The sequence below is a fragment of the Massilia sp. DD77 genome (genome assembly GCF_036961685.1).
Taxonomy (GTDB): domain Bacteria; phylum Pseudomonadota; class Gammaproteobacteria; order Burkholderiales; family Burkholderiaceae_D; genus Telluria.
In genome coordinates, this window is record NZ_JBAMDH010000006.1 from 53,146 (window position 1) to 163,496 (window position 110,351).

Here is a 110,351-nt window from a genome sequence, read left to right on the forward strand (position 1 = left end):
TTTCGCGAGATAGCTGGCGACATTGTGGGCACAAGCGACTTTGAGATTCGCGATTCGAAAGCAAGCGAATGGATGGGCAAGGTTTGCGCATTGGAAGCCAAAGAACCGCCGGCCCTCTCCGCATTAGTGGTTATGTGCCAGAATGAGCTCGCTGTTGCGCGACACGCCCAAGTCTACCCACAGTCACTCTTCGTGCGGTGCATGGCTCACTTCTTCGATATGCCAAGGGTGGTGTAAGCCGCTCGAGATCACCCAACCTCGCAAATTCAGGCCTTCTTGGCTCCAAGTGGCGAGCTCCGCGCGCCCAGACGCTTTGCTGGTCTCAGTGCGAAGCCTGGGAATTTCGTTGTTGTCAGATGCTCTGCACGGTCTACTGTTGTCTGAGACGACGCCCTCCAAGGCGTAGTCGCAAACGAACGCAGTACCTTTCCTTTGATACCTTGCAGTCCTCGGCGCGCCTTGTTTGCAGTCGCCTGGTGAGCCTGCGCAATGCGCCCAACAAGCTCCTCACGCAACTCAGTCGTGATCTCCAGGTCGGCGTACACTGCTGGCCAGCCAGCGCGCAGTGGGAATGGTATCCCAAAGGCCTCTGCCTCAATTCGCGTGAGTGCCTTCGATCCTCTCCCCTTCAGATAGCCCGTCAGGGTCAACTTTTCCGCCATTTTCGGCCTTTTTTTGTTACGCACCTTGTAAAGGTACTAGTTACGCTTGTTCTTGGCTGTTCTGAGACCGTAGGTTCTAAGGTTTACGATTTTAAAAATACCCCAGCGAAATCTCGGTTCCGGATGCCACCCTCCCAAAGGCCAGTCGAAAAGACTCGCTTTCGTGGAGAGTGACGCACCCCTTGCTTCATCTTCGGACGCGCACTTGTAGGCAGACTTTCCAGGCTCTCACCTGTCCCCCGGCGCGCTCTACCACTACCACCCACGCGTTGCCCTTCCGGCTTCCTTGGCACTTGGGCCTGGACGTCGGCGGTTTCCCCTCCCTGCTCCAGGCTTGCTGTCGGCGACAACCTGCCGATGAGTGAACTCTACAGGATTTTTTTACCTCGGGGTATATTTTTCGCTTGCGTTGTATTTTACCTCAGGGTAAAGTAGCCACATCAACGCAGCGAACACAGCCCAGGCTGATCCGCTGCCCTGCATTGCAGGCCGGGGAATGCGCCACCGGGTTCGAGAGCGCGAACACAACTAAAGGCAAAAACTATGAGCAACGAACAAGCTGCAGCGCAACTGTCCGAATACGACTTCATCGTGGTGATCGACGCATCGGGCTCGATGAGCACCGAAGACATGCCGGGCGGCCGCTCGCGCTGGGCGTATATGCAGGAAACCGCTGCATCCTTCGCTCGCGACCTGGGTAAGCTGGACAGCGATGGCATCGACGTCGTGACCTTCGGCGGCTCGAACGTCGTCACCTATGAAGGCGTGACTGCGGACAAGGTGAACGAAATCTTCGCTGCTCGTTCGCCGCGCGGCGGCACCCCGCTGACCGAAGCGCTGCAGGCTGCCTTCAAGCTGGCCGGCAAATCGGACAAGAAGGACTTCATCCTGGTGTTCACCGACGGCGTGCCAGACGACAAGGCATCGGCCGCTCAAGCGATCGTCACCCAGTCGCAACTGCAGGAGACCGACGACGCTCTTACCATCCTGTTCGTTCAGGTCGGCCGCGACGCCTCGGCGACTGCGTACCTGCGCGAACTGGACGACGCCTTGGTCGGCGCCAAGTTCGACATCGTCGACGCCAAGACCATGGACGAGGCAGAGCAGTTCCCGACCACCACCGATCTGATCGTCGCAGCGATCAACGACTAACGGCCATGCCGGGGCCGCAAGGCCCTGGCTACGGAGATCAAATGCTCGATCTGATACTCGCCAGCTTCTTCGGCGCGGTCTTCGCCGGCGGCTTCTGGTGCGGGAAAACGTACGGGACATACAGGACGATGGTCCGCTCCGTCCGAAACCGCGTTACGAACTGGATCCGCTCGGCCTGAAGGCACCAAACACAAATCACCCTATGCCCCGCACGACGGGGCTTCAGCACTGAGAAACCACCAGCAGGAAACAGGATGAGCTTCACCGACCTCAGTGATCACCGCTTCATGGTGAGCCCCGATGGACACCAAAGCGACTGGTTCGAGCCGGCCGAGATTGTCCGCTGCTGCCCTGGGTGGACGGATTGCACCGAGTTGAACGACGCCGAGCTTGGCGCGTTCATTGTCCGCCGCATGTTGGCTGCAGCGCAGGGCAGCGCGGCACCGCTCCTTCTGGCTGCCTAAGGAAATGACGATGAAAAAGCAATGGGAAGGCCAGTACCTCGAGGATGCGATCGCGGACGAGATCGCACTGGCAGCGATCCACCCGAAGGTTCGGCGCCGTGCGGTGAAGCCAACGAGCCCAATGTTCACGACTGACGTGTATCCGAAAGCTGCGGCGCTCGGTGGTCACTGGGGCTCCGCTCATTCGCCGCGGACCACTATTGCGATGGCCCTGCCCCACTGGCGCCGGAAATGGGCCGCGGCAGGTCCGCTGATTGGGGAATTCGGCCTGAGCGTGCGCCAGGACGACGAAGAGGGAACGGTCTCGGTCGGCAACGGCAGCCGCCGGCGAGACGTCATTGAGGCCTATGCGGACCATCCAGATAAGGATGCGGCAATCTGCGCCGCCATCGTGCGGGCAGCAATCCGGGTCATCACTGAAGCCCGCGAACAAAACTGATTTCGCAACGAACGACGCCCCACGCGACTAGGGCACAGCGCACCGGAGATAACGATGGCATACCGAATCACGATCAAGGACGAAAACGACCGCCCCCAGACCTACATCGCCATTGGCGACCGCGATGCGCTCATGGACGCGGCATACGACGACGGCGCCCTCTCTGTTTCGATCATCAAGGAGCCAGCTTGACTGCTCTGAAATCGATCGGCAAAGGAATGTTCGCTGCGGGCGCCGCGTTCGGCTTCGTCCTTGCAGCAGCTTCCCTCCGTCTCACCCTCCCGGGCTACGCCGTTCTGCTGTGCGTGATCGGCGGCGCCCTCTACCTGACTGCAACCTTGATTGAAAGGATGAAGAAATGAGCGAACACGAACTGAACGCAATCCGGGTCAAGGTCGGCGTGGTGCTGTCCTGGGTAATCGCCGCGGTGACCATCATCATCACCGGGTGGCCAGGATGATCCGCCGTTGCGCCCAGGCGTTCGTGTTCGTCCTCGCGTTCCTGATCCTCGTAGCTGAGGTGCAACGCAGCGAAGACCTCGCCACCCTCGAATGGCTGCAGCGATGAAGCAACCCCAAACCAAAACAACAGGAACCCAAGAGATGTTCTTCAAGAACCTGCAGGTGTATCGCCTCCCCGCCCCATGGGCAATGACCGCCGAGAGCCTGGCCAGCTCCCTAGCTTCCCATGCCTTTGCGCCGGCGTCGAGCAACGAATTGCTCCGCCAGGGCTGGGCGGCCCCTCGCGGCGACGGCACGCCGCTCGTGCACGCCGTGAACGGTCAGTTCCTGATGCAACTCGCCACCGAAAAGAAGGTGCTGCCCGCAAAAGTGATCAACCAGGTGGCAAAGGCTAAGGCAGCCGAGCTGGAAGAACAGCAAGGCTTCCCGCCGGGTAAGAAGGCGATGAAGGAGCTGAAGGAACGGGTGGCCGACGAGCTGCTGCCGCGCGCCTTCCCGATCCGCAGCGACACCCGCGTCTGGATCGACCCGGTCAACGGCTGGTTGGTGGTGGACGCAGCCAGCCCGGCCAAGGCCGACGACGTCGTCAAGCTGCTGCTCAAGGCGGTCGACCGCATGCCGCTTGAATCGCTGCGCGTGCAGCGCTCACCGGTGGCCGTGATGACCGGCTGGCTGGAAGCGGACGAAGCGCCCTACGGCTTCACGATCGACCAGGACGCCGAACTGCGCGCTACGGGCGAAAGCCGCGCCGCGGTGCGCTACGTCCGCCACACGCTAGAGCCGGGCGACGTCGGCGCACACATTGCCGCCGGCAAGCAGTGCACCCGCCTGGCCATGACCTGGAACGACCGTATCAGCTTAGTGCTGACCGAATCTCTGGCGATCAAGGGCGTTAAGCCGCTGGACGTGATCAAGGAAGGCAACAACGTCGCCCACAACGATGTCGAGCGATTCGACAACGACTTCGTGCTGATGGCTGGCGAGCTGGCCAAGCTTTTGGCCGACCTGGTCGAGGCGCTGGGCGGGGAGGCGCGAGGATGAAGAAGCGCCGGATCCGCCGCACGTCGGCCGGCGCCGACTACGCCGCGATGACACCCGAGGATCGCGAGGCCATCCGCACCTATCGGGCCAACCGCGGTTCCAGCCGCTACTACAGCGACCTGAAAGCGATCGACACGGCCCCGCAACCTACGAAGCCCGAGAAACCCGACGACAGCAAGACGTAACCCCAGGAGAAAACCATGACTGAACCGCAGCGCCGTATCGACGACCAGCATCCCGCCCAGCCCCTGGAATGGAGCGACGCCGGCACGCCGCTGCCGGAATCAAGCATCGTGTATCTGGCCTGCGCCCGCGGTGCCACGGGCGACCTCTGGATGGAAGTCAAGACTCAGGAAACGCTTGAGGCGCTCCGGGGGAGTCCGGCACACGAACTGCGGACGGTGTTCACCGTCCCGGTCGACGAACTGGCCCGGGCGCCCATCGCCGCGGTTGTGGCGGCCAGAACCGAGCTCGATCGACTCGCTAGACAGGCAGCCCCAGAACTAGCCGACCTGACCCGATACAGCCTCATCGGTTCGTTGATGAACCCGACTCCGCACGGCGCTTACGTGCGCTTTGATGACGCCCGGGCCCTCCTCGCTAAAGCCGCGGCCGGCGAAGCTCCGCCCGATGGAGAACCTGAGTGAGCAAGCTTGAGCAAGCCGATCTCGATCTTGTCGAAGAGGCGCTGTGTACTGGCTGGGACGTTGCAAACACGCTGCGAGGCCAGTTCCGTACCGCCGGCGGCTACCGCGAGATCGGGGAAGCAGTAGCACGAATTCAAGAGGGGATTAAAGCGTATCGACGAATTGCTGGCCTCCCCCATACAGAGAAAATCAGGAGAGACAGATGAGCCAGGACCAAAATAGCAAAGCCAGCGCGAGCGGCAAACTTACCTTGACAGGCCGGGTCGTCGAAGTCGGCAATCTCGATGGCGGTAATGTGCCGGGATTCGTCATCGACCGAGGCGGCCTGAGCTATGCGACCGTCACCGGCCTGACCGAGGCGGAGGCACGTGCCGTCGCCTGGAACTACGACAAGCCCATCACCATCAAGATCGGCCAGCCTGTAGCAGCAGCGCCAGGAACGCAAGCGGCGACCGACGATATTCGCATCGCGCGTCATGCACTGTTCAACCTCAAGGAATTCCGCGCGGGCCGCACTACGTTCCCCGGTGAAGCACTCGCCATCATGGAAGGCTGTTTAGATCGCCTCGCCGCCCTTCAGCAACGGCCAGCACCCGCGCAAGCCACGGAAATTGCCACGATTACGCTCGACGGCCGCCAATTGCGCCACGCACTCGACATCATCAACCCTGACGGGCTGGCCGACATGGATCAGCTCGACGACTGGCTGACTTTCGGCGTGGTGCAGCACCGCGACGACGACGGCATGGTCGAATCCGGCATGTGCTGCTGGAACGACGACACCGACGGCGTGATCCCGCTAGACGACGAGTACGCGCCAGCCCTCGCCCAGCAGGCCGAAGCCGCCCCGGTGGCGAGGCCCGACAACTTCGGGGAGGAAGTCACGCGGTTGGTCAATCGAATCCGCGAACCGCTGTCCATGGCGATGCGCGACAGCCTTGTCGAAGAACTGATCGAATTGATCGACCCGACAACCGAAGGCACCAAGCTGGCCGCCCCGATGGCGAGCGCAGAGCCGGGACGGCTGACCGACGAGCGCCTTAGCGAATTGTTCGAGCGCGAGATAGGCCTCCCCATGGGTAGCTGCGACATTCTTCCAGTTAGAGCGTTCGCGCGCGCAATCGAGGCGGAAGTCCTCGCCAGTTCAAAGCCGGTAGACGAGGCCGCAGGCGCAGCACAACATCAATGACGTTTCCACCTTGCTGGACGAACTGTAAGCCCCGCCGCTAAACAGAAAGGAAAATAATGAATCCCAAGACCGACTTCCCCCATCTTGACCAGACAAACCCGGTGGCGATCGATGGTTTTCGCTATGGCCTGGAGATGGCGGCAAAGGCGCTCACTGAGCGCTCGGCGGGCCACTACCGCAATGGCCAGTACGCATTTCAGGACGAGTGCATACGGTGTGCATGGATGATGTACGACATGAGGCCCACCGCCCCTGCCCCTGATTCTACTGGCAAGCAAGGCCAAGAGCCGAGCGGATTCCCCGAGCGCGACCAGTCGAAACGCGCTGAAGACCAAGGCATCTTCCGCAAGTTCGAGGTGCGCCGCACCGATGGCAGCAGCGAGCCTGGAGGCAAACACGAGAACTGCCGTTACTTCGTGCTCGACCTGAACCACGATCACCACGCACGGGCCGCTATGCGCGCCTACGCGACTTCGTGCCGCTCGACGCACCCTGTGCTATGCGATGAAATCGAGGCCGAGTTCGGCAGCGTATTCCGTGAGGCGGCTGAGACTGAGCATCAGGCAGAAGAGGCCAAATGCCTGCACATGTGGCTGGATGACAAAGGTGTCCCACGTAAAGACGCTGATGGGCCAGAGTTCTCGCTGGTTGGTCGCGTTGCTTGGCTCACGTACCCGACCGGCGCTCAGGCCCAAGTGCTCTTTCACGGCGAATGGAAGCCGGCAACCGAAGAGGCATTCTATTGCGCCAGCGAGAAGAACCGCCGCGTAGTGGACCGTGCCGCCCCGGTGGCGAGCGCCGAGCCGCTGGGCATCTGCTGCTATGGCGGACCGCCGAAGCCGAAGTCCTCCTGTGCATCGTGTGCGGCATGGCAACCCAGAGCAGCCGCCCCTGTCGCTCAGGCCGCCCCGGCACCGACCGCCGGGATTCCGCGTCGCGCATGGTCGAAGGATGCGGAAATGATGGATTCGTGGTCGAAGATCGGGCAGGCAGAAGCCGCTGCACCAGCCGCAGAGCCGACCGACGAGCAGATTATAGCCGCGCTGCATTCGTGCGGTATCGACACGCACCCCAGCAAGCACGGTTTTGACGCGGTCCAGGTCAGCGCGACCAGCGTTCCCAGCCTGCGCGCCGTGCTCCAAAAGCTCCGCGCCGCTCCAGCTGTCTCCCTTCCAGGGCATACAGATGAGCTGCCGCCGCTGCCGTGGGGTGACGACTTCGAGGCATGGCTTGAGCCGCGCCGCCAAAAGGACGTAGCACAAGCATTCCATGACTACGCCCGCGAGTACGGCAAGGCATGCGCTAGTGCAGCAAGCGCCCAGCCTGTAACGGATGAGCGCGCAGCCTTTGAGGCGTGGGCTGTAAGTAACGATGGCGGCTGGTTGCCTCGTGCACTGGAGCGCAATCCGGCAGGTAGCCCCGACGATTACCGCGACGACAATGTGCAGGCCGAGTGGCGCGCATGGCAAGCCCGCGCCGCTCTGGCTGCTGCTCCCCTAAATGCCCAGCAAGGAGGCGAAGCATGAGTGAGCGATACATTCCGGTAACGCCAGCCGGTACGCCCTGCGACTGGCTGGCCGCTAATTCCGAACAGAAAGCGTGGGCGAACCTTATGGAAGACGCGAAGCACATGCCTTATAAAACCATCGAGCAATTTAAAAAACGCGGCTTCACTGTCGAGAAATGGATCAAGACCAATGGCTGATACAACCCTGAATGACGCCCAAGAGCGCGAGCTGCTGCCCTGCCCGTTTTGCGGCGGCAAAGCCGAGTACGAAGAGGATTGGGATGCGAACTACAGCAACCGGATCGCCTGCACCGCCTGTCCTGCTACCGTGCAAGTTGTGAGAGGCGACTTCTCGCGCTGGAACCGCCGCGCCCCTAGTGCTACACCAAGGGGCGAAGATGCGCGCCCGACCGATCTTTCACGCGAGATTCGTTCGCATCTTTCCAATGCCGGGACGACCACCGCCGGGAAGTTGATTCTGCTGCTGGACCGCGCCGCCGACGAAATCGAGAGCTACTACGGCGGCATGCTCAACTGGAAGCGCACCGCCGAGGCCAAGGACGCGGAATTCTTGGCGGGCCGCGCTGCTGGAACCAGCGCAGGAGAGGCGGCAGAGGCGCGTGATCCTGATGGGTGGGTGGGCTCCGCTATTGTCGGCGGCGAGCTGACATCGGTAGCCTTTCGCGATGAGCAGACCGCGCGCGCCATGTGCGTTGAAGGTGAGCCGTTCCCGTTTTGGACCGGAGGAAAGCATGCGTAAACAGGAAGTTTTCGGCCCATTCAAGTGCCGATTCTGTCCGGCCACCTTGCGCAACAAGCAAGCGCCCGAGGCGCGGAACTGGGAGTGGATCACTGGATACCTCCCTGCGACAGAGCACTGCTGCCCGAAATGCTTGCAATCCAACAGGGCAATGTGGCTCGAAATCGTGAAGCGCGCGGGCATCGACGCCGCTCGTGCTGCCCATCATGACGGGGATGAGGGAGAGAGTGCATGAGCTGCGAATACTGCACCGATCCTGACGGCGCACCATGCGTCCCCTACTACGGCGTAGGGCCGCACCGCCACGCGGGCGACAAGATAATCGGCAGTACCGTCCTGCTGCCCGAGGCCGAATGGCCGACGAACTACCGCGAAGACCCTGATGAGCCCGGCTGCGGCGTCTGGTGGTGCGGCCATTGCGGCGAAGGCAAGCCCGATGACATGGAAGCCGGCGCCTCCCATAAGGGCGGTGCTGAAGGAAAAAAGGAAGGAGATTGAGATGTCTGATATGTTTCTGTCCGCGGACGAGATCCATAACATGACCGAGCGGGTGCAGCGTCGCGCCCAGGTCAAAATGCTTCGCTCGATGGGGATCGAGTTTCGCGAGCGGGCGGACGGCAGCTTGGCGGTCCTCCGCCGGCACGTCGAGAAGGTCTTTGGGGCACCGCTCGAGTCAGCGAAGAAGACCAAGGACTATCAACCAAACTGGGATGGCTTGAATGCCTAGGAAACGTAGGAAGGAGAATGTAGGCCTGCCTGCTCGCTGGGTATCAGAGCACGGCGCCTATTATTATCAGGTGCCGCGAGGCCTTGAGGATCGCTGGGATGGTAAGCGGAAGTTCCGTCTCGGCGCCAGCTTGCCAGAGGCATACTCCGAGTGGGCCCGCCGCCTGGAGCAAGTCGATGGCGCCAAGACTATCGGCGCCCTGCTCGATCGCTACGCCCTGGAGGTTATCCCGACTAAGAGCACTCGGACCCAAGTGGAGAACAACCGCGCCGTCCGAAGCTTGAAGGCTGTATTCGGAGAGGCGCCACTAACTTGGATCCGCCCGCAGCACGTCTATCAATACGCTGACAAGCGCCGTGCAGCACCTGTTGCAGCGAACCGTGCCATTGACGTCCTATCGCACGCGTTCACGAAGGCGGTCGAATGGGGCTACATCGACCGCCACCCGTTCAAGGGCGAAGTGCGCCTGGCCGGTGAGAAGCCGCGTGATCGCTACGTCGAGGACTGGGAGATTGTTGAGTGCCTCTCGCTCGACAGTAAGCGCACGAAGGGCAGCGTGGCGATGATTCAGGCGTATATCCGCCTCAAGCTACTGACCGGACTCCGACGCGGTGATGCGCTCCGGCTTACTTGCGCGGACCTGCGGGAAGATGGGATTCACGTCACCCCGCGCAAAACCGAAGGATCGAGCGGCCGGCGCCTGATCATCGAATGGACCCCTGAACTACGAGAGGCAGTCGCCACAGCCAAGGCCATCCGGCCGGTCGACATCTCACCCTGGTTGTTTTGCACGCGCAAGGGAGAAGGCTATTTCGATGAGGAGAAAGGCACGGCCAGCGGATGGGACTCGATGTGGCAGCGGTTTATGGCACGTGTCTTAGACGAAACCAAAGTCAAGGAGCGATTCACTGAGCACGACTTGCGCGCCAAATGCGCGAGCGATGCCGAGACCCTAGAACATGCCCGCGCCCTACTCGCCCATGCCGATAGCCAGATCACGCAAAGGGTCTATCGACGCCTCCCTGAGCGAGTCCAACCGGGCAAAATCCGCGTTTGAATAACGCAAGCGTGTTTGAATAACGCAGTGCCTACTTTTTGATCAGTCTCCACGGCGCATAAGGCCATGAAAACACTCAAGGATTTGGCCCGCCCTGAGGGAATCGAACCCCCGACCCACAGCTTAGAAGGCTGTTGCTCTATCCAACTGAGCTAAGGGCGGAATGAAGAGAGGCGCTACTATAGCGCGCCGGGCGGGGGCTTGCAACATGGCAAACTGCGCTGCAGACTGCACGGCGCGCAAGCGAGGGGCGTACAAAAAACAGGCCGTCCTGGACGGCCTGCCTTGTTTGTTGGGTGGTCGGAGTACAAGGATTCGAACCTTGGACCCCCTGCTCCCAAAGCAGGTGCGCTACCGGGCTGCGCTACACTCCGACATGACTTCATCATACTCCCGATGAAGACGAAGCGCCAACCCGGATACGATTGAAGCCGCTGGAGCCAATCACGGGCCTCGATCGTACTTTACGCTAATCAAGCCGCCAGCTTGTCCGCGATGCGGCGCGCCATGCTTTCGGCAAGGTCGGCTTCCTTGGCTTCCACCATCACGCGCACCAGGGGCTCGGTGCCCGAGGCGCGGATCAGCACGCGGCCACTGTCGCCCAGCTCGCGTTCGACCGCTTCCTTCTCCGCCACCAGGGCCGCGTCCTTGGTCCAGTCGAAGCCGGCCGGAACTTTCTTGTTGATCAGGGTCTGCGGATACAGCTTGAGCTCGGCGCAGCATTCGGCCAGGCTCTTGTTCTCACGCTTGAGCGCGGACAGCACCTGCAGGGCCGAGACGATGCCGTCGCCGGTGGTGTGCTTGTCCAGGGCCAGCAGGTGGCCCGAACCTTCGCCGCCCAGCAGCCAGCCGCGCTCCTTCATGACTTCGAGCACGTAGCGGTCGCCAACCTTGGCACGGGCGAAACCGATGCCCATTTGCTTGAAGGCCACTTCGAGCGCCATGTTGGTCATCAGGGTGCCGACGGCGCCGGCCACCGGGCCGGTCGCCATGCGGTCGCGCACCATCACGTAGAGCAATTCGTCGCCGTTATAGATGCGGCCCTGGGCGTCGACCATGATCAGGCGGTCGGCGTCGCCGTCCAGCGCGATGCCGAGGTCGGCCTTGTTGGCCACGACCGCGTCGGACAGCGCCTTGGGCGCGGTGGCGCCGACGCCGGCGTTGATGTTGAAGCCGTCCGGCTGGGCGCCGATCGAGACCACTTCGGCGCCGAGTTCGTGGAACACGTGCGGGGCGATGTTGTAGGCGGCGCCGTGGGCGCTGTCGACCACGATCTTCAGGCCGCGCAGGTCCAGTTCGTTCGGGAAGGTGCCCTTGCAGAATTCGATATAGCGGCCCTGGGCGTCGCGCAGGCGGGTCGCGCGGCCCAGCTTGTCCGACGGGACGCAGCCCATCGGCTGGTCGATCGCTTCCTCGATCTCGAGCTCGACCGTGTCGGGCAGCTTGGTGCCATGCTCGGAGAAGAATTTGATGCCGTTGTCCTGGAACGGGTTGTGCGAGGCCGAGATCACGACGCCGGCCTGCAGGCGCAGCGCGCGGGTCAGGTAGGCGATCGCCGGGGTCGGCATGGGGCCGGCCAGCATGACGTCGACACCGGCGGCCGAGAAGCCCGCTTCCAGCGCGGCTTCCAGCATGTAGCCGGAAATGCGGGTGTCCTTGCCGATCAGGACCACGGGGCGGCCGCTGGTCGACTTGGCCCCTTTCGCCAGCACCTTGCCGGCGGCGTAGCCGAGGCGCATGACGAAGTCGGGGGTGATCGGCGCGACTCCCACGAGTCCGCGCACACCGTCGGTACCAAAATATTTGCGTGCCATTCTTCTTCTCTTCTTTTCTTTTCCGTGATTAATCGATGGTCGCCGCATGCCAGACCTTCAGGGCATCGACGGTGTCTGCTACATCATGCACACGCACAATTCTAGCGCCATGCGCTACCGCAGCCAATGCCGCGCCGATGCTGCCGGCAACGCGCTGCTCGACCGGGCGGCCGGTGACGGCGCCGACCATGGACTTGCGCGACATGCCGGCCAGCACCGGCAGCTCCAGCTCGTCGCGGATGCGGCCCAGCTGGCGCAACAGCGCGTAGTTGTGCTCGACCGTCTTGCCGAAACCGAAGCCCGGATCGACACACAGGCGATCGCGCGCGATGCCGGCCGCCGTCATCGCGTTCACCCGCTCGCGGAGGAAGGCGATCACCTCGCCAACCACGTCCGCGTACTGGGGCGCCTGCTGCATGGTCTGGGGCGTGGCCTGCATGTGCATGATGCACAGGCCGCAGTCGCCGTCCTGCACAGCTTCCAGGGCGCCCGGGGCGCGAAAGCCGTTGATGTCGTTGATCATGTCGGCGCCCGCGACCAGGGCTTCGCGCATGACTTCCGGCTTGCAGGTGTCGACCGAGAGGGCCACGTCCAGGGTCTTGAGGGCGTACAGGGCGGGCATCACGCGCCGCAGTTCCTCGCCAAGGGGCACGCTGGGCGAGCCGGGACGGGTCGACTCGCCGCCGATGTCGATCATGGTCGCACCGTCGCGTATCATCTCCTCGGCGTGCGACATGGCGAATTCCAACCCTTGGTAGCGGCCGCCGTCGGAGAAGGAATCGGGAGTGACGTTCAGGATTCCCATCACGACGGGAAAGCGCGCGTCCGGGCCGTCGAGCGGGAAGCTGAAGCGGCCGCAGTGCAGGTTCTTGGACATACAGGAGTGGGAAGCGTTAACGAGCAAAAGGCATCCGGGAGGATGCCTTTTGGGAAGAACGATCAGCGCATCAGGCCGGGGCGGTGGCGTTCGGGGCCACGCCGCCCGGACCGCTGTCGCCAGGCGGGTTGCGCTTGGTCAGGATGCTGGTCTTCGACTGGCGCGGCTCGCGGCCGGCCATGATGTCGTTGATCTGCTCGGCGTCGATGGTTTCCCAGTCGAGCAGCGCCTTGGTCATCATTTCGACCTTGTCGCGGTTTTCCTCGAGCAGGCGGCGCGCCAGGGCGTATTGCGTGTCGAGGATGGCGCGGATCTCGGCGTCCACCTTCTGCTGGGTCGCCTCGGAAATGGTCTTGGTGCTGCCGCCGAAGAAGCCGTCGTTCTCGCTGTCTTCGTAGACCATCACGCCCATGCTCTCGGACATGCCGAAGCGGGTCACCATCGAGCGGGCCAGCTTGGTGGCGCGGGCGAAGTCGTTCGAGGCGCCGGTCGACATCTGGCCGACGAAGATCTCTTCGGCGATGCGGCCGCCGAACAGGATCGAGATTTCTTCGAGCATCTTGTCCTTGTAGCCGGACAGGTTGTCGTGCTCAGGCAGCTGCCAGGTCAGGCCCAGGGCATAGCCGCGCGGCATGATGGTGACCTTGTGGACCGGATCGGCCTTCGGCAGCAGCTTGGCGACCACCGCGTGGCCCGACTCGTGGTAGGCGGTGTTGCGGCGCTCTTCCTCGCGCATGACCATGGACTTGCGTTCCGGGCCCATGAAGATCTTGTCCTTGGCGTCCTCGAAGTCGATCATCTCAACCAGGCGCTTGCTGCGGCGCGCGGCGAACAGCGCGGCCTCGTTGACCAGGTTGGCCAGGTCGGCGCCCGAGAAGCCCGGGGTGCCGCGCGCCAGGATGTCGGCCTTGACGTCGGTGCCGATCGGGACCTTGCGCATGTGCACGTTGAGGATCTGTTCGCGGCCGCGGATGTCCGGCAGGCCCACCATCACCTGGCGGTCGAAACGGCCCGGGCGCAGCAGCGCTTTATCGAGCACGTCGGCGCGGTTGGTGGCGGCGATGACGATCACGCCCGAAGAGGCTTCGAATCCGTCCATCTCGACCAGCAGCTGGTTCAGGGTCTGTTCGCGCTCGTCGTTGCCGCCGCCCATGCCGGCGCCGCGGTGACGGCCGACCGCGTCGATCTCGTCGATGAAGATGATGCAGGGGGAATGCTTCTTGGCGTTCTCGAACATGTCGCGCACACGCGACGCGCCCACGCCGACGAACATCTCGACGAAGTCGGAACCCGAGATCGAGAAGAACGGCACCTTGGCTTCGCCCGCGATGGCGCGCGCCAGCAGGGTCTTACCGGTACCCGGAGGACCGACCATCAGGACGCCGCGCGGGATGCGGCCGCCCAGTTTCTGGAACTTGGTCGGGTCTTTCAGGAAGTCGACGATCTCGCCCACTTCTTCCTTCGCCTCGTCGCAGCCGGCGACGTCGGAGAAGGTCACGGTGTTGTTGGTTTCATCGAGCATGCGCGCCTTCGACTTGCCGAAGGAGAAAGCGCCGCCCTTGCCGCCGCCCTGCATCTGGCGCATGAAGAAGACCCAGACGCCGATCAGGAGCAGCATCGGGAACCAGGAAATGAAGACCTGCTGCAGGAAGGACGGTTCTTCCGGCGGCTTGACGTCGAAGCGCACGCCGTTTTCGCGCAGGTCGCCGATCAGGCCGCGGTCCAGGATGGTCGCGGTGGCGCGCACCTTGGAATCGTCGGTGCGGGTCGCCGTGATGTTCGAACCCTCGATCACGACGTCCTTGATGCGGCGCGCCTTCACATCGTCGAGCAGCTCGGAATAAGCGATGGTCTTGCTGCCGCCAGCCACGCTATGGGTGTCGAACTGCTTGAACAGCATGAACAGCAGCAGTGCGACCACCACCCAGATGGCGGATTTGGAAAACATATTATTCACGAAGACTCCTCCGATGCGATGCGCATCTCTACCGATTACAGTACGGCGATTTTAACCGCAATAAGCCGACGCCGCCACGCTACGCCCGCAATAGTGCTGAAATGCCATATATTCAAGGACGACATGCATATGCAAGCGTTTGCGCACTCCGCGCCTCACGCGGCTGATGTGTGGCTTGCACGCGAAAAATCAAGGGGCGTCGCCCTCGTCGTCGCCCATTTTTAGTCCGGCCGGGTTCTTCAAACCGCGTCCGAGCAGGAAAATCTCGGAAGATTTATCGCGGCTGGCCTTCGGTTTGACCTGTTTGACGGTGCGGAATTCATCCCTGAATTTTTCCAGGATCTGGGTAAAGCCCATATCCTTGAAGCACTTTACTAGTAATGCACCGCCCGGCTTCAGGTGCATTTGAGAAAACTCAATCGCCAAGTCGATCAGGTGTTCCATGCGCGCCGCATCGGCATGCGGAATACCGGACAGGTTCGGCGCCATATCCGACAGGACGACGTCGACCTTGCGTCCGGCCAGCACCTCGTCGAGCTGGTCGAGGATGGCTTCCTCGCGGAAGTCGCCCTGGATGAAATGCACGTCGGACACCGGCTCCATCGGCAGGATGTCGAGGCCGATCATGGTGCCGTGGATGCCGCCGCCCTCCTTGCCCGCCAGCTTGCGCCGGGTGTACTGGGCCCAGCTCCCTGGAGTACAGCCGAGGTCGACGATGACCTGGCCGGACTTGATCAGCTTTTCGCTTTCGTCGATTTCCTTGAGCTTGTAGGCGGCACGGGCGCGGTAGCCCTCTTTCTGTGCCAATTTGACATACGGATCGTTAATGTGGTCGTGCAACCAGTTTTTGTTTAATTTGTTCTTGGCCATTCGCGTAGAATACTGCTTTTAAAGGTACTTCCAAAAAATATTATGCTTAAACTCACTCCGGCCGAGCGCAGCGCACTGCGCGCGGAAGCCCATGGACTCAATCCCGTCGTCATGATCGGTGGAGAGGGCCTGACCGAATCCGTCATGAAGGAAATCGCCGCCAGTCTCGACGCGCATGGCCTGATCAAGGTGCGCGTGTTCGGCGACGACCGCGAAGCCCGCATCGCCATGTACGAACAGATCTGCGAAGAATTGGGCGCGTCGCCGGTCCAGCACATCGGCAAGCTGCTGGTGCTCTACCGTCCGAAAAAGGAAGCGGTCAAGGAACGCAGCGGCAAGTCCGGCCCGGGCATGCGCGAAGTCACCATCGTCAAGGCCAGCGCCAGCGGCACCAAGAAGCCGAGCGTCACCAAGGTCATGCTCAAAGGGAATGAACGTGTGACGGCGGGCGGCAACATCAAACGCGCCAAGCCGCGCCAGGCCAGCACCAAGAAGAATTCGCTGAACAAGTGAGGCGGGCCGCGCAAGGCAAAACCGGGGTAACCCGGTTTTTTTTCGCCTGGACGAGTCGTAGCAGCCCTCGAGACGGCCTCTAGCCGCAAAACCGTCACCCCGGCGAAGGCGGGGGCCCAAGTTCGTCGAGAACACGTGTCGCTGCCTGTCACCATAGACGGTGCAAGCCGAACAACTCACTATTCAAGAAAATTAGGTTCCCGCCTTCGCGGGAATGACGAATTGGGCTGCCGAGTGCCGATGCTTCAGCGGCTCTTCAAGATCAGCCAGGCCCCCAGCAGGCTCTCCACGAGATAAAACAGCTGCGACACCCCATGCATCACCGCGAACTGCGTCCAGTACGCCGACGTCCTCACCCCGCCCGGCCCCGCCAGCTCGCGCAGATGCGCCATGGCCGGCTGCAGGCCGACGTAGATGACGAGCGTACAGGCCAGCATCGCCAGCACCAGCCCGCCCAGGAAGCGCCGCTTCGCAGGCAGCAGATCCGGCGAGAAGCGCAGCAGCACCAGCAGCAGCACGGCGCAGGCGATCGACAGCCAGGCCTGGCGCGTGAGGATCAGCGACACCACGTCCCCTGCCAGATTGCCCGGCAGGACCGCGAAAGCCGCCGGCGCCGCGACATAGCCGAGCGCCCACAGGCTGCCCGCCCACAAGGCGGCCAGCAGCAGGCGCGCGCCGGCCACGCGGCCGCGGGCGGGACTGGCGGCGGGAGTGGAGGCGCTGCCGGCCATCAGACGTAGCGGACTTCCAGGATCTCGTATTCGCGCGGACCCGACGGCGCCTGCACCTCGACCACGTCGCCGGCGTATTTACCGATCAGGGCGCGCGCGATCGGCGAGGTCACCGACACCTTGTTGAGCTTGAGATCGGCTTCGTCCATGCCGACGATCTGGTAGCTGACCTTCTGGCCGCTTTCCAGGTCTTCCAGGTCGACGGTGGAGGCGAACACCACGCGGCCTTCCGCGTCCAGGGTGGCCGGGTCGATGATCTGGGCGGTGCTGAGCTTGCCTTCGAGTTCGGCGATGCGGCCTTCGACGAAGGCCTGGCGCTCCTTGGCGGCATCGTATTCGGCGTTTTCGGACAGGTCGCCATGCGAACGCGCCTCGGCGATCGCGTCGATCACGATGCGGCGCTCCTTGGTCTTGAGCTGGTGCAGCTCTTCCTTGAGGAGTTCGGCGCCGTATTTGGTCAATGGAGTGTTCATGGATCTCTGTTTCGTTCGTTAGCAGGGACGTACCCAACAAGTGAAAACCACAGAGGCACACGGCGCACTGCCGCGCGAGCTCTGTGGTTTTCTAACTGCTAAGCGGGTACTACTTGGCGCTTAGTTTAAGGTTTTATGCAGGCCTTGTAAATCGTACACGCGCAGTTCGTCGAGGTGCGCCATGCCCTCGATCGCCGCTTCCGCGCCGGCGATGGTGGTATAGGTCACCACGCGCGACTGCAGGGCCGAAGTACGGATGGTGCGCGAATCGGTGATCGCCGAACGCTTTTCCTCGACCGTGTTCACGACCATGACGATTTCGCGGTTCTTGATCATGTCGACCACGTGCGGACGGCCCTCGAGCACCTTGTTCACCGGACGCACCGGGATGCCGGCGGCCGAGATCACGGCCGCGGTGCCCTTGGTGGCCACCAGCGAGAAGCCGAGCTTGACCAGTTCGCGCGCCACGCCCACCGCGCGCGGCTTGTCCGAGGCCTTCACCGACAGGAACACCACGCCGCTCTTCGGCAGGATGATGCCGGCCGCCAGCTGCGACTTCACGAAGGCTTCGCCGAAGCTTTTCCCCACCCCCATCACTTCGCCGGTCGACTTCATCTCCGGTCCCAGGATGGTGTCCACGCCAGGGAATTTCACGAAGGGGAACACGACTTCCTTGACGCTGTAGAACGGCGGCACGACTTCCTGGGTGATGCCTTGCTGGGCCAGGGTCTGGCCCACCATGCAGCGCGCCGCGATTTTCGCCAGCTGCAGGCCGGTGGCCTTGGAAACGAAAGGCACGGTGCGCGAGGCGCGCGGGTTCACTTCCAGCACATAGACGGTATCGACCGTCTTGCCGTCGACTTCCGATTGCTGGATCGCGAACTGCACGTTCATCAGGCCGACCACGTTCAGGGCCTTGGCCATCAGCGAGGTCTGGTGCTTCAGCTCGGCGATGGTCTCCTGCGACAGCGAGTAAGGCGGCAGCGAGCAGGCCGAGTCGCCCGAGTGCACGCCGGCCTGTTCGATGTGCTCCATCACGCCGCCGATGAAGGTGGCTTCGCCGTCCGAGATGCAGTCGACGTCGACTTCGATGGCGTCGTTCAGGAAGCGGTCCAGCAGCACCGGCGAGTCGTTCGAGACCTTGACCGCTTCGCGCATGTAGCGCTCCAGGTCGCGCTGCTCGTGGACGATTTCCATTGCGCGGCCGCCCAGCACGTAGGACGGGCGCACCACCAGCGGGTAGCCGATTTCCTGGGCCAGGGCCAGGGCCTCGGCCTCGGTGCGCGCGGTACGGTTCGGCGGCTGGCGCAGGCCGAGTTTTTGCAGCAGCTGCTGGAAGCGCTCGCGGTCTTCGGCGGCGTCGATCATGTCCGGCGAGGTGCCGACGATCGGCACGCCGTTGGCTTCCAGGTCGAGCGCCAGCTTCAGCGGGGTCTGGCCGCCGTACTGGACGATGACGCCCACCGGCTTTTCCAGTTCCACGATTTCGAGCACGTCCTCCAGGGTCAGCGACTCGAAGTAGAGGCGGTCCGAGGTGTCGTAGTCGGTCGAGACGGTTTCGGGGTTGCAGTTGACCATGATGGTCTCGTAGCCGTCTTCGCGCATGGCGAGGGCCGCGTGCACGCAGCAGTAGTCGAACTCGATGCCCTGGCCGATACGGTTAGGACCGCCGCCCAGCACCATGATCTTCTTCTTGTCGGTCGGGTTGGACTCGCACTCCTCGTCGTAGGTCGAGTACATGTAGGCGGTGTTGGTCGCGAACTCGGCGGCGCAGGTGTCGACGCGCTTGTACACCGGGCGGATGCCCAGGGCATGGCGGCGCGCACGCACGGCTTCCGGCGTGGTCTTCAGCAGGAAGGCCATGCGGCGGTCGGAGAAGCCTTTTTGCTTGAGCTTGTAGAGCAGCGGCTTGTCCAGGGCTTCCAGGGTCTGGGTCTCGAGCCACAGCTCGATGTCCACGATCTCCTTGATCTGCACCAGGAACCACATGTCGATCTTGGTCAGGTTGTGCACTTCTTCCAGGGTGAAGCCCTGGGCGAAGGCGTCGCCCACGTACCAGATGCGGTCCGGACCCGGCTCGCCCAGCTCTTCCTCGATCTTTTCGCGGTCGCGGGTTTTTTCGTTCAGGCCGTCCACGCCCACTTCCAGGCCGCGCAGAGCCTTCTGGAAGGATTCCTGGAAGGTGCGGCCCATCGCCATCACCTCGCCCACCGATTTCATCTGGGTGGTCAGGTGCTTGTCGGCGGTCGGGAACTTCTCGAAGGTGAAGCGCGGGATCTTGGTGACCACGTAGTCGATCGACGGCTCGAACGAGGCCGGGGTCGCGCCGCCGGTGATCTCGTTGCGCAGCTCATCCAGCGTGAAACCTACTGCGAGCTTGGCCGCAACTTTTGCAATGGGGAAGCCGGTGGCCTTCGATGCCAGCGCCGAGGAACGCGATACGCGCGGGTTCATCTCGATGACGATCATGCGGCCGTCCTTCGGGTTGATCGCGAACTGCACGTTCGAGCCGCCGGTGTCGACGCCGATCTCGCGCAGGACGTTGATCGACGCGTTGCGCATGATCTGGTATTCCTTGTCCGTCAGGGTCTGCGCCGGCGCGACGGTGATCGAGTCGCCGGTGTGCACGCCCATCGGGTCCAGGTTCTCGATCGAGCAGATGATGATGCAGTTGTCCTTCTTGTCGCGGACCACTTCCATCTCGTACTCTTTCCAGCCGAGCAAGGATTCCTCGATCAGGAGCTCGTTGGTCGGCGAGGCTTCCAGGCCGCGCTTGCAGATCGCTTCGAATTCTTCTTCGTTATAGGCGATGCCGCCGCCGCTGCCGCCCATGGTGAAGGACGGACGGATGATGGTCGGGAAACCCAGCTCGCGCTGCACCGCCCAGGATTCTTCCATCGAGTGGGCCACGCCCGAGCGCGCCGAACCGAGGCCGATCTTGGTCATCGCGTCCTTGAACTTGGCGCGGTCCTCGGCCTTGTCGATGGCTTCCGGCGTGGCGCCGATCAGCTCCACCTTGTACTTGTCCAGCACGCCGTTGCGGTGCAGGTCGAGCGCGCAGTTCAGCGCGGTCTGGCCGCCCATGGTCGGCAGGATCGCGTCGGGACGTTCCTTGTCGATGATGCGCTCGACGACCTTCCAGGTGATCGGCTCGATGTAGGTGACGTCGGCCGTTTCCGGGTCGGTCATGATGGTCGCCGGGTTCGAGTTGACCAGGATGACCTTGTAGCCTTCTTCGCGCAGAGCCTTGCAGGCCTGGGCGCCCGAATAGTCGAATTCGACCGCCTGGCCGATGACGATCGGACCCGCGCCGATGATCAGGATGCTTTTGATATCACTACGTTTTGGCATTTAGTTCTTCTCCGCGGCTTGCATCAGATTGATGAAGCGGTCAAACAGGTAGGCGACGTCGGTCGGGCCGGGCGAGGCTTCCGGGTGGCCCTGGAAGCAGAAGGCAGGTTTGTCGGTGCGCTCGAAGCCCTGCAGCGAACCGTCGAACAGCGAGACGTGGGTCACGCGGCAGTTGGCCGGGAGGGTGTCCGGGTCGACGGCGAAGCCGTGGTTCTGCGAGGTGATCAGGACCTTCTTGGAATCGAGGTCCTGCACCGGGTGGTTCGCGCCGTGGTGGCCGAACTTCATCTTCATCGTCTTGGCGCCCGAGGCCAGGGCCATGATCTGGTGGCCGAGGCAGATGCCGAAGGTCGGGATGCCCTTCTCGATCAGCTCGCGCGAGGCCTTGATCGCGTAGTCGCAGGGTTCCGGGTCGCCCGGGCCGTTGGCCAGGAACACGCCGTCCGGATTCAGGGCCAGCGCGTCGGCGGCGGTGGCCTGGGCCGGCAGCACGGTGACCTTGCAGCCGCGCTCCGCCAGCATGCGCAGGATGTTGCGCTTGACGCCGTAGTCAAAAGCGACCACATGGTACTTGGGATTGGTTTGCTTGCCGAAGCCTTCGCCCAGCTTCCACTCGGTCTCGGTGAATTCATACGGCTCGGTCACCGACACGATCTTGGCCAGGTCCATGCCCGCCAGGCCCGGGAAGGAGCGCGCCAGCTCCAGCGCCTGGGCCGGCGACGGCTCGGCGCCGGCGCTGCCGGTCAGGATGGCGCCGCCCTGTGCGCCCTTTTCGCGCAGGATGCGAGTGAGCTTGCGGGTATCGATGCCGGCGATGGCCACCACGTTTTCCTGCTTCAGGTAGTCCGACAGCGATTGGGTGGAGCGGAAATTCGATGCCAGCAGCGGCAGGTCGCGGATGATCAGGCCTGCGGCGTGGACTTTGGACGCTTCGACGTCGGCGGGATTCACGCCGTAGTTGCCGATGTGCGGGTACGTCAGGGTGACGATCTGACGCGAATAGCTGGGGTCGGTGAGGATTTCCTGGTAGCCGGTGATCGCGGTGTTAAACACCACTTCGCCGGTCGTATGGCCGGCAGCGCCAATGGAAATTCCTTTGAAGATTGTTCCGTCTGCGAGAGCCAGGACGGCTGGGACGGCTGGGCCAGAAAAAAATGGCGGCAAGGGTAACTCCCAATAAAGTTACCGTAGCTGCGCCACGTCAGACCGACATCCAATAGTCCTGGGCAGCTGTGTTTTGCCAGGGCATGGAGGCCAAGTTGAATGAGGGATGGTGGGTAGGCGCTACGGCTGATGTGTGAATGGTTAAACTTCCAAATTATAGCGCGGATTGGCTTATTCGGCAATGCAGCAATTTTATAAAACTGCGGCAAAAATCGACGCCAGGGAGGCCGAAAGGCCCGGCAAACCGCGCTTTTACTTCCCATATGCAATAAAACGCTCTGCAATAAAAAAGGCGCCCGCAGGCGCCTTCGACGACAGCGTGGCGGCTCAGGCGCCGAGGGCCGCGATGCCGGCCTTGGCGATCTGGGCATCCTCGTTCGACTTCACGCCCGACACCCCGACCGCGCCGATCACATGGCCGTCGACGATGACGGGCACCCCGCCTTCCAGCATGCCCTCGATGGTCGGGGCGCTGAGGAAGGACATGCGGCCATTGTTGATCACGTCTTCATAGATCTTCGATTCGCGGCGGCCCAGCGCGGCCGTATTGGCCTTGGCCGGCGCGATGTGGGCGGACACCGGCGGCGCGCCGTCCAGGCGCTGCAGCCACAGCAGGTGGCCGCCGTCGTCGGCGATGGCGATGCTCACCGCCCAGTTGTTGCGGAGGGCTTCGGCTTCCGCCGCCGCCGCGATGGTCCTGGCGTCGGCCAGGGTCAGGTAGGGTTTCGTCTGCATGGTGGTCCTCGTTAAGGTTGCTGCTTGGCCTTGAGCTTGGCCTTGATCTGCGCCATGACGCTGGCGGCGGCCTGCTCGCCGGCCAGGATGGCCAGGTTGCGGCTGTTGAAGTCGGCCGAGCCCATGTTGCCGAGGTCCGGGGTGATCACGACGTCGGCTTCCTTGAGTTCATAGTAATTCAGGCGCTGGCCCATGATGCTGAAGGTCTGCATCAGGACGTCGAGCGAGCTGGCGGTGGCCGCGCCTTCGGTCTGGCTCGAGATGTTGACAGCGATGATGAAGTCCGCGCCCATCTCGCGCACGAAGCGCACCGGCACCGGGGCCACCAGGCCGCCGTCGACATAGGTCTTGCCGCCGATGCTGACCGGCTGGAACAGGCTCGGCACGGCGCTCGAGGCGCGCACCGCCATACCGGTATTGCCGCGGCTGAACAGGATAGGCTGGCCGGTCTTGAGGTCGGTCGCCACGGCGCCGAAGCGCAGCTTGAGCTTCTCCATCGGCACGTTGCCGATCGCCTTGTTCACGTAGTTCTGCAGCGCCTCGCCCTTCAGCACGCCCGACGAGCGGTTAAAGAAAGGCAACGCCCAGTCCGAGATCGTGGCCTCGTCCATCCGCATGGCCGTCCTTTGCAGCGCGAAGCCGCTCAGGCCGGACGCGTAGAGCGAGCCCACCACCGAGCCGGCGGAGGTGCCGACCACGATTTCCGGAACGATGCCCTGGGCCTCGAGCGCCTTGATGACGCCGATGTGGGCGAAACCGCGCGCGGCGCCGCCGCCGAGGGCCAGGCCGATGCGGACTTTCTTGGGCGGCAGCGGTGCCGCCTGGACCACCGGTGCGACCGGCGCGGCCGGCGGCGTGGTCGGAGTACTGCCGCAGGCGGCCAGCAAGAGCGCGCCGCAGGCGATGAGGGAAGTACGACGAGAGAACATAGACAATGCCGAAAAGAATCAGGCCAGATTGTACCCCGACCAGTCCGCCAACTGCACACCCGCCCTCCTTCTCCCATCCATGCGCCATCCATGAGGGTCAGAGTCGAATTGTTGGGCAATTCCCACATATTTCCCACAATTCGACTCTGACCCCATTTACCAAGAGGATCTAACCCCACAAACAAATGAGGGTCAGAGTCAAATTGTTGGGCAATTTCTCACTATTTCCCATTCATTCGACTCTGACCCTATTTGATTTTGACGGTCCGCCGGCCGGCCGAGACTGCGGCTGGATCCATAGAGTCTATCCGGGCGGCGTACCGAGCCGCCGTCGGCCCAGGAGTACAGGCCACCGGCGATTTTTAATTGGGGTCAGAGTCGAATTGTTGGGCAATTCCCCAAAGTTGCCCGTCATTCGACTCTGACCCCAATCGACATGGCTTAGCCGGGAAGCGTGGTATTGGGGAGCGAGGCGGTGAAGGTGCTGCCCTTGCCCGGCTCGGAGCTGATCGTCAGGCGGCCGCCGTGGCGCAGCAGGACGTGCTTGACGATGGCCAGGCCCAGCCCGGTGCCCTGGGTTTCGCGCGAGCGGCTCTTGTCGACGCGGTAGAAGCGTTCGGTCAGGCGCGGAATGTGGGAGGGTTCGATGCCGATGCCGCAGTCGGTCACCTGGAAGCGCAGGTCGTTCTCGCCGCGGGTCCAGCGCAGGCGGATGGTGCCGCCGTTGGGCGAGTAGCGGACCGCGTTCGAGGCCAGGTTGGCGAAGGCGCTGCGCAGCTCTTCCATGCTGCCCATGACGTCGGGGCCGTCGACCCGCACCTCGACCTGATGCCGGCCGTTCGACAGGGCCCGGGCTTCTTCCGCCACCGATTCGACCATCTCCTTGATGTCGACCCGCTCGCGGCGCAGCGGGAAGTCGTCGGATTCCAGGCGCGACAGGGTCAGCATGTCCTGGATCAGGCGCTGCATGCGCTGGGCCTGCTCGGTCATGAGCTTCAGGTGCGCGGTGCGCGTGGCCACGTCGATGCCGGGGTCGGACATGGCGATCTCGAGGAATCCGACGATCACCGTCAGCGGCGTGCGCAGCTCGTGCGAGGCGTTGGCGATGAAGTCGCGCCGCATCGCTTCGACGCGCTCGGTGTCGGTGGCGTCGTGGGTCACCAGGATCTGGCGCCGGTTCTCGAAGGGAATGATGCGGCATTCGAGCTTGCGGCCGCGGAAGGACAAGGTCAGCGGCTGCTCGTAGCGGCCCAGGATGATGTAGTCGATGAAGTCCGGGTGGCGCACCAGGTTGGTCACGCGCAGGCCCTTGTCGCGCTCCATGGTCAGGCCCAGGTGGCGCTCGGCGGCGGTGTTGCACCATTCGAGGAACAGGACGTCGTCCATGATCGCCACGCCTTCCGGCAGCAGCTGCATGGCCTGGCGGAAGCGCGCCAGCCATTCGGAGAGTTCGGCCTGGTTGCGCTCGTCCTCGCGCCGCAGCCTATACAGGCGCGCGAAGACATCGGTCCAGGCGCCCCACCCGTCCGGCAGGCGCGAGCTGTGGGGTTCGTTCAGCCATTCGCCCAGTTCGTACAGGTAGGAGAGCTGGACGAAGAAGGCGGCGACCACGCCGGCCAGGGCCAGGGCCAGGGCGACGACAGGGCCGAACCACCACCAGGCCAGGCCGGCGGCGGCGAAGACGAGGCCGAGGCGCAGCAGCGCCGGGACCCAGAACAGGAGTTTGGGGTTCATCGCGGTCTTTTAAGAAAACGCTATTGTGGGCGATGTTGAGCCTTCGTGGTGCGAGGAGGCGAAGCGGTGGGTCGGCAACCTCGGATTCCGGCCTTCGCCGGAATGACGGAGCATGGGCTGGCAACTCATGGGCTGGCAACTAACGGTAACCCCTCGTTCCGGTGAAGGCCGGAACAATGCCACTGGCATTGTTCCGGCCAAGTTCTGCATGCATCCCAAGCACCCTACATTCACCCGATTACTTCTCCGACAGCATATACCCCACGCTGCGCACCGTCCGGATCAGCCCATCGGCCGCCTTGAGCGCCTTGCGCAGCCTCAGCACGTGCACGTCGACCGTCCGCTCCTCGATCACCGCATGGTCGCCCCACACCTTGTCGAGCAGCTGGGCGCGCGAGAAGACGCGTTCGCGGTGCGCCATCAGGAACTTGAGCAGCTTGTACTCGGCATTGCCGATGTCGATCTGCTGTCCCTCCACCACCACCGTGCAGCTGTTCGGATCGAGGATGACGGCGCCGGCGCGCAGCGGGGCTTCGGCCAGGTGCGGACTCTTGCGGCGCAGCAGCGCGCGGGAGCGGGCCAGCAGCTCGCGCGGCGAGAACGGCTTGGTGACGTAGTCGTCGGCGCCGTTGTTCAGGCCCGCGATCTTGTCCTCTTCCATGCTCTTCGCGGTCAGCATGATCACCGGGATGTCCTGGAAGTCGCGGTCGGCGCGCAGGCGCGCCAGCAGGCGCAGGCCGCTCTGGTCGGGCAGCATCCAGTCCAGCAGCACCAGGTCCGGCTTGCCGCGGCTGATGCTCTCCCAGGCGCCTTGCGCGGTGTCGGCGCTGCGGATGTCCCAGCCCGCCTCGCGCAGCGAATAGCTCACCAGCTCGACGATCGCCGGTTCGTCTTCCACCACCAGCACATTGGTATTGTCCGCCATATTCAAGCGCCCGGCTGTTCGAGCGCCGGGTTGGCCACACCTGGTTTGCTGTGACGGATGTCGCGGCCCTCGACCACGTAGATCACGTATTCCGCGATGTTCTTGGCATGGTCGCCGATGCGCTCGATGGCCTTGGCCACCCACAGCGTATCGAGCGCGTTCGAGATCGTGCGCGGGTCTTCCATCATGAAGGTCACCAGGCTGCGCATGATGGTGCGGAATTCATGGTCCACCACTTCGTCGGCCGCGATCAGCTGCAAGGCCTGCTTGCCGTCCAGGCGCGCGAAGGCGTCCAGGGCGTCGTGCAGCAGCTCGCAGGTGGCCTTGGAGATGGTGCGGATCATGTCGTAGTGGTTGAAAGACCCCGCGCCGCGCTCGTGCAGGCTGCGGGCGATGCGCGCGATCTTGGTGGCTTCGTCGCCGATGCGTTCCAGGTCGGTGATCACCTTGATGGTCGCCATCACGGTGCGCAGGTCGTTCGCGGTCGGCTGGCGGCGCACGATCAGGTGGCTGCACGCGTCGTCGAGCGAGACTTCGAGCTGGTTGACCGACTGGTCTTCCGCGATCACGCGCTCGGCGCGCACGCTGTCGCCCACGCGGAAGCACTCGAGCGCTTCGTCGAACTGGGATTCCACCATGCCGCCCATCAGCAGGACCTTGGAACGAATCGCTTCCAGCTCCTGGTCATACTGCTTGGATGAATGCTCGCCTGTCATTACACACTCCGTATCTTTTTGTCAGAATCAGCCAGATCAACCGAATCGGCCGGTGATGTAGTCCTGCGTTTCCTTGCGCCCCGGATTCATGAAGATCTGGTCGGTCTCGCCGAATTCGACCAGCTCGCCCAGGTACATGTAGGCAGTGTAATCGGAACAGCGCGCCGCCTGCTGCATGTTGTGGGTCACGATGGTGATCGTGTAGTCCTGTTTCAGCTCGCTGATCAGTTCCTCGATCTTGGCGGTCGAGATCGGGTCCAGCGCGGACGTCGGCTCGTCGAGCAGCAGCACGTCCGGCTTGACCGCCACACCGCGCGCGATGCACAGGCGCTGCTGCTGGCCGCCCGACAGCGACAGGCCGCTCTTGTTCAGCTTGTCCTTGGCTTCTTCCCACAGCGCCGCCTTCTTGAGCGCCCATTCCACGCGCTCGTCCATCTCGCCCTTGGAGAGGTTCTCGTACAGGCGCACGCCGAAGGCGATGTTGTCGTAGATCGACATCGGGAACGGGGTTGGTTTCTGGAACACCATGCCGACCTTCGCGCGCAGCATGTTGACGTCGACACCCGGCTCCAGGATGTTGCGGCCGCGGTAGAGAATCGATCCTTCCGCGCGCTGGCCCGGGTACAGGTCGTACATGCGGTTCAGGGTGCGCAGCAGGGTCGACTTGCCGCAGCCCGAAGGACCAATGAAGGCCGTCACCTGCTTGTCGTGGACATCCAGGCTGACGTTCTTGAGGCTCTGCGTCTTTCCGTAGAAGAAATTCAGGCCGGAGATCTCGATCGTCTTCGCTTTGGCGGCGGCGTTCAAGGCCGAAGTAGGCATAGGTTGGGTCATCACAGTAGTCAGGATAGATTAACGCGGGGTCTTCTGGCTGAACAGGGTCCGCGACAGGATGTTCAGCAGCAGCACGGTGAAGGTCACCAGCAGCGCGCCGCCCCAGGCCAGCGAGCGCCAGTCGTCGTAGGGGCTCATCGCGAACTGGAAGATCACCACCGGCAGGTTGGCCATCGGGGCGTTCATGTCGTTGCTGTAGAACTGGTTGTTCAGGGCGGTGAACAGCAGCGGCGCGGTCTCGCCCGAGATGCGGGCCAGGGCCAGCAGCACGCCGGTCACGACGCCGGCCTTCACGGCGCGCAGGCGCACGGTCATGGCCACCTTCCAGTGCGGCGCGCCCAGGGCGTAGGCGGCTTCGAGCAGCGAGTTCGGCACCAGGCGCAGCATGTTGTCGGTAGTGCGCACCACCACCGGCACCGCGATCAGCGACAGCGCGATGGTCCCGGCGTAGCCCGAGAAGTGCTGCACGTTGGCGACGTAGATCGCATACACGAACAGGCCGATCACGATCGAGGGCGCCGACAGCATGATGTCGGTGACGAAGCGGGTCACGCTGGCGAACTTGTTGTTGTCGCCGTATTCGGCCAGGTAGATGCCGGCCAGGATGCCGATCGGGGTCGAGACCAGGGTCGACAGGCCGACCATCATCACGCTGCCCATGATGGCGTTGCGCAGGCCGCCGCCTTCGCTGCCCGGCGCCGGGGTGTCGGCCGTGAACAGGGTGCTGGACAAGGCGCCGAAGCCGTTGATCAGCAAGGTGGCCAGGATCCAGAACAGGAAGCCGAGGCCGATCGCCATGGCGATCACGGAGAGGACGATACCGGCGCGGTGCGCCAGCAGGCGCCTGCGGTAGACGGGGTTCTTGGCGATGGTGTTCATTATTTGGTGCCCTCTTTGCGCGACATACCAGCCAGCATCAGCTTGGCGGCCGACAGGACGATGAAGGTGATCGCGAACAGGATCAGGGCCAGCGCGAACAGCGAAGACGAGTGCATGGTGGTCGCGGCCTCGGCGAATTCGTTGGCCAGGGTCGAGGAAATCGAGTTACCGGCCGAGAACAGCGACCAGGACAGGTCGTGCGCATTGCCGATCACGAAGGTGACGGCCATGGTCTCGCCCAGCGCGCGGCCCAGGCCCAGCATCACGCCGCCGACCACGCCGTTGCGGGTATAGGGCAGCACGACCTTGCGCACCACTTCCCACTTGGTGCAGCCCAGGCCGTAGGCCGATTCCTTGAGCACGGTCGGGACGATCTCGAACACGTCGCGCATCACCGACGAGATGAAGGGGATGATCATCACGGCCAGGATCAGGGCCGCGGTGAGGATGCCGATACCCATGGTCGGGCCCTGGAACAGCTGGCCGATCACCGGGACCTGGCCGATGGTTTCCTTCAGCAGCGGCTGGACGTGGTCGGCGAACAGGGGCGCGAACACGAACAGGCCCCACATGCCGTAGATGATCGAGGGGACGCCCGCCAGCAGCTCGACCGCAGTGCCCATCGGTCGGCGCAGCCACACCGGGCAGATCTCGGTCAGGAACAGGGCGATGCCGAAGCTGATCGGGAAGGCGATGGCCAGGGCGATCAGCGAGGTCGCCAGGGTGCCCCAGATGGCGATCAGGGCGCCGAACTGGTCGCCCACCGGATCCCACTCGACGCGGGTGACGAAGCCGGCGCCGAATTCCCTGAAGGCCGGGGCCGCGCCGATCGCCAGCGAGACGATGATCCCGACCAGCACCAGCAGCACCGAGGCCGCGAACAGCAGCGTGATTTTATGGAAGAGGAAGTCCTGCATGCGCTGCTTGCGCATGGTGGCGCGCAGGGCGGCTGCCTGGCGCGCGTCGGCTTCGGCGGCGGCCCCGCCGGGCAGTTCGTTGAGGGCGACGCTTGGATGTACGCTCATGGTTTTTTTGTCAATCTTGCTGGCGCACGCAAGGGCCGGCATGGTTGCCGGCCCTTGCGCTATGCGGTGGGTGGATGCTTACCAGAGCGCCTTGCCGGCGGCGTCCTTCAGGTTGGCGCGCCATGCATCCTGCACCAGCTTGGCGACGGCGTCGGGCATCGGCACGTAGTCCAGCTCGGCGGCGGCGGCATCGCCCTTCTTGTAGGCCCAGTCGAAGAACTTCAGCACTTCCTTGCCTTTCACACCGTCCGCCTGCGACTTGTGCACCAGGATGTAGGAGGCGCCGGTCACCGGCCAGCTGGCCTTGCCGGCCTGGTCGGTCAGCACCACCGCGAAGCCCGGGGCCTTGGCCCAGTCGGCGCTGGCGGCGGCCGCGGCGAAGGCCGCGTCGTCCGGCTGCAGGAAGACGCCGTCCTTGTTCTGCAGCTGGGTGTGCGACATGCGGTTCTTCTTGGCATAGGCCCATTCGACGTAGCCGATGCCGCCCTTGATGCGCTGCACGTTGGCGGCCACGCCCTCGTTGCCCTTACCGCCCACGCCCACCGCCCACTTGACGGTGGTGCCGGCGCCGACCTTGCTCTTCCATTCAGGATTGGTCTTGCTCAGGTAATCGGTCCACAGGAAGGAGGTGCCCGAGCTGTCGGCGCGGTGCACGACGGTGATGTCGTCGGCGGGCAGCTTGACGCCCGGGTTGAGGGCCGCGATCTGGGGCGCGTTCCATTTGGTGATCTTGCCCAGGAAGATGTCGGCGACGACCGCGCCGGTCAGCTTCAGCTGGCCCGGGGCGATGCCCGGCAGGTTCACGACCGGCACCACGCCGCCCATGATGGCCGGGAACTGGAACAGGCCGGCGGCGTTCAGCTCGTTGGCCGGCAGCGGCATGTCCGAGGCGCCGAAGTCGACGGTCCTGGCCTTGATCTGCTTGATGCCGGCGCCCGAGCCGACCGATTGGTAGTTGAGGCTGTTACCGGAAGCGGCCTTGTACATCGTGGCCCATTTGGCGTAGATCGGATAGGGGAAGGTTGCGCCGGCGCCGGTAATGTTGGCGGCGTGGGCGCTGGTGGCCAGCGCGGCGGCGGCAAGGGCGACGGAAACGAACAGATGCTTCATGCGCATGACAGATCCTCTTGAAGTAAGCCTCGGGAGACCCCGGTGACGATGCTGCGCAGTCTACCGGCCGAATATGACAACTTCATGACATCTTTCCTCAATGTGACACGAGCATGACAGGCCCGCAAGGGGTGTTTTTCACTCTGGCGAGGAAGTTTTACAGCGGAAAGTTGGAGCGGAAATATGACATGCACCAGCGCTATAAACCTTGCAAATCCCTCAGCGCCTGCTAATCTGAAATCGGGTATTCCTATGGATCTACAAGGAGGGGATGCTGAAAGGCGTTTGGCTGTTATGTTTAATGTACTGGTGTTTGGTATTTTGTCGGGACTGGTCGGGATCGTCGCCTTCCAGGCGATCGAAGCAATCCGCAGCGGGTCCGACGGCTTGTATGACCACTATCATCAATAAGGCATAGTGGATAGGCCCGCTCAGCGGGCTGGTGATGAAACGGCGAGGCCATCGGGCGCTCGCCGTTCGTCATTTGGAAGGGGGAAACGTGTTCAGCGCATGAAGCGCGCCAGCGCCGTCATCGCCGCCAACTCCAGGTTCAGGAACTGGAAGCCGACCTTGAATTCATTGTTGCTGATAATGCAATACATCACCTTGGCGCGGGCGCTGACGGTGGCGAATTTGCCGTCCACCAGGATCTCGAAGCTGACCTGCCCGGTTTGCCCGACCAGCAGCGGATTCGGCACACCGACGCTGACGCCATTGGCGCCCACGTCCGCGGTACGGCCGAGAACGGGCGCGTCGCCTTCCATGGCGACCACGGCCTTGGTCTTCAGGATCTTGCGGGCGGATGTCCTTTTATCTCCAAGCATGTCGAATCATTCAAGCTGAGCCAGGCGGCATTATAAGAAAGGAATCGGACCGAGGCGTGTACGCTCAGTCCAGTTCGCGCAATTTGGTGAAGGCTTCGTCGATGCGCTCGACCGCCACGATGGTCATGCCCTCCACCTTCTGCTTGGGCGCATTCGCCTTCGGGATCACGGCCACCGAAAAGCCCAGCTTGGCCGCCTCGCGCAGGCGCTCCTGGCCGCGCGGGGCCGGACGGATTTCGCCGGCCAGGCCGACTTCGCCGAACACCACCAGGCCGCGCGGCAGCGGCTTGTTGCGCATCGAGGAGTTAATCGCCAGTAGCACGGCCAGGTCGGCCGCAGGTTCGGTGATCTTGACCCCGCCGACGGCGTTGATGAACACGTCCTGGTCGAAGGCGGCGATGCCGGCGTGGCGGTGCAGCACCGCCAGCAGCATGGCCAGGCGATTTTGTTCCAACCCAACAGACAGGCGGCGCGCATTCGGGAGGTGGCTGGCGTCGACCAGGGCCTGGATTTCGACCAGCAGCGGGCGCGTGCCCTCCTGGGTCACCATCACGCAGGAACCCGGCACCTGGCTGTCGTGCTGGGACAGGAACAGCGCCGACGGATTCGACACGCCCTTCAGGCCCTTCTCGGTCATCGCGAACACGCCCAGCTCGTTGACGGCGCCAAAGCGGTTCTTGATCGCCCGCACCAGCCGGAAGCTGGACTGGGTGTCGCCCTCGAAATACAGCACGGTGTCGACGATGTGTTCGAGCACGCGCGGGCCGGCCAGCGCGCCCTCTTTCGTCACGTGGCCGACCAGGATGATGGTGATGCCGGTCTGCTTGGCCACGCGCGTGAGCTGGGCCGCGCATTCGCGCACCTGGGCCACCGAGCCCGGCGCGGAGGTCAAGGCGTCCGAGTACAAGGTCTGGATCGAGTCGATCACGGCGACTTCGGGCTTGAGGTCGGCCAGGGTGCCGAGGATCTTCTCGAGCTGGATCTCGGCCTGCAGCTTCAGGTCCTTCGCCTCGACCGCCAGGCGGCGCGCGCGCAGCGCGATCTGGGCGCCGGACTCTTCGCCGCTCACATACAAGGTGTTGCGGGTCGCGGCCAGGTTGGCCAGCGCCTGCAGCAGCAGGGTCGACTTGCCGATGCCCGGGTCGCCGCCGATCAGCACCACGCCGCCGGCCACCAGGCCGCCGCCCAGCACGCGGTCGAATTCCTCGATGCCGGTGCCGAAGCGCGGCACGTCGATCGCGTCGATGTCCGCCAGGGACAGCACGGGCGCGGTCTGGGCCAGGCTTTTATGCTGGGTCTGCGACATGCGGTTCAGGCCGGGGCCTTCGACCACGGTCTCGACCATCGTGTTCCAGGCCTTGCAATCGGCGCACTGGCCGGTCCAGCGGCTGGAGATCGCGCCGCACTCGCTGCAGGTGTAGTTCGTTTTTGCCTTAGCCATCGCTTCCCATTCTTCCTTCGGTGACGCGCACGCGCCGCGCCAGGGCGCACATCAGCTCATAGCCGATGGTGCCGGCCGCCTGCGCCACCTCGTCGATCGGCAATCCGTCGCCCCACAGGGTCACCTTGCTGCCCACGCGCGCATTCGCGATGGGGGTCAGGTCGACCGTCATCATGTCCATCGAGACCCGTCCCACCAGCGTGGTGCGCACGCCGTCGACGATCACCGGGGTGCCGTGCGGGGCGTGGCGCGGATAGCCGTCGGCATAGCCGCAGGCCACCACGCCGATCGTCATCGACCGCTCCGCCTCGAAGCGGCTGCCGTAGCCCACCGTGTCGCCCGGCTGGAGCTGCTGGATGCCGATGATCTCCGAGCGCAGGGTCATGGTCGGACGCAGGCCGTAGTCGTGGGCGCTGCGCCCGCCCGGCGTGCCGCCATAGAGCATGACGCCGGGGCGGACCCAGTCGCTCACCAGCTCCGCCGCCAGCTGCTGCTGGTGCAGCACCCCGCCCGAATTCGACAGGCTGCGCTCGCCCGGCAAGCCGTCCGCCCCCAGGCGGAAGCGGCGGATCTGCTCGCCGATCGCCAGGCGCGGATGCTCCAGCTCGTCGGCGTTGGCGAAATGGGTCATGTGGGTGATGTGGCGGATGCCGGGAATGGCGCGCAGGCGCTTGTAGGCGGCCGCGTAGTCCTCCGGGCGGAAGCCCAGGCGGTTCATCCCGGTGTTCATCTTCAGGTGCACGTCGATCGGGCGATAGAGCTGGGTGTATTCCAGCATCTTGATCTGCTCGATGCAGTGCACCGCGCTATTGATATTGTGTTCGGCCAGCAGCGGCACGTCGGTGGCGTCGAATATCCCCTCCAGCAGCAGGATCGGCTTGATCCAGCCGCTCTCGCGCAGGCGCACCGCGTTGTCCGTCTCGACCAGGGCCAGGCCGTCGGCCTGGGCGAAGCCGCGCATGCCGCGCTCCAGGCCGTGGCCATAGGCGTTCGCCTTGACCACCGCCCAGACTTTGGACAGCGGTGCGCAGCTGCGCGCGCGGCCCAGGTTGTACTGCATGGAGTCGAGGTGGATGGTCGCGCAAAGCGGGCGTGGCATGGTGAAAATGGTGTCTTCGCGAAAGGGTCTATTTTACCTTAGGCTGGGCTGGGGCGGGCGCGGCTGACCTTTTGTTTCTTTGGCGCGCAGACCTTTCATGGTATAAAGCAACTCGGACAAGTTATTGAAATTTTCGAATGAACCGTGGTTTTTATACCATCATGGCGGCGCAGTTCTTCTCGTCGCTGGCAGACAATGCACTTCTCTTCGTTGCAATCAGTCTGCTGACGTCGATGAACGCCCCGGCTTCGCTGACCCCGCTGCTGAAGCTGTCATTCGTCCTGTTCTACGTGCTGCTGGCCGCCTTCGTGGGCGCCTTCGCCGATTCGCTGCCCAAGGGGCGCGTGATGTTCATCGCGAACATCGTCAAGGTGTTCGGCTGCGGCCTGATGTTCCTGTCCGTGCATCCCCTGCTCGCCTATGCCGTGGTCGGCTTCGGCGCGGCCGTCTATTCGCCGGCCAAGTACGGCATCCTGACCGAGCTGCTGCCGCCCGAGAAGCTCGTCCCGGCGAATGGCTGGATCGAGGGCCTGACCGTGATGTCCATCATCCTCGGCACGGTGCTGGGCGGCACCCTGGTGAGCGAACGCGGGGGCGCCTTCCTGCTGGGCGTGGACCTGCTGCCGGGCGTGGATACCGGTATCGACACCGGCGCCGAGGCGGCCATGGCGGTGGTGGTCGGCATCTATATACTGGCCGCCCTGTTCAACCTGCGCATCCCGGACACCGGCGCCCGCTACGAGCACCAGGAACGCAATCCAGCCAAGCTGATCGTCGACTTCGCCAACTGCTCGGCCACCCTGTGGCGTGACAAGCTGGGCCAGATTTCGCTGGCGGTGACCACCCTGTTCTGGGGCGCCGGCGCGACCCTGCAGTTCATCGTACTGAAGTGGGCGGAGCGCTCGCTGCACATGCCCCTGGACAAGGCGACCAACCTGATCGGCGTGGTCGCCATTGGCGTGGCCCTGGGCGCGGTGATGGCGGCGCGCATGATCCCGCTGCGCAAATCGCTGACCGTGATCCCCCTCGGGATCATCATGGGCCTGGTCGTCACCAGCATGATCTTCGTGAAGTCGGTCACCCTCGCCTATCCGCTGCTGGCCCTGATCGGCTTCCTGTCGGGCTTCTTCGTGGTGCCGATGAACGCGCTGCTGCAGCACCGCGGCCATGTCCTGATGAGCGCCGGACATTCGATCGCGGTCCAGAACTTCAACGAGAACCTGTCGATCCTGACCATGCTCGCCGCCTACGCGATCATGATCACCCTGAACCTGGACCTGGACGTCATCATCGTGCTGTTCGGCCTGTCGGTGGCCGGCATCATGTACCTGATCCAGCGCCGCCATGCGCTCAACCAGCGCGAGCACGATTCGCTCGGGCTGATTGGCGAGGGCAAGCACTAAGCCGGGCGCCTACTCCACCAGGCGGCGCAGGCAGGCCGCCACGCGGGAACCCGGATAGTCCTTCCGGTCCGGGTAAGTGTGGCGGTGATAACAGCTCCAGTAGCTCGTGATGCGGCGCTCCAGCGTCGCCATGTAGCCCGGGTTTTCCCTCACGAAGGCGGCCAGCGGCCCGGCATCCCGCGACGCGATGCCGCGCGCGATGTCGTCGACGATTTCCACCACATACTCGCCTGCCAGTTGCAGGATATAGGGCGTGAGCCAGGGTGCGTCACCGGCCAGCACCACGGCCAGGCATTCCTGGCGCAGGTAGCCGTCGTGATGGCGGCTACCCAGGCAAGCCACGATGAACTTGTCGATGCCACGCGACTCGGCCAGCTCCTTGCGCAGAAGCTCTGGAGAATAATAGACCCGCCACAGAATATGCAGGGTTTCGCCTTCCACGCCGACGCTGAACACATGGCGCGGCGGGCAAATTTCCCCCTGCGCGAGCGTGGCGGCGATTCCGCGGGCCGTCAGGCGCAAGCGGGTCGGAAAGGCCTGGGCCTCATCGCATCGAGGCTCGCAGGTGACAGTAACCATTCTCGCCCTTCTCAGAGATTATTAGTCGCGTCGTATCGCGCGTCGAAGCATGCGCCCGCACCGCTCCGCGTTAATCGACGGCTGCGAGACCTCCAAGCTGGCCCCGGGGCCGATTCGGGGTCCTATCCGACCGTTTTAACCATCCGCACCTCGCTGGCGCGCTCGCGCCAGTCGTTCGGCACGATGAAGCCGCGCTCCACTTCCTCGATGAAGCCGGCCCGCTGGCGCACCACCGCCACCAGCACCGGCTTGCCGGATTCCTCAAACTGGTAGGACAGCTCCTGGAACAGCTGGCCGCGGCTCAGCATCCACACGGCCGACGCCGCACGGAAAGGCGCCAGCCACTGCAGGCGCGGCAGGATCAGGAACGCGTCGCCTTCGATGTCGTCGAGTTCCTCGAGCGCGCACCAGAAGCCGCGGCAGTGGCCGGCCGTGATGCCTTGCATGAGCGGCCAGCTGCCGCGCGGGTAGAACAGCCAGCCCTTGACCAGGGCCCGCGCCTGCGCCACCGGGCGCGGCAGCACTTCCCGGGCGGCCGGGTGTTCGCCCAGGGTCAGCTGGCGCTCGAAGACCTTGCGCATCTTCTTGCCCAGGCTGTCGGCGAGGTTGGGGCCGACCAGGGCGTCGAAGCGGGCCATGCCCGGGGCTACCGCCGCGCCGGCGTCCAGCAAATAGAACTTGGTGGCGAACTCGATGTGTTCGAGCGCATTCGGGCCGGCGTCCAGCAGGAAGTCGAATTCGCCGACGGTGTCGTTACGGGCCGCGCGCACCTGCAGGCCGTGCGCCACCAGGCGTCCGTGCTGGGCGAAAAAGAAGGCCATCAGCTTTTCGGCGTACAGGCCGAGGCGGGTGGTGACCCTGGGGCCGAGGGCGGCGTCGAGTTCGGACGGGTCGTGGTCGATGCGCGCCAGCCAGGCCGCGACCTCCTGTGTCACCGGGCCGAGGGTGGCGACATGGCCGGCCCAGGCGGGATCGTGGATGTCGAGCAGGTCGGGGGCGTCGAGCAGCCAGGCCAGCGCCCGGACCCGGGCGCGCCGCAGATGGCCCCAGCGGCGATGGAAGGATTCCTGGTAGCTCTCAGCGGCCGGCCGCATCGAGCGCCCTTGCCCGGCACAGGTCGGCCCATGCGAGCGCCTTGTCCTGTCCGCGCCGCAGCAGCTCGCCCGGATGCAGGGTGGCCACCAGCGGAACCTCGCCCAGCCGGTGCACGGCGCCGCGCGCGCCGGCCAGCGGTTCGCTCAGCGGACGGCCCAGCAGGCCGTTGGCCGCGACCTGGCCCAGGGTCAGCACGGTGGCGGCGCCGCTCAAGGCCAGCTCGCGCTCCAGGTAGGGGCGGCAGGCTTCGACCTCGTCCGCGGTAGGGGCGCGGTCGCCGCCCTTCGGGCTCACCGGGCGGCATTTCACCAGCGGCGTCACATAGGCATCGCGCTCGCGCGACAGGCCGACGGCGTGCAGCATGTTCTCCAGCAGCTTGCCGGCCTCGCCGCTGACCGGCTGGCCGGCCTGCTCGTCCTGGGCACCGGGGGTGCCGGCAACCACCATCCAGCGCGCCTGGCGCGGGCCGGAGCCGAACATCGGCTTGCGGCCTTCGCTGCAGGCGCCGCAGCGGCGGCAGTTGGCCACCGCCAGGCGCAGCGCGGCCCAGTCCATGCGGGAGATATCGGTGACCGCTTCTTCCGGCACGGCGGCATCGTCCCAGGCGGCGTCGGGGGCTTCCCCGGCCTGCGCGGGCGTGCGCGCCGCCGGGGCCGGGGCGGGTGCGGGTGCGGGTGCGGGTGCGGGTGCGGGCGCGATAGGCGCGGGTGCGGGAGCCTCGGCAAGCGCCGTGGGCGCTTCGGCCGCAACCACCGCCACCAAGGCCTCTTCGGCCTCGGCGACACCGGTAGCTTCGGGCGCGCCGCGCAGCTCCCACAGCGGGCCGATGCCCATCTCGGCCAGGAACAGGGCGTCGCGTTCGCCGATCTTCTTCATAGCTCGAGCCTCATCACGATCGCATCCTCGCGGTTTCCCGGGCCGGCCGGATAATATCCCTTGCGGCGGCCGATCTCGGTATAGCCGTAACGGCGGTAGACCTTGAGCGCGCGCTCGTTGGACGGCCGCACTTCCAGCAGCACCGAGGCCATGCCCTGCTGTTTCGCGCGCACGGTGATCCGGTCCAGCAGGTGACGGCCCAGGCCCTGGCCCTGGCGGCCGGCGGCCACCGCGACATCGAGCAGGTGGGCTTCGTCGACCGCATACATCAGCAGATAGTAGCCCGCCAGCGCGCCGCGGGCATCGCGCACGGTCCAGGCGTCGTAGCCGCTGTTCAGCGAGTCGGTGAAATTGCCGCGGCTCCAGGGATAGGGAAACACGCTCTCCTCGAGCGCCCACACCTCGTCCACGTCGGCCGGCGCCATGGGCGCATACTTCAGCTGGCCGAATTCGGGCATGCCGGTCATTGGCCGGTCCCCGCCGCCTTGGCGGCCGCGCCCGCATTGATGGCCTGGCGCTCGGCGCTGGTATAGGCCACCTTGTTGCGCAGGTAGATGGGCTGGGCCTGGGCTGCGGGCACGCCCAGCCCGTTCGCCAGCGCGCCCACGGCGAGCAGCGCCAGTTCGTGGGCATGCGGGACGACGTCGGCCAGCGCGCCGGCCGCGAAGGGCTGGCCGGCAAAAGCCCCGGGATAGGCCGAGAAGCCGTTGCCGCAGGCTTGCAAGCCCTCCGCGGCCAGCGGCGCCACCGCCTCCGGCGCGGCCAGCGCGGGCGCGGCGAGCTCGCGCCAGGCGCCGTTGTCGAAACGGTACTGCGCCCAGTACACCTCGCCCATGCGCGCGTCCAGCACGGCCAGCACCTCGTGTGCGCCGGTGCGGGCGCGGCAGGCTTCGGCCATCGCTTCCAGGGTCACCATCGGCAGCACCGGCAGGCCGGCGCCATACGCCAGGCCCTGGGCCACGCCGCAGGCGGTGCGTACGCCGGTAAACGAGCCGGGGCCGGCGCCGAAGGCGACCGCATCGACCTGGGCCAGGGCGACGCCCGCCTCGGCCAGCAGTTCCTGGACCATCGGCAGGACCGATTGCGAATGGGTGCGCACGCCCGAGGAGGCGCGCACGAACACCTTGTCGCCGGCCAGCAGGGCGCAGGAGGCGAGTTCGGACGAGGTTTCGATAGCGAGAATATTGGGCATGCAGTATTTTAACCGCTCGGCAGCGCGGCAACCATGGCCGGGAGCGGCGTGGAGACGGTGCGCAACAGAGCGCGACTAGAGGTAGAATGCGGCTCATGCATAGCCTGACCCTCGATCCTACCACCCGCGACACGGTCGCCGCCGCTCTCGACGGCGACGCCTGGACCGTCGCCTGCCTGTGCGCCGCCTGGTGCGGCACCTGTTCGTCCTACCGCGCCACCTTCGAGGGGCTGGCCGCGCGCCACCCCGACAAGCACTTCGTCTGGATCGACATCGAAGACCAGGCCGACCTGATCGGCGACCTCGACGTCGACAACTTCCCCACCCTGCTGCTGCAGCGCGGCGACACGGTGGCCTTCTTCGGCACCATGCTGCCGGACGGCGCCGTGGCGGACCGGCTGGTACAGGCGCAGGCCGCGCTCAGCGACGAGGAACTCGCCCGCCTGGCGCAGTCGAGCGAGGAGCGGCGCGGGTGGCAGCGGGATTGCAACTTGCGCACCTTGCTGACGACCGATTGACGCAGGGTCGGCGGCTTCGCCGCCAACCCTACGATAAACGCAACGGCAAGCTGCGCAGCCGCTGCCCCGTCAGCTTGAACACGGCCGCCGCCACGGCCGGCGCCAGCGGCGGCACGGCCGGCTCGCCCACGCCTTCCGGATGGGCCGCGCTCGGCATGATGATGGTCTCGACATGGGGCGTGCGGTCCATGCGCAAAACCGGATAGTCGCCGAAGTTCGACTGCTGTACCCGCCCTTCGGCCAGGGTGATCTCGCCGCCCAGCGCCGCCGACAGGGCGAACACCACCGCCGACTCCACCTGCTGGGCCACGATGTTGGGGTTGACCACGATCCCGCAATCGATCGCGCACACCACCCGGTGCACGCGGATGTCCTTGCCCTCGACCGACACCTCGGCCACCTGGGCCACCGTGGTCCCGAAGGACCGGTGCAGGGCCACGCCGTGCGCGCGGCCCGGCGCCGGCTCGCCCGCCGCCTTCACCGCCGCGTCCAGCACGGCGACGGCGCCCGGATGCGCGCCGAGCAGCTTGCGGCGCAGCGCCACCCCGTCCTGCTTGCCCGCATGCGCCAGCTCGTCCAGGAAGCCCTCCTTGAAGAAGGCGTTGTGCGAATGGCCGACCGAGCGCCAGTAGCCGATCGGCACCGGGCTGTCCACGGTGACGTGCTCCACGCGCTGGTTGGGAATCGCATACTGGTGGTCGAATTCGCCCTCGGCCGTGGTCTTGTCCGGGCCCACGGCCGGCAGGCCGAGGTTGCGCGGGAAGTACTGGTGGCCGATCGCGGCGCTGGCCGACTTGTTGTCCCAAGATAGGATGTTGCCCTCGGCGTCGAGGTGGGCGCGGAAGCGCGCCAGGGCCGCCGGGCGATACACGTCATGGGTGGTATCGTCCTCGCGCGTCCAGATCAGCTGCACCGGCTTGCCCCGGACCTCGGGGGCCGCGGCCACCGCCACCGCCTGCGCCACCATGTCCGCCTCCAGGCGCCGTCCGAAGCCGCCGCCCAGCAGCATGACCTCGATCTCGACCTGTTCGCGCGCCACGCCCGCCACCCGCGCCGCCACGTCGACGGCGATGCTCGGCACCTGGGTCGAGGCCCACAGCCTGACCTTGCCGTCCGCCACCTGGGCGGTGCAGTTGACCGGCTCCATCGTCGCATGCGCCAGGTAAGGCGCGCGGTATTCGGCGCTGACGCTCAGGGCCGCATCCTTGATCTCGGCCGCGCCGGTCTCGTGGTACACATAGCCGCTCTCGCCATCGAGGGCGCGCGCGAAGCCTTCGAACACGTCCTCGCTCGACAGCCGCGCATGCTCGCCGTCGATCCAGCTCACCGGCAGCGCTTGCGCGGCCTGGCGCGCCTGCCACCAGCTCGCCGCCACCACCGCCACGCCGGCGCCGGCGCCGCTGTGTTCGGCGAGTGCGGACGAGAAATCGGCGACCGCGATCACGCCAGGCATCCCCTTCACCTTGGCGGCGTCGACGGCGCCCGGCTTGCCGCCGACGACCGGCGACATCCTCACCGCCGCGTACACCATGCCCGGCGGGCGGGCATCGATGCCGAAGCGCGCGCTGCCGTCGGCCTTGATGCGACTGTCCACGCGCGGCACCGGCTGGCCGATCAGGCGGAAGGCGCCCGGCTCCTTCAGGCGCACCTCGCCAGGTGCGACGTCGAAGGCGGCGGCGCGCGCGGCCAGCGCCCCGTAGCCGGCGCGGCGGCCGTCGCGGTGGATCACGAAGCCATCCTCGGTGCGGCAATCGGCCGGCGTCGCGCCCCAGGTCTCGGCGGCGGCCCGCAGCAGCATGGCGCGCGCCACCGCGCCCGCCTCGCGCATCGGGGTCCAGGCATCGCGCACGCTGCTCGAACCGCCGGTGAACATGATGCCCAGCTCGCGCCCCACCTTCGCCAGCAGCCAGTTGGCGCCCTGGCGCACGCTGCCCTCGTCGTCGGGGTGGAAAGGCAGGTTCTCGCGCATGACGGCGACGTTGGCGAAGATCTTGTCGATCGGGGCCTTGACGATGCGCACGGCGGCCAGCGGCACGTCGAGCTCCTCGGCCAGCAGCATCGGCAGCGCGGTGTGCACGCCCTGCCCCATCTCGCTGCGCGGCACCACCACCGAGACCGTGCCGTCGGGGGCGATCGCGATCCAGCCATTCAGGGCGACCGCGCCGCCCTCTACCTGCAGCGGGTCGGCCGTGTGCAGGCGCTGGCGCGGGGGCTGCATGCCCCAGCCGACCAGCATCGCACCGCCGGCCAGCAGGCCGCCGATCAGGAAGCGCCGGCGGCCCCGGCGCGCAGGCAGTGCAGGGTCAGTTTGCGGCGCCGGAGACGGCACCAGCTTCAAGTTCCTCATCGCGATCGTGTCCCCATCGTGCCAGCACCTCGCTCGCGGGTACCGGCTTGCTGTACAGGTAGCCCTGCGCCCGGTTGCAGCCATGGCGCAGGAGGAAGGCGGCCTGCTCCTCGCGCTCGACGCCTTCGGCGATCACGGACAGGTTCAGGCTCTTGCCGAGCTGAATGATAGCAATGGCGATGGCTTCATCGTTGCTGTCCGTCGAAATATCCTTGATGAATGAACGGTCGATCTTGAGGGTCTGCACCGGCATCTGCTTCAGGTAGGCCAGCGAGGAGTAGCCGGTGCCGAAGTCGTCGATCGCCAGTCCTACCCCGACCGCATGCAGGTCGTTGATGAACTGGAGGGCGTCGCCGGTGTTCATGATGACCGACTCGGTCACTTCCAGCTGCAGGCGGGCGGCTTCCAGCCCGGTCTCGGCCAGGACCCCGGCCACGGTCGCGGCCATGCCGCCGCGCTCGAACTGGCGCACCGACAGGTTGACCGCCATCTTCGGCACCCGCAGGCCCTGGCCGTCCCACACGGTCATCTGGCGGCAGGCCTCGGCCAGCACCCACTGGCCCAGCTGGCCGATGAAGCCGGTGTCCTCGGCCAGCGGAATGAAGCGGTCCGGCGTCACCAGGCCCAGCTCGGGGCTCTGCCAGCGCACCAGGGCCTCGACGCCGATCAGGCGGCTGCTGTCGATCTCGACCTGCGGCTGGTAGGTCAGGAAGATCTCGTTCTTTTCCACCGCACGGCGCAGCAGGGCTTCCAGGCGCAGGCGCTCGACGCCCTCGCCGCTCATCGAGGCGGCATAGAAGGCGTAGCCGTTGCGCCCGCGCGCCTTGGCCTGGTACATGGCGACGTCGGCGTTACGGATCAGCATGTTCAGGTCGGCGGCGTCCTGCGGGAACAGGCTGATGCCGACGCTGCCGGTCACGAACAGTTCGTAGCCCGAGACCGTGAACGAGCGCTCGAACATGTGCATCAGCTTTTCCGCCACCCGCGCCGCGCCGGCCGCGCCGCCCACGTCCTCGAGCAGCACCAGGAATTCGTCGCCGCCCAGGCGCGCCAGGGTGTCGCCTTCGCGCAGGCAGCCGGCCAGCTGGCTCGCCACCTGCTTGAGCAGCTCGTCGCCGACGTGGTGGCCGAGCGTATCGTTGACGTTCTTGAAGCGGTCCAGGTCGATGAACAGCAGCGCCAGCTGCTCGCCGTCGCGGCTGGCGCGCGCCATTGCGTGCTGCAGGCGGTCGTGCACCAGCAGGCGGTTGGGCAGCGCGGTCAGCGGATCGTGGTGGGCCAGGTGGTCGAGCTTCTCCTGCGACTCCTTGACCTTGGTGATGTCGCTGAACACGCACACGTAATGGGTGACCGCATCGCCGTCGTCGCGCACCGCCGACACCGTCAGCCATTCGAGGTAGACCTCGCCGTTCTTGCGGGTGTCCCACAGCTCGCCGCGCCAGAAGCCGGTTTCGGCCAGGTCGCGCCACAGGGCCTGGTAGAACTGTTCGTCCTTGCCGCTGTCGCCCGGTTTGCGGGTCAGGCTCGAATGCCGCCCCAGCGCCTCGGATTCGGTATAGCCGGTGATCTGGGTGAAGGCCGGGTTGGTGGCCACGATCTTGCCGTGCACGTCGAGCACCATGACGCCGTCGGCGATGTGCTCGAGCACGGTGGCGGCCAGGCGCAGCTTTTCCTCCGCCTGCTTGCGTTCGGTGATGTCGGCGAACACCCAGATGCTGCCTTCGTTCGGACGCGCAGGGTCGAGCGCGCAGCCGCTCACCAGGCACCAGAACAGGCTGCCGTCGCGGCGCCGCAGCTGGCGCTCCTCGCCGCCGTCGCCGCCCTCGCGCAGGCGCGCGTGGTGCTCGGTCCAGGCGCGTTCGTACTCCAGCTGGCTGGGGAACAGGAATTCGGTCGAGCCGCCCACCAGCTCGCCCTCGCCGTAGCCGAACAGCGCCTCGCAGCGGCGGTTGGCCGAGACGATCGTCCGCTGGCGCACGAACAGCACGCCGAACATGACGTTGTCCAGGATCGCGCCCTGCTCGGTGAGCAAGGCCTCGATGCGCATTTCGTTGTGCTTGCGCTCGCTGATATCGGAAATGATGCCGTCGACGCGGAAGGAGTCGCTGCCCGCCAGGCCGAGCGGCTGGCCGCTCTCCAGCACCCAGCGCTCGATGCCGCCGGCGTCGATGATGCGGTACTCGATCTCGTAGGCGCGGCCGGCCCGCACCGCGTCCATGGCCAGCTGGCGGTGCATGCGCCGGTCCTCGGGATGGATGATGTCTTCCCATTGGTCGGTGGTGGAGCGCATGAGGCGCTCCGCGGGATAGCCCGAGATCTCCTCGATGGCGTCGCTGACGAAGTCGATCGGGCCGCCCGGGCTGACCCGGAACACGGCGCCCGGCACCTGCGTGACGATGGTGCGGAACTGCTCCTCGCGCCGGCCGATGTCGGCGAACAGGTCGCGGATCGCCATGCGCATGCGCTCCATCTGGTCGCCCAGGCGTCCCAGCTCGTCGCCGGCCGACAGGCCCAGCGGAGTCTCGAAATCGCCGCGCGCGAGGCGGTCGGAAAAACGGGTCAGCGCGCGCAGGGGCGAAGACAGGCGGCGCTTGAGCAGCAGCGCGATCAACAGCAGCGAAACGCCCACCTGCAGCGCCAGCACCAGCGCATAGTTGCGCTGCTTGGCGCGCAGCGCCTGCTGGCTGAGGTGGTCGTCCATCTCGATGGCGACGCGGCCGATCTGCTGGCCGCGCACCACGATGCCGTGTTCGGCGCGGTACAGACGCCCGAGCGGACCGCCCTGGGCGCGCACGTCGACGAAATCGGCGTCGGACAGGCCGCGCACCTCGACCCGTACCACGGACGGATCGCGCATGAAGGAGTCGGCCAGCGAGCGCGCCGCCTCGACGTTCATGTCCCACAGCGATTCCTGCATGCCCAGCGCCAGGATCTCGGCCTTGCGCTGCACGCCTTCATTCAGCGCGGCGATGGTTTCCTCGCGCTCCTGCACCCCCACCAGCAGGTAGCTGCCGACTACGGCGGGCACGGCCAGGCTGGCGAACACCACCAGCAGCAGCGCGCCATACAGGGTGCGCCCGTACAGCCGGATCAGGCGGGACGGCAAGGCGCGAAAATCGATGCGGAGTCTGGGCATGACACGTCGGGGGCGCCACTGGACGCGGCGGCTGGGCTCTTGCAAAAGGTGGATTGTCAGATTATGCACACAACCTTGCCATGCGTCACTAACTATGCGGCGCGCATGCGGATACACAACAACACATCGACACATTGGCGCGCCGCGCGGGTCGACGCGCGTGCCTGCGGCGGCGGGAAGGAATTGCTATGATTGAATTCTTTTAAGGAGAAACGCATGAGCATGACGATGTATACGGCCACCGTGCCGGTGTTCCGCCAGATGCTTGGCGCACTGGCCGCGGTGCTGGAAAAAGCCGAGAACCATGCGCTCGAGAACCGGATCGAACCTGCCGCCCTGCTCCAGGCGCGGCTGTTCCCGGACATGTTCCCGCTGGTGCGGCAGGTGCAGATCGCGGCCGACTTCGCCAAAGGCACGCCCGCGCGCCTGGCCGGCGCCGAGGTGCCGCGCTACGAGGACGACGAAACGAGCTTTTCGGAACTGCAGCAGCGCATCACCAAGACCCTGGGCTTCATCGACAGCCTGCAGGCGGCGGATATCGACGCCGGCGCCGGCCGCGCGATCACCCACGGCACGGGCGAACGGGCGCGCCACTTCCCGGCCGGCGAAGCCTATGTCACCCGCTTCGCGCTGCCGAATTTCTATTTTCACATCACGACGGCCTACGCCATCCTGCGCCACAACGGTGTGCCGATCGGGAAAAAAGACTTTATCGGCCAGTACGACTGATCAAGCTATAAGCCAGAGCGTCTAACCTAGCCTCCAGGGCAAGGGATGCGGCCCTCCGACGCGGAGTCGAAGACAGTAGGACTGTACGGCGAGACGACGCAACGCAGCCATGGAGGCTTGGTTAGGCGCTCAGGTGTTCCGGCGCGGGTAGCCTTCGGACAGGATGCGCACCCACACGCGCTCCTTGTCCTCGGCGCTCATCGAAACCCAGTGCGCCACCTCGGCCACCGTGCGCCCGCAGCCGCGGCAGACTTCGTCGAAGGTGGTCGAGCAGACCGCCACGCAAGGCGTGTCGGGACGCTGCGGGGGCGCCTCCCCCGCCCCCTCAGCGCGCGGGGCCGACATCGAGCTTGTCCCAGCCGTCATGGCCGAGCGCTTCCATGGTGTCGATATTCTTCTCGAAGATCTCGGCGGCGTCCGGGAAGGCGTCCACGGCGCGTGCGATGCTGTCCTCGCGCAGCAGGTGCAGGATCGGGTAAGGCGCGCGGTTGGTGTAGTTCGCGATATCGTTCACGTCGGTGTCCGCGAACTGGTACTGGGGGTGGAAACTCGCCACCTGGAGCTCGCCCTCGAGCTGCATGTCCTCGACAGCGGCGTCGGCCACGTCCAGGAACTCGTTGTAGTCCTCGAAATCGTCGAGCACGAAGGGATGGATCAGCAGGGTCGTATCGACCTGCTCCGCATCGGTGTCCGACAGGTGCTGCAGTTCGTCCATCAGGGTCTCGAGCAGCGCTTCCGGCGTGGTGGCGTTCGAGACGACGTAGCGCACCTGCTCCTTGACGTAGACCGATTTGGCGAAGGGGCAGAGGTTGAGGCCGATGACGGCCCGCTCCAGCCAGCGGCGGGTCGCGGCGATGACCGCATCGTCGTCCACGTTCAGGTTGGCAGTGCTCATGATGAAACTTTCGATAAATAGCGTACGGCGGAGACCGGATTGTACGCACTCTTTGCGCCGCCTCATAGATTGACAGGCTGACAAGGCTAAGGTGCACACAGGACGCAGGCCGCGCCGCCGATGGCTTCCGGGGGGGGCTGCCGCCCCCTCCCGGCATGTTATCCGGCACATTGCACGCTCGCTATTTCCGCATAAAAAGTGTGATACGCACGGCATCTTCCGTTTTCATGATGCCAACTTTCAAAAATTACTCCAGACAAGTTTTTTTGTAACGGTGGCCGATTATTTCTTGACTGACTCAGCGCTTCATTCGTACACTGCCCCCTTGACCCACGTCGTTCGTTCCTGAACGCAACACTGGACTCGCTATGCACGACAAGACTCGCACCACCTTAGCCTTGGCCGCGCTGGCCCTCTCGGCCGCAGCGCCCCTCTGCCACGCGATGGATACGCCGTCCGCCTCCGCCACCCAGGCGGCGGCCGCCGCAAACGCCCGTCCAGTCCTGCCGCTCGCGCTTGCGCCGGGCAAGGCCGACAGCATCAAGGCCGACGAATACCGTGAGACCGATCTCTGGGCGCGCATCCGCAGCGGCTACGCGATTCCCGATGTCGACAACAAGCTGGTGGGCCGCCACGCCCAGTGGTACAGCGCCCGCCCGGACTATCTGGCGCGCATCTCGGGCCGCGCCTCGCTCTACCTCTACCACGTGGTGCAGGAGCTGGAAAAGCGCGGCATGCCGACCGAACTGGCCCTGCTGCCGGTGATCGAATCCGCCTTCAATCCGCAAGCCCTGTCGACCGCCAACGCGGCCGGCATCTGGCAGTTCGTGCCGGGCACCGGCAAGGACTACGACCTCAAGCAGAACATGTTCAAGGACGAGCGCCGCGGCGTGCTGGCCTCGACCGATGCGGCCCTGAGCTACCTGCAGCGCCTGTACACCATGTTCGGCGACTGGCACCTGGCCCTGGCAGCGTATAACTGGGGCGAAGGCAATGTTCAGCGCGCCATCAAGAAGAACCAGGCGCTGGGCAAGCCCACCGACTTCGACAGCCTGGCCGAGCTGATGCCGGCCGAGACCCGCAACTACGTGCCCAAGCTGCAGGCGGTCAAGAACATCGTCGCCAGCCCGAACCAGTTCGGCGTGACCCTGCCGGCGATCGACAACCAGCCCTACTTCACCGCGGTCGACAAGACCAGCGACATCGACCTGGCGGTCGCCGCCCAGCTGGCCGAGATGTCGCTCGACGAATTCAAGGCCCTGAACCCGCAGTTCAAGAAGCCCGTCATCACCGGCGGCGAGAAGACCAAGATCCTGCTGCCGAAGGAAAACGCGGAGAAATTCCACGTCAACCTGGCGCAATTCGGCAAGGCGCTGTCGTCCTGGACCACCCACAAGATCACGGGCGCCAGGGAAAGCATCGCCTCGCTGGCCTCGAAGTTCGGCACCACGCCGGAAGTCATCCGCCAGGCCAACAACATCCCGGACCGTACCCGCCTCAAGGCCGGCTCGACCATCCTGGTGCCGAAGACCTCGGCCATGGCCCACACCGACATCGCCGAGAGCATCATCGACAATGCCGTGGTGGCCTTCGAGGCCGAGCGCAGCGCCAAGCGCGGCAAGGTGGGCGCCCAGCGATTCAAGGCCAAGGCCGGCGTGTCGGGCACCAAGAAGCGCGTGTCGCGCGCCACCACCTCCACCCGCAAGCGCCGCTGAGCCAGGCGCCCTCGGCTCACCGGGGCGACCGTTTTAAATTTACGCAAGGCAATGTTCGCACACCGCGAAAGCAGTGTGCGTGCATGCTTTGCGAAACTACTGTATAGTACTGTTTGTGCGCTGCAAAAAATCCGCGACCATTGTCCGGCGAGCCAGCCCACGGCAGGAATTCCTCAGTATTCATTCCTGAGTATCACCTTTAGCAGCTACGCAAACCCAGGCGGCTCTTTCGAGCGCCTCCCATAAAGCCCTCCCGCCCTGCGTGTCGTTGTCGGACACCGTCCCGGCGCAAAGCTTTTGTGCCGAAATTTCTTTCAATCTGAGTCATTTCGTTTGTCGGTTCGCGTTGCTATTTTGCGTTCGCTAGTTCGTCGATCGGTCGTCCGCGAACGCCATGATTTAATCCGAAAGAGTTGAAAATACAATGAGTTTTGAAGCACTAGGCTTACACGCGTCCCTCGTCAAGGCAGTTGCCGCAGCCGGCTACACCGCACCGACCCCGGTGCAGGAGCAGGCCATCCCTGCCGGTATCGCCGGCCGCGACATGCTGGTCTCCTCGCAGACCGGTTCGGGCAAGACCGCCGCTTTCATGCTGCCGGCCCTGCACCAGCTGGCCGGCCTGGAGGCCGCACCGGCGGCCCGCACCCCTGCGCAAGAAGCGCAGTCGGCCCGTTCGCGCGGCGAGCGCGTCCGTTTTAAACCGGCCCAGCCGAAAATGCTGGTCCTGACCCCGACCCGCGAGCTGGCCCTGCAGGTCACCACCGCGACCGAACAGTACACCGCCGACATGCGCCGCATCCGCGCCGTGTCGATCCTGGGCGGCATGCCGTATCCGAAGCAGATGCAGCTGCTGGCCAAGAACCCGGAAATCCTGGTCGCGACCCCGGGCCGCCTGATCGACCACATGGAGTCGGGCAAGATCGACTTCTCGCAGCTCCAGATCCTGGTGCTGGACGAAGCCGACCGCATGCTGGACATGGGCTTCATCGAAGACATCGAGAAGATCGTCGCCGCGACCCCGGACAGCCGCCAGACCATGCTGTTCTCGGCCACCCTGGACGGCGTGGTCGGCAACATGGCGCGCCGCATCACCAAGGATCCGCTGGTGATCCAGATCGCCAGCGCCACCAAGCGCCACGAGAACATCGTGCAGAAGGTGCACTTCGTCGACGACCTGTCGCACAAGAACCGCCTGCTCGACCGTCTGCTGCGTGACGAGAGCATGGACCAGGCAGTGGTCTTCACCGCGACCAAGCGCGACGCCGACATGATCGCCGACCGCCTGAACATCGCCGGTTTCGCGGCCGCCGCCCTGCACGGCGACATGCACCAGGGCGCGCGCAACCGCACCCTGGACAGCATGCGCCGCGGTAGCGTCAAGGTGCTGGTGGCAACCGACGTCGCCGCGCGCGGCATCGACGTGCCGACCATCACCCACGTGGTGAACTACGACCTGCCGAAGTTCCCCGAGGACTACGTGCACCGTATCGGCCGTACCGGCCGCGCCGGCCGCAACGGCATCGCGATCTCGCTGGTGAACCATGCCGAAGGCATGAACGTGCGCCGCATCGAGCGCTTCACCAAGCAGTCGATCCCGGTCGACGTGGTGGAAGGCTTCGAGCCGAAGCGCACCGCACCGGCATCCCGTCCAGGCTGGAAGCCGGGCGACGGCCGCAACAAGCCGGCCCAGCGCAGCTTCGGCAAGCCGTCGGGTCCGCGCCAGGGTGGCTACGAGCGTCCGCAGTACGGCGCTCCGCGCGAAGGCCAGGGCGAGCGCCCGCAGTACGACGGCGGCCGCTACGCCGACCGTGGTCCGCGTGAAGGCCAGGGCGATCGTCCGCAATACGCCGATCGCGCCCCGCGCGAAGGCGCGCCGCGCTACGGCGACCAGCGCCGCCCAAGCGGCCCGGCCGCTCCGGTTCCGCGCGAGGGCAACCGCTTCGGCGGCCAGCGCGACGGCCAGCGCCGCGAAGGCGGTTACAAGGGTGCACACCCGCGCTCGATGGACGGCGCGCGTCGTTCGTTTGGTGAGTAAGCTCGAATAGCAAACGCTATGTGAAGACGGCTGCCTGAGGGCAGCCGTTTTTTTATGCCTCGACGGATGGAAGATACTTCAGCGGAACAATGCCAGGGGCATTGTTCCGGCCAAGTTTCCCAGCACGCCATCAGCGTATAATCCCCTTCCCACCCAAGGAAGCGTCGCGCATTGGCCAAGCACATCCTCATCGTCAGCCCCGCCCTGGCCCGGGCCAACAACGGCAACTGGCAAACCGCCAGCCGCTGGGCGCGCTTCCTGCGCACGGCCTACGATGTCGCGGTGACGGATGCCTGGCGAGCGGCGGACCGCGCCCCCGACCTCCTGATCGCCCTGCACGCCCGCCGCTCCGCCGCTTCGCTCGCCGCCTTTGCCGACACCCATCCGGACAAGCCGTCCCTGCTGGTCCTGACCGGCACCGACCTCTACCGCGACATCCACGATTCCAGCGAAGCGCAAACCTCGCTCCAGCGCGCCGCGGCCCTGGTGGTCCTGCAGGAAGACGGCATCGTCCAGCTCCCGCCCGCATTGCGTCCCAAGGCCCGCGTGATCCACCAGTCGGCCCCCGCCCTGCGTCCGTATCAAGCGCCCGCGCGGCGGCGCCACCACGACGTGTGCATGATCGGCCACCTGCGCGACGAGAAGGACCCGCTGACTTTCATCCGCGCCGCGAACGAGATCACCCACCCGGCCGTGCGCCTGCTGCATATAGGCGGCGCCCTCGACCCGGCCTTCGAAGCCGCCGCGCGCGCCGCCATGGCGGTCGGCCCGCGCTACCGCTGGCTCGGCGCCCTGCCCCATGCACAGGCGCGCCAGCGCCTCAAGCGCTGCCACGCGATGGCGATCACCTCGAAGATGGAAGGCGGCGCCAACGTCATTATCGAGGCGCTGACCTGCGGCGTGCCGGTGCTTGCCTCGGATATCGGCGGCAACCGCGGCATGCTGGGCCCGGATTACGCCGGCTACTTCCCCCTGGGCGACGCGGGCGCGCTGGCCCGCCTGGTCGAGCGCAGTATCGCGGACCAGGATTTCCTCGCCCTGCTGCGCCGCCAGTGCGCCGCCCGCGCCCCCCTGTTCGCCCCGGCCGCCGAACAAGCGGCGCTGCGCGACTTGGTGGATAATCTGCTGTTCGCACAACCGCATCGACTGGAACCGACATGAGCACCACGCCCGACCAAGCCATCAAACTCACCTCCTTCTCCCACGGCGGCGGCTGCGGCTGCAAGATCGCCCCCGGCGTGCTGGCCGAGATCCTGCAGAAGTCCAGCGGGTTCCCGGTGCCGAAGGAGCTGATGGTCGGCATCGAGACCGCCGACGACGCCGCGGTCTACAAGCTCAACGACGAGCAGGCCCTGATCGCCACCACCGACTTCTTCATGCCCATCGTCGACGATCCCTTCGACTTCGGCCGCATCGCCGCCACCAATGCGATCTCGGACGTGTACGCGATGGGCGGCACCCCGATCATGGCCCTGGCCCTGGTCGGCATGCCGGTCAACAAGCTGCCGCTCGAGACCATCGGCCAGATCATCCGCGGCGGCGAGTCGATCTGCTCGGAAGCCGGCATTCCGATCGCCGGCGGCCACACCATCGATTCCGTGGAACCGATTTACGGCCTGGTGGTGCTGGGCCTGGTGCATCCGTCCAAGGTCAAGCGCAATGCCGACGCCCGCGCGGGCGACGTGCTGGTGCTGGGCAAGCCGCTGGGCGTGGGCGTGCTGTCGGCCGCGCTCAAGAAGGACAAGCTGGACGCGGACGGCTACGCCGCCATGATCGCCAACACCACCAAGCTGAACAAACCGGGCCGCCTGCTGGCGGACATGCCGGGCGTGCACGCGCTGACCGACGTCACCGGCTTCGGCCTGCTGGGTCACCTTCTGGAACTGGCGCGCGGCGCCAGACTGGCGGCCAGCCTCGAGATGGCCCAGGTGCCGCTGCTCCCCGGCGTGCTGCAACTGGCCCATGATGGCTTCTTCACCGGCGCCTCCGGGCGCAACTGGGATGCCTATGGCAAGGACGTTGACCTCGGCGCGGCCATCACCCCGGCCCAGCAAGCCCTGCTGACCGACCCGCAAACCTCGGGCGGCCTGCTGGTGTCCTGCGATCCGACCGCCGTCGACGAGGTGCTGGCGCTGTTCCAGCGCGAGGGCTTCGGCGAAGCGGCTGTCATCGGCCGCATGGAGACCGGCGAGGCGCGCGTGCGCGTGGCCTGATCAGGAGGCCGCGAGCGCCTCGAAGCGCTCGGCCAGCATCCGCGCCTGTTCCTGCGGGCGGAAATCCGCATAGCGCGCGGCAAAGGCGCGGGCGGCATCGCGGTAGCGCGGCTGCCCGAGCAGCGCGCGCACCATCGCGTCCCAGTCGCGCGGGCTGGACGTCTCGGCCACGTTGATGCCCGCGTCCAGCTGGCGCACCCGGCGCGCCAGCATGTAGCTCTCGGCCGAATGCGGCATCAGGAGCAGGGGCACGCCCGCCAGCAGGGCGCGCGTCACGCTGCCCTCCCCCGACTGCCCGACGAACAGCGCGCAGTGCGCGAACACCTCCTCCAGCGCGGCCGGCGCGCGCGCATAGCGCAGCGCCCCGTCCGCCAGCGGCGGCGCCTTGCCGGCCGCCACCGCGGGCGAATAGCACAGCACCCGGCAGCCCTGGCGCAGCAGCGCGGCCAGGCAGGCGCCCTGTTCCTCGCCGCCCAGCGGCCAGTACACGAACACGCGCGGCCCGGCTCCCTCAGGCCAGTCGGGCGCGATGCCGCCGCCGGCGGGCAGGTTCGGTCCCAGCCAGGGACCGGGACCGCCGCGCCCGTAATGGTCCAGTTCCGGCCAGGTGCACAGCAACGGATGCCCGCCCAGCAGCAGATCCGCCCCATGCGCCAGCGGCGCGGCGCCATGCGCACCCAGGACGGCGTTGCACGAGGCCAGCAGGCGCGCTTCGCCCGCGGCCAGGCGGGCCGGCGGCAGCGCGCCATGCAGGTTCAGCGGCGGCAGGGCTGCACTCGCGGGCGGCATGCTGAAGCCGGGGCCGACCGAGGCGTTCCGTAAGTCCAGGCTGCGCGCAGCCAGCAGCGCCGTGGGCGCGTAGTCCGCGATCACGAGATCCGGACGATCCCCCATGAACAACGCGCGCCAGCCATCCACCAGGCCGGCGAGCGCATCGCTGTCGAGATAGCCGCAGCCCAGCAGGATCTCGGCCAGGCTGGCCGCCTCTGGCGGCAATCCTTGCGTGCGGTGCAGCCAGACCGGGGCCTGGTACACCCTCACATCGAGGCCGGCCAGCAGCTTGCGCGGCAGGACCAGGTCGCGCAGCACCAGGCTGACCCGGTGGCCGCGCGCGAGGAGGGGCTGGGCGAGCGAACGGATGCGGCCGGCGTGACCGAGCCCGCCGCCCAGCTCCCAGCAAAAAGTGAAATGCGCCATGCCCGGCAGTGTAGCCTACCGCTTCCTTACGCGGCCAGCAGGAAGAGCCCGGGGTCGTGCTCCGGCCCGCGCTGCGGATTGCTGGCGTCAGGGTCGATCTCCAGCGCCGCCCCGTCCAGGCTGAGACGCGTGCCCAGCGACTGGATCAGGTCGTGGCGCATGGCCTGGGCATAGTCCCGGCTGCCGCAAAAGCCGCCCGACTGCGACCGCCAGCTGAGCGAGGCCAGGCCGCGGTCGAGCATCGCGCCGCAGCACAGGCCCGAGCCGTAGACGCCAAGGCGGTAGCCGGCCGCGCCGTTCAGGGCGGCGCGCACGCCGCTGAAGTAGGCGCTGACCGGAGCGTCGATGCCGGCGCGGGTGGCGTCGTAGTCGACCGCGAAGTAGATCGCGCTGCCGGTGGGCTGCCCGGCCGCGCGCGCCTGGGCCAGCGCGGCGGCGCCGTCCAGCACGCCCTGCTGGCGCGAGAAATACCCGGCGTGGGTGCCTGCGCTTTCCCGCACCGCCCCGATGCGCAGCCCGGCCCCGCACAGGCTGCGCGCCTCGCCCGGCGTCAGGTTCCTGGCCGGGTTGTGGCTGTCATAGCGGATCACGAAATCGTACCCCTGCCGGCGCAGCGCGCCGGCCTGGCGGCGCATGTCGAGCGCCGTGTCGAAACCCTTGAGTGGTGCGATGGTCGCCATGCCGTTCTCCCGCTCAGGCGTGGGGCGCCGGGATCGGCGTCGCGTTGTTGTTGTTGCTGTTGCTGTTGCTGTTGCCGCTGGCGATGATCGGTTTCATCGTCATGTTCTTGCTGAACATGTCGAGGATCATCTTGATGCCTTCCGGGATCGGCTGCTGCTCGGCCTTGACCTCGACCGAGAAGCAGCCCCAGCCCGCCTTGGCGTCGAAGGAAGCCTGCTCCTGGGTGTGCGAGGAGGTCTCGGCATCGGTCTCGTGGGTATAGTTCGACTTGACCTCCATGTCGAAGCTGACCTCGACCGAGGTCACGGCCAGCGACGGAACAGGCACCAACTGGGCGAGCTCTTCCATGTGCTGCCCGGCCACGCTGCGGTGCGCATCGACGACGGCGCGCTTGATCCCGGCCGGCAGGCCGCCAAGTCGGATCGACATGATGGGCCTTTCGTCAGTGCCGGCCGCGCGGCTGGCTGGACAGGTCGGAGAGGGAATCGATACGCAGGTGGCCGAGTCGGAAAGGATGGGCCTGGTCGTCGAAAGGCGCCCTGGGCTCGCGGCCGTGCACCCAGTCCGGCGCCGGCGCCGGGTTTCTCACCCGGACCGGCTTGCGCAGCGAGACCAGGATCGCCGTCACCGCCAGCAGCACCAGCAGCACGGCGCCCAGGGCGAGTGCGACCGGCAAGGGAAAGTCGACAGCGGCGGCTTGGCTCATGACATCTCCTGGTCAGGTTGCGCGCAGGTTTTCCGCATGCACGCTTGGTGTGGCGCAAGACCCTACTGTGCCATTGCCCCACCTAGATGAAATTGATCAGCCGCAGTACTCAAGAGCCGGGCGGCGCGGGCGGCGCCGGCGGTATCGGCGGTGTTGCGCTGCCGGCATGGCCGACCCGCTCGTATTCGGCGATGGTCTGGGCGCCAAGCAGCAGGAGGGTCGCCGCGATCTCGAGGCTGAACATGACCACGATGGCGGTGGTCATCGAGCCGTAGACCAGGTTGACCTGCGACAGGGTCGAGAAGTACCAGACCAGCACGTGGCGCGCGACCTCCCACAGCAGCGCCGCCGTGATGCCGCCGATCAGGGCATGCCAGACCGAGAGCCGGCCGACCGGCATCACCAGGTAGATCGAACTCAGCACCAGCACCTCGCCCACCAGTCCCAGCAGGTAGAGCAGCGCACCCGACACCCCGCCCAGCGACCATTCGACGCCGAACAGCCAGACGCTTTCGGTGCCCATCACCTGCAGGGTGCCGGCGACCAGGGTCACGATCATGATGCCGAAGCCCAGGGCCACGATGTAGCAATACGGCAGCACCGCCGACACCAGGAAGTGGCGCCGGCGTTCGGCAAAGCGGTGCACGAAGATCACGCTCATGGCGTTTTCCAGCACCGTGAAGGCGAGCGAGCTGAAGAACAGCATGGTGGCCGCCAGCACCCAGGTGATGATGGGCCGGTTGTCGAGGAAGTTCGCGACCTCGGCCACGATCGAGCGCGACTGGCCCGGCACCAGCAGCTCCAGGTAGCGGCGCAGGGTGTCGAGCAGCTCGGCCTGGTTCAGGAAGTGGGACAGCACCACTACCACCAGCATCAGGAAGGGCACGATGGACAGCAGGGCGTAGTAGGCGACCGCCCCGGCCAGCAGCAGGCCCTGGTTGGCGCGGAAGCCCTTGAGCACCTGCAGGACGAAGGCGAGCGGGTGTGTGAGGATGTAGACGTTGGCGCGGTGGTCGAGCAGGCGCGTGCGCCAGTCACGCGCGCGGATCATCGGGCCAGCCTGATCCCGGTGAACTGCCAGCGCGCTCCAGCCGGGAAGAAGTTGCGGTAGCTCGGGCGCGCGTGGCCGTCCGGCGTGGCGCAGGACGAGCCGCGCAGCACGTACTGGTTGACCATGAACTTGCCGTTGTACTCGCCGATGGCGCCCGCCGCCGGGGCATAGCCCGGATACGGCGCGTAACTGCTGCTGGTCCACTGCCAGCAGGCCCCGAACATTTGCTGCAGGCCTTCGCCGTCGGCGCCTTCGGGATGCAGGCCGCCGCCCGACAGCGCCGCCTGGCGCGCGGCGAATTCCCACTCGGCTTCGGTGGGGAGGCGCGACCCCGCCGTTCGCTTTCCATGCCAACGCGCGTAGGCGTCGGCCTCGTACAGCGACACGTGGGTGACCGGCCGCGCCAGGTCGAGCGGCTGCACGCCGTGCAGTGTGAACTCGCGCCAGACTCCGCCCTCCTCCAGCCAGTACAGCGGCTGGAGGATCTCGCCTGCGCAGACGCGGTCCCAACCTTCCGCCAGCCACAGCGACGGGTCGCGGTAGCCGCCGGCCTCGATGAATTCGAGGAATTCACCGTTGGTGACCAGGCGCGAGGCCAGCGCGAACGGCGCCACGTATTCGCGGTGGCGCGGCAGTTCGTTATCGAAGCAGAAACCCCGGCCGTTATAGCCGATCTCGGCCAGGCCGCCGTCGAACTCGATGAATTCCAGCACCGGCGCGCCCGCCGCCGGGTCCAGCGCGTCGGGCGTATAGGCCGGGTACAGGGGATTCTGGGCCAGCAGGTGCTTGAGGTCGGTGAGCATCAGTTCCTGGTGCTGCTGCTCGTGCTGCAGGCCGAGCACCAGCAGGCTGGCGAGCGCCTGGCCGGGCTGCCCGCCCAGCAGCGCCTCCATGCGCCGGTCGACGTCGGCGCGGTAGGCGCGCACCTCGTCGAGCGAGGGCCGGGTCAACAGGCCGCGGCGCGGGCGCGGATGCTTGTCGCCGATTCCGTTGTAGTAGGAATTGAACAGCACCCGGAAGGCCGGGTGGTGCGGCTGGAATCCGGGCTCGTTCGGTTCCAGCAGGAAGGTCTCGAAGAACCAGGTGGTGTGCGCCAGGTGCCACTTGACGGGGCTGGCGTCCGGCATCGACTGGGCGCAGCAGTCCTCGCTGGAGAGCGGCTCGGCGATGCGCAGCGAACGCTGGCGCACCGCGGCATAGGTTTGCGCCAGTTCACCCATCGGCATGCTCCCTGTGCGCAGCGCATCCATGCTAGATCGCCTGGGCGTGGATGACCGCGAACCAGCGCTGGGGATCGGTCCAGACGTGGGTCGCCTCGAAGCCGGAACGCTCCAGCAGCGCGATGGCGTCGGCCTGCTGGTACTTGTAGCTGTTCTCGGTATGGATGCAGTCGCCCGCGGCGAAGCTGCGCTGGCCGCCGCGCCAGTGCACTTCCTGGTCGCTGCGCGCCTCCAGGTGCATCTCGACGCGGCCCAGCTCGGGCTGGTAGAAACCGTGGTGGCGCCACTGGCGGATGTCGAAGTCGGCGTCCACCAGCGCGTTCACGTGGCGCAGGATGTTCAGGTTGAAGGCGGCGGTGACGCCGAGAGCGTCGTCGTAGGCCTCGTCCAGCACGGCCTTGTCCTTGGCCAGGTCGATGCCGATCAGCACGCCGCCATCCTGCCCGCACTGGGCGCGCAGGCGGCGCAGGAAAGCATGCGCTTCGTCGGGCGTGAAATTGCCGATCGAGGAGCCGGGATAGAAGAACAGGCGGCGCTCGGCGCGGACCAGCGGCGGCAGCTCGAAGCGGCTGGAAAAGTCCATGCCCAGGCCTTCGACCGCGATGTGCGGGAAGCGCTGGCGCAGGTGGGCCAGGGCGTCGCACAGGAACTCGGCCGAGATGTCGATCGCCACGTACTGGGCCGGCTGCAGCAGCGGGAACAGCGAGGCCGCCTTGGCGCAGTTGCCGGCGCCCAGGTCGATCAGGGTGGCGTTGCTGCCGGCCACGCGCGCGATCTCGGCGCCGTAGTGCTCGAAGATGGCGGCTTCGGTGCGGGTCGGATAATACTCGGGCAGCTCGCAGATGGCCTCGAACAGCTTGGAGCCCAGCGCGTCGTAGAGGAATTTGGGCGAGATCCAGGCCTCGGGCGCCAGCAAGCCGGCGTGCAGTTCGTCGGCCACGTGCGCATTGACTACCTGCGCCGCGGCACGTGTGGACAGATCGTCGCTCGTGCAGGATGTCAGCATAAGGTTTATCATTCGAGCCGCCACGCCGCACCATGCGATATGGCCTGGAAGTTCCTGTTGCAGTTTTTGCTATCATAGCCGAATCCGCGATCGCGCCGCACCCGCCAGCCGCAAGCGTGCAGCCTACGGTCCATCCATTTCCCCGACTCAAAAGAAGAACCATCATGACCTCGTCCCTCCGTCGCAGTTTCCTGAAGAACCTGTTCCTCACCTCGGCCGGCAGCCTGCTGGTCGCCGGCGCCGCCCTGGCCCAGAGCAGCACCGGCGTGCTGCGCGTCTCGGCCATTCCGGACGAGGCGCCCACCGAACTGCAGCGCAAGTTCAAGCCCCTGGGCGACTACCTGGCCAAGGCCACCGGCCTCAAGGTCGAGTTCACCCCGGTGACCGACTATGCCGCCTCGGTCGAGGGCTTGATCCAGCGCAAGATCGACATGGTCTGGTTCGGCGGCTTCACCTTCGTGCAGGCCAATGCGCGCAGCAAGGGCCAGGTCACGCCGCTGGTACAGCGCGCCGAGGATGAAAAGTTCCGCTCCGTCTTCATCACCACCCAGCCCGGCATCAACAAGCTGGAAGACCTGCGCGGCAAGACCCTGAGCTTCGGCTCGGAATCCTCGACCTCGGGCCACCTGATGCCGCGCTCCTTCCTGCTGGGCGCGAAGGTCAATCCGGACACCGACCTCAAGCGCGTGGCCTTCTCGGGCGCGCATGACGCCACCGTGGCGGCGGTCGCCGGCGGCAAGGTCGACGCCGGTGCGCTCAACATGTCGGTGTGGGAGAAGCTGGTCGAGGCCAAGAAGGTCGATCCGAAGGTCGTGCGCGTGTTCTACACCACCCCGGGCTACTACGACTACAACTGGACCGTGCGCAGCGACATGGATCCGGCGCTGAAGAAGAAGATCACGGATGCCTTCCTGGCCCTGGACGTCTCGACCCCGCAAGGCCGCGAAATCCTGGAATTGCAGCGCGCCACGAAATTTATTCCGACCAAGACCGCGAACTACGGCGCGATCGAAGCCGCGGCGCGCAACGCCGGCCTGCTGAAGTAATCACGAGCAGGTTGACGGAACGATGACCAGCTTCCGGCTCCAGGGAGTCACGGTGCGCCACCTGGCGGGCAGCAAGGCGCCCGCCCTGCACGCGCTCGACCTGGAAGTGCGGCGCGGCGAGCAGCTGGCCCTGATCGGTCCTTCCGGTGCCGGCAAGACCACCCTGCTGTCGACCCTGGCCTGCGCCCACCGCCCTGCCGAAGGCAAGCTGGAAGTGCTGGGCCAGGATCCGTGGCACCTGGACCAGGGCGCGCGCCACCGCCTGCGCGCCCACCTGTTCCTGGCGCCGCAGACGCCGCCCCTGCCGCCGCGCCAGCGCGTGGTGACGGCGGTGCTGGCCGCGCGCCTGCCGCACTGGAGCCTAGCGCGCGCGCTGCTCTCGCTGGTGCGCCCGAGCGACCCGGATGCCGCCCATGCCGCGCTGTCGCGCTTCGGCCTGGGGGACAAGCTGTATGCGCGCGTCGACCGCCTGTCCGGCGGCGAGCGCCAGCGCTGCGGCCTGGCGCGCCTGCTGCTGTCTTCCGCCGAAGCCTTCCTGGTCGACGAGCCGATCGCGGCCCTCGACCCGCTGCTGGCGCGCCACACCCTCGCCACCCTGCGCGAGGAAGCCGCGGCGCGCGGCGCCACCCTGGTGTGCAGCCTGCACCAGGTGGAGCTGGCGCGCGAGCAGTTCCCGCGCCTGGTGGGACTGCGCGACGGCCGCATCGTCTTCGATGCCCCCGCCGCCGAGGTCAGCGACGCCATGATCGCCGGGCTGTACGCCAACGAGACGGTACAGCCGGCGAGCCGGACGCCGCACGAATCAGCCGAGCGGCTGGCGGTCGGCGCCTGCTATTGATGGCCACGCATTATCCCGATCCGGCCTGGCGCACCCGCGTGGCCGCCACCGTCGTCTTCCTTGCCCTGCTGTGGCCGATGCTCGCGGCGAGCGAATTCACACCCTGGATCCTGTTCGACGCGCAAAGCCTGCGCGCCGCGGCCGGCTTCCTGGGTGACTTCCTGCACCCTTCGCTCGATCCTGAATTCCTGCGCATGGTGCTGCGCGAGACCTGGCTGACGGTGGCCATCGCCACCGCCGGCCTGAGCCTGGCCCTGGCGGCCGCCGTGCCTGCGACCATCCTGATCACGGAACGGCTGTCGCTGTCGCGCCTGGGCACGGGGCGCATGCGCCTCCAGAGTGCGGCCCTGCGCCAGGCCTTGCGCTGGCTGCTGGTGGTGCTGCGCAGCGTGCCCGAACTGGTGTGGGCGCTGCTGTTCGTGCGCATCGTCGGCCTCGGCCCGACCGCCGGGGTGCTGGCCATCGCCATCTCCTACTGCGGCATGCTGGCCAAGGTCTACGCCGAGATCCTCGAATCCTCGGATGCCCACGCCACCGACATCCTGCTCGCCAACGGCAGCGGGCGCCTGCCGGCGCTGCTCTACGGCGCGCTGCCCGAGTCGAGCGCGGAACTGGTGTCCTACACCGTCTACCGCTGGGAGTGCGCGATCCGCGGTTCCGCCGTGATGGGCTTCGTCGGCGCCGGCGGCCTGGGCCAGCGCCTGGACGAATCGACCAAGATGATGGCGGGCGGCGAAGTCGCGACCATGCTGCTGGTGTTCGTGCTGCTGGTGGCCGGCGCCGACCTGGTCTCGAAACTGCTGCGCCGGAGGCTGGGATGAGCCGGCCGCCGTCGCCTCCTCCTGCCTCCTTCGGCACCCTCCTGCTGCTCGCCTCCCTGGCGGCGCTGGTGGTGGCCAGCTTCGCCTCGCTGCCGCTTCAGTGGAGCGCCTTCTTCGCGGTCGAAGCCATCGATTCGGCGCGCGAATTCCTGCACGGTTTCGCGCCGCCCGAACTGGCCCCGGCCTTCCTGCGCAAGTGCCTGGACGCGCTGCTCGAGACCCTGGCCATGTCGGCGGTCGGCACCCTGCTGGCGGCCATCGCGGGCCTGGCGCTGGCCCTGCCCGCCGCCGGCCGCCTCGGCCCGGTCGTGCGTGCGCCGATGCGCATCCTGCTCAATGTGCTGCGCTCGGTGCCGGAGCTGGTCTGGGCCGCGGTGCTCCTGATCGCGGCCGGTCTGGGACCGCTGGCCGGCACCCTGGCCCTGGCCCTGCATACCAGCGGCGTGCTGGGCCGCCTGTTCGCCGATGCGCTGGAAAATGCGGCGCCGCTGCCGGAGGCGAGCCTGCGCACCAACGGCGCCCCTGCCCTGAGCGCCTTCTTCTACGCCACCTTGCCGCAGGCGCTGCCGCAGATGCTGTCGTACACGCTGTACCGCTGGGAGAACAACATCCGCGCGGCGGCGGTGCTGGGCGTGGTCGGGGCCGGCGGCCTGGGCCAGATGCTCAAGTACCACCTGTCGCTGTTCCAGATGCAGAGCGCGGCCACGGTGGTGGTTGCGATGCTGCTGCTGGTGGCCCTGGTCGACGCCGCCAGCTACCTGCTGCGGCGCGCCCTGACACGCTGAATCCTCGATCATTCATGCTCGAACTCGACGCGCTCACCAAATCCTACGCCGGCCGCACCGTGCTGGCCGGCCTCTCGCATGTGTTCGAACCGGGCCGCTTCGTGGCCATCATGGGCGAATCGGGCGTGGGCAAGTCGACCCTGCTGAACCTGATCGCCGGCCTGGACGCGCCCGACGCCGGCCGCGTGATCGTCGACGGCGTGCCGATGTCGGCGCTGGACGACGATGCCGCCACCCGCCTGCGCCGCACGCGCATGGGCTTCATCTTCCAGGCCTTCCACGTGCTGCCGCACCTGACCCTGCGCCAGAACGTGGCGTTGCCGCTGCTGCTCAACCACGCGGACAGTGCGCGCGCTGACGCCATGCTCGACGCGGTCGGGCTGGGCGGGCGCGGGGACGACTTCCCGCGCCAGCTCTCGGGCGGCGAGATGCAGCGGGTGGCCATCGCGCGCGCCCTGGTGCATCGCCCCGCCCTGCTGCTGGCGGACGAACCCACCGGCAACCTCGATCCCGAGACGGCGGACGGTATCCTCAAGCTGCTGCGCAGCGAAACCCGGGCCCACGGGGCCGGCGCCGTGATGGTCACCCACTCCCATGCCGCGGCCGCCATGGCAGACGAAGTCCTGCTCCTGACTCGTTCCGGATTGAAATTAGCGTAAGTTCCGCGAAGAAAGGCCCCGGTTCGCGCGATTTTCGTTAAATATCGTGCATTGCGTAAGACGCAATCGTAGTAGTATCACAACGACCCGCCGCGCAAAAGCCATCACAACAGGCTGGGCACCGTTCCAGAACAGCGATCTGTCTTGAATCCATGTGCCAATTTGTGGAGAACCGCCATGAGCGTACGACAGAAAAAACAGGAAATGCTCGAAGCGATGCACCGGGCCCGCGCGCTGGAACCGTCGAGCTTCGTCCCCAATCCGCTGCTCGATACCCTGATCGAACGCATGCAGCTCAAGAATGACGCGGAACTGTGCCGCGTGCTGGAGGTGCAGCCGCCGATCATCAGCAAGATCCGCCACCGCAAGCTCAACGTGGGGGCGACGATCCTGCTGCGCATGCATGAGAAGTCGAATATTCCGATCCGCGAACTGAAGGAATTGACGAGCGCGTCGCAGATTCATTAGCTGGGCTGCCTGAACTGGCTGGGTGCACATCTTGGGCACCGGCCTCCGCCGGTGCGACGGTCTTACTGATAGCGGAAAAAAAATCGGCCGGAGTGACTCACATCGGGGAACCTAGCCCTGGGCCGGCGGCCGCCCGGTCTTGAGCTGGGGCAGCGCGCCCAGCACGGTCTTGAGGGTGGCCAGGTCGAGCTCGCCGAGCAGGGCCACGCCGATGCGCAGCAGCTCGCTCTTCTTGACGTCGATGCCGGCGCGCAGGCAGGCCTGCTTGACCTCGGCCAGCACCGCGTACTCCTGCTCGGGCATGGTAAAGCTGTCGCGCACGAGCACCGGGCGCGCCTCGGGCAGCGGATCGCGCGGCGCCGCGGCCGCCTTGGGTGCGGGCTTGCTTGCAGCCTTCCTGGCGGGCTTCCTGGCCGGCGGCGCGGCGACGGCCTTGGCGGCTGCCTTGACTGCGCCCTTGATCCCGGTCTTGCCTGCCGCGGCCTTGGCCGGGGCCGCGGGCTTGACCGCCTTGACGGTCCTGACTGCCTTCGCCGTCTTCGCCGCCGGGCTGGCGGGCGTCTTTCTCGGCATGTGCTGCTCCATCGTTCAAAAGGGCAAACAATATAAACGATTTGCCCGAAGAACGGTAGCGAGCGGGTTCAAACGGACGCGGCTTCCTCGTCCTCGGCATCGCGATAGGCCTGGGCGATGCGCGCGAACTCGTCCTCCACCGCGAAGAAGGCGTCCAGCACGTCCGGGTCGAAATGGGTGCCGCGCCCCTGGCGCATGACCTCCAGCGCCTGCGCGTGCGAGAAGGCCGGCTTGTACACCCGGCGCGAGATCAGCGCGTCGTAGACGTCGGCCACCGCCATCAGGCGCGCGGACACCGGAATGTCTTCGCCGCGCAGGTTTTCCGGGTAACCGGTGCCGTCCCACTTTTCCTGGTGCGAGTGGGCGATCTCGCGTGCGAACATCAGGAAGCTGTTGCTGCCGCCAATGTGCTCCTCGACCAGCATGATGGTGTCGCGCCCGTAGGCCGCGTGCAGCTTCATGATCTCGAATTCCTCGGCGTCGAGCTTGCCGGGCTTGAGCAGGATACGGTCGGGGATGGCCACCTTGCCGATGTCGTGCAGCGGCGCCGACTGGTACAGCAGCGCGATGTTCTCGTCGGTGAGCTTGTCGGCGAAGCGCGGGTGCCCACGCAGCTGCAGCGCCAGCAGGCGCACGTAGTTCTGCACGCGGCGGATGTGCTGGCTGCCGGCCTCGCTCTCGCGGGTTTCCGCCATCCAGGCCATGGCCATGATGATCGCCTCCTGCATCATCATCAGCTGGGCGGTGCGCTGCTGGACCATGCGTTCAAGCACCTGGTTCTGGTCTTCCAGCAAACGGCGCGCGCTGCGCAGGGTCAGGTGGGTGGCCACGCGCGCGAACAGGATCGGCGGGCTGATCGGCTTGCCGAGGTAGTCCACCGCACCGACCGACAGGCCCATGGCCTCGTCCTCGACCTGGTTCTTGGCGGTCAGGAAGATCACCGGGATGTCGGCCGTGGCCGGGTTGGCCTTGAGCTGGCGGCAGGTCTCGTAGCCGTCCATCCCGGGCATCATCACGTCCAGCAGGATCAGGTCGACATCCGGCGAGCCGCCTGCGATCTGCAGTGCGGTGCTGCCGTTGGTGGCGACCTTGGTGTGGTACTTGTCCTTCAGCAGGCGCGACAGCAGCATGATGTTGTCGGGCGTGTCGTCCACGATCAGGATGGTCGGCTTGTCCGCTGGCTTGTCTTTCGTGACGACGGTCATATGTGTTCCGCGATGTCTGGGTGGCTGTCGCCGGCCTGCCGCAGCAGGGTCCGGGCTTCCTCGAATTCGTAGCGCGACAGGTGGGTCTCGAGGCGCGCCAGCGCGGCGGCCGGCAGCACCTCGGCGAGCGCGCAGCGCACGCTGTCGAAATAATCGGTGGCGTCGCCCGAGAACTCGGCCAGCAGGCCATCGAGTTCGGCCATGGCGGCGGCCGCGTCCTGGCCCGCCGCGCAAGGAGCGGCGGCGGGCGCCGGCGCCCCGGTGCTGGCGAAATGACGGTCGAGTGCGGCCATCAGGCTGGCCAGCGCCCCATCGAGGGCCGCCGCGGCGCGCGCCAGCGCCGGCGCATCGCGCACGCCGCGGTTCGCCTGTTCCTCGACTTCCTGGGCCAGGGCCTGGACTTCGCGCGCGCCGATGTTGCCGCACACGCCGCGCAGGCTGTGGGCGCGGCTGGCCGCGTCAAGCAGGCGCCCCGCCGCCAGGTCGGCGCGGATGCAGCTGCCGGCGTCGCGCTGCGACCCGCGCAGGCGGTCCAGCAGCTCCAGGTAGAGCTTGGCGTTGCCGCCCACGTTGCGCAGGCCGAAACCGGTATCGATGCCGGTCAGGTTCGGCAGGTCCGGGGCCGCGGCGGACGAAGGCGAGGCCGTGGCGCGCGCCGGCATGCCCTTGCCCAGCCAGCGCGCCAGGGTGGCGTACAGTTTTTCCGGATCGACCGGCTTGGTGATGTAGTCCTGCATGCCTTCGCGCAGGCAGCGCTCGCGGATCTCGGCCAGCGCGTGCGCCGTCATGGCGATCACCGGCAGCTCGTTGAAGCGCGCGTCCTGGCGCAGCTCCACCGTGGCCGCGTGGCCGTCGAGCTGGGGCATCTCCAGGTCCATCAGCACCAGGCGGTAGGCGCCGGGGCCGCCTGCGAACAGCTTGTCCAATGCCTGGCGGCCGGTGGAGGCCACGTCGACGTCGATGCCCTGCGATTCGAGCAGCTCGCGCGCGATCTGCTGGTTGACCAGGTTGTCCTCGACCAGCAGCACGCGCATCCCCTGCCCGCCGGTGCGCATCACACCCGCGCCGCCACCGCCGAAGGCCGGCCGCGAGAACAGGCTGGACAGCGCCTCGGCCAGGGCCGACTGCACGAAGGGCTTGAACAGGATGCCGTTGACGCCGGCGCGCTCGGCCTCGGCCTGCACGCCGTCGCGCCCGAAGGCGGTGACCAGGATGCTCAGCGGCTGGTGGCGCAGTGCGCCGTTGGCCTTGATACGGCGCACCAGCTCGATGCCGTCCATGCCCTTCATGCCGCAGTCGGTCAGCAGCAGGCGGTAAGGCATGCCGGCGGCATCGGCGGCGGCGATCGCGCCTTCCGCGCCGCGCCCGTCGGAGCAGCACTCCACCCGCAGCGGCAGCGCCGCCAGCGATTCGCGCAGCACCGCGCGCGCCAGCGCGCTGTCGTCCACCACCAGCACGCGCGCCCCGGCCAGTTCCGGCGGCACCTGCAGCACGTCTTCCGCTTCGCCCGAGAGCGCGAAGTCGAGGTCGAAATGGAAGGTCGAGCCGGCGCCGGGCGCACTCTCGACCGCGATGCAGCCGCCCATCAGGCCCACCAGCTGCTGCGAGATCGACAGCCCCAGGCCGGTGCCGCCGTACTCGCGGGTGGTGGAGCCGTTGGCCTGGCTGAAGGCGCGGAACAGCTTGGCCTGCTGCTCTTCGCCGATGCCGATGCCGGTGTCGCGCACCGCGAAGCGCAGGCGCACCTTGTTCTGGGCGTTGTTGGAACCCACCGGGCGCAGCGGGATGCAGGACAGCTGCAGCTCGCCGCTGGGCGTGAACTTGACCGCGTTGTTGACCAGGTTGATCAGGACCTGGCCCAGGCGCAGCGGGTCGCCCACCAGCTGGCGCGGCACCGCCTGCGGCACGTGGAACAGGTATTCGAGCTGCTTGTCGGCGGCGCGCTGGCTGGTGACGCTGGCCACGTTGGACAGCACATCGTCGAGGCAGAACGGCACCTGCTCGACGTCCAGCTTGCCGGCCTCGATCTTGGAGAAGTCGAGGATGTCGTTGATGATCCCCAGCAGCGACAGCGCGGCGCGGTGGATCTTGCCCACATAGTCCTGCTGCTTGGGATTGAGGTCGGTGCGCAGCGCCAGGTAGGCCATGCCGATGATCGCGCTCATCGGGGTGCGGATCTCATGGCTCATGTTGGCCAGGAACTCCGACTTGGCCACGTTGGCCGCCTCGGCGCGCAGGTTGGACTGGGTCAGTTCCTCGGTGCGGGCCGCGATCTTCTGCTCCAGGTCTTCGTTCAGTTCGCGCAGCTGCTGCTCGATGCGGCTTTTTTCGCGCAGCAGGCCGTTGGTCACCTGCTCGGCCTGGCGCAGGCGGTTCAGGGTGTCGCGAAAACTCCGCACCGCCGAGGACAGGCGTCCCACCTGGTCGCGCCGGCCGATGCCGGACAGGCGGATGTCGGTCTCGCCGCGCGCCAGCTTCTCGAGCGACTCCTGGATGTCGGCGAAGGGCTGGGACATGCGCCGTCCCACCACGAACACGCAGCCGACGATGGCCAGGGTCAGCAGGATGTTGGCGGCGGCGGTATGGACGATCTGGCCGCGCAGGTCGTCGTCGATCTGCTGGCGCGAGAAGGCCAGCTCGATCGCACCCACCGGGTAGGCGCGGCTGCCGTCGTTGTAGGTGATGCGGCGGCGCACCCGCACGGCGGCCTCGCCATGGTCGCGGTTGGCCAGGGCCGCCAGCAGGGTGCCGTCCGGCGCCAGCACGCGCAGGGTCTGCACCTCGGGCGTGGCGCCGAGGGCGTCGACCACCGAGGATACGGCGGCGCTGTTGATGTCGAACAGCGGACGGGCCAGCGCGTGCGACAGCACCGTTGCCTGGCGCTCGATGCGCTCCTGCAGCTTGACGTCGGCCTCGACCCGCAGGGTGTGCAGGGTGTAGGTGGTATAGACCCCGGTCGACAAGGCGACCGCCAGCACGATCCCGGCGCCGAGCCGGAACACGATGTTCTGGCGCCAGTTCTCGAGCAGCCGGCGCGGGACCAGGCGCAGGCCGCGCCTGCGGCGGCTAATACGCGCCTCCGGACGCAGCGCCGAGCAGGGATTGTTCGCGCTTGCGGTAGGCGGGGCTGGTGCGCACCTGCTCGACCGCGTCCCACAGGCGCGCGGCCAGCTGCGGCTGGTTCGTCACGAAGGCGTGCGAGAGCACCAGGTAGTAGGGTTTTTCGATCAGCGGCACCGGCAGCACCTCGAGGCGCGCAGCCAGCGGCCCGCGCATCAGGCGCTTGGCGTCGCCGCCGCCGAGGGCGGCCCCGGCCAGGCGGCCCGCGATCAGCTTCTGCGCCAGCTCGTCCGAGCGCTGGCTGCCCTCGTCCACCGGCACGTGCTGGGCGCGCAGGAAGTCGCCCACCGAATAGCCCAGCTGCACGCCGATCTTGCCGTCCAGGTGGGTGAAGCGCTTGCCATCCCATTCCAGGCGGCTGCCGCGGCGCCGCACCAGCACGTAGCGGTCGACGTGCATGCGCTTGGCCGGATTGGCGTTCGCGCCGCCCGGGTAGGCCCCGAGGTCCATGCGTTCGCGGTTGAAGCTGACGGCGAAGGCGCCGCCGACCTGGTTCGACTTGAGCTGCTCCAGGCAGCGCTTCCAGGGCATGCTCTGGAAGTCGAAAGTGACGCCGGTGCGCTTGGCCACTTCGGCCAGCAGCTCGAAGTTCAGCCCGCCGCCGTCCAGGGTGCGCCAGGGCGGCACTTCCTGGCGTTCGAAACACAGGGTTACGCTGGGGGCGGGCGCGGCCTGGCCATGCGCCTGCATGCAGCAGGCGGCGAGGACGGGAAGGACGAGCAGCTGGAGGCGCATGCCGGGAAAAGTGGTTGAACGGACAAGTATTGAAGTATGCCATTAGACATTGCCGAACAACAGCAAAATGAACCGGCAGTCACCTGGATGCGACAGACTGGCGTGCCGCGCCCCTCCTGTCCCCTCTCTCCGGCACTGCGCGACCCTGTATGATGGGAGCATCCACCGGCTTTCCTTGCCGGAAGCTGTCAACGAAATCGGAGTATGTATGGTAATTGTGACCCACGGTGGCAAGTTCCACGCGGACGACGCCTGGGCCGTCGCGGTATTGCTGATCCTGTTCCCGGATGCGGAACTGGTGCGCACGCGCGATCCCGCCACGATCGCGGCGGGCGACTTCGCGGTCGACGTCGGCGGCATCTGGGATCCGGCCACGGGCCGCTTCGACCATCACCAGAAGGGCTTCGAGGGCGCGCGCCAGAACGGCGTGCCCTACGCCAGCGCCGGCCTGGTGTGGCGCGACTACGGCGCGCGCTGCGTCGCCGCCCTGGCCCAGGTCCACGCCGGCCGCACCCTGGACGAGGACACGGCGCGCCAGATCGCCTACGCCATCGACGCCGACATCGTGCAGTATCTCGATCTATCGGACGTGGGCGCGTCCAAGAACGCCCCCGGCGGCTACGGGCTGTCGGCCGTGATCTCCGGCTACAACCCGAGCTGGATGGACGAGCAGCGCCTGGGCTACGGCGCGGAGGCCGAAGCCTACCGCACCGGCCAGTTCCGGCGCGCCATGGCGGTCCTCACCGACATCATGGTCAACGCGGTCAAGTACCGGGTCGGCGCCCTGCTGGCGGTGGAGCAGGTGCGCGGCGCCGAGATGCTGGAAGGCGGGCGGGTGGCCTTCCTCAAGAACGGCGCCCTGCCCTGGTCGGCCGTGGTGCGCAAGGAGATGCCGAAGGTGCTGTTCGTCATCAGCTACAACGTGGGCGAACAGCGGCATATGATCCATACGGTGTCGGTGAGTCCGGACAGCTTCGATGCGCGCGCCGATCTGCCGGAGGCCTGGGCCGGATTGCGCGACGCCGATCTGGCGGCGGTGACCGGGGTGCCGGATGCCGGGTTCTGCCACAACGGGCGCTTCATCGCGTCCGCCAAGTCGTACGAGGGGATCCGGACGATGGCGCGCCTGGCGCTGGAGGAAGTGGACCGGCTGGCGGCGCAGCCGACGGTGGCCCAGTCGGTGGCGCCTTGATGCGCTGGAACGAAGCCTGGCGACGCCCGCCAGCATGCGCCAATCATGCAGCCGCATCGACGGCTGCTGTCGTCCAAGGCAGCCTATCGCGTTAGGTCCGCCCTCGGCGGCGCGGGCCCGTTCGGCGTGCTCAAGCCATCCAGGCGTCTGCTACACTGATTCGCTTATCAACCAGCATAGTTCTCCGATTGATCCCGACGCCTGCCTCTGAGTGCCTCCCGCCCGTGCTTGCCGGCCCTATCCTGCGCCGCCTCGAGCCGGGCCGCCTGGTGCTCTGGCTGGTCGGCAGCGCGCCGCTCGACCTGCGCCTGGAGCTGGCGCCCGTGGCAGGCGCACCCCGGCGCTTGCCGCTGGACGCGGGCTCCTGCCGTGTGATCCGCATCGGCCGCCACGCCTGCCTGCACCTGATCGATGTCGCGCTGCCCGAGCCGCTGCCGCAAGACACGATCATCGAGTACGACCTGCTCGTCAAGCAGGACGATGGCCAGGAGACCGGCATCGCGCACTGGGCGCCCCACCTGCTGCATGCCGGCGCGACGCGGCCGAACCTGGTGCTGCGCAGCCGCAGCGACAATATCCTGTTCGGCTCGTGCCGCAAGCCGCACCATCCCGCGCGTGACGGCCTGGCGCGCGCCGATGCCTTGTTGGCCGATCACATCGACCGGGCCGAGGAGCGGCCCGCCATGCTCATGATGTGCGGCGACCAGGTCTATGCCGACGACGTGGCGGGCCCCACGCTGGCGGCCATCCATGCGCTGATCCGGCGCCTGGGCCTGTATGGAGAATGCCTGGACGGCGCGGTGGTCGCCGACAGCGAGGCGCTGTACCGCCACCCGGCCGGCTATTACCGGCGCGTGGAGCTGCTGCCCGCGGCAAGGTCCAACGATGCGCTGCGCGACCGCTTCTTCGGCGGCAGTGAAAAGCCGATCTTCACCACAGCCAACGCGCACAACCACCTGGTTACCCTGGCGGAGGTGATGGCCATGTACCTGCTGGTCTGGTCGCCGGTGCCATGGCGGCTGGTGGCGGATGCGCCCCCGCCGGCGTTGGCCCCGCGCTATGCGGACCGCTGGCGGCGCGAGTCGGATGCGCTGGCGGGCTTCTGCCGCGATTTGCCGCGAGCCGCGCGGCTGCTGGCGCACGTGCAGACCCTGATGATCTTCGACGACCATGACATCACCGACGACTGGAACCTGTCGGCCAAATGGGACACCACCGTCTACGAGCATCCGTTCGCGCGCCGCATCGTGGGCAATGCGCTGATCGCCTATATGCTCTGCCAGGGCTGGGGCAACCGCCCCGAGGTGTTCGAGACGGCGCTGGACGAGATGGCGGCGCTGGCCGCCACGGCCGCCGCCGACGATCAGCTGGACACGCAGTTGCAGGACGCGCTGATCAGGCGCCTGCGGTCGTTCCGCCGCTGGGACTTCGTCTTACGGGCCAAGCCCACGATCATCGTGCTGGACACCCGCACCCGGCGCTGGCGCAACCGGCGCCGGCCCGGTCATCCTTCGGGCCTGATGGACTGGGAATCCCTGACCGAGCTGCAGCACGAGCTGCTGGACGAAACCGCCGCCGTCATCGTCTCGCCGACGCCCATGTTCGGGGTCAAGCTGATCGAGGTGGTGCAAAGGATCGCCACCTTCGCCGGCCTGGCCTTGACGGTCGACGCCGAGAACTGGATGGCGCATCGCGGTACGGCCAGCAGCATGCTCAGTATCTTCCGCCATTCGCGCGCGCCGGCGAATTACGTGGTGCTGTCGGGCGATGTGCACTACTCGTTCGCCTACGATGTCGAAGTGCGCGAGTCGGACCGCACGCCGCATATCTGGCAGATCACCAGCAGCGGCATCAAGAACGAATTCCCGCGCCGCCTGCTCGACTGGCTCGATCGCCTGAATCGCTGGCTGTACTCTCCGCGCTCGCCGCTGAACTGGTTCACCCAGCGCCGCGACCTGGCCCTCACGCCCTACCTGCCCGACCGGCGCCAGCATGGCGAACGCGTCTGGAATGGGGCCGGCATCGGCCAGGTGTGGCTCGACGCACAGGGGCGGCCGGTACGCATCATGCAGCACAACGCCGATGGCCAGCCGTCGACCCGCTTCCTGGCGCCCGAGCAGGAAACCTCTCTCGCGGCGGCCGAGCAGCCCATGGGCAAGCACTGAGGGCGCCTACCGCAATATGACGCGCGCCACGACCGGATGGTGATCGGACGGATAGCGCCGCTCGAACGAGTCGCTTAGTACCGCATACTTGAGCACCTCGACATGCCGGTCGACGAAGATGTAGTCGATCCGGTCGCTCATTGCCGCATCGAGGCGGAAGCCATTGAAGGTGCCAGGCGGCCCATACGGCGGCGCCTTGCTGACCCGGGCGGCGTCGCGCATCGCCGTCGCCATCGCCTGCATCTGCACCGTTTCCGGCGTCGAGTTGAAGTCGCCCACGCAGATGGTTGGCTCGCCGCGAGTGATCTCGGCGATCTTGCGCAGCACCAGCTCGGCCGATGCCCGCCGGGCCTGTTCGCCTTCATGATCGAAGTGCACCGAAAACACGAACAGCGCGCGCCCGGTGCTTCGGTCGCGCAGGCGCGCCCAGGAGGCAAGGCGGTGGCAGCACCTGGCATCCCAGCCGAACGAGGGACGGTCGGGCGTTTCGCTGAGCCAGAAGTCGCCCTTGTCCAGCAGCGCGAAGCGGCGCTTGCGGAAGAAAATCGCCGAATGCTCGCCGGCCTGCTTGCCGTCGTCCCGGCCGACGCCGACATGATCGAATTCTTCCATCCGGGCCAGGTCGGCGATCTGGCCGGCCAGGCCTTCCTGCGTGCCGATGATGTCGAACTCGTGATAGCGGATCAGCGCCTTGACCATTTCCTTGCGGGCCGGCCAGGCATTGGGGCCGTCGCCAGGATTGTCATAGCGCAGGTTGTAGGTGGCGACGTTGATCGGCGCGGGTGTGCTGGACGCCGCCGATGCGGTAGATGTCCATGCCAGGCAAAACAGCACAGCGTGCGCGAACCGGCGCAAGAAGGATGGAAAAATGGATGTCATGTCGAGAGTCCGAAGCTCAGGAACGAAGTTAACCATATCCCCTGCGCTTGTAACGCACCCATGGCGAAAAAGCGGCGCAGTTTAGGTTCGCGCGGCTAAAACAGCCCGCCTATCCCGCCATCAAGCAAGCGCGGCCGCCCGCGCGTGCAAGTCCCACAGCGCACCGACGCGCAGGCCCGCATGCACGGGAGCCACCTCGTCGATCCCGAATTCGTCCATCAGCGCGATGAGCAGCGCCAGCCCGCCCGGCAGGTGCGGCGCGCGCGCCGCCGGTTCCCAGGCCAGGCGCACCCGCGCCAGGTGGCCGGCCTCCACCACCATCCGACGCAGGCGCGCCAGGCAGTCGCGGTCCAGCCGAGCTTCCCCGCCGGCCCCGGCGATTTCGGCCAGGGCGCGCACCGTGCCGCAGGCGCCGTAGGCGCGCCGCCCCGGTTGGCGCGCCAGGCCAGCCTGCGCGAAGCGGCTGCGCCCCGAACGTACCGCCGCCTCGAATCCCGCCTCGTCGATGCGGCCGTCGCTGAAGAAGCTCAGGCTCTGGCGCACCGCACCCACCGCGAAGGATTCGACGCGCTCGATGCGCTCGCCGCGCCCCAGCACCAGCTCGGTCGAAGCGCTGCCGATATCGATCACCAGGCGCGGCTCCTGGCCCGCCTCGCCGAGGGTGCTGGCCACGCCCAGGTAGACCAGGCGCCCGCCTTCGCCACCGTCGATCAGCTCTATCCTGCGGCCCAGCGCCCCCTCGGCGGCCGGCAGGAATACGCCCGCATTGCGCGCCATCCGCAGGGCCGAGGTCGCCACCACCCGCACCGCTTCCGGCCGCCAGGCGTCGAGGGCGCGCCGGAACTCGCCCAGGCAGCCCAGCGCGCGCCGCATCGCGGCCGCGCACAGGTTGCCGTCCTCATCCAGGGTCGCGGCCAGGCGCACCGGCTCGGACATCGTGGCCGCGAGCTGGACCGTGCCGTCCTCGACCCGCCCGACATGCAGGCGGAAACTGTCCGAGCCCAGCTCGACGGCAGCATACAAAGGGGATTCAGGAGTGGAAAGTGTCATGGTCGTTCCTGCGGCGAGATGGCAGCAGGATACGGCCCGGATATGACACGCCTATGACTTTTGGCGGAGCCTAGACATCGAACTTCAGACTTCGGCCACCGCCGCCACGGCTTGCGACACGCGGTTGCGCCCACCCTGCTTGGCCGCCACCAGGGCTTCGTCGGCGCGCTGGAACAGGGTCACGGTGCTGTCTTCCGGACGGATGATGGTGACGCCGAAGCTGGCGGTCATCTTGATCAGCGCCCGTTCGCTCTTGACCGGGGTGGTTTCGATGGCGGCGCGGATACGCTCGGCCACCAGGGTGGCTTCGTCCAGGTTCGTCCGCGGCAGCAGGATCGCGAACTCGACACCCACCAGGCGGCCCAGCATGTCGCTGTCGCGCAGCTGGCGCTTGCACAGTTCCACCACGTGGCGCAGCACGGCGTCGCCAGCCGGGTGGCCGTAGCCGTCGTTGACCCGCTTGAACTGGTCGAGGTCGAGCACCACCAGGGCGGTCGGCAGGCCGGGACGGCGGGCCAGGGCCATCCAGGGACCCAGCGCGCTGAAGAAGCCGCGCCGGTTCGGCACGTCGGTGAGCGGGTCCACCACTTCCAGGCGCGCCAGTTCGCGCTGCGAGCGCTCGCGCGCCAGCAGCAGCATGCCGAAGCAGTTGGCCAGCATCATGAGATAAAGCGCGCCGCTGGAAAGCTGGCCCAGCATCTCGTTGGTCAGCCAGCCCCAGCCCCCTTCGAGCAGCAGCACGAACAGGCCGCGCGCGGCCACCACCAGGGCCAGTACCGCCGTCACCAGCGCCAGGAAGCGCTGCAGCAGGCTGTTCTCCTTCCAGCGGCTGGCCAGGGCCGCCGCGCCCGACAGGTAAAAGGCGCCCAGCAGCAGCGAGGCGGCCACGCCGCGCAGGCCTTCCTCGTCGATCAGGTAGCAAATGAAGAAGGCCAGGATCGCCAGCCCGCCCAGCACCAGGGTGGGACGGCGCCAGCCGTCGCGCCCCGCGGCTTGCCAGGAGGCCCCGGACTCGATCGCCACGCCGGCCAGCAGCAGCGCGTAGCCGCCCGGGATCGCGATCGCCGGCGGCACCACGCTGGTGGCGCCCAGGGCCAGCAGCAGCCAGGCGCCGCCCTGGATCTGCTTGGACAGGCTCCAGGCGGACAAGGCCTGGGAACGCACCGGGCCATGGTCGAAGAAGGTCAGCAGCGCGACCAGGGCCAGGTTGCCCAGGGCCAGGACCAGTACCATGGTGGAGGCGTCCAGCGGCATCATGTCAGTACTCGTGTTCGACGTGGGTGGTGCCGTCGCCGATCTTGCTGGCCCAGGCGCGGGAGAAGTAGCCCTGCTCGTCGCCGCTGGGGGCGTCGTGCCAGAACACGATCAGGGTGCCCTTGTGGTCGTGGAGCTGGGTCAGCTTTTCGACGAAGCGGGCGTTGCCGGCGGCGTCCGCCAGGGCCATCGCATACCCGTACACGCGCTGCAGCCGCTCGATCCGGTCCGGCTCGGTGTGGCTGTTGGTGGCGGTGATCGTAGGATGGTCCAGGAACATAGGGGCTTTTCGAGTGGCGCGTGGCGGCCAGCTTATCAGAAAGCGATGCCCTGCAACAAGCCGGGCCGGGAGCCTGTCCATTCACGTATATACTCGGGCCATGTCCGCTTCCGCCGACCGCCCCGGGCAGGATCCGCCCTCCCCGCCCCTGGTGCGCACCGAGGGCGACCGCCGCACCCTGGAGTTCACGCCCGGCGACATCCAGAGCGAGATGCGGCTCTCGCGCCCCGACGACCTGGTGCTGGCCTATGCGCGCGCCATGATGTGCTTCGCCCTGTTCGCGCCCGATCCGCGCCACATCGTGATGGTCGGCCTGGGCGGCGGCTCGCTGGCCAAGTTCTGCTACCGCCGTTTCCCGCGCGCCCGCATCACGGTGCTCGAACTGCGCGCCGACGTGATCGCCCTGCGCGCGCAGTTCCACGTGCCGCCGGACGATGCGCGCCTGCGCGTGCTGCACTGCGACGCCAGCGCCTGGCTTGCGGCCAATCCCGGCCTGGCTGACGTGCTGCTGGTGGACGGCTTCGACGCCGCCGGCCTGCCGCCCGCGCTGTCGAGCGCGCGCTTCTATGCCGACTGCCGGCGCTGCCTGAGGCCGGACGGCGTACTGGTTGCCAATATCTTCACTTACGATCCTGACTATGTCGCTGCGCTGCAACGGCTGCGCACCGCCTTCGGCGGCCGGCTGGCCTGGTTCCGCGGCATCGCCGGCAACAACCGGATCCTGTTCGCGGTGCGCCCGCGGCCCCGCCACGCCACCCCGGGACCGGCCGAACGCCTGCTTGGCAGGCTGGCGCGCCCGGGCGGGTTCGGCTGGTCCTGGACCAACCGCCTGCTGGCGCGCGCGGTGCTTGCATGGTTGTCATGGCGCCCTGTCTGAGGGCGGCCACATCGTGTCTGGACGAATTGACCAGCAAGGCACAATTCGTTTGCGAAACCACCCGCTTTTATGACAAACTGGCGCGCACTAATGCCTATTGGCAAGCACTATTCCGTTCCTGATCAACTGACAAGCCTGGACCCTCTGGACCATCACATGCCGCGTCGCCGCCTGCCCCTGTCGCTTACCCTTGCGGCGGCCCTCACGCTCGGGGGCGGCCTGGCCGCATCCGGCGCCCTGTTCATGGGCGTCAGCCATCTCGAATACGACAACATGGCGCTCGCCTTCGCCCAGCGCGCCGACGAGCGCGTGGCCGCGGTGCGCCAGGGCATGGACCAGGCGGTGGAAGTCCTGACCGTCACCAACCAGCTATTCGCGCGCGGCGAGCCGGTCACGCGCCAGCAGTTCGCCGACTTCACCTCGGCCCTGCTGGAACGCCACCGCTTCATCCAGGCCTTCAACTACCACCGCGTGGTGCAGGGCGAGGACCGCGCCGCGGTCGAGGCCGAGCTGCAGGCCGTCCGTCCGGGCACCATCTTCACCGAACTGCGGTCCGAAGGCCAGGTGCCGGCGCCGGTGCGCGGACGCTACCACATCGTCGATTTCCTGGAGCCGATGGCCGGCAACGAGCCGGCCTTCGGCCTGAACGTATCGCAGAACCCGGAAATCATGGGCGCGCTCGACATGGCGCGCGGTTCCGGCCGCGCCGCCTCCACCGGCCTGTTCGCGCTGGCCCAGGACGCCACGCCCCATCCCAGCTTCGAGCTGGTGCTGCCGGTGCTGGACAAGGACGGCGTGATGACCGGGGACACCGCCGTGATCATCCGCGGCAACGAGCTGGTGCGCGCCTCGCTGGCCGGCGCCGGCCTGCTCGACTCGGACGACATTTTCGTGTCGGTCTATGCCGGCGAACACGCGGACGCGCACAAGCGCCTGCTGTCGACCGGTCCCACCGCCGCCGCGCCGTCCGGCGCGCTTGAAGCGTGGTTCGGTCCTCCCCATCCGGATGTGCGCAGCACGACCCTGCAGATCGCCGGACGTCCGTGGCGCATCGACGTCGCCTCCGCGCCGCGTCCCTACCTGCCCGACCACATGGCGTCCACCGCCCTGCTGGTGGGCGGCGTCCTGATCACGCTGCTCAGCACCGCGTTCGTGCAGGCCTCGGGCCGGCGCGCGCGCAAGGTGCAGCAGCTGGTGCGCCAGCGCACCGCCGACCTGCGCCGCACCAACCGCCGCCTGGTCGAGGACATGATCGCGCGCGAACGCGCCGAGAAGGCGCTGCAGCAGAGCGAGCAGCGCTTCCGCCAGCTGGTGTCGATGTCTTCGGACTGGTACTGGGAACAGGACGCCGAACTGCGCTTCACCATGGTCACCGGCGCCTTCACCGAAAAAACGGGCGTGCCGGTCGACGGCCTGCTGGGCAAGACGCGCTGGGAATTCCAGCCGAATTTGCTCGAGACCGAGAGCGGACGCGCCCACATCGCCCAGATCAAGGCCAACGAGCCCTTCGCCAACCTCGAATACAAGACCGTCGACGACCAGGGCGACACACGCTGGTTCTGCGTCAACGGCCAGCCGGTCTTCGACGAGACCGGCACCCTGATGGGCTACCGCGGCACCGGCAGCGACATCACCGAACGCAAGCTCACCGAGCAGCGCGTGCACCACGTGGCCCAGCACGACGTGCTGACCGGCCTGCCGAACCGTTCGCTGCTGCAGGACCGCCTGGGCCAGGCGATCGCCTACGCCAACCGCAGCGGGCGCCCGATGTGGGTGATGCTGATCGACCTGGACCGCTTCAAGTTCGTCAACGACTCGATGGGCCACAAGGCCGGCGACGTGCTCCTGATGACGGTGGCCGCGCGCCTGACCGGCTCGCTGCGCGATACCGACACCGTGGCGCGCCTGTCCGGCGACGAATTCGTGGTGATCCTGTCGGAGCACGCGGAAGAACCGCTGCACCCCGAGATCGTGCAGCGCGTGATGGATTCGGTGGCCCAGCCGGTCATGCTCGGCACCAAGGAGTTCTTCGTCACCTGCTCGATCGGCGTGGCGGTTTACCCGAGCGAAGGCACGCCGGCGGACAGCCTGATCGAGCATGCCGACATCGCGATGTACAGCGCCAAGAAGATGGGGCGCAACAATTTCCAGTTCTACACCCCGGCCATGAACGAGGAGTCGCTCGAACGGGTGCGGATCGAAAGCGCGCTGCGCAATGCGCTGGAGCGCAACGAATTCGTCCTGCATTACCAGCCCCAGGTCGACCTCAAGACCGGCCAGATCGTCGGCATGGAAGCCCTGATCCGCTGGAACCACCCGGAGCTGGGCATGGTCCCGCCGGTGCGCTTCATCGGCATCGCCGAGGAGACCGGCCTGATCGTGCAGATCGGCGCCTGGGTACTGCGCGCCGCCTGCGCCCAGAACAAGGCCTGGCAGGATGCGGGCCTGGGCAAGCTGCGGGTGGCGGTCAACCTGTCGGCGCGCCAGTTCGGCGCCGCCGACCTGATCGCCAGCCTGGAATCGGTGCTGAACGACACCGGCCTGGATCCGGACTGCCTCGAGATCGAGCTGACCGAAAGCCTGTTCATGAGCGACGTGACGCCGGCGGTGGAACTGCTGCACCGCATGAAGTCGCTGGGCGTGAACCTGTCGATCGACGACTTCGGCACCGGCTATTCGAGCCTGTCCTACCTGTCGCGCTTCCCGATCGACGTGCTCAAGATCGACCGCTCCTTCGTGGCCGACATCACCCACGACGCCAACGACGCCGCGATCGTCACCTCGATCATCGCGCTGGCGCACAACCTGAAGCTGGCCGTGATCGCCGAAGGCGTTGAGACGGCCGAGCAGCTCGACTACCTGCGCAGCCACGGCTGCGACGAGATGCAGGGCTACTTCTTCAGCAAGCCGCTGCCGGCCGGGGACTTCGAGCAGATGCTGCGCCAGCGGCGCTGCCTCGCGCTGCCGGCGCCGGAGGATGAGGTCGCGGCGGCCTGAGGGTCGCGCGGGGTTGGCGGGTCTGCCGCCGGCGTATAGACACTTTCAGATGCTCCGGTAGGGTTGACGGCTCCGCCCACAACCCTACGGTTGCGGTCCCCGATAACTCCGACCAAGCCTCAGAAAATTCCTAGAGCAAAAATAATTAACTTGGGATAACTTTTTATGGCCAATACGACATCATTGGCGATACAATACCCGTGTCTCTTTTGCAATCCCGAGTCCGGAGAATATGATGATGAACGAAACGCGTGAGTTGCCCGCCGCGGCCGAAGCCGCACAGCGCAGGCAGCGCACCGACATCCGCACGCGCGACCTGATCAATCAGGCGATCGCGTCGGTGCCCACGCTGGGCCTGCAGCGCGCCGCCGAGTTCCTGGCGACGATGAACGTACCGGCCGAAGTGGCCGTCCGCGTGCTGGTCTACCCGCACCGCCGCCGCGCGAACTAAAGAGCCCTTAACAGAACCTTCACGGCTGCGTTGCGTCGTCTCGCCGTACAGTTCCGTCTTCGACTCCGCGCCTTGCCCCGGACGCTCTGTTAGGCGCTCTAGCGGCGGCATGCGATGACCCGGCGACGTGCGCGCCGGGCCTCCTGCCTTTAGCGTTTCTTTTCCTGCTGGGCGATGTCGGCCAGCGACTCCTGTCCCCGCTCGGTCAGTGCATAGCCGCCGCCTTCTTGTACGGCGACGTGCGATTTCAGCTGCAGGAACTGCAGCACCTCGTGGTCGACCTCCGCTCCGGGATTCTCCGCCAACGCGCGCAGCGCCACCACGCAGCGGCGCAGGAACAGGACTTCCTGTCCCTTCTTCGTCAGCGCAATGCGGCCGTCGCGGCTGTATTCGATCATCTTCAGGCCCGAGAGACGCTTGGCATTGCGTCCCACGCAGGCCGTCGACGTGTCCTTCTTGGTGCCGCGGCGCACCAGTTCGAGCGCATCGTATTCGTCCGTCGTCAGCTTTTCGTTCTTCATTACCGCTTTCATTTAACCAGGGCGCGACATGGTAACCCCGGCAACGGCCGGCGGCAACCTTCATCTCGCTCCCGGTGGCGACAGCGGCGGCGCACTAGCGCAGCGAACGCAGGGCCATCCATCCCAATCCGACGCTGGCGGCCAGGCCCAGCGCCATCGCGAGCTGCATGCGGCGCGTTTCGATGGCCCCGCGGCCCAGGTAGATCTTGTTGTACAAAGTGGAACCCATCATCTCCTCCTGCGGTGGCGTGTTATGGCTCTGATTATAGAAAACCCGTCATGACGGCCATGTGACAGCGAACACACCGAGGGCCGGGACGGCAGAAAAGCAACACCGTCAGCGGCGCCTAGCGCGCGCCGGACCACATGGGGGCCTGCTAGGATCATACGACATTGACAACTTTACCGGAGCACAGCATGAACGATCCGACCAAGGCGGACCCGCCCAACAGACGGAGCGGGATCTTCGACGAAGCCGACATCGGCAGCGGCGAAAAATCCCCTGGCCAGCATGAGACCGAGGAAATGATCCGCGAGATACCACCGCTGCCGCCCTCGAACCGGCAAGCGGACGAAGGCAGCCGGCAGCAAGACGAAGCCGGCAAGGACCAGACTGGGAAGGGAAACGATGCGGGCAAGGGCAGCCCGCAGGGGGAGCCCGGCAACCGCCAGGCTTCCGGCACCTGAGAGGTGATTCAGCTTGCCCGGATCGGCGGTTCGGGCAGGCGCGGCTCCTCGACCGGAGCGTTGACCGGATCGGGCACGTCGTCCGGCACCGGCGGCTGGGGTGGCGGCTGCTTCGGATCGGTGGGCGTGTCGGGTTCCGGTGTGATGTGCGCCTCGATGGCGGTGAAATCGCGCAGAGGGTCCTGCGCCGTGAGCATGTTCATGGTGGGCCTCTCTTGAAAGTCGTGCGCCGCCGATGCGGCGCGGCGCACGATGCATGGAAGGCGGGAATCCGCCTTGCAGGTACGGCGACGGGCGGGCGCCCGTCGCGAGGGAGCGTGGCGCTTCCCTGCCAGCCTAGTGGTTCTGCTTCTGCTTGGCGCCGCCGCCGGCACCCTTGTCGGTGCTGGCACGTTCGCGCGACATGTGGTCGTGGCTGCTCTTGTCGGTCACGCCGGCGCGTTCCTTGTCCTCCTGCTCCTTGGACTTGTTCGCCGACTGCTCGTTCTGCTGTCCGGTGGATTTCGAATTGCTCATCGCCTGCCTCCTGATCAAAAACGTGGATGTCGTGCGCAGCCTAGCATGGATGCGCTCAGCGGGGCGCTCAACGGGCCGCTCAATCGTGCGCCCGCCCGGCGGCTCGGCTATAGTGGCGTTCCGACCATCCGCCCCGCTTCCGCGCGCCTCATGACCCGCCTTATGCCCCTGTTTCGCCTGCTCCCGCTTTCCCTGCTGGCGGCCAGCCTGCACGCCCAGGCCGCCCCGATGAAACTGGCCGACTACCTGGCGCTGAACGGCCCCGCGCCCAGCGCACGCGTTGTCTACGGACCGGCGCCCTCGCAGTACGCCGAGCTGTTCCTGCCGCCGGAGGGCGCGGGCAAGGCGCCCTGGCCGGTCGCGGTGCTGGTGCACGGCGGGTGCTGGACCAGCAAATTCGGCGGCATCACCCAGCTGCGCAACATGGCGGGCGCACTGGCGGCGCGCGGCATCGCGGTCTGGAACGTGGAATACCGGCGGGTCGACGAGCCGGGCGGCGGCTATCCCGGCATGTACCAGGACATGCATGCCGCCCTCGACGCCTTGCGCGCGCAGGCGAACACGCGGCCGCTGGACCTCGAACGCATCGTCGCGGTCGGCCACTCGGCCGGCGGCCAGCTGGTGCAATGGATCGCCGGACGGGCGCGCATCCCGCAGGACAGTCCGCTGTACCGCGCCAACCCGCTCCCGGTGCCGAACATCGTGAGCCTGGGCGGCCTGGCCGACCTGCGCCGCGAAGCCGCCCTGATCCACTCCAGCTGCGGCCGCGATACCGCGCAGCTGGCCGGCCAGGCCGGTCCGGGCCGGCCGGACGTGTTCGCCGACACCAACGCGGCCGAGCTGCTGCCGAACGGCAGCCGCACCTGGCTGGTCACAGGCGCGCTGGACACCATCTCGCCGCCGCGCGTGGCGCAGGAATACGCGGCGCGCGCCCGGGCCGCCGGAGACCACGCCGAGGCCGTGATCCTGCCCGAGGCCAGCCACTACGACGAAGTGGCCGCCACCTCGCCCGCCTGGCCGCAGGTGCTGCGCGTGATCGAGAACGCGCTCGGCCTCACTCCTTGAGCGCAGGCGCGGCCCTGCGCGCCAGCGGCGCCTCGAGCACCAGGTCGCCGCGCGCCGCCGCCACGCAGGGCAAAATATAGCCCTCGCGCTTTTCATCGGCCGACAGACCCGGCCATTCGATCAGGTGGACCGCCTGCCCGCTGCGCAGGCGGCAGATGCAGGTGCGGCAAGTCCCGTTACGGCAGGAACTGGGCAGCTCAAGGCCGGCCGCCTCGGCGGCGCGCAGCAGGGTCGTCGTCTCGTCCGCAGGGAAAGTTTCTCCGCCTGGCTGCAGGCTGACGGTGTGGATGGTGGAGGACATGGGCGCCGATTGTAGCGCCCTGCCCGCCAGCATGCTGAGTTCGTTGTCGCACAGACTCGGACCGGGCGCCCCTCTACGCTGGAATCTCCAGAAAGCAAGAGGCAGGAATCCATCATGAAAAACAAGCACACCGCTCCCCTGATCATCGCCGCCCTGCTGGGCGCCCTTCCCGTTACGGCGTCGGCTGCCCGCGACGGCGCACAGGCGCCGGACGCGCAAGCCGCGGCGCCGGCGCAGCCTGCCACGCCGGCTCCGGCCACGCCGTCCACGCCCAACGCGCCGGCCCAGGCCACCCTGGCCGCGCCGGCCCTGGAGGGCACGGCCCTGGCGCCGCAGCCCCAGGCCAAGGCCCCGGCCAACGCCAAGCAAGCCCAGTTCGAGCGCCTGCTGCGCGCCCAGGTATTGCTCGACCGTGCCCATTTCTCGCCGGGCGAGATCGACGGCGCCTACGGTTCCAACATGCGCCAGGCCTTGAACAGCTTCCAGGCGGCGCGCAAGCTGCCGGTCACCGGCAAGCTCGACGAAGCGACCTGGAACGCGCTCAATGCCGACAACAGCCCCACCCTGCTCACCTACACCCTGGTCGAGGCCGACGTGGCCGGCCCCTTCCGCCCGGTGCCGGAAGACATGATGGCCAAGGCCTCGCTGCCTGCCCTCGGCTACGCCAGCGCCGTGGAAGGCCTGGGCGAGAAATTCCACGCCAGCCCGAAACTGATCGAGCGCCTCAATCCGGGCAAGAGCCTGGCCAGCGTGGGCGAGCAGATCCTGGTGCCCAACATCGTCGGCAAAACCGCGCTACCAAAGGCCGCCAAGGTGGTCGTCAAGGACGGGCCCAAGGTACTGCAGCTGTTCGACGCGGGCGGCCAGCTGCTGGCCCAATACCCGGCTTCGACCGGCAGCGAGCACGACCCGCTGCCGGTCGGCACCTGGAAGATCGAAGGCGTGCACCCCAATCCGGTGTACAACTACAACCCGAAGCTGTTCTGGGACGCCGAACCGGGCGACAAGAAGGCCAAGATCGCGGCCGGACCGAACAACCCGGTCGGTGTGGCCTGGATCGACTTGTCCAAGCCCCACTACGGCATCCACGGCACACCGGTCCCGGCCCACGTGGGCAAGACCGAATCGCACGGCTGCATCCGCCTGACCAACTGGAGCGCCGCCGAAGTGGCGAACCTGGTGGCGGCGGGCACCGAAGTGGTATTGCAGGACTGACCCAACGGAGGACGTGATGAAATGGCTGATGACCTTCCTGGCCGGCGCGCTGGTCGGCGCCGGGGTGCTGTTCGTGTTCCTGAACGAAGTGCCTGACGAGCCGGCGCCCGTGGCGGCGGCCGCCCCGCCGCCGCCCGCCCCGGCGCAGGCACCGACACCTGCGCAGGCACCGGCGCAGGCGCCCGGGACAGCGCCGGTCCCGGCCCCCGATAGCCAGGGAGGCTCGGTCGTCCAGACGGACCTGGCCGAGACCGAGCTGCCGATGCGTCCCTCGTCCGGCGCCCTCTCGGCCGCCAATGCCACGCCGGGCGCGCCCTCCGCCATCCCGGCCAAGCTGCTGGTGCCGGTCCAGGGCGTGAAGGCGGCCGACCTGACCGACACCTTCGACCAGCCGCGCGGCAACCAGCGCCATCATGAGGCGCTGGACATCATGGCCGCCAAGGGCACGCCTGTGGTGGCGGCCGGCGACGGCAAGGTCGTCAAGCTATTCACCAGCAAGCCCGGCGGCCTCACCGTCTACCAGTTCGATCCCAACGAACAATACGCCTATTACTACGCCCACCTCGACCGCTATGCGGACGGCCTGAAGGAAGGCATGGTGCTCAAGCGCGGCGACGTGCTGGGCTATGTCGGCGTGACCGGGAACTCGGACCCGAACGCGCCCCACCTGCACTTCGCCGTGGTCGAACTCACGCCCGAGAAGCAGTGGTGGAAAGGAACGCCGCTCAATCCGTTTCCACTGTTGAAGGACTGAGCGCCGTCTCCGAAGCGGCGTCTTCCGGCTCGCCCGCGGTCTCGTCCGCAACCTCGTCCACATCGGCGCCGACATTGATCGCCGCGTAGGCGCGCTGCACGGCCACGGCCTCGCGGCTGCCCCTGCCGTACAGCTCCTCGGCCGACAGGAGCATCTTGGCGCGCGCATCCGCGTAGTTGGTGCTGGACGTGAACTTGGTGGTATTGGCGTGGAACCAGATGCGGAAGGCTTTGTCGGTACCGATGCCGCTCATCGCCGCCGGCTGCTTCACCAGGTACTTGCTGTAGGCGTCGCTGCCTTTATCGGCCTCCGAGCCGCGCGCCAGGAAGTAGAACATGCGGTTGTTCGGGCCGCTGCTGTAGTGGACGTCCAGGCGCCGCAGGCTCGGGCTCCAGGCATCAATGCTGCTGCCATCCCTGCTCGGCTTGATCATGAACCGCAGCGGCGTGCCGTTGCGGCTGATCTCCTTGCCCAGCATCCAGTCGTTGCCTTCGTCGGGAATGACATCGCCCTTGCCTCCGGCGCGCGCATAGGCCTCCACCACCTCGCCCGAGATGTCCGAGCTCGATTCGTTCAGGCCGCCCGATTCGCCGGTATAGACCAGGTTCGAGGTCGCGGCCGTCACGCCATGCCCCATCTCGTGGCCAATCACGTCGATCGAGCCCAGGCTGGTGAAATAGGTGCCGTCGCCGATGAACATGCAGCGGCAGGTGTCGCTGTAGTAGGCGTTGTCGTAGCCGCGGTTGACGTGGGCCGCGATGTAGGTGGCGGTGTCGTGACCGTCCAGCGAGCGCCAGCCCAGCACGTTCTTCAGCGCGTCGTAGGTGTTCATCAGGCCCCACATGGCGTTCACGGCCGCCGTCTGGCCGTTCGGGCCTGTGGTGCTGCCGCCCTCCACGAACTGCTTGCCGTCGCCCCAGGTATTGGTGTCGTTGGTATAGACCTTGCCGGCGCTGCCGCCGTTGTTGGCGTTGGTGATCGCCATCGCGCCGAAGGTCCCGCCCTTGCCGCGCTCCGGGTCGAGCATGCGGTAGGTGCCCTCCGTGAACGTCGTGCTGAGCGGGACTTCGCCGTTGTACTGGCTCTTGCCCACGCCGGTCGCCGTCTGCAGCATGCTCCACTGGTCGATCGGCTGGCCGTCGCGGGCGCTGACCACGGTGTCGTGGTACAGCGGCTGGTCGCCTAGGCGCATGCGGGTGCGCACCAGCCAGGCCAGCTCGTAGCGGTCCACGGTTTCCCGCAGGTCGAGGGCGTTCAGTTCCTCTTCCGCCTTGCCCTGGGCCTCGGGCACGCGCTCGTCGCGCATCACCGGATAGATCAGCAGTTCCGCGCGTGGCGCCACGATGTGGCTGGCGCCGGGCACCAGGTGGGCCAGGGCCGCCGCGATCGCGGCCTTGGCGGCGATGCGCGGCCGGGTGTCGAAGGCGATTGTCCTGGCCCCCGGGCGGTTGGCGGCGCCGCGCCCCAGGTGCAGGCGGCGCGGCGATGCGGTCTCGGTCACCACGCGCTGCTTCTGGTCCAGCACCACCACCGAATCGGAACCGAAGATGCGCAGGCCCTTGTAGGTGTGCGCGGCGCGCACCACCTGGGTGCCCCCGGCGCCGGGATGCTGGCCGAGTACCCGGTAGGAATGGTCCTGGTCCAGCCCCTGGGCGTTGCGCCCGGCGCTCAACTGCCCCAGGACCGAGGCGCGCCCCTTCACGCCCAGGTTCTGGGGCGGGCTCATCATCGGCGCGGCAAGCGCGCCATGGGCGAGCAGGACCGCGGACGCCAGCAAGGCTGCCAGGCGGCGCGGGGTCGACATCGTTTGCGTGGGGGTGTACGGCATCATCTCGTCTCCATCCGGTCAGTCCGGGCCTCGGGCGGCGCGGGTCATCGGCCAGTGTGGACGAGCTTATTGTGGAGAATTTGCTTGGACGCAAAAGAAATGCCGGCGTGGTTCGCGCGCCGGCAAAGGATGTGAAGGCCGGGCGGCCTTCCCGCGGCTTTCGCTACGGACGCTTGTGCCGTGTCAGCGGCAGCAGCTGCGCCTCAGCGGTAGCGGCTGCGCCTCAGCGGTAGCGGCTGCGGCGGTTGAGCAGGTACCAGGCGGTGCCCACGACGGCGGCGCCGATGGCCGCCTTCTTCACCAGCCCGGCCGGGTTGTGCTTCCACTCGGCCCCCAGGCCCATCTCGGCGAACACGTTCGGGACGTGGCCATGGGCCAGGTCCTCGGCAATGCCTTCGACCACGTTGACCCGGTCCGCCAGCAACAGGAGCAGCCAGTGGCGCAGGTCGTTCTCGGTGGACTTGAAGGCGGCGCGCCGGATCATGCCCGACAGCCCGGACGGCGGCTGGACCGTGCCGAACAGCGGGGTGATGCCGGGGCGCTCGGGCGAAACCAGCACCTCGACCCGCTCAGGCTGCTGCTCCGGCACGCCTTCCTCGGCGTCGGTATAGCGCGGCGGGGTGCGTTCCATCGGCACGCCGGGGCGGTTCTTGCGGTCGAGGTCGGCGCCCCAGCCCTGGATGTGCGACAGCTCCTCGGGCGAAGGGCGGCGCGGCACGATGTGGCCCTGCTGCGGATGCGCATGCACATGGCCGTGTTCGTGTTCATGGTGCGTGTGCCCGTCATGGGCGTGCTGGTGCTCGATCAATTCGTTACGTGATTCCATATTCCCTCCTCAATGCAGTGCGCTGGCCGATACCGCGCGCACCTGGTCGGCGTTGGGCGGGATCAGGACGGTCTTGATGCAGTTGTCGAGCTTGCTCGAGAAGATGTGGTAGGCCTCGGCGACCTCCTCCAGCGGCACCCGGTGGGTGATGATTTCCTTCGGGTTCAGGCGGCCCGCGCGGATGTGCTCGATCAGGCGCGGCAGGTGGCGCTTGACGCTGGCCTGGTTCATGCGCAGGGTCAGGCCTTTATTCAGGGCGTTGCCGATCGGGACCGCATTGAAGGTCGGGCCGTAGACGCCGACGATCGAGACGTTGCCGCCCTTGCGCACCGAGTTGATGCACCAGTGCAGTACGGTGGCCGCCCCGGCCTGCATCTTCATCAGGCGCCCGGTCAGGGTCTGGGCGATGCTGCCGGCCGCGTCGCCGCCGACCGCGTCGATGCAGACGTCGGCGCCCATCCAGTCGGTCATCTTCTTGATGTGCAGGGCCATGTCGTCGACTTCGCGGAAGTTCACCACTTCGCATTGGGCGTAGCGCTGCACGAATTCGAGGCGGTATTCGACCTCGTCGACCACGATCACGCGCCCCGCGCCCATCAGCCAGGCCGATTTGGCGGCGAAGATGCCGACCGGCCCGGCGCCGAACACGACCACGGTGTCGCCCTGCTGGATGTCGCCCATCTCGGCCGCCTGGTAGCCGGTCGGCACGGCGTCGGTGAGCAGCACGGCGTCGTCGTCCTCGATGTCGTGCGGGATCACCAGGGGCCCGACGTCGGCCATCGGCACCCGCACCAGTTCGGCCTGGCCGCCGTCGTAGCCGCCCGCCGTGTGCGAATAGCCGTAGATGGCGCCCACCGCGGTGGACTGTGCATTCGTGTTGTGGCAATTGCCGTAGAGCTCGTGCTGGCAGAAGAAGCAGGAACCGCAGAACAGGTTGAAGGGCACCAGGACCTTGTCGCCTACCTTCAGGTTCTGCACGCCGGAGCCGACCTCCTGCACCACGCCGATGAATTCATGGCCGAAGGTATGGCCGACCCGGGTGTCGGGCACCATGCCGTGGTACAGGTGCAAGTCCGAACCGCAGATGCAGGTGCGGGTGACCCGCACGATGGCGTCGCCCGGGTGCTCGATGACCGGTTCGGGCTTGTGGTCGGCGCGGACGCGGTAGGGCCCGCGGTAGTTCATTGCCAGCATAAGTCCTCCTCCTCAGTGGTTTGACAAAGTCCGCCCCGAAGGGCGGACTAATGTGATGACACGTTATGTCAAAATACCAAGCAAGGCGATACGCGCACGGAAACGAACTGCCGATTTCTCCGATTTTTTCCATTTTTGTGTGCGAATGCGTTCACATGCGGAAATATCGGCACATTTATTTACAGTTCGCGCGCATCGAAGGTATTGCAGGACTCGACCTGGCCGCTGTCCAGGCCGCGGCGGAACCAGCGCACGCGCTGGGCCGAGCTGCCGTGGGTGAAGGAGTCGGGCACCACGACGCCGCGCGACTGCTTCTGCAGCGCGTCGTCGCCGATCGCCGAGGCGGCGGCCAGCGCCGCTTCGACGTCGCCCTGCTCCAGGATCTGTTCGCGCTGGTTGGTGCGGTTGGCCCAGACCCCGGCGAAGCAGTCGGCCTGCAGTTCCAGGCGCACCGACAGCGCATTGCCCTCGCTCTCGGACAGCCGCTGCTGGGCGGAATGCACCTTGTCGGACAGGCCGAGCAGGTTCTGCACGTGGTGGCCGACCTCGTGCGCGATCACATACGCTTGCGGAAACTCGCCGGACACCTTGAAGCGCTGCTGCATCAGGCGGAAGAAGCTGAGGTCGATATACACCTTCTGGTCCGGTGGGCAATAGAAGGGGCCGGCGGCGCTCTGGCCGGTGCCGCAGGCGGTGGGAGTGGCGCCTTCGAACAGCACCAGGCGCGGCGGGGTGTACTGGGCGCCCTGCTCGCGGAACAGCGCCGCCCATACGTCTTCGGTGTAGGCCAGGGTGGTGCGGACGAACTGGGTTTCGCGGTCGTTGGCGGGGACGGTCTGGGTTTGCTGCTGGACCGGCGCCGGGCTGCCGCCGCCCAGCAGGGCCAGGATGGTGCCGGGGTCGACCCCGAAGATGGCGCCGCCGATCAGGGCGATCACCAGGGTGCCGATGCCGACGGTCTTGCCGCCGAAACCGCCGAAACCGCCTCCACCGCCGCCGCGGCGGTCCTCCACGTTGTCGCTCTGCCGGTCGCCTTCCCACTTCATCTCGTTCTCCTCGCCTGCGGCCTAGCCTCCGTGCCGCTTCAGGTTGCTCGTATCGGGGCGCTCGCGCGCATCCTTGGTGCGGAGGTCGTCCGCCGGCGCCAGCCCCGCGCGCGCCTCGTCGTGCAGGTGGCGTTCGTGGCGCTCGCGCTCGACCTCGCGGGCGATGCGGCCGCGCGGATTGCTGTCCCGTTCCTTGGTTGCCATTGCTTTCTCCTGCTGATGTGAACGGCTGTGCGCCCCAGTATGGGCACCGGCCGGTACACGGACTGTTCGAACATGCACATAGTGACGCAAAATTCACCCGGGGCCGTGCACGCTTGCGTTGGGCAGCGCACGGTAGCCCGGCGGCGGGCGGGCGAGACTCTCCAGCATGAACCCATCCCAAGCCACCGCCCTGCTCACCCTGGGCCATAGTCTGCGCCAGGCAGGCTACCGTTTCATGACCGTGACGCCCTCCACCCACCGGCGCATCAACGGCCGCCCGGGAAACGAACGCGCGCTCGACCTGCGCGGCATCTTCGGCTGGAGCCGTCCCTTCGAGCCCGGCCTGCTGCCGCCGCGCATGCTGGCGCTGATGCGCGAGGCCGGGATCGTGAAGGAGGAAGGCAGCCTACTGCGCTCGACCCTGCGCCTGTCGACCCTGGGCAGCCTCTTGCTCTACCACTCCGCCTACCCGACCAGCGAGGACGATGCGGTCTTCTTCGGGCCCGACACCTACCGCTTCGTGGGCACCATGGAGCGCGCCTTCGGCTGGCTGGGCGCGGGGCCGGCACGGGCGGTGGAGATCGGCTGCGGGGGCGGCCCGGCGGCGATCACGATCGCGCAGCGCTACCCGCATGCCGAGGTGACCGGGACCGACATCAACGTCAAGGCGCTGGACCTGGCCACCGTCAACGCCCGCCTGGCGGGGCTGGACAACTTCCAGGCCTGCCACAGCGACCTGTATGCGGGGTTGCAGGGGGACTTCGACCTGATCGTCTCGAACCCGCCCTACATCCTGGACGAGGACGAGCGGCCCTACCGCCATGGCGGCGGCGAGCGCGGCGCGGAAATCTCGCGGCGGATCGTGGAGGAAGGCCTGGACCGGCTGCGGCCGGGCGGCAGCCTGATGCTATATACGGGGGTGGCGATCAGCGGGCCGGACGACCATTTCCTGGAGAGCGTGCGGCCGCTGCTCGAAAAGGAGTGCGGCGCCTGGAGCTACGAGGAGCTCGACCCGGACATCTTCGGCGGGCAGCTGGGAGAACCGGGGTACGAGGAGGTGGAGCGGATCGCGGCGGTGTGGCTGCACGCGGTCAAGCGCTAGGGTTGGCGGCTTCGCCGCCGACGCGGCGACGAGCAGCCAACATCCATTCCTAGGTGGACGGGTCCCCCGTCCACGCGGCGATAGCTGGCGGCCAGATCGTCGAGCCCGATCCCGAAGCCGCCTGTGAGGATCAGAAGTCCTGCGTCCAGCTCACCGCCAGCGTCCGCCCGCGGCCCGCATAGGTACCCGCCGCATCCAGCGCCGCCGCCGACTGCGAGTAGTAGCCGACGTACTGCTTGTCGAACAGGTTCTCGATGCTCACGCCCACCCTGCCGTAGCGGGTCTGGAAGGTGGTCGCGGCGTCGACCAGGGTATAGCCCTGGAAGTGCTCTTCCAGGTTGCTGGTGCCCACGCGGCGGCCGATGTTGATGTCGCGGTCGCGCAGGTGGGTGGCCTGCAGGCGCAGCTGGGCCTTCGGCAGGAAGCTCCAGTTACCGCCCAGCACCGCCTTGTTCGGTCCCTGCGAGCGCGCGCCCAGGTCGAGATCGAGCGGGGCGCCCTGGGTGGCGGCGGTCTTGCCGTCGGTGGTGGCATAGGTGCCGAACAGCGACAGCCCTTTTACAGGCTTCCACTCCGCATTGGCTTCCCAGCCCTTGACCGTGGTCGGCACGCGCTCGACCAGGCCGACGCCGGCCGAGGTAATGCGGATGACGCTGCCCAGCTTCGAACGCGAATCGTAGCGCGAGATGCCGAACTGGCCTTTCGCGCCGCGCCAGTTGATGCCGACTTCCTTGTTGCGGGTGACGATAGGCTGCAGGCTGATCAGGTTGGCGACCGACTGGTTCGGCACGCTCACGCCGCGCAGCACCAGGCCCGCGTCCGGCAGGCCGAAGCCTTCCGACACCGCGGCGAAGGCCGACCACTGCGGCATGAAGCGCCACACCGCGCCCAGGTTCTTGACCGACTTCGAGAACTCGGCCGCACCGCCCTGCACCACCCGGCTGCCATAGGCGGCCAGGGTGGTGTAGGTGTCGACGTCGAGCTTGGCGTCCTCGTGGCGCACGCCGCCGCGTACGGTCACGTCGCCGATCTCGTATTCGAGCTGGGCGAAGGGCGCCAGCGAGCGGAACTTCAGTTCCGGCACCCACACGCGCTGGGTGCCCGCCAGGCGCTGCTGGGTATGGTCCTTCAGCCAGTCCAGCCCCGCGGTCAGTTCCAGACCCTCGACCAGGGTGTCCGGACGCACATAGGTGATGCGCGAGCCGATCTTGTCGGCCACCACTTCGGACTGGTCGTAGAGGGTGCCGCGCGGCGCGATGCTCACGTCCTGGAAGGTCGCGGTGTTGGTGGCGCCGTACAGCGATTCGAAGTCGTGCTTGAACACCTGCGCGGTCAGGGAGCCGCCGGCCAGTTCCGCATGGCGGTAGTCGAGGCTGGCGCTGCGCACGCGGTTGCGCGGGCTCATGCCTTCCGGCGCGCCCGGGATCGAGCTGGTCGGGATGCCTTCCGCCACCACGCCCGGATCGTTGCGGTAGTCCCCGTCGCCGCTCATGTCGAAGCGGTTGAGCGAAAGCTGCAGGCGCTGGGCGCCGAAGCGCTTGCCGATCTTGAGGAACACATCGTTGCCGTGGGAATCCAGGGTGTCGCCCTGCACGTTGTCGATGCCCAGGCGGCGGCCCTGGCCGTCGTAGCCCATGCCGCGCCGTTGCACACTGGCGTAGCCCAGCAGGTCGAAGGCTTCCGATTTGTGGTTCACCGTCAAGCCGGTCTTCCAGTCCAGGTTATCCGAGCGGAACTGGGTGGCGAAGCGGGTGTTGACACTATAGGTGGTGCCCTCCTTGCGCGGGGTCTTGGTGATGTAGTTGATGATGCCGCCGGTGGCGCCCATGCCCTGCATGGCCGAGGCGCCGTTGATGACTTCGATGCGCTCGATGATGGCGCTGTCGGCAAAATAGCCTTCGCGCATGCCGGCGCGCAGCGGGTTCGATTGCGGGATACCGTCGAACAGGATCAGCGGCTGGCGGCCGCGCAGCGATTCGCCGGTCGAGGTCATCTTCTGGCGGCTTGGCGCATAGCCCGGCACATAGGTCGACAGCGCCTGCGAGGGATCGTCGGCGATCAGGTACTGGGTCGCCAGCTCCTGCTGGGTGATCACGGCCACGGCGCCCGGGATCTTGTCCACGGCCTTGGCGGTGCGGGTGGCAGTGACCACGACCGAAGCCATGTCTTCTTCCTGGGCCTGCAGAAGCTCCTGGGACTGCTGGACCTGCTGGGCCAGCGCGACGGGCATCGCCATCAGGGCGCACGCGGTGGCAACCGCAAGAGAAACCGGCTTCATCGAACTCATTCTGTCTTCCTGCTTTTCTTAAAAGAAATACGAGGCCAAATGATAATGATTCTCATGTGTTTATGCAAGGTAGGAATCATTCTCATTTGCGTTTATCATGGCGGGTATGAAAAATCTCATCCGTACCGTCCACCTGTGGGCCGGCCTGATTTTTGGCGCCATCCTCGTCCTGCAGGGGCTGACCGGCTCCCTCCTCAGCTGGCGGCACGAGCTCGACGCCTGGCTCAATCCGGGACTGCTGCAGGTGGCGCCGCCGGCCGGCAAGCAGGCCGGGCAGCCGGCCTACAGCGAGCCGAGCCTGGCGGCGGCGGTCGTCGATCGCCTGGTCGACGACCCGGCCTACGGACGTCCGGACACCTTGTTCCTGCCGGAGGTGCACGGCGACGTATTCGTGGCGTGGTACCGCACGGCCAAGCCGGCCTCGAGCTGGGAGCAGGCCGTCGTGCGGCAGGTGATGGTCGACCCGGCCAGCCTGAAGGTGCTGGGCGAGCGCAACTGGGGCGAGGCCGGCTTGTCGCGCCCGCTCCTGATGCCGACCCTGTTCCACCTGCACCGCTACCTGATGTCGGGCGACGCGGGCAAGCTGGTGATCGCGGTGCAGGGCGTGGCCTTGTTCCTGCTGACCCTGACGGGCATCGTGGTGTGGTGGCCCAAGCTCACCCTGTCCGCGTTCTGGAACGCGATCACCGTGCGCCACGGCGGCAACTGGCCCAAGTTCAGCTTCCAGCTGCACCGCGCGGCGGGCTTTTATACGGCGCCGGTGCTGCTGGTGCTGGCCGTAACCGGGGTCTACTTCAACATGCCGGACTGGGTGACGCCGGCGATCCGGGCGGTGGCGCCGCTCACCCCGAATGCGAAAGTGGCGAACGCCAGCGACGCGTCGGCGCCGCGCATCGGCATCGCCGCGGCGATGACGGCGGCGCAAACGCGCTTTCCCGAGGGGCGCATCTCGCGCGTGAGCATTCCGGCCAAGGCGGAGCAGCCCTTCGAAGTGCGGGTGCGCCAGCCCGGCGAGCTGCGCCAGGGTTCCGGCGCCACCCGCGTCAGCGTCGACGCGGGCAACGGCGCGCTGCTGCGCGTGCTGGACCCGCTCGCCGCGCGCGGCGGCGACTGGGTGGTCAGCACCATGTTCCCCCTGCATACCGGAGAGATCTTCGGCCTGGCCGGGCGCATCCTGATCAGCGTCGTCGGCCTGACGCCGCTGGCCTTTTTCATTACCGGACTGGTCATCTGGCTCAAGTTCCGCCGCAAGCCGGCCAAGCGCAAGGCGCCTGCACCGGCGCCTGCACCGGCCAGGGTCGCGGCCGGCGTCGACTAAGCGCGCCGCATTCCCGCCACAGCCAGCGCAGCGACTCCCCCGACATCGCGCCGCCGTGCCTGAGCGAGTGGCCGCCCTCATCGACCACCAGCCGGTGTTCGATGCCGCGGTAGGCCAGGGCCGCGGCCAGCTCGCGGTTGGCCAGCAGCCAGTTGCCGAACAGGATGTCGAGGTCGTGCACGTCACCCGGCGCGAGGCTGCCGAAACGAGTGAAGCCCAGCCGCCCGTGGCGGCCGGCGAAGGATTACCGCTTCAGCGATTCTCCATCGACCAGTGCCATCGGCAGGGCCCGCGACCAGCGGTTGGACGACAGCGAAAAACTCAGCGAACGCACCTGGTGATACCAGCCGGCCGGCACGTACAGCATGTCGCCCGGCTGCACCACCAGCTCGACCAGCGCCGCCTGGCGCGCCAGCGGAAAACGGTCGAAATCCGGCGCTTCCGGGTCGAACGGAGATCCGAACAGCAGCGCATTGGCTTCGCGCGGGTACAGGAATTCGTCGTGGTGGGGCGGCGCCAGGAAGATCCGCTTCGATCCCCAGACCTGGGCGAACAGGTTGTCGTCGTAGTCGGCGTGCAGGGGCGTCACCGTTCCCGCCGGTCCCATCCAGAAGCGCGGCGGTCCTGGCCTGGTGAAATACGCGGGCCAGTGGCAGAAGCGGTTCAGTTCGCGCAGCTCCAGGTTGCCCAGGTAGGGAGGCAAGCCTTCCGTGCCCTGCGCCGCCAGGTCCAGGTAGGCCAGCATCGACATGTCCCGCATCGCGCGGTCGGGTGCGAAGGCCGTATTGACGTAGTCGCCGACACGGGCGCGCACCGGCAGCGCGGCGAAGCGCTCGCGCAGGGTCTCGGGCGTCATGGCGCACAAGGGCCAGCGGCCGGCGACGCCGTCGACCAGGAAAGGCAGGCCGCGCGCGGCCTGCTCCCGGAAAACGGCCGCCGTCGGCGCCTTCAGGCGCGCCAGTGCGCTCACCGCCGGCAGCTCTCCAGCCGTATCCTTGATCGCCTGGCGCATCGCCTCGATCGAGCTGACGCCGCGCACCTGGGCATCGCGCTGCGCGCGGGCCAGCCTGGCGGCCTCGGAGGCCGCCGGCAGCGGCGGCAGCCTGGTCTTGTCGGGCACACCCGCCATCTTGTCGTCCTGGTCTGAAAATCAACGTGGGGCGACAGGATAGCGCATGCGCCGCGAACTTGCTATTCCCTCAGGCTGGCGCCAGCTGGCGCGCGCGGGTGCTGCCGCCGACGCCGACCGCGGTGGCGATCGCCAGCGCCTGGAACAAGGCCACGCCCGCGAACACCCAGCCCGGGCGGCCGGCGTCCATCACCAGGCCGAACAGCAGCGGGCCGATCGCCAGGCCGCTGTCCAGGCCCGAATACACCACGCCGTAGACGCGGCCGGTGGCGCCCTTGGGGGCGGCGGCGCGGATCATCAGGTCGCGCGAGGGACCGGCCACGCCCGAGCACAGGCCGATCAGGCCCATCAGCGGCAGCGCCATCCAGGACGGTCCGGCGCCGGCCGCCAGCACCAGGGCCAGCGCGGCCGCGGCGGCAAAGGCCAGGGCCACGGTGCGGTCATGATGCTTGACGCCCGCGCCCAGGAAGCCGCCGGCCAGCATGCCCACCGCCGAGGCCAGCATGTAGGCGGTGTAGGAACTGGTGGCCAGCTCGCGCGAAATACCGTACAAGCTCTCGAGGCTGATCGAGGCGAAGCTCTGGATGCCGCCCAGCGCCACCGCCGTCAGCAGGAAAAAGCCGAAGCACATCCACACCGAACGCAGTTTCAGGAAGTCCAGCGTGCCGTCCTGGCCCGCCTCCGCCCTGCCCCTTGGCGCGATCGGGTCGGGACGCAGCGCATGGCGGTTCAGCACCAGGGCAGCCAGCACGCTGGCCGGCAGCGCCGCGGCCCACAGCAGCGCCGCGCGCCAGCCCTGGGTGGCGGCGATCGAGGTCAGGAAAATGGGCGCGGCGGCCCAGCCGATATTGCCGCTGATGCCATGCACCGAAAAGCCGTGGGCCAGGCGGGCGCGCGAGACGCGCTGGTTCAGCAGGGTGTAGTCGGCCGGGTGGAACACGGCGTTGCCCATGCCCGCCATCAGGGCGCCCAGCACCAGGCCGGCATAGCTGGCGGCGCTCGACAGCACCAGCGCCGACAGGCCCAGCATCGCGATGCCCGAGAACAGCACGGCGCGCGCACCCACGCGGTCGACCACGAAGCCGGCCATCGCCTGCCCCACGCCGGACACCACGAAGAACACCGACATCAGCAGGCCCAGTTCGGTGTAGCTGAGCTGGAAGGCCGGCTTGAGCCAGGGGATGAGCGCGGCCAGGATCAGGTGGTAGAAGTGCGAAGTGCCGTGGGCCAGGCCCACCAGGCCGATCACGCGTGCATCCTGGCGCAGGGTATTGTCGTCCGAGTTCATACAGAGCCTTTATCGAAAAGACCAGTGTATGCAAAAGCGGAGCGTCCGATTTAAGATAACGTGCCAAGATTTGTCGAGAAACCGCCATGCACAGCTACCCGCCCACCCCCGGCCCGGGGCCGACACCGGAATGCCCGGTCGGCCTGTCGGCGCGCGACCTGCCGGCCGACGCCAACGTCGGCGCCCACAGCCACGACTGGGGCCAGCTGACCTATGCCGCCAACGGCATGATGCGGGTGAGTGCGGAAGGCAGCAGCTGGATCGTGCCGCCCCAGCGTGCGATCTGGATCGCGCCCCAGGTCGAGCACGAGGTGACGATGCTGGAGGCGGCGCGCCTGAGCCCCTTGCGCGTGCACGCCTCGCGCGACCCCTTCCCCGGAGAATCCTGCCGCGTGGTGGAGGTGAGCAGCCTGCTGCGCGAGCTGATCGCGGCCCTGATCGCGGGCGCGGACGTCCAGCCGCCGCCGGCCCGCCGCACCGCCCTGCTGGGGGAGCTGATCCTGGACGAGCTGGCGCGCGCCCCCTCGCGCCCGATCCGCGTGCCCCTGCCGCGCGACAAGCGCCTGAAGGCCCTGTGCGCGGCGCTGATCGCCGCGCCCGACGACACCCAGACCCTGGCCCAATGGGCCCAGGCCAGCGGCGCCTCCGAGCGCACCCTGGCGCGCCTGTTCGACAAGGAGCTGGGCATGAGCTTCGGCCAGTGGCGCCAGCAGGTGCGCCTGGCCCATGGCGCCTCGCTGATCGCGCGCGGCGTACCCCTGTGGCAGGTGGCCGAGCAGCTCGGCTATGCGAGCCAGTCGGCCTTCACGGCCATGTTCCGCAAGAGCTTCGGCAGCACGCCTTCCGCCTTCTTCGCGGACGAGCAGCGCCGCAACTAAGCCGGGCGCATCTTCCTCTAGAATGCCGTTTGCCCCAATTAAAGGAGACACGATGAACGCAAGAACGCGCGCAGCAGTCATGAGCGGCCTGATGATGCTGGCCTGGACGGCGCACGCCGCCCCGCAGGCCGCTACTCAGACCGCTACCCAGGCAAAGCCCGAGGATACCGAGGTGTGGAAGCCCGAGCCCAGGCGCGTAACGCCAGCCTTGCCCACGCGCGCACCCTCGGACGCCATCGTGCTCTTCGACGGCAAGGGCCTGGGCGAGTGGGTATCGGCCGCCGCGCCGGACAAGCCGGCCGCCTGGACGGTGGCGGATGGCGCCTTCAGCGTGCGCGCCGGCAGCGGCGACATCGAGACCCGGCGCGCCTTCCTCGACTACCAGCTGCACCTGGAATGGCGTGCGCCGTCCACCCTGAGAGGCCGCGGCCAGGAGCGTGGCAACAGCGGCGTGTTCCTGGCCTCGACGGGCATGGGCACGGGCTACGAGATCCAGGTGCTGGACTGCGCCGAACACACCAGCACCTATGCCAACGGCCAGGCCGCCAGCCTGTACAAGCAGCACATCCCGCTGGTGAACGCCTGCGCCGCGCCCGGCGAATGGCAGGCCTACGACATCATCTGGACCGCGCCGCGCTTCAAGGCCGACGGCTCGCTGCAGTCGCCCGCCTACGTCACGGCCCTGCACAACGGCGTGCTGGTGCAGCACCATGTGGCCTTGCGCGGCGAGACCATGTACATCGGCCTACCTTCCTACCGCAAACATGGCCCGGCCCCGATCAGGCTGCAGGACCACGGCGACCCGGTAAGCTTCCGGAATATCTGGGTCAGGCCTTTGAACTGAGGCCTGTTGCGCGGCGCCTGGCGCCGCCCGGCCGCCGCTCGCGTTCCAGCTCGTCGTGGATGACCTGCTGCCCGTGTTCGACGATGAACTCGTGGAAGGCGGCGGCCACCGTCGGAATCGCGTGGCCGGCCTTGTGCATCACGTGCCAGTCGGCCGACACCGGCGTGCCGGCCACGTCGAGCGGCATCAGTAGGCGGCTGCGCACCTCCAGCGTGCAGGCGTGCACCGACAGGAAGCCCACGCCCAGCCCGGCCGCCGTCATCTGCTTGATCGCCTCGTTGCTCGATAGCTCGGACCCGATCGACAGCGGCGCGCCCGCGTCCTGGTACAGCTTTTCCACCGCCGCGCGCGTGCCCGAACCGCGCTCGCGCACCAGCAGGTTGTGCTCGGCCAGCTCGGGCAGCGCGATCGCGCGCGCCTTCAGCAAGGGGTGGCCAGGGGCCGCATAGAAGGCCATCGGGTGGCGCGCGAAGCGGCTGGCGCTGGTGGGGAACTCGCGCGGCGGCGTGCCCATGATGGCCAGGTCGATCTCGTCGCGGCTCAGCATCCCGATCACTTCCGGACGCGAGCCCACCTGCAGCCGGATGCGCACGTGCGGGCGGCCGGTGGTGAAGCGCACCAGCATCGCCGGCAGCAGGTGCTCCGCCGTCATCACCGCCCCGATCCGCAGGGTACCGCTGGTGACGCCCTTGAAGGCGGCGATCTCGTCGCCCGCTTCCTCCCACAGCTTCAGGATGCGCTCCGCATACCCGACCAGCAGCTCCCCCGCCGAGGTCATCTGGATGTTGCGCCCCTGCCTGCGCGTGAGCGGCGTGCCGGCCGCTTCCTCCAGCAGTTTCAGGTGCAGCGACACGGCCGGCTGGGTCACGTGCATGGCCTCGGCCGCGCGCGACACACTCTGGTGGCGCGCCACCTGGACCAGGGCCTGCAGCTGCTTGAAACTGGCTGGATACATATAAGCTTTCCCTTATCGGTTTTCCTGAATTTCTGATTTTTATTTTAACTCGCGCAGCCGTATAGTGAAACCGTCAACACCACACCACTGCCCGGAAAGGGGAAACACATGCCAGCACAAGCGATCATCTTCGACCTGTCGGCCTTTGCCACGGAAGACGCGGCGCCACTGGAAGCCGGCAAGCTCCTCGACGAAGCGATCCACCAGGGACGCCACTGCGCCCTGGTCACCGAGCTGCCGCACCAGGAGGCCGGCCAGCGCCTGCGCGAGCGCTTCGGCGACACCGCCCACCACATCTTTTCCGTCGTGCTGACCGGCGCGAACTACGCCGCGCGCGGCCACAAGGCGCCCTACTCCGTCGTGCTGCGCGCGCTCGAACTGGCGCCGGACCAAGCGGTGGTGGTCGCCGCCTCGCAGCCGGCGCTGCAGGCAGCACGCCGCGAGCGCCTGCGCATCCGCGCCTAGCACCGGCAAGCATTCGTTCATTTCGAGGAGGACAGCATGGAAACAGTCGTGATTGCAGGCGGTGGGGTGGCGGGACTCGACCTGGCCACCCGTCTTGGCCGGACACGCGGCGCGGCGCGCCGCGTCATCCTCGTCGACAGCGCCCCCACCCATTTCTGGAAGCCGCTGCTGCACTCGGTTGCGGCCGGCCTGATCGACCCCGCGCACTACCACATCGACTATGCCCGCCAGGCGATGGAAAGCGGCTTCGAATTCGTGTGCGGCGAGATCGTCGGCATCGATCGCGCCTCCCGTAGCCTGCAGGTGCGCTTGCGCCGCCCGCGCGAGGACGATGGGGTCGCCACGGTGCACTACGACCGGCTGGTGCTGTCCTTCGGTTCGGTCACCAACTTCTTCGGCGTGCCCGGCGCCCGGCAGCACTGCCTGTCGCTGGACAGCGTGGGCCAGGCCGAAGCCTTCCGGCAGCGCTTCCTGAACGCCTGCGCGGCCACCGGGGCGCGGCGCGACGCCTTCCATGACGCCGGCCTGCGCGATACCAATGCGCCGCTGGTCGACATCGTGATCGTCGGCGCCGGCCCGACCGGCATCGAACTGGCGGCCGACCTGCGCCACACGGTCGACACCCTGGTGAAATACCGCCTCAGCGGGCTGGGCGCCTCGCGCCAGGTGCGCATCCGCCTGCTGGAGCGCGGGCAGCGCCTGCTCCCCGGCCTGGACCCCGCCGTCTCGGCGCTGGCGGTGCGCAAGCTCAGGGGACTGGGCATCGAGCTCTGCACCCGCGCCGCCGTCTCGGAAGTCGGCCCGCACGAGGTGCGCACCGAGGACGGCCGGGTGTTCCCGGCGGCGCTCACCGTGTGGGCGGCCGGCGTGCGCGGCCCCCAGCTCGCCATTGCGCCGGCCCTGGGCGCCAACCGCAACGGGCAGATCCTGGTCGACGAGCAGTTGCAGACCGTGGACGACCCGCGCGTGTATGCGATGGGCGACTGCAGCTCGCTGGTGCAGCCGGACCGCAGCCAGATGATTCCGCCGACTGCCCAGGCGGCGCGCCAGCAGTCGGCCTTCCTGGCCGGGCTGCTGACCCGGCGACCCGGCGCCGCGCCGCCCCGCTTCGCTTACCGCGACTACGGCACCCTGGTCACCCTGGGACGCTCGGGCACCGTCGGGATCCTGCTGCGCGCGGTCGGCAAGCGCAACCTGCGGGTGCGCGGCGCCATCGCCAGCCTCATGTACCGCATGACCTACGAGCGCTACGTGATGTCGCATGTCGGCCTGCCGCGCATGCTGGGCCACATGGTGGCGCGCTGGTGCCGCTCGAAGATGCTGATGCCCGTCAAGTGGCATTGAGGATTCATTACTCAAAAGCAATCATACAAGGCCCGGTTGACGGATTGGCTAGAATGAAGTGCGCCTGGCCAGGGCAGCATCATGCCTGCCATGGCGCACCTGTCAACTTCATCGGCCGACCATGTCATTCGACGATCCGAACGAAGCAAGCCGCCTGAGGGCGCTGCACAGCTACGACATCCTCGATACCGGTCCCGAGGAATGCTTCGACCGGCTGGCGCGCCTGGCGGCGGCGCTGTGCGGTGCGTCCATGGCCGCGATCTGTTTCCTGGACGCGAAGCGCGAGTGGCGCAAGGCGGCTGTCGGCCTCGCCCTGACCGAGATGGAGCGCGCCGATTCGCTGTGCGCGCGGGTGCTGGCGGATCACGACGGGCTCGTGCTTCCCGACATGAATCTGCCGCGTCCCGGTACGGCGGACGCCGAGACGGACGCATGGCGCTTCTATGCCGCCGCGCCGCTCGTCACGCCCGACGGCTTCGTCCTTGGCGCACTGGCGGTGATGGACCGTGTGCACCGGGCGCCCACGCCGGACCAGCTCGAGGGCCTGCGCACCCTTGCGCAGGCGGTGATGGCGCGGCTCGAACTTGGCCGCTACAGGCGCGACGCCGCCGAGCCGCAGCGCGAGCGCTTCCGCCAGCTGGCCGACGCCATGCCCTACATCGTCTGGTCGGCGACCTCCGACGGCGAGATCGATTTCGCCAACCAGGCTATCCTCGACTACGCGGGCATTCCGGACCTCAGCCGCATCGGCGAGCAATGGATCGAGCTGCTGCACCCGGACGACGTCGAGCGCACCATCGCTACCTGGATGGACTCGGTGCGCTCCGGCGGGGTGTTCTCGGCCGAATACCGCCTGCGCCGCGCCGACCAGACCTACCGCTGGCACCTGGCCAAGGGGATGCCGATCCGCGACGGGAAGGGACACATCGTCAGGTGGTACGGCACCACCACGGACATCCACGACATGAAGCTGGCCTACGAGGAAATCGGCAGGCTGGCTTTCTACGATACCCTGACGCGCCTGCCGAACCGGCAACTGCTCATGGACCGCCTGGCGCATGCCGTGACCCTGCACACGCGGGTCGCGCGCATCGGCGCCGTGCTGCTGCTGGACCTCGACAACTTCAAGGTGATCAACGACACGATCGGCCACGACAATGGCGACCTGCTGCTCGACCTGGTCGCCAAGCGCCTGGTCGCCAGCGTCGCCGCGCGCGATACGGTGGCCCGGCTCGGGGGCGACGAGTTCGTCATCATCCTCGAAGACATCGGCGCCTGCAAGGAGGGGGCCGCGCCGCACGCCAGCGAGGTCGCACGCCGGATACGGGATGCCCTGAGCGGCTCCTTCAACCTCGGCGGCCACGAGCGCCACATCACGCCGAGTATCGGTGTGACCCTGTTCGGCGACGTGGCCTCGACCACCACCGAATTGCTCAAGCGCGCGGACCTGGCGATGTACCAGGCCAAGGCGGCGGGCCGCAACACGGTCCGCTTCTTCGATCCGAAGATCCAGGCGGCGGCGCTTGCGCGCGCCGGGCTCGAAGCCGAACTGCGCCGCGGCCTGCAGCGGGGCGAATTCCTGCTCCACTACCAGCCGCAGCTCGACAGCGAGGGGACGGTCACCGGCGTCGAGGCCCTGGTGCGCTGGCAGAATCCCGAGCGCGGCATGGTGTCGCCGGCCGAATTCATCCCCCTGGCCGAGGACACCGGCCTGATCCTGCCGCTGGGACGCTGGGTACTGGAGGAAGCCTGCGCGCAACTGGTGCGGATGGCGTCCGACCCTGCGACCGCGGACGTGCATGTCGCAATCAATGTCAGCGCGCTGCAGTTCCGCCAGCCGGACTTCGTGGCCGACGTGCTGGCGGTGCTGGCCGAGTCCGGTGCCGCTCCGCAGCGCCTCAAGATCGAGCTGACCGAGTCGATGCTGCTGGAGGACGTCGAGAACGCGATCGGCAAGATCAGGCAGCTGAAAAAGCACGGGGTCTGCTTCTCGCTCGATGATTTCGGCACCGGTTATTCCTCGCTCACCTACCTGAAGCGGCTGCCGCTCGACCAGCTCAAGATCGACCAGTCCTTCGTGCGCAACCTGCTGAGCGACCGGCGCGACCTGGCCATCGTCGACGCCATCATCTCGCTCGGGCGGGCGATGCGGATCGACGTCATCGCCGAAGGCGTCGAGACGCCGGCGCAGCGCGAGCTGCTGGGCCGTTGCGGCTGCAGCGCGTTCCAGGGCTACCTGTTCAGCCGTCCGCTGCCGCGCGACCAGCTGCAGGCATTCCTGCACGGCCAGGCGGCACGCTAGAAGTCGCCGACGTAGTTCTCCGCGAGCGCCGTGCGCAGCGCGCGCGAAGACACCACGTTCTCCAGCTCCGCGCGCTGCATGCGGCGCTCGAAGGGCGAAGCGTCGGCGAAGCTGTGCAGCATGCGCGTCATCCACCAGGAGAAGTACTCGGCGCGCCAGACGCGCTTGAGCGCGTCGCTCGAGTAGCTGTCCAGCAGCTCCCGGCTGCCATCCCTGTAGAAGCCGGCGAGCGCGCGCGACAGGAGCTTCACGTCCGAGATCGCCAGGTTCATGCCCTTGGCGCCGGTTGGCGGCACGATGTGGGCCGCGTCGCCGGCCAGGAACAGGCGGCCGTGGCGCATCGGCGCACACACGAAGCTGCGCATGCCGATGATCCCTTTCTGGAAGATGCGCCCCTCCTTCAGCTTCCAGCCGTCGTTGTGCTCCAGACGCGCGTGCAGCTCGGCCCAGATGCGGTCGTCGGACCAGTTCCCGGTCTTGTCCTGCGGGTCGCACTGGAAGTACAAGCGCTGCACCGTGGGCGAGCGGGTGCTGACCAGGGCGAAGCCGCGCTCGTGCTGGGCGTAGATCAGCTCATCCGAGGATGGCGCCGACTCGACCAGGATGCCGAACCAGCCGAATGGATAGATGCGCTGGAAATCCTCGCGTACGCCTTCCGGGATCATGGGCCGCGACACGCCATGAAAGCCGTCGCAGCCAATCACGAAATCGGCCACGATCCGTCCCGCTTCGCCGGAATGCACGAAGCTGACCGAGGGCTGAGCGCTGTCCACCTCGTGCAGTTTCACCTCGCTGGTCTCGAATAGCAGCTGGCCGCCGGCGGCGAGGCGCGCCGCCACCAGGTCGATGATCACTTCGTGCTGCGGGTAGACGGTGATCGCCTTGCCGGTCAGTTCAGTCAGGTCGACGCGGTGGCGCCGGCCGCCGAAGGCCAGTTCGAAGCCGTGGTGCAGCATGCCTTCCTTGCGCATGCGTTCGCCGACGCCGGCCTCGTTGAGGATGTCCATGCTGCCCTGTTCCAGCACGCCGGCGCGGATGGTGGCCTCGATCTCGGCGCGGCTGCGCGACTCCAGCACGACCGACTCGATGCCGTTCAGGTGCAGCAGATGGGATAGCAGCAGGCCGGCGGGGCCGGCGCCGACGATGGCGACCTGGGTGCGCATGGTGATGTCTCCGATGTGTTTTGAATGACATCATCGTAGTGCCGGCGGACACGGATAAGAATGGATCAATCCCGAAAATACTTGTACTATTTTTACACACACCGTTTTTCCGCCATTACCCGTGACATGCCGACCAGCCCCGCTCCCCTTCCCGCCGAGATCCCCATCTTCGCCCTGTACGGCGAGTCCACGCGGGGCACGAATGCCGAAGGCGTGCACATCGAACTGATCGAAACGCGCAGCCGCCAGTACGACTGGCACATCGGCACCCATACCCACGCCGGCCTGTTTCAGGTACTTTTTTTATTCGGCGGCGAGGTGCGTGCCAACATCGACGGCGACCTGTGGCAGTGTGAAGGACCGGTAGCGCTGACGATCCATCCCTCGCTCCCGCACGGCTTCGATTTTTCGCAAGAGGCCCAGGGCTATGTGCTGACCATCGACCAGAACCTGCTGTTCGACGAAGGCGGCCTGTTTTCCTCGCTGTTCGTCGACCCGCTCGCCATCGGCCTGGGCGGGGTGCCGGACATGCGCGCGCGGATCGAGGCCTTGCTGCAGAACCTGATCGCGGAATCGAGCTGGCCGCGCCAGGGCCATGCGCTGATGCTCGACTGGCTGGCGCGCAGCGTCTTGCTCATGCTGGTCCGGGTACAGGCCGAGCGCCGCATCGCCGACAGCAGCGGGCGCGGCGACTTCGAGCTGTTCAGCCGCTTCCGCGTCGAAGTCGAGCGCCACTACAAGGAACAATGGCAGGTCGGGCAGTACGCCGATCTGCTGCGCATCTCGCCCACGCGGCTCAACCGCCTGTGCCTGAAGCTGGCCGGCAAGTCGGCCTTCGAACTCGCTCAGGAGCGCCTGATGCTCGAGGCCTGCCGCAAACTCACCTACGTTCCGGCCAGCGTCGCCAGCATCGCCTACGAACTGGGTTTCCAGGACCCCGCCTATTTCAGCCGCCTGTTCAAGAAGCTGATGAAGGTCTCGCCCAAGGACTTCCGGCTCCAGGCCAGGGACTAGGGAAGCACTGATTCATTCATGGCGACGGCCTCGGCCACGACAAAATGCGCCCAGCGGCGTTGCAAATCCTCGCGATACACGGGGTATCGCTCCGGTTTGCGCGCGGCCGGCGAGGCCTTGCCGGGCACGTTTTTCGTGACCGATTCCTGCACGCCAGAATACATCAGTGCATCCCTAGAGCAAGGCGTTCAATTCGACCTGGATCTTGATCATCGCCGGTAGGCAGCGTTCGACCAGCTGGCTGGCCGGCAGGCGGTTGGCGTGCACGCTGACGTTCATCGCCGCCACCACGTCGCCGCGGAAGTTCCGGACCGGGACGGCGATGGTGCGCAGGCCCAGTTCCAGCTCCTGGTCCACCAGCGCATACCCCTGGGCGCGCGCGCGCGCGATCTCGAGACCCAGGCGCTCCTTGTTGACGATGGTGTGCTGGGTAATCTGCTCGGGCTGGGCCTCATCCAGGAAGCGCGCGATCTGCTCGGGCGGCAGGCTGGCCAGCAGCATGCGGCCGTTCGCGGTGCAATAGGCCGGCACCCGCGTGCCCGGCTGCAGGGTGCCCGACACCAGCTGGCCGGCGCTCACCGCCGCCACGCAGACCAGCTGGTCGCCGTCGAGCACGCCGACCGAAGCCGCCTCGCCCAGCGAGTAGGCGAGCCGGTACAGCAGCGGCTGGGCGATGCGCGGCAGGCGCGCCGAATGCAGGTAGGACTGGCCCAGGCGCAGCACCGCCGGCGTCAGCGAGAACAGCTTGTTCTCGTGGCGCATGTAGCCCAGGTGGGTCAGGGTGATCAGGTAGCGGCGCGCGGCGGCGCGCGTGAGGCCCGTGGCGTCGGCGACTTCGGCGATCGAGAGGCGTGAGCGCTCCTGGTCGAAGGCTTCGATCACCTTCAAGCCCTTTTCCAGGCCGCCGACGAGATCGCGCTCAGCCGGCTGGTTCGTCCCGTCGTTCATGGAAGAGAAAACATGGTCATTTGTGCGAGTATCGCACAAAGTGTGCGCATTCCGAATGCCGCGATAATTTCCCGGCTTGTGGGGGGCCATGTCCTGCGCCTACCATTTTTGCACGCACCCATAAACCCGAAGGAGACGTGCCGTGAAATTCGACGCCATCGCGCCGGGAGTCTATCCCGAACTGATCTACCCGCCTTACAAGTCCACGATCCCGCGCGGCCCGACCCAGCCGGCCCTGCGTATCCAGGCGCCGGAGCCGGTCACGCGGAACATCGCCACCAGCCCGCGCCTGCTGCTGCCGAACGACGCCGACCTGACCCGCCACGGCCAGGGCGAGCCGCTGGGCGAGAAGATCGTCCTGACCGGCCGGGTACTGGACGAAGACGGCAAGCCGGTGCGCAACTCGCTGGTCGAAGTCTGGCAGGCCAATTCGGCCGGCCGCTACTGGCACAAGAAGGACCAGCATGCGGCGCCGCTCGACCCGAATTTCTACGGCCTGGGCAAGATGCTGACCGATGAAGAGGGCCGCTACCGCTTCGTCACCATCAAGCCCGGCCCCTACCCATGGGGCAACCACGACAAGGCCTGGCGTCCTGCCCACATCCACTTTTCGCTGTTCGGCAACGTCTATGCCCAGCGCCTGGTGACCCAGATGTACTTCCCGAACGATCCGCTGTTCGACTACGATCCGATCTTCCAGAGCGTGCCCGACGACGCCGCGCGCCGGCGCCTGGTCGCGCGCTTCAGCCTGGAGCACACGGTCGGCGCCGAAATGCTCGGCTACGAATTCGACATCGTCCTGCGCGGACGCGACGCCACCCCGATGGGCCTGTAAGGAGAAGCACATGAGCAAGATCACCACCTCGCAAACCATCGGCCCTTTCTCTCACGAAGCCTGGCAATGGGCGGTCGACGGCTGCACCCCGACTCGCCTGGAGACCAGCGCGCCGACCATCCTGGTGAGCGGCGCCATCTACGACGGCAAGGGCAACCCGATCGACGACGCCCAGATCGAAGCCTGGACGCCGCAAGGCGCGGCCGCCGAGGCCAGCCAGCCGATCCCGGGCTTTCGCCGCGTGCCGAGCGGCGCCGCCGGCGAGTTCGCGCTGCGCCTGTCCATGCCTGAGCCGGCCACCCGCGGGGAGCCGGTCATGTATGTCACCGTCTTTGCGCGCGGCCTGCTGAAGCACCAGTTCACTGCCGTCTTCCTCGAGGACGACAGCGGCCTGGCGCAATCGGCGATACTGAACCAGGTGCCGGAAACACGCCGCCCCACGCTGTTGGCGCGCAAGCTCGGGGACGGACAGTACCGCTGGGATATCCGGATGCAGGGCGCGCAGGAAACCGCCTTTTTCGACTACGTATGAGCGCCACAGGACAGGAGCCGCAGTGAGTGTTTCGATCTTCGACAGTTTCCTGACCACGTCCGACATGATCGCCGTCTTCGACGACGCGGCGGTGGTGCAGGCCATGCTGGCCTTCGAGAGCGCGCTGGCGCGGGCCCAGGCCGACGAAGGCCTGATGCCGCCGTCCGCGGCCAGTGCGATCGCGGGCATGTGCAATGCGCAGCTGTACGACATTCCCGCCCTGATCCATGCAAGCCGCAAGGCCGGCAGCCTGGCGATCCCGCTGGTCAAGGAGCTGACCCGTACGGTGGCCTTGTACGACGAGGAAGCGGCGCGCAAGGTCCATTGGGGCAGCACCAGCCAGGATGTGGTCGACACCGCCATGGTGCTGGTGACGCGCGAAGCCTTGCAACTGCTCGACGACGGCCTGCACGACCTCACCGGCCACCTGCTCGATCTGGCCCGCCGGCACCTGGCCACGCCGGTGCTGGCGCGCACCCTGATGCAGCCGGCCCAGGTCACCAGTTTCGGCTACAAGGCCTGCGGCTGGCTGGCGCCGCTGGTGCGGGCGCGCACGCGCCTGCGCGAAGCGGCCGGGCACGCCCTGCGCCTGCAGCTCGGCGGCGCCGTGGGCACCCTGGCGGTGCTGGACCAGCACGGCGCGCCGGTCGCCACACGCATGGCGCGTACGCTCGGCCTGCAGGCAGCCGAGACCGTCTGGCATACCCAGCGCGACGACTGGGTGCGGCTCGGCATGGAAGTGGCGGTGCTGGCAGGTAGCCTCGGCAAGCTGGCGACCGACCTGAGCCTGATGGCCCAGGGCGAGATCGCGGAACTGGCCGAGCCCTCCGGCAACGGCCGCGGCGGTTCGTCCGCCATGCCGCACAAGCGCAACCCGGTGTCGGCGATGATCGCGCTGGCGGCGGCGCGCCGGACGCCCCAGCATGCCGCAGCCCTGCTGGCCTGCATGAGCCAGGAGCACGAGCGCGGCCTCGGCACCTGGCAGGCGGAACTGGCCGAGTGGCCTTCCCTGTTCCTGTCCGCGCACGGCGCCCTGCGTGCGCTGAATGACGCCATGGCAGGCCTGACGGTGGACGAAGCACGCATGCTGGAGAATATCGACGCGCTCGACGGCCTGGTGTTCGCGGAAGCCGCATCGGCCCACCTGGCCGCGGCGATCGGCCGGCCGGAGGCCCACGCGCTGCTGGAACGGCTGACCCGGCGCGCCGTCGCCGAGGGCCGCCACCTCAAGGACCTGCTGCTCGAGACGCTCGACGCCGACGCCGCGCTGTGCCGACAGGTCGATCCGCTTGCGTTGGCGGCCCTGTTCGACCCGGTCGCGGCGACCGCTCCCGCACAGCGGCTTGCCGGCCAGCAGCTGGCCAGGCTCGGCGCCGCGATGCAGGCGCTCGACCGCTCCCACCCCTTCCACCAACAGGAAACCGCATGAGCCACGATCCCTTCGACCACGACCTGGAGCGCGGTCTGCGCAACCGCCGCAACGTCCTCGGCGACGCCTGGGTCGACCGTTCGCTGTCGAACGCCACCAGTTTCAACGCCGATTTCCAGAACCTGATCACGCGCTTCGCCTGGAACGAGATTTGGGGCCGCCCCGGCCTGGAACACAAGACCCGCCGCGCCATCGTCCTGGCGATCACGATCGCCCTCGGGCGCTGGGAAGAGTTCGAGCTGCATATCCGGGCCGCCCTGCTGGG

Annotated in this window: 114 protein-coding genes and 2 tRNA genes (2 of these 116 only partly in view); 53 read left to right on the top strand and 63 right to left on the bottom strand. The window is 67.0% G+C overall.

Translation table 11 applies throughout. The annotated features are described in order from the left end of the window. The 17 genes from V7778_RS04630 to V7778_RS04710 all read left to right on the top strand — a co-directional run. A protein-coding gene (locus V7778_RS04630; protein WP_335552232.1) for a hypothetical protein crosses the window boundary here: on the top strand, window positions 1–237 show its end. Its footprint begins 306 nt before the window's first position; the window shows 237 of its 543 coding nt (coding positions 307–543); the start codon falls outside the window, past its left edge; its stop codon occupies window positions 235–237. 968 nt (window positions 238–1,205) lie between these two features. Beyond that, entirely contained in the window at window positions 1,206–1,814 is a 609-nt protein-coding gene (locus V7778_RS04635) for a VWA domain-containing protein (RefSeq protein WP_335552234.1), read from the top strand. Window positions 1,815–2,068: 254 nt separating this feature from the next. Further along, window positions 2,069–2,278 carry a hypothetical protein gene (locus tag V7778_RS04640; protein ID WP_335552236.1) on the top strand — a complete coding sequence of 70 codons (210 nt, stop codon included), beginning with the start codon at window positions 2,069–2,071 and terminating at the stop codon, window positions 2,276–2,278. 10 nt (window positions 2,279–2,288) lie between these two features. Beyond that, on the top strand, window positions 2,289–2,717 hold the full coding sequence (locus V7778_RS04645; protein WP_335552238.1) for a hypothetical protein: 429 nt from the start codon (window positions 2,289–2,291) through the stop codon (window positions 2,715–2,717). Between the two features lie 54 nt (window positions 2,718–2,771). Next, window positions 2,772–2,909 (top strand): hypothetical protein, encoded by a 138-nt coding sequence (locus V7778_RS04650; protein WP_335552240.1) that lies wholly within the window; start codon window positions 2,772–2,774, stop codon window positions 2,907–2,909. Further along, a complete protein-coding gene (locus V7778_RS04655; protein WP_335552243.1) occupies window positions 2,906–3,079 on the top strand; it encodes a hypothetical protein in 174 nt (57 codons plus the stop codon). Before V7778_RS04650 ends, V7778_RS04655 begins: the two co-directional genes overlap by 4 nt. A gap of 240 nt (window positions 3,080–3,319) precedes the next feature. Then, window positions 3,320–4,219, top strand: a complete 900-nt coding sequence (locus V7778_RS04660) for a recombination-associated protein RdgC (protein WP_335552245.1) — start codon at window positions 3,320–3,322, stop codon at window positions 4,217–4,219. Continuing rightward, window positions 4,216–4,404 (top strand): hypothetical protein, encoded by a 189-nt coding sequence (locus V7778_RS04665; RefSeq protein WP_335552247.1) that lies wholly within the window; start codon window positions 4,216–4,218, stop codon window positions 4,402–4,404. The genes V7778_RS04660 and V7778_RS04665 overlap by 4 nt, the downstream gene beginning before the upstream one ends. A 15-nt stretch (window positions 4,405–4,419) precedes the next feature. Continuing rightward, the gene (locus tag V7778_RS04670; protein WP_335552249.1) at window positions 4,420–4,866 is read left to right on the top strand and encodes a hypothetical protein; all 447 of its coding nucleotides are present in this window, start codon (window positions 4,420–4,422) and stop codon (window positions 4,864–4,866) included. Further along, complete coding sequence (locus tag V7778_RS04675) at window positions 4,863–5,072, top strand: hypothetical protein (RefSeq protein ID WP_335552251.1); 210 nt, start codon at window positions 4,863–4,865, stop codon at window positions 5,070–5,072. Before V7778_RS04670 ends, V7778_RS04675 begins: the two co-directional genes overlap by 4 nt. Then, window positions 5,069–6,055, top strand: a complete 987-nt coding sequence (locus tag V7778_RS04680; RefSeq protein ID WP_335552253.1) for a hypothetical protein — start codon at window positions 5,069–5,071, stop codon at window positions 6,053–6,055. The genes V7778_RS04675 and V7778_RS04680 overlap by 4 nt, the downstream gene beginning before the upstream one ends. 56 nt (window positions 6,056–6,111) lie before the next feature. Continuing rightward, entirely contained in the window at window positions 6,112–7,581 is a 1,470-nt protein-coding gene (locus tag V7778_RS04685) for a hypothetical protein (protein ID WP_335552255.1), read from the top strand. Beyond that, window positions 7,578–7,760, top strand: coding sequence for a hypothetical protein (locus tag V7778_RS04690; RefSeq protein ID WP_335552257.1), 183 nt, complete (start codon window positions 7,578–7,580; stop codon window positions 7,758–7,760). The genes V7778_RS04685 and V7778_RS04690 overlap by 4 nt, the downstream gene beginning before the upstream one ends. Further along, window positions 7,753–8,322: a Lar family restriction alleviation protein gene (locus V7778_RS04695; RefSeq protein WP_335552259.1), complete on the top strand. Its 570-nt coding sequence runs from the start codon at window positions 7,753–7,755 to the stop codon at window positions 8,320–8,322. The genes V7778_RS04690 and V7778_RS04695 overlap by 8 nt, the downstream gene beginning before the upstream one ends. A gap of 231 nt (window positions 8,323–8,553) precedes the next feature. After that, entirely contained in the window at window positions 8,554–8,820 is a 267-nt protein-coding gene (locus tag V7778_RS04700; protein WP_335552261.1) for a hypothetical protein, read from the top strand. A gap of 1 nt (window position 8,821) precedes the next feature. Continuing rightward, window positions 8,822–9,049, top strand: coding sequence for a DUF4224 domain-containing protein (locus V7778_RS04705; protein ID WP_335552263.1), 228 nt, complete (start codon window positions 8,822–8,824; stop codon window positions 9,047–9,049). Then, entirely contained in the window at window positions 9,042–10,106 is a 1,065-nt protein-coding gene (locus tag V7778_RS04710) for a tyrosine-type recombinase/integrase (protein ID WP_335552265.1), read from the top strand. The genes V7778_RS04705 and V7778_RS04710 overlap by 8 nt, the downstream gene beginning before the upstream one ends. Before the next feature lie 85 nt (window positions 10,107–10,191). On the opposite strand, the gene V7778_RS04715 is transcribed toward V7778_RS04710, so the two are convergent. The 6 genes from V7778_RS04715 to V7778_RS04740 form a co-directional block, all read right to left on the bottom strand. Beyond that, window positions 10,192–10,268 (bottom strand) — tRNA-Arg (locus V7778_RS04715). Between the two features lie 135 nt (window positions 10,269–10,403). Next, window positions 10,404–10,480, bottom strand: a tRNA-Pro gene (locus V7778_RS04720). Between the two features lie 99 nt (window positions 10,481–10,579). After that, window positions 10,580–11,920 (bottom strand): phosphoglucosamine mutase, encoded by a 1,341-nt coding sequence (gene glmM / locus V7778_RS04725; RefSeq protein WP_335552267.1) that lies wholly within the window; start codon window positions 11,918–11,920, stop codon window positions 10,580–10,582. Between the two features lie 28 nt (window positions 11,921–11,948). Then, window positions 11,949–12,797 carry a dihydropteroate synthase gene (gene folP / locus V7778_RS04730; protein ID WP_335552269.1) on the bottom strand — a complete coding sequence of 283 codons (849 nt, stop codon included), beginning with the start codon at window positions 12,795–12,797 and terminating at the stop codon, window positions 11,949–11,951. Window positions 12,798–12,867: 70 nt separating this feature from the next. After that, window positions 12,868–14,754, bottom strand: coding sequence for an ATP-dependent zinc metalloprotease FtsH (ftsH, locus tag V7778_RS04735; RefSeq protein ID WP_335552271.1), 1,887 nt, complete (start codon window positions 14,752–14,754; stop codon window positions 12,868–12,870). 189 nt (window positions 14,755–14,943) lie between these two features. Continuing rightward, a complete protein-coding gene (locus V7778_RS04740; RefSeq protein ID WP_335552273.1) occupies window positions 14,944–15,624 on the bottom strand; it encodes an RlmE family RNA methyltransferase in 681 nt (226 codons plus the stop codon). Window positions 15,625–15,666: 42 nt separating this feature from the next. On the opposite strand from V7778_RS04740, the gene yhbY reads away from it, so the two are divergent. Beyond that, a complete protein-coding gene (gene yhbY, locus V7778_RS04745; RefSeq protein WP_335552275.1) occupies window positions 15,667–16,137 on the top strand; it encodes a ribosome assembly RNA-binding protein YhbY in 471 nt (156 codons plus the stop codon). A gap of 245 nt (window positions 16,138–16,382) precedes the next feature. Here yhbY and V7778_RS04750 read toward each other — a convergent pair whose 3' ends face one another. The 13 genes from V7778_RS04750 to pstS all read right to left on the bottom strand — a co-directional run bounded on the left by V7778_RS04750 (window position 16,383) and on the right by pstS (window position 30,749). After that, complete coding sequence (locus tag V7778_RS04750; protein WP_335552278.1) at window positions 16,383–16,868, bottom strand: DUF4149 domain-containing protein; 486 nt, start codon at window positions 16,866–16,868, stop codon at window positions 16,383–16,385. Next, on the bottom strand, window positions 16,868–17,341 hold the full coding sequence (greA, locus tag V7778_RS04755; protein ID WP_211521376.1) for a transcription elongation factor GreA: 474 nt from the start codon (window positions 17,339–17,341) through the stop codon (window positions 16,868–16,870). Before greA ends, V7778_RS04750 begins: the two co-directional genes overlap by 1 nt. Before the next feature lie 120 nt (window positions 17,342–17,461). Next, window positions 17,462–20,692 carry a carbamoyl-phosphate synthase large subunit gene (gene carB / locus V7778_RS04760; protein WP_335552281.1) on the bottom strand — a complete coding sequence of 1,077 codons (3,231 nt, stop codon included), beginning with the start codon at window positions 20,690–20,692 and terminating at the stop codon, window positions 17,462–17,464. Continuing rightward, complete coding sequence (gene carA, locus V7778_RS04765) at window positions 20,693–21,856, bottom strand: glutamine-hydrolyzing carbamoyl-phosphate synthase small subunit (RefSeq protein WP_335552284.1); 1,164 nt, start codon at window positions 21,854–21,856, stop codon at window positions 20,693–20,695. Window positions 21,857–22,183: 327 nt separating this feature from the next. After that, window positions 22,184–22,591 carry a GlcG/HbpS family heme-binding protein gene (locus tag V7778_RS04770; RefSeq protein WP_335552286.1) on the bottom strand — a complete coding sequence of 136 codons (408 nt, stop codon included), beginning with the start codon at window positions 22,589–22,591 and terminating at the stop codon, window positions 22,184–22,186. 11 nt (window positions 22,592–22,602) lie between these two features. Continuing rightward, a complete protein-coding gene (locus V7778_RS04775) occupies window positions 22,603–23,520 on the bottom strand; it encodes a patatin-like phospholipase family protein (RefSeq protein ID WP_335552288.1) in 918 nt (305 codons plus the stop codon). 441 nt (window positions 23,521–23,961) lie between these two features. After that, window positions 23,962–25,254, bottom strand: a complete 1,293-nt coding sequence (phoR, locus tag V7778_RS04780; protein WP_335552290.1) for a phosphate regulon sensor histidine kinase PhoR — start codon at window positions 25,252–25,254, stop codon at window positions 23,962–23,964. A gap of 238 nt (window positions 25,255–25,492) precedes the next feature. Next, window positions 25,493–26,179, bottom strand: coding sequence for a response regulator (locus V7778_RS04785; RefSeq protein WP_335552292.1), 687 nt, complete (start codon window positions 26,177–26,179; stop codon window positions 25,493–25,495). Window positions 26,180–26,181: 2 nt separating this feature from the next. Beyond that, window positions 26,182–26,895 (bottom strand): phosphate signaling complex protein PhoU, encoded by a 714-nt coding sequence (gene phoU, locus V7778_RS04790; RefSeq protein WP_335552294.1) that lies wholly within the window; start codon window positions 26,893–26,895, stop codon window positions 26,182–26,184. 36 nt (window positions 26,896–26,931) lie between these two features. Continuing rightward, the gene (gene pstB / locus V7778_RS04795; RefSeq protein ID WP_335552296.1) at window positions 26,932–27,717 is read right to left on the bottom strand and encodes a phosphate ABC transporter ATP-binding protein PstB; all 786 of its coding nucleotides are present in this window, start codon (window positions 27,715–27,717) and stop codon (window positions 26,932–26,934) included. 30 nt (window positions 27,718–27,747) lie between these two features. Further along, complete coding sequence (pstA, locus tag V7778_RS04800; RefSeq protein ID WP_335552298.1) at window positions 27,748–28,608, bottom strand: phosphate ABC transporter permease PstA; 861 nt, start codon at window positions 28,606–28,608, stop codon at window positions 27,748–27,750. Next, a complete protein-coding gene (gene pstC, locus V7778_RS04805; RefSeq protein WP_335552300.1) occupies window positions 28,608–29,633 on the bottom strand; it encodes a phosphate ABC transporter permease subunit PstC in 1,026 nt (341 codons plus the stop codon). Before pstC ends, pstA begins: the two co-directional genes overlap by 1 nt. Before the next feature lie 78 nt (window positions 29,634–29,711). Further along, window positions 29,712–30,749 (bottom strand): phosphate ABC transporter substrate-binding protein PstS, encoded by a 1,038-nt coding sequence (gene pstS / locus V7778_RS04810; protein ID WP_335552302.1) that lies wholly within the window; start codon window positions 30,747–30,749, stop codon window positions 29,712–29,714. A gap of 177 nt (window positions 30,750–30,926) precedes the next feature. Between pstS and V7778_RS04815 the strand changes: the two genes are divergently transcribed. Next, window positions 30,927–31,154 carry a hypothetical protein gene (locus V7778_RS04815; RefSeq protein ID WP_335552304.1) on the top strand — a complete coding sequence of 76 codons (228 nt, stop codon included), beginning with the start codon at window positions 30,927–30,929 and terminating at the stop codon, window positions 31,152–31,154. 92 nt (window positions 31,155–31,246) lie between these two features. Here V7778_RS04815 and V7778_RS04820 read toward each other — a convergent pair whose 3' ends face one another. The 3 genes from V7778_RS04820 to alr all read right to left on the bottom strand — a co-directional run bounded on the left by V7778_RS04820 (window position 31,247) and on the right by alr (window position 34,107). After that, entirely contained in the window at window positions 31,247–31,567 is a 321-nt protein-coding gene (locus V7778_RS04820) for a PilZ domain-containing protein (protein WP_335552306.1), read from the bottom strand. Window positions 31,568–31,631: 64 nt separating this feature from the next. Next, a complete protein-coding gene (radA, locus tag V7778_RS04825; protein ID WP_335552308.1) occupies window positions 31,632–33,008 on the bottom strand; it encodes a DNA repair protein RadA in 1,377 nt (458 codons plus the stop codon). Next, entirely contained in the window at window positions 33,001–34,107 is a 1,107-nt protein-coding gene (gene alr / locus V7778_RS04830; protein WP_335552310.1) for an alanine racemase, read from the bottom strand. Before alr ends, radA begins: the two co-directional genes overlap by 8 nt. A gap of 137 nt (window positions 34,108–34,244) precedes the next feature. On the opposite strand from alr, the gene lplT reads away from it, so the two are divergent. Next, window positions 34,245–35,510 (top strand): lysophospholipid transporter LplT, encoded by a 1,266-nt coding sequence (gene lplT, locus V7778_RS04835; protein WP_335552313.1) that lies wholly within the window; start codon window positions 34,245–34,247, stop codon window positions 35,508–35,510. A gap of 9 nt (window positions 35,511–35,519) precedes the next feature. Here lplT and V7778_RS04840 read toward each other — a convergent pair whose 3' ends face one another. The 5 genes from V7778_RS04840 to tsaB all read right to left on the bottom strand — a co-directional run bounded on the left by V7778_RS04840 (window position 35,520) and on the right by tsaB (window position 39,252). Next, window positions 35,520–36,089, bottom strand: coding sequence for a hypothetical protein (locus V7778_RS04840; RefSeq protein WP_335552314.1), 570 nt, complete (start codon window positions 36,087–36,089; stop codon window positions 35,520–35,522). Window positions 36,090–36,211: 122 nt separating this feature from the next. Further along, a complete protein-coding gene (locus V7778_RS04845; protein ID WP_335552316.1) occupies window positions 36,212–37,183 on the bottom strand; it encodes a DUF1853 family protein in 972 nt (323 codons plus the stop codon). After that, on the bottom strand, window positions 37,167–38,060 hold the full coding sequence (locus tag V7778_RS04850) for a uracil-DNA glycosylase (RefSeq protein ID WP_335552319.1): 894 nt from the start codon (window positions 38,058–38,060) through the stop codon (window positions 37,167–37,169). The genes V7778_RS04845 and V7778_RS04850 overlap by 17 nt, the downstream gene beginning before the upstream one ends. Beyond that, complete coding sequence (gene rimI / locus V7778_RS04855) at window positions 38,057–38,527, bottom strand: ribosomal protein S18-alanine N-acetyltransferase (RefSeq protein ID WP_335552321.1); 471 nt, start codon at window positions 38,525–38,527, stop codon at window positions 38,057–38,059. Before rimI ends, V7778_RS04850 begins: the two co-directional genes overlap by 4 nt. Next, a complete protein-coding gene (tsaB, locus tag V7778_RS04860; RefSeq protein WP_335552323.1) occupies window positions 38,524–39,252 on the bottom strand; it encodes a tRNA (adenosine(37)-N6)-threonylcarbamoyltransferase complex dimerization subunit type 1 TsaB in 729 nt (242 codons plus the stop codon). The genes rimI and tsaB overlap by 4 nt, the downstream gene beginning before the upstream one ends. A gap of 95 nt (window positions 39,253–39,347) precedes the next feature. On the opposite strand from tsaB, the gene V7778_RS04865 reads away from it, so the two are divergent. Next, complete coding sequence (locus tag V7778_RS04865; protein ID WP_335552324.1) at window positions 39,348–39,770, top strand: thioredoxin family protein; 423 nt, start codon at window positions 39,348–39,350, stop codon at window positions 39,768–39,770. Window positions 39,771–39,798: 28 nt separating this feature from the next. Here the strand turns inward: V7778_RS04865 and V7778_RS04870 are convergent, their stop codons facing one another. Both V7778_RS04870 and V7778_RS04875 read right to left on the bottom strand, forming a co-directional pair. Further along, the gene (locus tag V7778_RS04870; RefSeq protein WP_335552325.1) at window positions 39,799–42,117 is read right to left on the bottom strand and encodes a xanthine dehydrogenase family protein molybdopterin-binding subunit; all 2,319 of its coding nucleotides are present in this window, start codon (window positions 42,115–42,117) and stop codon (window positions 39,799–39,801) included. Beyond that, on the bottom strand, window positions 42,074–45,253 hold the full coding sequence (locus V7778_RS04875; protein ID WP_335552326.1) for a bifunctional diguanylate cyclase/phosphodiesterase: 3,180 nt from the start codon (window positions 45,251–45,253) through the stop codon (window positions 42,074–42,076). The genes V7778_RS04870 and V7778_RS04875 overlap by 44 nt, the downstream gene beginning before the upstream one ends. 216 nt (window positions 45,254–45,469) lie before the next feature. Here V7778_RS04875 and V7778_RS04880 point away from each other — a divergent pair, with 216 nt between their 5' ends. Beyond that, the gene (locus tag V7778_RS04880) at window positions 45,470–45,982 is read left to right on the top strand and encodes a DUF1993 domain-containing protein (protein ID WP_335552327.1); all 513 of its coding nucleotides are present in this window, start codon (window positions 45,470–45,472) and stop codon (window positions 45,980–45,982) included. 129 nt (window positions 45,983–46,111) lie between these two features. On the opposite strand, the gene V7778_RS04885 is transcribed toward V7778_RS04880, so the two are convergent. Together V7778_RS04885 and V7778_RS04890 are read right to left on the bottom strand one after the other, a co-directional pair. Beyond that, window positions 46,112–46,327 carry a DUF1289 domain-containing protein gene (locus V7778_RS04885; protein WP_335552329.1) on the bottom strand — a complete coding sequence of 72 codons (216 nt, stop codon included), beginning with the start codon at window positions 46,325–46,327 and terminating at the stop codon, window positions 46,112–46,114. Beyond that, on the bottom strand, window positions 46,308–46,877 hold the full coding sequence (locus V7778_RS04890; protein ID WP_335552330.1) for a DUF1415 domain-containing protein: 570 nt from the start codon (window positions 46,875–46,877) through the stop codon (window positions 46,308–46,310). Before V7778_RS04890 ends, V7778_RS04885 begins: the two co-directional genes overlap by 20 nt. A 368-nt stretch (window positions 46,878–47,245) precedes the next feature. On the opposite strand from V7778_RS04890, the gene V7778_RS04895 reads away from it, so the two are divergent. The 4 genes from V7778_RS04895 (at window position 47,246) to selD (ending at window position 52,840) form a co-directional block, all read left to right on the top strand. Beyond that, on the top strand, window positions 47,246–48,592 hold the full coding sequence (locus V7778_RS04895) for a transglycosylase SLT domain-containing protein (protein WP_335552332.1): 1,347 nt from the start codon (window positions 47,246–47,248) through the stop codon (window positions 48,590–48,592). 424 nt (window positions 48,593–49,016) lie between these two features. After that, window positions 49,017–50,627 (top strand): DEAD/DEAH box helicase, encoded by a 1,611-nt coding sequence (locus tag V7778_RS04900; RefSeq protein ID WP_335552334.1) that lies wholly within the window; start codon window positions 49,017–49,019, stop codon window positions 50,625–50,627. A 171-nt stretch (window positions 50,628–50,798) separates the two neighbouring features. Continuing rightward, a complete protein-coding gene (gene senB / locus V7778_RS04905; protein WP_335552336.1) occupies window positions 50,799–51,788 on the top strand; it encodes a selenoneine biosynthesis selenosugar synthase SenB in 990 nt (329 codons plus the stop codon). Beyond that, window positions 51,785–52,840: a selenide, water dikinase SelD gene (gene selD, locus V7778_RS04910; protein WP_335552338.1), complete on the top strand. Its 1,056-nt coding sequence runs from the start codon at window positions 51,785–51,787 to the stop codon at window positions 52,838–52,840. Before senB ends, selD begins: the two co-directional genes overlap by 4 nt. On the opposite strand, the gene V7778_RS04915 is transcribed toward selD, so the two are convergent. From V7778_RS04915 to egtD, 7 genes are all read right to left on the bottom strand, one after another. After that, window positions 52,841–54,037 carry a glycosyltransferase gene (locus V7778_RS04915; protein WP_335552341.1) on the bottom strand — a complete coding sequence of 399 codons (1,197 nt, stop codon included), beginning with the start codon at window positions 54,035–54,037 and terminating at the stop codon, window positions 52,841–52,843. A 26-nt stretch (window positions 54,038–54,063) separates the two neighbouring features. After that, window positions 54,064–54,717, bottom strand: a complete 654-nt coding sequence (locus V7778_RS04920) for a DUF1906 domain-containing protein (protein ID WP_335552343.1) — start codon at window positions 54,715–54,717, stop codon at window positions 54,064–54,066. Between the two features lie 13 nt (window positions 54,718–54,730). Further along, entirely contained in the window at window positions 54,731–55,147 is a 417-nt protein-coding gene (locus tag V7778_RS04925) for a DUF2589 domain-containing protein (protein ID WP_335552345.1), read from the bottom strand. Between the two features lie 13 nt (window positions 55,148–55,160). Beyond that, complete coding sequence (locus tag V7778_RS04930; RefSeq protein WP_335552347.1) at window positions 55,161–55,424, bottom strand: hypothetical protein; 264 nt, start codon at window positions 55,422–55,424, stop codon at window positions 55,161–55,163. 109 nt (window positions 55,425–55,533) lie between these two features. Continuing rightward, complete coding sequence (locus tag V7778_RS04935; RefSeq protein WP_335552349.1) at window positions 55,534–56,475, bottom strand: YihY/virulence factor BrkB family protein; 942 nt, start codon at window positions 56,473–56,475, stop codon at window positions 55,534–55,536. Continuing rightward, the gene (gene egtB / locus V7778_RS04940) at window positions 56,472–57,725 is read right to left on the bottom strand and encodes an ergothioneine biosynthesis protein EgtB (protein WP_335552353.1); all 1,254 of its coding nucleotides are present in this window, start codon (window positions 57,723–57,725) and stop codon (window positions 56,472–56,474) included. Before egtB ends, V7778_RS04935 begins: the two co-directional genes overlap by 4 nt. A gap of 1 nt (window position 57,726) precedes the next feature. Further along, window positions 57,727–58,701 (bottom strand): L-histidine N(alpha)-methyltransferase, encoded by a 975-nt coding sequence (gene egtD / locus V7778_RS04945; protein WP_335552354.1) that lies wholly within the window; start codon window positions 58,699–58,701, stop codon window positions 57,727–57,729. A gap of 164 nt (window positions 58,702–58,865) precedes the next feature. Between egtD and V7778_RS04950 the strand changes: the two genes are divergently transcribed. The 6 genes from V7778_RS04950 (at window position 58,866) to V7778_RS04975 (ending at window position 63,318) form a co-directional block, all read left to right on the top strand. Next, the gene (locus V7778_RS04950) at window positions 58,866–59,747 is read left to right on the top strand and encodes a putative selenate ABC transporter substrate-binding protein (protein ID WP_335552357.1); all 882 of its coding nucleotides are present in this window, start codon (window positions 58,866–58,868) and stop codon (window positions 59,745–59,747) included. A gap of 22 nt (window positions 59,748–59,769) precedes the next feature. Beyond that, window positions 59,770–60,585 carry a phosphonate ABC transporter ATP-binding protein gene (locus V7778_RS04955; RefSeq protein ID WP_335552360.1) on the top strand — a complete coding sequence of 272 codons (816 nt, stop codon included), beginning with the start codon at window positions 59,770–59,772 and terminating at the stop codon, window positions 60,583–60,585. After that, window positions 60,585–61,406, top strand: coding sequence for a PhnE/PtxC family ABC transporter permease (locus tag V7778_RS04960; protein ID WP_335552362.1), 822 nt, complete (start codon window positions 60,585–60,587; stop codon window positions 61,404–61,406). Before V7778_RS04955 ends, V7778_RS04960 begins: the two co-directional genes overlap by 1 nt. Beyond that, window positions 61,403–62,191 (top strand): phosphonate ABC transporter, permease protein PhnE, encoded by a 789-nt coding sequence (gene phnE, locus V7778_RS04965; protein ID WP_335552364.1) that lies wholly within the window; start codon window positions 61,403–61,405, stop codon window positions 62,189–62,191. Before V7778_RS04960 ends, phnE begins: the two co-directional genes overlap by 4 nt. 14 nt (window positions 62,192–62,205) lie before the next feature. Beyond that, a complete protein-coding gene (locus tag V7778_RS04970; RefSeq protein ID WP_335552366.1) occupies window positions 62,206–62,850 on the top strand; it encodes an ABC transporter ATP-binding protein in 645 nt (214 codons plus the stop codon). A 177-nt stretch (window positions 62,851–63,027) separates the two neighbouring features. After that, complete coding sequence (locus V7778_RS04975; RefSeq protein WP_211521109.1) at window positions 63,028–63,318, top strand: hypothetical protein; 291 nt, start codon at window positions 63,028–63,030, stop codon at window positions 63,316–63,318. A 111-nt stretch (window positions 63,319–63,429) separates the two neighbouring features. Here V7778_RS04975 and V7778_RS04980 read toward each other — a convergent pair whose 3' ends face one another. The 4 genes from V7778_RS04980 to V7778_RS04995 form a co-directional block, all read right to left on the bottom strand. Continuing rightward, window positions 63,430–63,891 (bottom strand): hypothetical protein, encoded by a 462-nt coding sequence (locus V7778_RS04980; RefSeq protein WP_335552368.1) that lies wholly within the window; start codon window positions 63,889–63,891, stop codon window positions 63,430–63,432. 68 nt (window positions 63,892–63,959) lie between these two features. After that, window positions 63,960–65,096, bottom strand: coding sequence for a response regulator (locus V7778_RS04985; protein WP_335552370.1), 1,137 nt, complete (start codon window positions 65,094–65,096; stop codon window positions 63,960–63,962). Further along, window positions 65,093–68,098 (bottom strand): response regulator, encoded by a 3,006-nt coding sequence (locus tag V7778_RS04990; RefSeq protein WP_335552372.1) that lies wholly within the window; start codon window positions 68,096–68,098, stop codon window positions 65,093–65,095. Before V7778_RS04990 ends, V7778_RS04985 begins: the two co-directional genes overlap by 4 nt. Window positions 68,099–68,162: 64 nt before the next feature. After that, a complete protein-coding gene (locus V7778_RS04995; protein ID WP_335552373.1) occupies window positions 68,163–68,951 on the bottom strand; it encodes a substrate-binding periplasmic protein in 789 nt (262 codons plus the stop codon). Window positions 68,952–69,159: 208 nt separating this feature from the next. Here V7778_RS04995 and V7778_RS05000 point away from each other — a divergent pair, with 208 nt between their 5' ends. Then, window positions 69,160–70,143, top strand: coding sequence for an MYG1 family protein (locus tag V7778_RS05000; RefSeq protein ID WP_335552375.1), 984 nt, complete (start codon window positions 69,160–69,162; stop codon window positions 70,141–70,143). A gap of 224 nt (window positions 70,144–70,367) precedes the next feature. Beyond that, window positions 70,368–72,308, top strand: coding sequence for an alkaline phosphatase family protein (locus V7778_RS05005; protein WP_335552377.1), 1,941 nt, complete (start codon window positions 70,368–70,370; stop codon window positions 72,306–72,308). A 6-nt stretch (window positions 72,309–72,314) separates the two neighbouring features. On the opposite strand, the gene V7778_RS05010 is transcribed toward V7778_RS05005, so the two are convergent. From V7778_RS05010 to V7778_RS05025, 4 genes are all read right to left on the bottom strand, one after another. Further along, window positions 72,315–73,187 (bottom strand): endonuclease/exonuclease/phosphatase family protein, encoded by an 873-nt coding sequence (locus V7778_RS05010; protein ID WP_335552379.1) that lies wholly within the window; start codon window positions 73,185–73,187, stop codon window positions 72,315–72,317. 120 nt (window positions 73,188–73,307) lie between these two features. Next, window positions 73,308–74,237, bottom strand: a complete 930-nt coding sequence (locus V7778_RS05015) for a Ppx/GppA phosphatase family protein (protein ID WP_335552380.1) — start codon at window positions 74,235–74,237, stop codon at window positions 73,308–73,310. A gap of 84 nt (window positions 74,238–74,321) precedes the next feature. Then, a complete protein-coding gene (locus tag V7778_RS05020; RefSeq protein ID WP_335552383.1) occupies window positions 74,322–75,494 on the bottom strand; it encodes a GGDEF domain-containing protein in 1,173 nt (390 codons plus the stop codon). 1 nt (window position 75,495) lies between these two features. Next, window positions 75,496–75,771 (bottom strand): hypothetical protein, encoded by a 276-nt coding sequence (locus V7778_RS05025; protein ID WP_335552385.1) that lies wholly within the window; start codon window positions 75,769–75,771, stop codon window positions 75,496–75,498. 100 nt (window positions 75,772–75,871) lie between these two features. Here V7778_RS05025 and V7778_RS05030 point away from each other — a divergent pair, with 100 nt between their 5' ends. The 3 genes from V7778_RS05030 (at window position 75,872) to V7778_RS05040 (ending at window position 80,096) form a co-directional block, all read left to right on the top strand. Further along, the gene (locus V7778_RS05030; protein WP_335552387.1) at window positions 75,872–76,648 is read left to right on the top strand and encodes a transferase spermidine synthase; all 777 of its coding nucleotides are present in this window, start codon (window positions 75,872–75,874) and stop codon (window positions 76,646–76,648) included. A gap of 156 nt (window positions 76,649–76,804) precedes the next feature. Further along, the gene (locus tag V7778_RS05035) at window positions 76,805–79,645 is read left to right on the top strand and encodes a bifunctional diguanylate cyclase/phosphodiesterase (protein WP_335552389.1); all 2,841 of its coding nucleotides are present in this window, start codon (window positions 76,805–76,807) and stop codon (window positions 79,643–79,645) included. Between the two features lie 232 nt (window positions 79,646–79,877). Next, window positions 79,878–80,096: a hypothetical protein gene (locus V7778_RS05040; protein WP_335552391.1), complete on the top strand. Its 219-nt coding sequence runs from the start codon at window positions 79,878–79,880 to the stop codon at window positions 80,094–80,096. Between the two features lie 149 nt (window positions 80,097–80,245). On the opposite strand, the gene V7778_RS05045 is transcribed toward V7778_RS05040, so the two are convergent. Both V7778_RS05045 and V7778_RS05050 read right to left on the bottom strand, forming a co-directional pair. Next, the gene (locus V7778_RS05045; RefSeq protein ID WP_335552393.1) at window positions 80,246–80,617 is read right to left on the bottom strand and encodes a hypothetical protein; all 372 of its coding nucleotides are present in this window, start codon (window positions 80,615–80,617) and stop codon (window positions 80,246–80,248) included. Window positions 80,618–80,711: 94 nt separating this feature from the next. Beyond that, window positions 80,712–80,849: a hypothetical protein gene (locus V7778_RS05050; RefSeq protein WP_211520117.1), complete on the bottom strand. Its 138-nt coding sequence runs from the start codon at window positions 80,847–80,849 to the stop codon at window positions 80,712–80,714. A gap of 185 nt (window positions 80,850–81,034) precedes the next feature. On the opposite strand from V7778_RS05050, the gene V7778_RS05055 reads away from it, so the two are divergent. After that, on the top strand, window positions 81,035–81,304 hold the full coding sequence (locus V7778_RS05055; RefSeq protein ID WP_335552398.1) for a hypothetical protein: 270 nt from the start codon (window positions 81,035–81,037) through the stop codon (window positions 81,302–81,304). 8 nt (window positions 81,305–81,312) lie between these two features. On the opposite strand, the gene V7778_RS05060 is transcribed toward V7778_RS05055, so the two are convergent. Both V7778_RS05060 and V7778_RS05065 read right to left on the bottom strand, forming a co-directional pair. After that, window positions 81,313–81,507, bottom strand: coding sequence for a hypothetical protein (locus tag V7778_RS05060; protein WP_229429113.1), 195 nt, complete (start codon window positions 81,505–81,507; stop codon window positions 81,313–81,315). A gap of 133 nt (window positions 81,508–81,640) precedes the next feature. Beyond that, the gene (locus V7778_RS05065) at window positions 81,641–81,820 is read right to left on the bottom strand and encodes a hypothetical protein (protein ID WP_335552400.1); all 180 of its coding nucleotides are present in this window, start codon (window positions 81,818–81,820) and stop codon (window positions 81,641–81,643) included. Window positions 81,821–81,970: 150 nt separating this feature from the next. Between V7778_RS05065 and V7778_RS05070 the strand changes: the two genes are divergently transcribed. Continuing rightward, window positions 81,971–82,885, top strand: a complete 915-nt coding sequence (locus tag V7778_RS05070) for an alpha/beta hydrolase (RefSeq protein WP_335552402.1) — start codon at window positions 81,971–81,973, stop codon at window positions 82,883–82,885. On the opposite strand, the gene V7778_RS05075 is transcribed toward V7778_RS05070, so the two are convergent. After that, entirely contained in the window at window positions 82,875–83,186 is a 312-nt protein-coding gene (locus V7778_RS05075; protein WP_335552404.1) for a 2Fe-2S iron-sulfur cluster-binding protein, read from the bottom strand. The two genes, V7778_RS05070 and V7778_RS05075, sit on opposite strands and share 11 nt — an antisense overlap. 114 nt (window positions 83,187–83,300) lie before the next feature. Between V7778_RS05075 and V7778_RS05080 the strand changes: the two genes are divergently transcribed. Together V7778_RS05080 and V7778_RS05085 are read left to right on the top strand one after the other, a co-directional pair. After that, window positions 83,301–84,401 carry a L,D-transpeptidase family protein gene (locus tag V7778_RS05080; protein WP_335552406.1) on the top strand — a complete coding sequence of 367 codons (1,101 nt, stop codon included), beginning with the start codon at window positions 83,301–83,303 and terminating at the stop codon, window positions 84,399–84,401. Between the two features lie 16 nt (window positions 84,402–84,417). Then, on the top strand, window positions 84,418–85,155 hold the full coding sequence (locus V7778_RS05085; RefSeq protein WP_335552408.1) for a M23 family metallopeptidase: 738 nt from the start codon (window positions 84,418–84,420) through the stop codon (window positions 85,153–85,155). Here the strand turns inward: V7778_RS05085 and V7778_RS05090 are convergent. The 5 genes from V7778_RS05090 to V7778_RS05110 form a co-directional block, all read right to left on the bottom strand. Beyond that, window positions 85,127–86,986, bottom strand: a complete 1,860-nt coding sequence (locus V7778_RS05090) for a M4 family metallopeptidase (protein WP_335552410.1) — start codon at window positions 86,984–86,986, stop codon at window positions 85,127–85,129. The genes V7778_RS05085 and V7778_RS05090 overlap by 29 nt on opposite strands. 220 nt (window positions 86,987–87,206) lie before the next feature. Continuing rightward, window positions 87,207–87,809: a hypothetical protein gene (locus V7778_RS05095; RefSeq protein ID WP_335552412.1), complete on the bottom strand. Its 603-nt coding sequence runs from the start codon at window positions 87,807–87,809 to the stop codon at window positions 87,207–87,209. Window positions 87,810–87,818: 9 nt separating this feature from the next. Continuing rightward, window positions 87,819–89,003 (bottom strand): zinc-dependent alcohol dehydrogenase, encoded by a 1,185-nt coding sequence (locus V7778_RS05100; protein ID WP_335552414.1) that lies wholly within the window; start codon window positions 89,001–89,003, stop codon window positions 87,819–87,821. 179 nt (window positions 89,004–89,182) lie between these two features. Beyond that, window positions 89,183–90,049 (bottom strand): KPN_02809 family neutral zinc metallopeptidase, encoded by an 867-nt coding sequence (ypfJ, locus tag V7778_RS05105; protein WP_335552416.1) that lies wholly within the window; start codon window positions 90,047–90,049, stop codon window positions 89,183–89,185. 21 nt (window positions 90,050–90,070) lie between these two features. Then, window positions 90,071–90,253 carry a hypothetical protein gene (locus V7778_RS05110; RefSeq protein WP_335552419.1) on the bottom strand — a complete coding sequence of 61 codons (183 nt, stop codon included), beginning with the start codon at window positions 90,251–90,253 and terminating at the stop codon, window positions 90,071–90,073. A 166-nt stretch (window positions 90,254–90,419) separates the two neighbouring features. Here V7778_RS05110 and V7778_RS05115 point away from each other — a divergent pair, with 166 nt between their 5' ends. Beyond that, complete coding sequence (locus V7778_RS05115) at window positions 90,420–91,355, top strand: class I SAM-dependent methyltransferase (RefSeq protein WP_335552421.1); 936 nt, start codon at window positions 90,420–90,422, stop codon at window positions 91,353–91,355. Between the two features lie 130 nt (window positions 91,356–91,485). On the opposite strand, the gene V7778_RS05120 is transcribed toward V7778_RS05115, so the two are convergent. After that, window positions 91,486–93,642 carry a TonB-dependent receptor gene (locus V7778_RS05120; RefSeq protein WP_335552423.1) on the bottom strand — a complete coding sequence of 719 codons (2,157 nt, stop codon included), beginning with the start codon at window positions 93,640–93,642 and terminating at the stop codon, window positions 91,486–91,488. 106 nt (window positions 93,643–93,748) lie between these two features. Between V7778_RS05120 and V7778_RS05125 the strand changes: the two genes are divergently transcribed. Next, window positions 93,749–94,960, top strand: a complete 1,212-nt coding sequence (locus V7778_RS05125; protein ID WP_335552425.1) for a PepSY-associated TM helix domain-containing protein — start codon at window positions 93,749–93,751, stop codon at window positions 94,958–94,960. 244 nt (window positions 94,961–95,204) lie between these two features. On the opposite strand, the gene V7778_RS05130 is transcribed toward V7778_RS05125, so the two are convergent. Continuing rightward, window positions 95,205–96,089 carry a cupin-like domain-containing protein gene (locus V7778_RS05130; RefSeq protein ID WP_335552427.1) on the bottom strand — a complete coding sequence of 295 codons (885 nt, stop codon included), beginning with the start codon at window positions 96,087–96,089 and terminating at the stop codon, window positions 95,205–95,207. A gap of 70 nt (window positions 96,090–96,159) precedes the next feature. Continuing rightward, window positions 96,160–97,377 (bottom strand): MFS transporter, encoded by a 1,218-nt coding sequence (locus tag V7778_RS05135; protein WP_335552429.1) that lies wholly within the window; start codon window positions 97,375–97,377, stop codon window positions 96,160–96,162. An 86-nt stretch (window positions 97,378–97,463) separates the two neighbouring features. On the opposite strand from V7778_RS05135, the gene V7778_RS05140 reads away from it, so the two are divergent. Both V7778_RS05140 and V7778_RS05145 read left to right on the top strand, forming a co-directional pair. Then, window positions 97,464–98,255 (top strand): AraC family transcriptional regulator, encoded by a 792-nt coding sequence (locus V7778_RS05140; protein ID WP_335552431.1) that lies wholly within the window; start codon window positions 97,464–97,466, stop codon window positions 98,253–98,255. Between the two features lie 52 nt (window positions 98,256–98,307). Continuing rightward, on the top strand, window positions 98,308–99,099 hold the full coding sequence (locus V7778_RS05145) for a 3-keto-disaccharide hydrolase (protein WP_335552434.1): 792 nt from the start codon (window positions 98,308–98,310) through the stop codon (window positions 99,097–99,099). Here the strand turns inward: V7778_RS05145 and V7778_RS05150 are convergent. Further along, window positions 99,083–100,054 carry a LysR family transcriptional regulator gene (locus V7778_RS05150; RefSeq protein ID WP_335552436.1) on the bottom strand — a complete coding sequence of 324 codons (972 nt, stop codon included), beginning with the start codon at window positions 100,052–100,054 and terminating at the stop codon, window positions 99,083–99,085. The two genes, V7778_RS05145 and V7778_RS05150, sit on opposite strands and share 17 nt — an antisense overlap. 108 nt (window positions 100,055–100,162) lie before the next feature. Here V7778_RS05150 and V7778_RS05155 point away from each other — a divergent pair, with 108 nt between their 5' ends. From V7778_RS05155 to V7778_RS05165, 3 genes are all read left to right on the top strand, one after another. Further along, window positions 100,163–100,519 carry a hypothetical protein gene (locus V7778_RS05155; RefSeq protein ID WP_335552438.1) on the top strand — a complete coding sequence of 119 codons (357 nt, stop codon included), beginning with the start codon at window positions 100,163–100,165 and terminating at the stop codon, window positions 100,517–100,519. A 36-nt stretch (window positions 100,520–100,555) separates the two neighbouring features. After that, window positions 100,556–101,863, top strand: a complete 1,308-nt coding sequence (locus tag V7778_RS05160) for an NAD(P)/FAD-dependent oxidoreductase (protein ID WP_335552440.1) — start codon at window positions 100,556–100,558, stop codon at window positions 101,861–101,863. 121 nt (window positions 101,864–101,984) lie between these two features. Beyond that, window positions 101,985–104,165, top strand: coding sequence for a putative bifunctional diguanylate cyclase/phosphodiesterase (locus V7778_RS05165; protein WP_335552442.1), 2,181 nt, complete (start codon window positions 101,985–101,987; stop codon window positions 104,163–104,165). Here V7778_RS05165 and V7778_RS05170 read toward each other — a convergent pair. After that, window positions 104,162–105,328, bottom strand: a complete 1,167-nt coding sequence (locus tag V7778_RS05170) for a 4-hydroxybenzoate 3-monooxygenase (RefSeq protein ID WP_335552444.1) — start codon at window positions 105,326–105,328, stop codon at window positions 104,162–104,164. The genes V7778_RS05165 and V7778_RS05170 overlap by 4 nt on opposite strands. Before the next feature lie 126 nt (window positions 105,329–105,454). On the opposite strand from V7778_RS05170, the gene V7778_RS05175 reads away from it, so the two are divergent. After that, window positions 105,455–106,342, top strand: a complete 888-nt coding sequence (locus tag V7778_RS05175; protein WP_335552446.1) for a helix-turn-helix domain-containing protein — start codon at window positions 105,455–105,457, stop codon at window positions 106,340–106,342. Here the strand turns inward: V7778_RS05175 and V7778_RS05180 are convergent. Then, window positions 106,339–106,506, bottom strand: a complete 168-nt coding sequence (locus tag V7778_RS05180) for a hypothetical protein (RefSeq protein ID WP_335552448.1) — start codon at window positions 106,504–106,506, stop codon at window positions 106,339–106,341. The two genes, V7778_RS05175 and V7778_RS05180, sit on opposite strands and share 4 nt — an antisense overlap. A 10-nt stretch (window positions 106,507–106,516) precedes the next feature. Next, complete coding sequence (locus V7778_RS05185; protein WP_335552450.1) at window positions 106,517–107,290, bottom strand: IclR family transcriptional regulator domain-containing protein; 774 nt, start codon at window positions 107,288–107,290, stop codon at window positions 106,517–106,519. A 142-nt stretch (window positions 107,291–107,432) separates the two neighbouring features. Here V7778_RS05185 and pcaH point away from each other — a divergent pair, with 142 nt between their 5' ends. The 4 genes in view from pcaH to pcaCD are tightly spaced (at most 22 nt apart) and all read left to right on the top strand, a layout consistent with a single transcriptional unit that may run on beyond the window. Then, the gene (gene pcaH, locus V7778_RS05190) at window positions 107,433–108,125 is read left to right on the top strand and encodes a protocatechuate 3,4-dioxygenase subunit beta (RefSeq protein ID WP_335552452.1); all 693 of its coding nucleotides are present in this window, start codon (window positions 107,433–107,435) and stop codon (window positions 108,123–108,125) included. Between the two features lie 10 nt (window positions 108,126–108,135). After that, entirely contained in the window at window positions 108,136–108,657 is a 522-nt protein-coding gene (locus tag V7778_RS05195; protein ID WP_335552454.1) for a protocatechuate 3,4-dioxygenase, read from the top strand. A 22-nt stretch (window positions 108,658–108,679) separates the two neighbouring features. Continuing rightward, window positions 108,680–110,086 (top strand): 3-carboxy-cis,cis-muconate cycloisomerase, encoded by a 1,407-nt coding sequence (gene pcaB / locus V7778_RS05200; RefSeq protein ID WP_335552455.1) that lies wholly within the window; start codon window positions 108,680–108,682, stop codon window positions 110,084–110,086. Continuing rightward, window positions 110,083–110,351: the beginning of a bifunctional 4-carboxymuconolactone decarboxylase/3-oxoadipate enol-lactonase PcaCD gene (gene pcaCD, locus V7778_RS05205; protein WP_335552457.1), read on the top strand. 994 nt of this gene lie beyond the right edge of the window; the window shows 269 of its 1,263 coding nt (coding positions 1–269); it begins with the start codon at window positions 110,083–110,085; its stop codon lies off the right edge, out of view. Before pcaB ends, pcaCD begins: the two co-directional genes overlap by 4 nt.

Coding starts and splice junctions, on each gene's coding strand:
- V7778_RS04635 (WP_335552234.1), top strand. CDS start 1,206: ATGAGCAACGAACAAGCTGCAGCGCAACTGTCCGAATACGACTTCATC.
- V7778_RS04640 (WP_335552236.1), top strand. CDS start 2,069: ATGAGCTTCACCGACCTCAGTGATCACCGCTTCATGGTGAGCCCCGAT.
- V7778_RS04645 (WP_335552238.1), top strand. CDS start 2,289: ATGAAAAAGCAATGGGAAGGCCAGTACCTCGAGGATGCGATCGCGGAC.
- V7778_RS04650 (WP_335552240.1), top strand. CDS start 2,772: ATGGCATACCGAATCACGATCAAGGACGAAAACGACCGCCCCCAGACC.
- V7778_RS04660 (WP_335552245.1), top strand. CDS start 3,320: ATGTTCTTCAAGAACCTGCAGGTGTATCGCCTCCCCGCCCCATGGGCA.
- V7778_RS04665 (WP_335552247.1), top strand. CDS start 4,216: ATGAAGAAGCGCCGGATCCGCCGCACGTCGGCCGGCGCCGACTACGCC.
- V7778_RS04670 (WP_335552249.1), top strand. CDS start 4,420: ATGACTGAACCGCAGCGCCGTATCGACGACCAGCATCCCGCCCAGCCC.
- V7778_RS04680 (WP_335552253.1), top strand. CDS start 5,069: ATGAGCCAGGACCAAAATAGCAAAGCCAGCGCGAGCGGCAAACTTACC.
- V7778_RS04685 (WP_335552255.1), top strand. CDS start 6,112: ATGAATCCCAAGACCGACTTCCCCCATCTTGACCAGACAAACCCGGTG.
- V7778_RS04690 (WP_335552257.1), top strand. CDS start 7,578: ATGAGTGAGCGATACATTCCGGTAACGCCAGCCGGTACGCCCTGCGAC.
- V7778_RS04695 (WP_335552259.1), top strand. CDS start 7,753: ATGGCTGATACAACCCTGAATGACGCCCAAGAGCGCGAGCTGCTGCCC.
- V7778_RS04700 (WP_335552261.1), top strand. CDS start 8,554: ATGAGCTGCGAATACTGCACCGATCCTGACGGCGCACCATGCGTCCCC.
- V7778_RS04705 (WP_335552263.1), top strand. CDS start 8,822: ATGTCTGATATGTTTCTGTCCGCGGACGAGATCCATAACATGACCGAG.
- V7778_RS04710 (WP_335552265.1), top strand. CDS start 9,042: ATGCCTAGGAAACGTAGGAAGGAGAATGTAGGCCTGCCTGCTCGCTGG.
- glmM (WP_335552267.1), bottom strand. CDS start 11,920: ATGGCACGCAAATATTTTGGTACCGACGGTGTGCGCGGACTCGTGGGA.
- folP (WP_335552269.1), bottom strand. CDS start 12,797: ATGTCCAAGAACCTGCACTGCGGCCGCTTCAGCTTCCCGCTCGACGGC.
- V7778_RS04740 (WP_335552273.1), bottom strand. CDS start 15,624: ATGGCCAAGAACAAATTAAACAAAAACTGGTTGCACGACCACATTAAC.
- yhbY (WP_335552275.1), top strand. CDS start 15,667: ATGCTTAAACTCACTCCGGCCGAGCGCAGCGCACTGCGCGCGGAAGCC.
- V7778_RS04750 (WP_335552278.1), bottom strand. CDS start 16,868: ATGGCCGGCAGCGCCTCCACTCCCGCCGCCAGTCCCGCCCGCGGCCGC.
- greA (WP_211521376.1), bottom strand. CDS start 17,341: ATGAACACTCCATTGACCAAATACGGCGCCGAACTCCTCAAGGAAGAG.
- carB (WP_335552281.1), bottom strand. CDS start 20,692: ATGCCAAAACGTAGTGATATCAAAAGCATCCTGATCATCGGCGCGGGT.
- V7778_RS04770 (WP_335552286.1), bottom strand. CDS start 22,591: ATGCAGACGAAACCCTACCTGACCCTGGCCGACGCCAGGACCATCGCG.
- V7778_RS04775 (WP_335552288.1), bottom strand. CDS start 23,520: ATGTTCTCTCGTCGTACTTCCCTCATCGCCTGCGGCGCGCTCTTGCTG.
- phoR (WP_335552290.1), bottom strand. CDS start 25,254: ATGAACCCCAAACTCCTGTTCTGGGTCCCGGCGCTGCTGCGCCTCGGC.
- V7778_RS04785 (WP_335552292.1), bottom strand. CDS start 26,179: ATGGCGGACAATACCAATGTGCTGGTGGTGGAAGACGAACCGGCGATC.
- phoU (WP_335552294.1), bottom strand. CDS start 26,895: ATGACAGGCGAGCATTCATCCAAGCAGTATGACCAGGAGCTGGAAGCG.
- pstB (WP_335552296.1), bottom strand. CDS start 27,717: ATGCCTACTTCGGCCTTGAACGCCGCCGCCAAAGCGAAGACGATCGAG.
- pstA (WP_335552298.1), bottom strand. CDS start 28,608: ATGAACACCATCGCCAAGAACCCCGTCTACCGCAGGCGCCTGCTGGCG.
- pstC (WP_335552300.1), bottom strand. CDS start 29,633: ATGAGCGTACATCCAAGCGTCGCCCTCAACGAACTGCCCGGCGGGGCC.
- pstS (WP_335552302.1), bottom strand. CDS start 30,749: ATGCGCATGAAGCATCTGTTCGTTTCCGTCGCCCTTGCCGCCGCCGCG.
- V7778_RS04815 (WP_335552304.1), top strand. CDS start 30,927: ATGACATGCACCAGCGCTATAAACCTTGCAAATCCCTCAGCGCCTGCT.
- V7778_RS04820 (WP_335552306.1), bottom strand. CDS start 31,567: ATGCTTGGAGATAAAAGGACATCCGCCCGCAAGATCCTGAAGACCAAG.
- radA (WP_335552308.1), bottom strand. CDS start 33,008: ATGGCTAAGGCAAAAACGAACTACACCTGCAGCGAGTGCGGCGCGATC.
- alr (WP_335552310.1), bottom strand. CDS start 34,107: ATGCCACGCCCGCTTTGCGCGACCATCCACCTCGACTCCATGCAGTAC.
- lplT (WP_335552313.1), top strand. CDS start 34,245: ATGAACCGTGGTTTTTATACCATCATGGCGGCGCAGTTCTTCTCGTCG.
- V7778_RS04840 (WP_335552314.1), bottom strand. CDS start 36,089: ATGGTTACTGTCACCTGCGAGCCTCGATGCGATGAGGCCCAGGCCTTT.
- V7778_RS04845 (WP_335552316.1), bottom strand. CDS start 37,183: ATGCGGCCGGCCGCTGAGAGCTACCAGGAATCCTTCCATCGCCGCTGG.
- V7778_RS04850 (WP_335552319.1), bottom strand. CDS start 38,060: ATGAAGAAGATCGGCGAACGCGACGCCCTGTTCCTGGCCGAGATGGGC.
- rimI (WP_335552321.1), bottom strand. CDS start 38,527: ATGACCGGCATGCCCGAATTCGGCCAGCTGAAGTATGCGCCCATGGCG.
- tsaB (WP_335552323.1), bottom strand. CDS start 39,252: ATGCCCAATATTCTCGCTATCGAAACCTCGTCCGAACTCGCCTCCTGC.
- V7778_RS04865 (WP_335552324.1), top strand. CDS start 39,348: ATGCATAGCCTGACCCTCGATCCTACCACCCGCGACACGGTCGCCGCC.
- V7778_RS04870 (WP_335552325.1), bottom strand. CDS start 42,117: ATGAGGAACTTGAAGCTGGTGCCGTCTCCGGCGCCGCAAACTGACCCT.
- V7778_RS04875 (WP_335552326.1), bottom strand. CDS start 45,253: ATGCCCAGACTCCGCATCGATTTTCGCGCCTTGCCGTCCCGCCTGATC.
- V7778_RS04880 (WP_335552327.1), top strand. CDS start 45,470: ATGAGCATGACGATGTATACGGCCACCGTGCCGGTGTTCCGCCAGATG.
- V7778_RS04885 (WP_335552329.1), bottom strand. CDS start 46,327: ATGTCGGCCCCGCGCGCTGAGGGGGCGGGGGAGGCGCCCCCGCAGCGT.
- V7778_RS04890 (WP_335552330.1), bottom strand. CDS start 46,877: ATGAGCACTGCCAACCTGAACGTGGACGACGATGCGGTCATCGCCGCG.
- V7778_RS04895 (WP_335552332.1), top strand. CDS start 47,246: ATGCACGACAAGACTCGCACCACCTTAGCCTTGGCCGCGCTGGCCCTC.
- V7778_RS04900 (WP_335552334.1), top strand. CDS start 49,017: ATGAGTTTTGAAGCACTAGGCTTACACGCGTCCCTCGTCAAGGCAGTT.
- selD (WP_335552338.1), top strand. CDS start 51,785: ATGAGCACCACGCCCGACCAAGCCATCAAACTCACCTCCTTCTCCCAC.
- V7778_RS04915 (WP_335552341.1), bottom strand. CDS start 54,037: ATGGCGCATTTCACTTTTTGCTGGGAGCTGGGCGGCGGGCTCGGTCAC.
- V7778_RS04920 (WP_335552343.1), bottom strand. CDS start 54,717: ATGGCGACCATCGCACCACTCAAGGGTTTCGACACGGCGCTCGACATG.
- V7778_RS04925 (WP_335552345.1), bottom strand. CDS start 55,147: ATGTCGATCCGACTTGGCGGCCTGCCGGCCGGGATCAAGCGCGCCGTC.
- V7778_RS04930 (WP_335552347.1), bottom strand. CDS start 55,424: ATGAGCCAAGCCGCCGCTGTCGACTTTCCCTTGCCGGTCGCACTCGCC.
- V7778_RS04935 (WP_335552349.1), bottom strand. CDS start 56,475: ATGATCCGCGCGCGTGACTGGCGCACGCGCCTGCTCGACCACCGCGCC.
- egtB (WP_335552353.1), bottom strand. CDS start 57,725: ATGGATGCGCTGCGCACAGGGAGCATGCCGATGGGTGAACTGGCGCAA.
- egtD (WP_335552354.1), bottom strand. CDS start 58,701: ATGCTGACATCCTGCACGAGCGACGATCTGTCCACACGTGCCGCGGCG.
- V7778_RS04950 (WP_335552357.1), top strand. CDS start 58,866: ATGACCTCGTCCCTCCGTCGCAGTTTCCTGAAGAACCTGTTCCTCACC.
- V7778_RS04955 (WP_335552360.1), top strand. CDS start 59,770: ATGACCAGCTTCCGGCTCCAGGGAGTCACGGTGCGCCACCTGGCGGGC.
- V7778_RS04960 (WP_335552362.1), top strand. CDS start 60,585: ATGGCCACGCATTATCCCGATCCGGCCTGGCGCACCCGCGTGGCCGCC.
- phnE (WP_335552364.1), top strand. CDS start 61,403: ATGAGCCGGCCGCCGTCGCCTCCTCCTGCCTCCTTCGGCACCCTCCTG.
- V7778_RS04970 (WP_335552366.1), top strand. CDS start 62,206: ATGCTCGAACTCGACGCGCTCACCAAATCCTACGCCGGCCGCACCGTG.
- V7778_RS04975 (WP_211521109.1), top strand. CDS start 63,028: ATGAGCGTACGACAGAAAAAACAGGAAATGCTCGAAGCGATGCACCGG.
- V7778_RS04980 (WP_335552368.1), bottom strand. CDS start 63,891: ATGCCGAGAAAGACGCCCGCCAGCCCGGCGGCGAAGACGGCGAAGGCA.
- V7778_RS04985 (WP_335552370.1), bottom strand. CDS start 65,096: ATGACCGTCGTCACGAAAGACAAGCCAGCGGACAAGCCGACCATCCTG.
- V7778_RS04995 (WP_335552373.1), bottom strand. CDS start 68,951: ATGCGCCTCCAGCTGCTCGTCCTTCCCGTCCTCGCCGCCTGCTGCATG.
- V7778_RS05000 (WP_335552375.1), top strand. CDS start 69,160: ATGGTAATTGTGACCCACGGTGGCAAGTTCCACGCGGACGACGCCTGG.
- V7778_RS05010 (WP_335552379.1), bottom strand. CDS start 73,187: ATGACATCCATTTTTCCATCCTTCTTGCGCCGGTTCGCGCACGCTGTG.
- V7778_RS05015 (WP_335552380.1), bottom strand. CDS start 74,237: ATGACACTTTCCACTCCTGAATCCCCTTTGTATGCTGCCGTCGAGCTG.
- V7778_RS05020 (WP_335552383.1), bottom strand. CDS start 75,494: ATGATGCCGCTGGACGCCTCCACCATGGTACTGGTCCTGGCCCTGGGC.
- V7778_RS05025 (WP_335552385.1), bottom strand. CDS start 75,771: ATGTTCCTGGACCATCCTACGATCACCGCCACCAACAGCCACACCGAG.
- V7778_RS05030 (WP_335552387.1), top strand. CDS start 75,872: ATGTCCGCTTCCGCCGACCGCCCCGGGCAGGATCCGCCCTCCCCGCCC.
- V7778_RS05035 (WP_335552389.1), top strand. CDS start 76,805: ATGCCGCGTCGCCGCCTGCCCCTGTCGCTTACCCTTGCGGCGGCCCTC.
- V7778_RS05040 (WP_335552391.1), top strand. CDS start 79,878: ATGATGATGAACGAAACGCGTGAGTTGCCCGCCGCGGCCGAAGCCGCA.
- V7778_RS05045 (WP_335552393.1), bottom strand. CDS start 80,617: ATGAAGAACGAAAAGCTGACGACGGACGAATACGATGCGCTCGAACTG.
- V7778_RS05050 (WP_211520117.1), bottom strand. CDS start 80,849: ATGATGGGTTCCACTTTGTACAACAAGATCTACCTGGGCCGCGGGGCC.
- V7778_RS05055 (WP_335552398.1), top strand. CDS start 81,035: ATGAACGATCCGACCAAGGCGGACCCGCCCAACAGACGGAGCGGGATC.
- V7778_RS05060 (WP_229429113.1), bottom strand. CDS start 81,507: ATGAACATGCTCACGGCGCAGGACCCTCTGCGCGATTTCACCGCCATC.
- V7778_RS05065 (WP_335552400.1), bottom strand. CDS start 81,820: ATGAGCAATTCGAAATCCACCGGACAGCAGAACGAGCAGTCGGCGAAC.
- V7778_RS05070 (WP_335552402.1), top strand. CDS start 81,971: ATGACCCGCCTTATGCCCCTGTTTCGCCTGCTCCCGCTTTCCCTGCTG.
- V7778_RS05075 (WP_335552404.1), bottom strand. CDS start 83,186: ATGTCCTCCACCATCCACACCGTCAGCCTGCAGCCAGGCGGAGAAACT.
- V7778_RS05080 (WP_335552406.1), top strand. CDS start 83,301: ATGAAAAACAAGCACACCGCTCCCCTGATCATCGCCGCCCTGCTGGGC.
- V7778_RS05085 (WP_335552408.1), top strand. CDS start 84,418: ATGAAATGGCTGATGACCTTCCTGGCCGGCGCGCTGGTCGGCGCCGGG.
- V7778_RS05090 (WP_335552410.1), bottom strand. CDS start 86,986: ATGATGCCGTACACCCCCACGCAAACGATGTCGACCCCGCGCCGCCTG.
- V7778_RS05095 (WP_335552412.1), bottom strand. CDS start 87,809: ATGGAATCACGTAACGAATTGATCGAGCACCAGCACGCCCATGACGGG.
- V7778_RS05100 (WP_335552414.1), bottom strand. CDS start 89,003: ATGCTGGCAATGAACTACCGCGGGCCCTACCGCGTCCGCGCCGACCAC.
- ypfJ (WP_335552416.1), bottom strand. CDS start 90,049: ATGAAGTGGGAAGGCGACCGGCAGAGCGACAACGTGGAGGACCGCCGC.
- V7778_RS05110 (WP_335552419.1), bottom strand. CDS start 90,253: ATGGCAACCAAGGAACGGGACAGCAATCCGCGCGGCCGCATCGCCCGC.
- V7778_RS05115 (WP_335552421.1), top strand. CDS start 90,420: ATGAACCCATCCCAAGCCACCGCCCTGCTCACCCTGGGCCATAGTCTG.
- V7778_RS05120 (WP_335552423.1), bottom strand. CDS start 93,642: ATGAGTTCGATGAAGCCGGTTTCTCTTGCGGTTGCCACCGCGTGCGCC.
- V7778_RS05125 (WP_335552425.1), top strand. CDS start 93,749: ATGAAAAATCTCATCCGTACCGTCCACCTGTGGGCCGGCCTGATTTTT.
- V7778_RS05130 (WP_335552427.1), bottom strand. CDS start 96,089: ATGGCGGGTGTGCCCGACAAGACCAGGCTGCCGCCGCTGCCGGCGGCC.
- V7778_RS05135 (WP_335552429.1), bottom strand. CDS start 97,377: ATGAACTCGGACGACAATACCCTGCGCCAGGATGCACGCGTGATCGGC.
- V7778_RS05140 (WP_335552431.1), top strand. CDS start 97,464: ATGCACAGCTACCCGCCCACCCCCGGCCCGGGGCCGACACCGGAATGC.
- V7778_RS05145 (WP_335552434.1), top strand. CDS start 98,308: ATGAACGCAAGAACGCGCGCAGCAGTCATGAGCGGCCTGATGATGCTG.
- V7778_RS05150 (WP_335552436.1), bottom strand. CDS start 100,054: ATGTATCCAGCCAGTTTCAAGCAGCTGCAGGCCCTGGTCCAGGTGGCG.
- V7778_RS05155 (WP_335552438.1), top strand. CDS start 100,163: ATGCCAGCACAAGCGATCATCTTCGACCTGTCGGCCTTTGCCACGGAA.
- V7778_RS05160 (WP_335552440.1), top strand. CDS start 100,556: ATGGAAACAGTCGTGATTGCAGGCGGTGGGGTGGCGGGACTCGACCTG.
- V7778_RS05165 (WP_335552442.1), top strand. CDS start 101,985: ATGTCATTCGACGATCCGAACGAAGCAAGCCGCCTGAGGGCGCTGCAC.
- V7778_RS05170 (WP_335552444.1), bottom strand. CDS start 105,328: ATGCGCACCCAGGTCGCCATCGTCGGCGCCGGCCCCGCCGGCCTGCTG.
- V7778_RS05175 (WP_335552446.1), top strand. CDS start 105,455: ATGCCGACCAGCCCCGCTCCCCTTCCCGCCGAGATCCCCATCTTCGCC.
- V7778_RS05180 (WP_335552448.1), bottom strand. CDS start 106,506: ATGTATTCTGGCGTGCAGGAATCGGTCACGAAAAACGTGCCCGGCAAG.
- V7778_RS05185 (WP_335552450.1), bottom strand. CDS start 107,290: ATGAACGACGGGACGAACCAGCCGGCTGAGCGCGATCTCGTCGGCGGC.
- V7778_RS05195 (WP_335552454.1), top strand. CDS start 108,136: ATGAGCAAGATCACCACCTCGCAAACCATCGGCCCTTTCTCTCACGAA.